Source organism: Ruegeria sp. AL7, from assembly GCF_056536105.1.
The window spans coordinates 1-115,343 of record NZ_JBQFJF010000002.1 but is presented as its reverse complement, the minus strand read 5'-3'; the positions used below and the strand labels follow the sequence as shown (position 1 = coordinate 115,343).

97 protein-coding genes and 17 pseudogenes (1 of these 114 running past the window's edge) are annotated in these 115,343 nt (G+C 55.9%); 60 read left to right on the top strand and 54 right to left on the bottom strand.

Annotation, left to right across the window (positions count from 1 at the left end; translation table 11 throughout):
• The 7 genes from ahbB to ACR3E2_RS17720 all read right to left on the bottom strand — a co-directional run.
• Window positions 1-780 carry the 5' portion of a siroheme decarboxylase subunit beta gene (gene ahbB / locus ACR3E2_RS17750; RefSeq protein ID WP_480484308.1) on the bottom strand. 210 nt of this gene lie to the left of the window's left edge, so only the first 780 of its 990 coding nucleotides appear in the window; its start codon is at window positions 778-780; its stop codon lies beyond the left edge, outside the window.
• 3 nt (window positions 781-783) lie between these two features.
• A complete protein-coding gene (locus ACR3E2_RS17745; RefSeq protein WP_480484309.1) occupies window positions 784-1,929 on the bottom strand; it encodes a cytochrome D1 domain-containing protein in 1,146 nt (381 codons plus the stop codon).
• Complete coding sequence (locus tag ACR3E2_RS17740; RefSeq protein WP_480484310.1) at window positions 1,926-2,309, bottom strand: c-type cytochrome; 384 nt, start codon at window positions 2,307-2,309, stop codon at window positions 1,926-1,928. The genes ACR3E2_RS17745 and ACR3E2_RS17740 overlap by 4 nt, the downstream gene beginning before the upstream one ends.
• Window positions 2,302-3,063, bottom strand: coding sequence for a uroporphyrinogen-III C-methyltransferase (gene cobA / locus ACR3E2_RS17735; protein ID WP_480484311.1), 762 nt, complete (start codon window positions 3,061-3,063; stop codon window positions 2,302-2,304). Before cobA ends, ACR3E2_RS17740 begins: the two co-directional genes overlap by 8 nt.
• A 201-nt stretch (window positions 3,064-3,264) precedes the next feature.
• A complete protein-coding gene (locus tag ACR3E2_RS17730; RefSeq protein WP_480484312.1) occupies window positions 3,265-3,666 on the bottom strand; it encodes a cupredoxin domain-containing protein in 402 nt (133 codons plus the stop codon).
• 54 nt (window positions 3,667-3,720) lie between these two features.
• Window positions 3,721-5,508: a NapC/NirT family cytochrome c gene (locus ACR3E2_RS17725; RefSeq protein WP_480484313.1), complete on the bottom strand. Its 1,788-nt coding sequence runs from the start codon at window positions 5,506-5,508 to the stop codon at window positions 3,721-3,723.
• Between the two features lie 124 nt (window positions 5,509-5,632).
• Entirely contained in the window at window positions 5,633-7,309 is a 1,677-nt protein-coding gene (locus ACR3E2_RS17720) for a cytochrome D1 domain-containing protein (protein WP_480484314.1), read from the bottom strand.
• A 243-nt stretch (window positions 7,310-7,552) separates the two neighbouring features.
• Between ACR3E2_RS17720 and ACR3E2_RS17715 the strand changes: the two genes are divergently transcribed.
• Entirely contained in the window at window positions 7,553-8,749 is a 1,197-nt protein-coding gene (locus ACR3E2_RS17715; RefSeq protein ID WP_480484315.1) for an NnrS family protein, read from the top strand.
• 28 nt (window positions 8,750-8,777) lie between these two features.
• Here ACR3E2_RS17715 and ACR3E2_RS17710 read toward each other — a convergent pair whose 3' ends face one another.
• A complete protein-coding gene (locus tag ACR3E2_RS17710; RefSeq protein ID WP_480484316.1) occupies window positions 8,778-9,884 on the bottom strand; it encodes a Hint domain-containing protein in 1,107 nt (368 codons plus the stop codon).
• Window positions 9,885-10,148: 264 nt separating this feature from the next.
• Between ACR3E2_RS17710 and ACR3E2_RS17705 the strand changes: the two genes are divergently transcribed.
• From ACR3E2_RS17705 to ACR3E2_RS17680, 6 genes are read left to right on the top strand one after another with little or no spacing between them, the layout of a single operon-like run.
• Window positions 10,149-10,598 (top strand): c-type cytochrome, encoded by a 450-nt coding sequence (locus ACR3E2_RS17705; RefSeq protein WP_209597154.1) that lies wholly within the window; start codon window positions 10,149-10,151, stop codon window positions 10,596-10,598.
• 16 nt (window positions 10,599-10,614) lie between these two features.
• Entirely contained in the window at window positions 10,615-11,982 is a 1,368-nt protein-coding gene (locus tag ACR3E2_RS17700) for a cbb3-type cytochrome c oxidase subunit I (RefSeq protein WP_209507056.1), read from the top strand.
• A 5-nt stretch (window positions 11,983-11,987) separates the two neighbouring features.
• On the top strand, window positions 11,988-12,797 hold the full coding sequence (locus ACR3E2_RS17695) for an AAA family ATPase (protein ID WP_480484317.1): 810 nt from the start codon (window positions 11,988-11,990) through the stop codon (window positions 12,795-12,797).
• A 9-nt stretch (window positions 12,798-12,806) separates the two neighbouring features.
• Window positions 12,807-14,729, top strand: coding sequence for a nitric oxide reductase activation protein NorD (locus ACR3E2_RS17690; RefSeq protein WP_480484318.1), 1,923 nt, complete (start codon window positions 12,807-12,809; stop codon window positions 14,727-14,729).
• The gene (locus ACR3E2_RS17685; protein ID WP_209597161.1) at window positions 14,726-15,274 is read left to right on the top strand and encodes a cytochrome c oxidase subunit 3; all 549 of its coding nucleotides are present in this window, start codon (window positions 14,726-14,728) and stop codon (window positions 15,272-15,274) included. The genes ACR3E2_RS17690 and ACR3E2_RS17685 overlap by 4 nt, the downstream gene beginning before the upstream one ends.
• Window positions 15,275-15,279: 5 nt before the next feature.
• On the top strand, window positions 15,280-15,567 hold the full coding sequence (locus ACR3E2_RS17680) for a cytochrome C oxidase subunit IV family protein (RefSeq protein WP_480484319.1): 288 nt from the start codon (window positions 15,280-15,282) through the stop codon (window positions 15,565-15,567).
• A 53-nt stretch (window positions 15,568-15,620) separates the two neighbouring features.
• On the opposite strand, the gene hemA is transcribed toward ACR3E2_RS17680, so the two are convergent.
• Window positions 15,621-16,844, bottom strand: a complete 1,224-nt coding sequence (gene hemA, locus ACR3E2_RS17675) for a 5-aminolevulinate synthase (RefSeq protein WP_480484320.1) — start codon at window positions 16,842-16,844, stop codon at window positions 15,621-15,623.
• A 185-nt stretch (window positions 16,845-17,029) separates the two neighbouring features.
• On the opposite strand from hemA, the gene ACR3E2_RS17670 reads away from it, so the two are divergent.
• From ACR3E2_RS17670 to ACR3E2_RS17660, 3 genes are all read left to right on the top strand, one after another.
• Window positions 17,030-17,722 carry a Crp/Fnr family transcriptional regulator gene (locus ACR3E2_RS17670; protein WP_267365173.1) on the top strand — a complete coding sequence of 231 codons (693 nt, stop codon included), beginning with the start codon at window positions 17,030-17,032 and terminating at the stop codon, window positions 17,720-17,722.
• A 139-nt stretch (window positions 17,723-17,861) separates the two neighbouring features.
• A complete protein-coding gene (locus tag ACR3E2_RS17665; RefSeq protein ID WP_480484321.1) occupies window positions 17,862-18,872 on the top strand; it encodes a D-cysteine desulfhydrase family protein in 1,011 nt (336 codons plus the stop codon).
• A 184-nt stretch (window positions 18,873-19,056) separates the two neighbouring features.
• Complete coding sequence (locus ACR3E2_RS17660) at window positions 19,057-20,301, top strand: molybdopterin molybdotransferase MoeA (RefSeq protein WP_480484322.1); 1,245 nt, start codon at window positions 19,057-19,059, stop codon at window positions 20,299-20,301.
• Here ACR3E2_RS17660 and ACR3E2_RS17655 read toward each other — a convergent pair.
• The 4 genes from ACR3E2_RS17655 to ACR3E2_RS17640 all read right to left on the bottom strand — a co-directional run bounded on the left by ACR3E2_RS17655 (window position 20,298) and on the right by ACR3E2_RS17640 (window position 25,410).
• Window positions 20,298-22,718 carry a GcvT family protein gene (locus tag ACR3E2_RS17655; protein WP_480484323.1) on the bottom strand — a complete coding sequence of 807 codons (2,421 nt, stop codon included), beginning with the start codon at window positions 22,716-22,718 and terminating at the stop codon, window positions 20,298-20,300. The two genes, ACR3E2_RS17660 and ACR3E2_RS17655, sit on opposite strands and share 4 nt — an antisense overlap.
• A gap of 152 nt (window positions 22,719-22,870) precedes the next feature.
• On the bottom strand, window positions 22,871-23,110 hold the full coding sequence (locus ACR3E2_RS17650; protein WP_480484324.1) for a hypothetical protein: 240 nt from the start codon (window positions 23,108-23,110) through the stop codon (window positions 22,871-22,873).
• Between the two features lie 133 nt (window positions 23,111-23,243).
• Window positions 23,244-24,401, bottom strand: a complete 1,158-nt coding sequence (locus ACR3E2_RS17645) for an aromatic ring-hydroxylating oxygenase subunit alpha (RefSeq protein ID WP_480484325.1) — start codon at window positions 24,399-24,401, stop codon at window positions 23,244-23,246.
• Between the two features lie 103 nt (window positions 24,402-24,504).
• Window positions 24,505-25,410 carry a LysR substrate-binding domain-containing protein gene (locus tag ACR3E2_RS17640; protein WP_480484326.1) on the bottom strand — a complete coding sequence of 302 codons (906 nt, stop codon included), beginning with the start codon at window positions 25,408-25,410 and terminating at the stop codon, window positions 24,505-24,507.
• A gap of 140 nt (window positions 25,411-25,550) precedes the next feature.
• Between ACR3E2_RS17640 and ACR3E2_RS17635 the strand changes: the two genes are divergently transcribed.
• Together ACR3E2_RS17635 and ACR3E2_RS17630 are read left to right on the top strand one after the other, a co-directional pair.
• Window positions 25,551-26,495: a PDR/VanB family oxidoreductase gene (locus tag ACR3E2_RS17635; RefSeq protein WP_480484327.1), complete on the top strand. Its 945-nt coding sequence runs from the start codon at window positions 25,551-25,553 to the stop codon at window positions 26,493-26,495.
• A 417-nt stretch (window positions 26,496-26,912) separates the two neighbouring features.
• Window positions 26,913-28,739 (top strand): BCCT family transporter, encoded by a 1,827-nt coding sequence (locus ACR3E2_RS17630; RefSeq protein ID WP_480484328.1) that lies wholly within the window; start codon window positions 26,913-26,915, stop codon window positions 28,737-28,739.
• A 197-nt stretch (window positions 28,740-28,936) separates the two neighbouring features.
• On the opposite strand, the gene ACR3E2_RS17625 is transcribed toward ACR3E2_RS17630, so the two are convergent.
• The 4 genes from ACR3E2_RS17625 to ACR3E2_RS17610 all read right to left on the bottom strand — a co-directional run bounded on the left by ACR3E2_RS17625 (window position 28,937) and on the right by ACR3E2_RS17610 (window position 33,324).
• Complete coding sequence (locus ACR3E2_RS17625) at window positions 28,937-29,728, bottom strand: FAD binding domain-containing protein (RefSeq protein WP_480484329.1); 792 nt, start codon at window positions 29,726-29,728, stop codon at window positions 28,937-28,939.
• 95 nt (window positions 29,729-29,823) lie between these two features.
• On the bottom strand, window positions 29,824-32,184 hold the full coding sequence (locus tag ACR3E2_RS17620; protein WP_480484330.1) for a xanthine dehydrogenase family protein molybdopterin-binding subunit: 2,361 nt from the start codon (window positions 32,182-32,184) through the stop codon (window positions 29,824-29,826).
• Between the two features lie 80 nt (window positions 32,185-32,264).
• Window positions 32,265-32,747, bottom strand: a complete 483-nt coding sequence (locus ACR3E2_RS17615; RefSeq protein WP_209507073.1) for a (2Fe-2S)-binding protein — start codon at window positions 32,745-32,747, stop codon at window positions 32,265-32,267.
• A gap of 28 nt (window positions 32,748-32,775) precedes the next feature.
• Window positions 32,776-33,324: an SRPBCC family protein gene (locus tag ACR3E2_RS17610; protein WP_480484331.1), complete on the bottom strand. Its 549-nt coding sequence runs from the start codon at window positions 33,322-33,324 to the stop codon at window positions 32,776-32,778.
• Window positions 33,325-33,505: 181 nt separating this feature from the next.
• On the opposite strand from ACR3E2_RS17610, the gene ACR3E2_RS17605 reads away from it, so the two are divergent.
• From ACR3E2_RS17605 to ACR3E2_RS17595, 3 genes are read left to right on the top strand one after another with little or no spacing between them, the layout of a single operon-like run.
• Window positions 33,506-34,186 (top strand): response regulator, encoded by a 681-nt coding sequence (locus ACR3E2_RS17605; RefSeq protein WP_480484332.1) that lies wholly within the window; start codon window positions 33,506-33,508, stop codon window positions 34,184-34,186.
• A gap of 45 nt (window positions 34,187-34,231) precedes the next feature.
• On the top strand, window positions 34,232-35,401 hold the full coding sequence (locus ACR3E2_RS17600) for an FIST N-terminal domain-containing protein (protein ID WP_480484333.1): 1,170 nt from the start codon (window positions 34,232-34,234) through the stop codon (window positions 35,399-35,401).
• Between the two features lie 3 nt (window positions 35,402-35,404).
• Window positions 35,405-37,618: a hybrid sensor histidine kinase/response regulator gene (locus tag ACR3E2_RS17595; RefSeq protein ID WP_480484334.1), complete on the top strand. Its 2,214-nt coding sequence runs from the start codon at window positions 35,405-35,407 to the stop codon at window positions 37,616-37,618.
• A gap of 24 nt (window positions 37,619-37,642) precedes the next feature.
• Here the strand turns inward: ACR3E2_RS17595 and ACR3E2_RS17590 are convergent, their stop codons facing one another.
• Entirely contained in the window at window positions 37,643-38,587 is a 945-nt protein-coding gene (locus tag ACR3E2_RS17590; protein ID WP_480484335.1) for a LysR family transcriptional regulator, read from the bottom strand.
• A gap of 129 nt (window positions 38,588-38,716) precedes the next feature.
• On the opposite strand from ACR3E2_RS17590, the gene ACR3E2_RS17585 reads away from it, so the two are divergent.
• The 6 genes from ACR3E2_RS17585 to ACR3E2_RS17560 all read left to right on the top strand — a co-directional run bounded on the left by ACR3E2_RS17585 (window position 38,717) and on the right by ACR3E2_RS17560 (window position 47,829).
• Window positions 38,717-39,724 (top strand): TAXI family TRAP transporter solute-binding subunit, encoded by a 1,008-nt coding sequence (locus ACR3E2_RS17585; protein ID WP_480484336.1) that lies wholly within the window; start codon window positions 38,717-38,719, stop codon window positions 39,722-39,724.
• Between the two features lie 80 nt (window positions 39,725-39,804).
• Complete coding sequence (locus ACR3E2_RS17580; protein ID WP_480484337.1) at window positions 39,805-42,018, top strand: TRAP transporter permease; 2,214 nt, start codon at window positions 39,805-39,807, stop codon at window positions 42,016-42,018.
• 1 nt (window position 42,019) lies between these two features.
• A complete protein-coding gene (locus ACR3E2_RS17575) occupies window positions 42,020-43,258 on the top strand; it encodes an NAD(P)/FAD-dependent oxidoreductase (protein WP_480484338.1) in 1,239 nt (412 codons plus the stop codon).
• 38 nt (window positions 43,259-43,296) lie between these two features.
• Window positions 43,297-44,037 carry an aspartate/glutamate racemase family protein gene (locus tag ACR3E2_RS17570; RefSeq protein ID WP_480484339.1) on the top strand — a complete coding sequence of 247 codons (741 nt, stop codon included), beginning with the start codon at window positions 43,297-43,299 and terminating at the stop codon, window positions 44,035-44,037.
• Between the two features lie 135 nt (window positions 44,038-44,172).
• Entirely contained in the window at window positions 44,173-46,353 is a 2,181-nt protein-coding gene (locus ACR3E2_RS17565; RefSeq protein WP_480484340.1) for a Tex family protein, read from the top strand.
• A gap of 279 nt (window positions 46,354-46,632) precedes the next feature.
• Window positions 46,633-47,829 (top strand): acetate/propionate family kinase, encoded by a 1,197-nt coding sequence (locus ACR3E2_RS17560; protein ID WP_480484341.1) that lies wholly within the window; start codon window positions 46,633-46,635, stop codon window positions 47,827-47,829.
• On the opposite strand, the gene ACR3E2_RS17555 is transcribed toward ACR3E2_RS17560, so the two are convergent.
• From ACR3E2_RS17555 to ACR3E2_RS17535, 5 genes are all read right to left on the bottom strand, one after another.
• The gene (locus ACR3E2_RS17555) at window positions 47,826-48,593 is read right to left on the bottom strand and encodes a citryl-CoA lyase (RefSeq protein ID WP_480484342.1); all 768 of its coding nucleotides are present in this window, start codon (window positions 48,591-48,593) and stop codon (window positions 47,826-47,828) included. The genes ACR3E2_RS17560 and ACR3E2_RS17555 overlap by 4 nt on opposite strands.
• The gene (locus tag ACR3E2_RS17550; protein ID WP_480484343.1) at window positions 48,590-49,774 is read right to left on the bottom strand and encodes a CaiB/BaiF CoA transferase family protein; all 1,185 of its coding nucleotides are present in this window, start codon (window positions 49,772-49,774) and stop codon (window positions 48,590-48,592) included. The genes ACR3E2_RS17555 and ACR3E2_RS17550 overlap by 4 nt, the downstream gene beginning before the upstream one ends.
• A complete protein-coding gene (locus ACR3E2_RS17545) occupies window positions 49,767-51,278 on the bottom strand; it encodes a tripartite tricarboxylate transporter permease (RefSeq protein ID WP_480484344.1) in 1,512 nt (503 codons plus the stop codon). The genes ACR3E2_RS17550 and ACR3E2_RS17545 overlap by 8 nt, the downstream gene beginning before the upstream one ends.
• A 1-nt stretch (window position 51,279) precedes the next feature.
• Window positions 51,280-51,762, bottom strand: a complete 483-nt coding sequence (locus ACR3E2_RS17540; protein WP_267366075.1) for a tripartite tricarboxylate transporter TctB family protein — start codon at window positions 51,760-51,762, stop codon at window positions 51,280-51,282.
• 66 nt (window positions 51,763-51,828) lie between these two features.
• Entirely contained in the window at window positions 51,829-52,809 is a 981-nt protein-coding gene (locus ACR3E2_RS17535) for a tripartite tricarboxylate transporter substrate binding protein (protein ID WP_480484345.1), read from the bottom strand.
• A gap of 108 nt (window positions 52,810-52,917) precedes the next feature.
• Here ACR3E2_RS17535 and ACR3E2_RS17530 point away from each other — a divergent pair, with 108 nt between their 5' ends.
• From ACR3E2_RS17530 to ACR3E2_RS17520, 3 genes are read left to right on the top strand one after another with little or no spacing between them, the layout of a single operon-like run.
• Window positions 52,918-53,586 (top strand): response regulator transcription factor, encoded by a 669-nt coding sequence (locus ACR3E2_RS17530; RefSeq protein ID WP_267366073.1) that lies wholly within the window; start codon window positions 52,918-52,920, stop codon window positions 53,584-53,586.
• Window positions 53,576-54,943, top strand: a complete 1,368-nt coding sequence (locus ACR3E2_RS17525) for a sensor histidine kinase (RefSeq protein WP_480484358.1) — start codon at window positions 53,576-53,578, stop codon at window positions 54,941-54,943. Before ACR3E2_RS17530 ends, ACR3E2_RS17525 begins: the two co-directional genes overlap by 11 nt.
• Window positions 54,922-55,929 carry an ABC transporter substrate-binding protein gene (locus ACR3E2_RS17520; protein ID WP_480484346.1) on the top strand — a complete coding sequence of 336 codons (1,008 nt, stop codon included), beginning with the start codon at window positions 54,922-54,924 and terminating at the stop codon, window positions 55,927-55,929. The genes ACR3E2_RS17525 and ACR3E2_RS17520 overlap by 22 nt, the downstream gene beginning before the upstream one ends.
• An 8-nt stretch (window positions 55,930-55,937) precedes the next feature.
• Here the strand turns inward: ACR3E2_RS17520 and ACR3E2_RS17515 are convergent, their stop codons facing one another.
• Both ACR3E2_RS17515 and ACR3E2_RS17510 read right to left on the bottom strand, forming a co-directional pair.
• Window positions 55,938-57,212 carry an HlyD family type I secretion periplasmic adaptor subunit gene (locus tag ACR3E2_RS17515; protein WP_480484347.1) on the bottom strand — a complete coding sequence of 425 codons (1,275 nt, stop codon included), beginning with the start codon at window positions 57,210-57,212 and terminating at the stop codon, window positions 55,938-55,940.
• Between the two features lie 41 nt (window positions 57,213-57,253).
• Window positions 57,254-58,993, bottom strand: a complete 1,740-nt coding sequence (locus ACR3E2_RS17510) for a type I secretion system permease/ATPase (protein WP_480484348.1) — start codon at window positions 58,991-58,993, stop codon at window positions 57,254-57,256.
• A 389-nt stretch (window positions 58,994-59,382) separates the two neighbouring features.
• On the opposite strand from ACR3E2_RS17510, the gene ACR3E2_RS17505 reads away from it, so the two are divergent.
• The 7 genes from ACR3E2_RS17505 (at window position 59,383) to ACR3E2_RS17475 (ending at window position 66,759) form a co-directional block, all read left to right on the top strand.
• The gene (locus ACR3E2_RS17505) at window positions 59,383-60,159 is read left to right on the top strand and encodes a FadR/GntR family transcriptional regulator (RefSeq protein ID WP_480484349.1); all 777 of its coding nucleotides are present in this window, start codon (window positions 59,383-59,385) and stop codon (window positions 60,157-60,159) included.
• Window positions 60,152-61,303: an aminotransferase class I/II-fold pyridoxal phosphate-dependent enzyme gene (locus tag ACR3E2_RS17500; RefSeq protein WP_480484350.1), complete on the top strand. Its 1,152-nt coding sequence runs from the start codon at window positions 60,152-60,154 to the stop codon at window positions 61,301-61,303. Before ACR3E2_RS17505 ends, ACR3E2_RS17500 begins: the two co-directional genes overlap by 8 nt.
• A 35-nt stretch (window positions 61,304-61,338) precedes the next feature.
• Window positions 61,339-62,598: an ABC transporter substrate-binding protein gene (locus ACR3E2_RS17495; protein WP_480477290.1), complete on the top strand. Its 1,260-nt coding sequence runs from the start codon at window positions 61,339-61,341 to the stop codon at window positions 62,596-62,598.
• Window positions 62,580-63,530 carry a carbohydrate ABC transporter permease gene (locus ACR3E2_RS17490; protein WP_480477288.1) on the top strand — a complete coding sequence of 317 codons (951 nt, stop codon included), beginning with the start codon at window positions 62,580-62,582 and terminating at the stop codon, window positions 63,528-63,530. The genes ACR3E2_RS17495 and ACR3E2_RS17490 overlap by 19 nt, the downstream gene beginning before the upstream one ends.
• Window positions 63,531-63,540: 10 nt before the next feature.
• Entirely contained in the window at window positions 63,541-64,383 is an 843-nt protein-coding gene (locus tag ACR3E2_RS17485) for a carbohydrate ABC transporter permease (protein ID WP_480477286.1), read from the top strand.
• A gap of 11 nt (window positions 64,384-64,394) precedes the next feature.
• Complete coding sequence (locus tag ACR3E2_RS17480) at window positions 64,395-65,462, top strand: ABC transporter ATP-binding protein (protein WP_480484351.1); 1,068 nt, start codon at window positions 64,395-64,397, stop codon at window positions 65,460-65,462.
• A 67-nt stretch (window positions 65,463-65,529) separates the two neighbouring features.
• On the top strand, window positions 65,530-66,759 hold the full coding sequence (locus tag ACR3E2_RS17475) for an AGE family epimerase/isomerase (RefSeq protein ID WP_480484352.1): 1,230 nt from the start codon (window positions 65,530-65,532) through the stop codon (window positions 66,757-66,759).
• 144 nt (window positions 66,760-66,903) lie between these two features.
• On the opposite strand, the gene ACR3E2_RS17470 is transcribed toward ACR3E2_RS17475, so the two are convergent.
• The 9 genes and pseudogenes from ACR3E2_RS17470 to ACR3E2_RS17430 all read right to left on the bottom strand — a co-directional run bounded on the left by ACR3E2_RS17470 (window position 66,904) and on the right by ACR3E2_RS17430 (window position 73,995).
• A complete protein-coding gene (locus ACR3E2_RS17470; protein WP_480484353.1) occupies window positions 66,904-67,959 on the bottom strand; it encodes an aldolase/citrate lyase family protein in 1,056 nt (351 codons plus the stop codon).
• Between the two features lie 12 nt (window positions 67,960-67,971).
• Window positions 67,972-68,772, bottom strand: a complete 801-nt coding sequence (gene hpaH, locus ACR3E2_RS17465) for a 2-oxo-hept-4-ene-1,7-dioate hydratase (protein ID WP_480484354.1) — start codon at window positions 68,770-68,772, stop codon at window positions 67,972-67,974.
• A complete protein-coding gene (locus ACR3E2_RS17460) occupies window positions 68,769-69,623 on the bottom strand; it encodes a fumarylacetoacetate hydrolase family protein (RefSeq protein WP_480484355.1) in 855 nt (284 codons plus the stop codon). Before ACR3E2_RS17460 ends, hpaH begins: the two co-directional genes overlap by 4 nt.
• Window positions 69,623-71,095: an NAD-dependent succinate-semialdehyde dehydrogenase gene (locus tag ACR3E2_RS17455; RefSeq protein WP_480484356.1), complete on the bottom strand. Its 1,473-nt coding sequence runs from the start codon at window positions 71,093-71,095 to the stop codon at window positions 69,623-69,625. Before ACR3E2_RS17455 ends, ACR3E2_RS17460 begins: the two co-directional genes overlap by 1 nt.
• A gap of 93 nt (window positions 71,096-71,188) precedes the next feature.
• Window positions 71,189-72,040 carry a 3,4-dihydroxyphenylacetate 2,3-dioxygenase gene (hpaD, locus tag ACR3E2_RS17450; protein WP_480484357.1) on the bottom strand — a complete coding sequence of 284 codons (852 nt, stop codon included), beginning with the start codon at window positions 72,038-72,040 and terminating at the stop codon, window positions 71,189-71,191.
• A gap of 51 nt (window positions 72,041-72,091) precedes the next feature.
• Window positions 72,092-73,291 (bottom strand): 5-carboxymethyl-2-hydroxymuconate semialdehyde dehydrogenase, encoded by a 1,200-nt coding sequence (hpaE, locus tag ACR3E2_RS17445; protein WP_480492843.1) that lies wholly within the window; start codon window positions 73,289-73,291, stop codon window positions 72,092-72,094.
• Window positions 73,173-73,457, bottom strand: coding sequence for an aldehyde dehydrogenase family protein (locus tag ACR3E2_RS17440; RefSeq protein WP_480492842.1), 285 nt, complete (start codon window positions 73,455-73,457; stop codon window positions 73,173-73,175). The genes hpaE and ACR3E2_RS17440 overlap by 119 nt, the downstream gene beginning before the upstream one ends.
• The gene (locus ACR3E2_RS17435; RefSeq protein ID WP_480492841.1) at window positions 73,454-73,597 is read right to left on the bottom strand and encodes a hypothetical protein; all 144 of its coding nucleotides are present in this window, start codon (window positions 73,595-73,597) and stop codon (window positions 73,454-73,456) included. The genes ACR3E2_RS17440 and ACR3E2_RS17435 overlap by 4 nt, the downstream gene beginning before the upstream one ends.
• Window positions 73,594-73,995: pseudogene (locus ACR3E2_RS17430) on the bottom strand (5-carboxymethyl-2-hydroxymuconate Delta-isomerase). Before ACR3E2_RS17430 ends, ACR3E2_RS17435 begins: the two are co-directional and overlap by 4 nt.
• 107 nt (window positions 73,996-74,102) lie before the next feature.
• Between ACR3E2_RS17430 and ACR3E2_RS17425 the strand changes: the two are divergent.
• Window positions 74,103-74,636, top strand: coding sequence for a MarR family transcriptional regulator (locus tag ACR3E2_RS17425; RefSeq protein WP_480492840.1), 534 nt, complete (start codon window positions 74,103-74,105; stop codon window positions 74,634-74,636).
• Here ACR3E2_RS17425 and ACR3E2_RS17420 read toward each other — a convergent pair.
• Together ACR3E2_RS17420 and ACR3E2_RS17415 are read right to left on the bottom strand one after the other, a co-directional pair.
• Window positions 74,575-75,905, bottom strand: a pseudogene (locus ACR3E2_RS17420) (aminotransferase class III-fold pyridoxal phosphate-dependent enzyme). The gene ACR3E2_RS17425 and the pseudogene ACR3E2_RS17420 overlap by 62 nt on opposite strands.
• Window positions 75,906-75,918: 13 nt before the next feature.
• A complete protein-coding gene (locus ACR3E2_RS17415; protein ID WP_480492839.1) occupies window positions 75,919-76,734 on the bottom strand; it encodes an IclR family transcriptional regulator in 816 nt (271 codons plus the stop codon).
• 106 nt (window positions 76,735-76,840) lie between these two features.
• On the opposite strand from ACR3E2_RS17415, the pseudogene ACR3E2_RS17410 reads away from it, so the two are divergent.
• The 8 genes and pseudogenes from ACR3E2_RS17410 to ACR3E2_RS17375 all read left to right on the top strand — a co-directional run bounded on the left by ACR3E2_RS17410 (window position 76,841) and on the right by ACR3E2_RS17375 (window position 83,248).
• Window positions 76,841-77,765, top strand: a pseudogene (locus ACR3E2_RS17410) (tripartite tricarboxylate transporter substrate binding protein).
• Between the two features lie 62 nt (window positions 77,766-77,827).
• Complete coding sequence (locus ACR3E2_RS17405; RefSeq protein ID WP_480492838.1) at window positions 77,828-78,361, top strand: tripartite tricarboxylate transporter TctB family protein; 534 nt, start codon at window positions 77,828-77,830, stop codon at window positions 78,359-78,361.
• 10 nt (window positions 78,362-78,371) lie between these two features.
• A pseudogene (locus ACR3E2_RS17400) lies at window positions 78,372-79,902 on the top strand (tripartite tricarboxylate transporter permease).
• Between the two features lie 8 nt (window positions 79,903-79,910).
• Window positions 79,911-81,394 (top strand): annotated as a pseudogene (locus ACR3E2_RS17395) (aldehyde dehydrogenase).
• A 26-nt stretch (window positions 81,395-81,420) separates the two neighbouring features.
• Window positions 81,421-81,984, top strand: coding sequence for a Tm-1-like ATP-binding domain-containing protein (locus ACR3E2_RS17390; protein WP_480492837.1), 564 nt, complete (start codon window positions 81,421-81,423; stop codon window positions 81,982-81,984).
• A 38-nt stretch (window positions 81,985-82,022) separates the two neighbouring features.
• Window positions 82,023-82,457 carry a hypothetical protein gene (locus tag ACR3E2_RS17385; RefSeq protein ID WP_480492836.1) on the top strand — a complete coding sequence of 145 codons (435 nt, stop codon included), beginning with the start codon at window positions 82,023-82,025 and terminating at the stop codon, window positions 82,455-82,457.
• Window positions 82,363-82,656: a hypothetical protein gene (locus ACR3E2_RS17380; RefSeq protein ID WP_480492835.1), complete on the top strand. Its 294-nt coding sequence runs from the start codon at window positions 82,363-82,365 to the stop codon at window positions 82,654-82,656. Before ACR3E2_RS17385 ends, ACR3E2_RS17380 begins: the two co-directional genes overlap by 95 nt.
• Before the next feature lie 415 nt (window positions 82,657-83,071).
• Entirely contained in the window at window positions 83,072-83,248 is a 177-nt protein-coding gene (locus tag ACR3E2_RS17375; RefSeq protein WP_480492834.1) for a hypothetical protein, read from the top strand.
• Window positions 83,249-83,473: 225 nt separating this feature from the next.
• Here the strand turns inward: ACR3E2_RS17375 and ACR3E2_RS17370 are convergent, their stop codons facing one another.
• From ACR3E2_RS17370 to ACR3E2_RS17360, 3 genes and pseudogenes are all read right to left on the bottom strand, one after another.
• Window positions 83,474-83,641 carry a hypothetical protein gene (locus tag ACR3E2_RS17370; RefSeq protein WP_480492833.1) on the bottom strand — a complete coding sequence of 56 codons (168 nt, stop codon included), beginning with the start codon at window positions 83,639-83,641 and terminating at the stop codon, window positions 83,474-83,476.
• 118 nt (window positions 83,642-83,759) lie between these two features.
• Window positions 83,760-84,092 (bottom strand): hypothetical protein, encoded by a 333-nt coding sequence (locus ACR3E2_RS17365; protein ID WP_480492920.1) that lies wholly within the window; start codon window positions 84,090-84,092, stop codon window positions 83,760-83,762.
• Between the two features lie 12 nt (window positions 84,093-84,104).
• Window positions 84,105-84,233: pseudogene (locus ACR3E2_RS17360) on the bottom strand (XRE family transcriptional regulator); the annotation flags it as partial.
• A 128-nt stretch (window positions 84,234-84,361) separates the two neighbouring features.
• Between ACR3E2_RS17360 and ACR3E2_RS17355 the strand changes: the two are divergent.
• The 13 genes and pseudogenes from ACR3E2_RS17355 (at window position 84,362) to ACR3E2_RS17295 (ending at window position 94,833) form a co-directional block, all read left to right on the top strand.
• Window positions 84,362-86,336 (top strand): annotated as a pseudogene (locus ACR3E2_RS17355) (CocE/NonD family hydrolase).
• Window positions 86,337-86,357: 21 nt separating this feature from the next.
• Window positions 86,358-86,717 carry a twin-arginine translocation signal domain-containing protein gene (locus tag ACR3E2_RS17350; RefSeq protein ID WP_480492832.1) on the top strand — a complete coding sequence of 120 codons (360 nt, stop codon included), beginning with the start codon at window positions 86,358-86,360 and terminating at the stop codon, window positions 86,715-86,717.
• Entirely contained in the window at window positions 86,675-87,922 is a 1,248-nt protein-coding gene (locus ACR3E2_RS17345) for an ABC transporter substrate-binding protein (protein WP_480492831.1), read from the top strand. The genes ACR3E2_RS17350 and ACR3E2_RS17345 overlap by 43 nt, the downstream gene beginning before the upstream one ends.
• Window positions 87,923-88,005: 83 nt before the next feature.
• Window positions 88,006-88,943: pseudogene (locus ACR3E2_RS17340) on the top strand (ABC transporter permease).
• A 12-nt stretch (window positions 88,944-88,955) separates the two neighbouring features.
• The gene (locus ACR3E2_RS17335) at window positions 88,956-89,567 is read left to right on the top strand and encodes an ABC transporter permease (RefSeq protein WP_480492830.1); all 612 of its coding nucleotides are present in this window, start codon (window positions 88,956-88,958) and stop codon (window positions 89,565-89,567) included.
• A gap of 233 nt (window positions 89,568-89,800) precedes the next feature.
• The gene (locus ACR3E2_RS17330; RefSeq protein ID WP_480492829.1) at window positions 89,801-89,953 is read left to right on the top strand and encodes a hypothetical protein; all 153 of its coding nucleotides are present in this window, start codon (window positions 89,801-89,803) and stop codon (window positions 89,951-89,953) included.
• Window positions 89,950-90,777, top strand: a complete 828-nt coding sequence (locus tag ACR3E2_RS17325; protein ID WP_480492913.1) for an ABC transporter ATP-binding protein — start codon at window positions 89,950-89,952, stop codon at window positions 90,775-90,777. Before ACR3E2_RS17330 ends, ACR3E2_RS17325 begins: the two co-directional genes overlap by 4 nt.
• Window positions 90,774-90,908 carry a hypothetical protein gene (locus ACR3E2_RS17320; RefSeq protein ID WP_480492828.1) on the top strand — a complete coding sequence of 45 codons (135 nt, stop codon included), beginning with the start codon at window positions 90,774-90,776 and terminating at the stop codon, window positions 90,906-90,908. Before ACR3E2_RS17325 ends, ACR3E2_RS17320 begins: the two co-directional genes overlap by 4 nt.
• Window positions 90,872-91,024, top strand: a complete 153-nt coding sequence (locus tag ACR3E2_RS17315) for an ATP-binding cassette domain-containing protein (RefSeq protein ID WP_480492911.1) — start codon at window positions 90,872-90,874, stop codon at window positions 91,022-91,024. The genes ACR3E2_RS17320 and ACR3E2_RS17315 overlap by 37 nt, the downstream gene beginning before the upstream one ends.
• Entirely contained in the window at window positions 90,994-91,647 is a 654-nt protein-coding gene (locus ACR3E2_RS17310; protein WP_480492827.1) for an oligopeptide/dipeptide ABC transporter ATP-binding protein, read from the top strand. Before ACR3E2_RS17315 ends, ACR3E2_RS17310 begins: the two co-directional genes overlap by 31 nt.
• Window positions 91,648-91,700: 53 nt before the next feature.
• Window positions 91,701-92,657: an amidohydrolase family protein gene (locus ACR3E2_RS17305; RefSeq protein ID WP_480492826.1), complete on the top strand. Its 957-nt coding sequence runs from the start codon at window positions 91,701-91,703 to the stop codon at window positions 92,655-92,657.
• Window positions 92,552-93,344: pseudogene (locus ACR3E2_RS17300) on the top strand (amidohydrolase). Before ACR3E2_RS17305 ends, ACR3E2_RS17300 begins: the two are co-directional and overlap by 106 nt.
• Window positions 93,344-94,833, top strand: a pseudogene (locus tag ACR3E2_RS17295) (M81 family metallopeptidase). Before ACR3E2_RS17300 ends, ACR3E2_RS17295 begins: the two co-directional pseudogenes overlap by 1 nt.
• A 313-nt stretch (window positions 94,834-95,146) precedes the next feature.
• On the opposite strand, the gene ACR3E2_RS17290 reads toward ACR3E2_RS17295, so the two are convergent.
• The 6 genes and pseudogenes from ACR3E2_RS17290 to ACR3E2_RS17265 form a co-directional block, all read right to left on the bottom strand.
• Window positions 95,147-95,281 carry a hypothetical protein gene (locus tag ACR3E2_RS17290; protein WP_480492825.1) on the bottom strand — a complete coding sequence of 45 codons (135 nt, stop codon included), beginning with the start codon at window positions 95,279-95,281 and terminating at the stop codon, window positions 95,147-95,149.
• Between the two features lie 31 nt (window positions 95,282-95,312).
• Window positions 95,313-96,188, bottom strand: coding sequence for a hypothetical protein (locus ACR3E2_RS17285; protein WP_480492824.1), 876 nt, complete (start codon window positions 96,186-96,188; stop codon window positions 95,313-95,315).
• Window positions 96,101-97,966 (bottom strand): M10 family metallopeptidase C-terminal domain-containing protein, encoded by a 1,866-nt coding sequence (locus ACR3E2_RS17280; RefSeq protein ID WP_480492823.1) that lies wholly within the window; start codon window positions 97,964-97,966, stop codon window positions 96,101-96,103. The genes ACR3E2_RS17285 and ACR3E2_RS17280 overlap by 88 nt, the downstream gene beginning before the upstream one ends.
• Complete coding sequence (locus tag ACR3E2_RS17275) at window positions 97,951-98,370, bottom strand: hypothetical protein (RefSeq protein ID WP_480492822.1); 420 nt, start codon at window positions 98,368-98,370, stop codon at window positions 97,951-97,953. The genes ACR3E2_RS17280 and ACR3E2_RS17275 overlap by 16 nt, the downstream gene beginning before the upstream one ends.
• A 460-nt stretch (window positions 98,371-98,830) precedes the next feature.
• A pseudogene (locus ACR3E2_RS17270) lies at window positions 98,831-101,193 on the bottom strand (transketolase).
• A 14-nt stretch (window positions 101,194-101,207) separates the two neighbouring features.
• Window positions 101,208-102,407 carry a methionine gamma-lyase gene (locus tag ACR3E2_RS17265; protein ID WP_480483734.1) on the bottom strand — a complete coding sequence of 400 codons (1,200 nt, stop codon included), beginning with the start codon at window positions 102,405-102,407 and terminating at the stop codon, window positions 101,208-101,210.
• Window positions 102,408-102,522: 115 nt separating this feature from the next.
• Between ACR3E2_RS17265 and ACR3E2_RS17260 the strand changes: the two are divergent.
• Window positions 102,523-102,973: pseudogene (locus tag ACR3E2_RS17260) on the top strand (Lrp/AsnC family transcriptional regulator).
• Window positions 102,974-103,192: 219 nt separating this feature from the next.
• On the opposite strand, the gene ACR3E2_RS17255 reads toward ACR3E2_RS17260, so the two are convergent.
• The 7 genes and pseudogenes from ACR3E2_RS17255 to ACR3E2_RS17225 all read right to left on the bottom strand — a co-directional run bounded on the left by ACR3E2_RS17255 (window position 103,193) and on the right by ACR3E2_RS17225 (window position 108,415).
• Window positions 103,193-103,510, bottom strand: coding sequence for an HAD-IA family hydrolase (locus ACR3E2_RS17255; protein ID WP_480492821.1), 318 nt, complete (start codon window positions 103,508-103,510; stop codon window positions 103,193-103,195).
• The gene (locus tag ACR3E2_RS17250; RefSeq protein WP_480492820.1) at window positions 103,437-104,096 is read right to left on the bottom strand and encodes a hypothetical protein; all 660 of its coding nucleotides are present in this window, start codon (window positions 104,094-104,096) and stop codon (window positions 103,437-103,439) included. The genes ACR3E2_RS17255 and ACR3E2_RS17250 overlap by 74 nt, the downstream gene beginning before the upstream one ends.
• Window positions 104,093-104,908, bottom strand: coding sequence for a phosphonate ABC transporter, permease protein PhnE (phnE, locus tag ACR3E2_RS17245; protein ID WP_480483731.1), 816 nt, complete (start codon window positions 104,906-104,908; stop codon window positions 104,093-104,095). The genes ACR3E2_RS17250 and phnE (ACR3E2_RS17245) overlap by 4 nt, the downstream gene beginning before the upstream one ends.
• Entirely contained in the window at window positions 104,908-105,723 is an 816-nt protein-coding gene (gene phnE, locus ACR3E2_RS17240; protein ID WP_209507091.1) for a phosphonate ABC transporter, permease protein PhnE, read from the bottom strand. The genes phnE (ACR3E2_RS17245) and phnE (ACR3E2_RS17240) overlap by 1 nt, the downstream gene beginning before the upstream one ends.
• A pseudogene (gene phnC / locus ACR3E2_RS17235) lies at window positions 105,720-106,513 on the bottom strand (phosphonate ABC transporter ATP-binding protein). Before phnC ends, phnE (ACR3E2_RS17240) begins: the two are co-directional and overlap by 4 nt.
• A 60-nt stretch (window positions 106,514-106,573) precedes the next feature.
• A pseudogene (phnD, locus tag ACR3E2_RS17230) lies at window positions 106,574-107,545 on the bottom strand (phosphate/phosphite/phosphonate ABC transporter substrate-binding protein).
• A gap of 156 nt (window positions 107,546-107,701) precedes the next feature.
• Window positions 107,702-108,415, bottom strand: coding sequence for a DeoR/GlpR family DNA-binding transcription regulator (locus ACR3E2_RS17225; RefSeq protein ID WP_480492819.1), 714 nt, complete (start codon window positions 108,413-108,415; stop codon window positions 107,702-107,704).
• A 224-nt stretch (window positions 108,416-108,639) separates the two neighbouring features.
• Between ACR3E2_RS17225 and ACR3E2_RS17220 the strand changes: the two genes are divergently transcribed.
• From ACR3E2_RS17220 to ACR3E2_RS17195, 6 genes and pseudogenes are all read left to right on the top strand, one after another.
• Complete coding sequence (locus ACR3E2_RS17220; RefSeq protein ID WP_480492818.1) at window positions 108,640-108,768, top strand: hypothetical protein; 129 nt, start codon at window positions 108,640-108,642, stop codon at window positions 108,766-108,768.
• Window positions 108,768-109,103 (top strand): NUDIX hydrolase, encoded by a 336-nt coding sequence (locus ACR3E2_RS17215; protein WP_480492817.1) that lies wholly within the window; start codon window positions 108,768-108,770, stop codon window positions 109,101-109,103. The genes ACR3E2_RS17220 and ACR3E2_RS17215 overlap by 1 nt, the downstream gene beginning before the upstream one ends.
• A 58-nt stretch (window positions 109,104-109,161) precedes the next feature.
• Window positions 109,162-110,184, top strand: a pseudogene (locus ACR3E2_RS17210) (ABC transporter substrate-binding protein).
• Window positions 110,185-112,389 (top strand): annotated as a pseudogene (locus ACR3E2_RS17205) (ABC transporter permease).
• Window positions 112,343-113,404 (top strand): annotated as a pseudogene (locus ACR3E2_RS17200) (ABC transporter ATP-binding protein). The pseudogenes ACR3E2_RS17205 and ACR3E2_RS17200 overlap by 47 nt, the downstream one beginning before the upstream one ends.
• On the top strand, window positions 113,405-113,968 hold the full coding sequence (locus ACR3E2_RS17195) for a histidine phosphatase family protein (protein WP_480492816.1): 564 nt from the start codon (window positions 113,405-113,407) through the stop codon (window positions 113,966-113,968). It begins immediately after the preceding pseudogene.
• Between the two features lie 3 nt (window positions 113,969-113,971).
• Here the strand turns inward: ACR3E2_RS17195 and ACR3E2_RS17190 are convergent, their stop codons facing one another.
• Together ACR3E2_RS17190 and ACR3E2_RS17185 are read right to left on the bottom strand one after the other, a co-directional pair.
• Window positions 113,972-114,763, bottom strand: a complete 792-nt coding sequence (locus tag ACR3E2_RS17190; RefSeq protein WP_480483723.1) for an inositol monophosphatase family protein — start codon at window positions 114,761-114,763, stop codon at window positions 113,972-113,974.
• Window positions 114,764-114,856: 93 nt separating this feature from the next.
• The coding region (locus tag ACR3E2_RS17185) for a dockerin type I domain-containing protein (RefSeq protein WP_480492815.1) at window positions 114,857-115,343 on the bottom strand (487 nt) is incomplete at its 5' end.

Below are 115,343 nucleotides of genomic sequence, written 5' to 3'. Positions count from 1 at the left end.
GGTCACCCCTGGGAAAGCGGCCAAAGCGGGGCCAGCGATGTCGATCTGCTCTGCCGGCAGGTCCCAGACCACCATCGCATTGGCCGACCAGCCAAGCGCCCGGTGACGTACGATGACGCCCAGCCGCGAGATGATACCGGCCGAATGCAACGCGATGACTCGCGCCATCACATCATCAACGTCCCGGTTCAGTGAATGTGCCAAATCTGCATAGGGTTCAGCGACCAGAGACAGTCCCGAACTCAGCGTCTGCAGTAGACACCGATCACCCTCGCGCATCGCAGTTGCATCCACCTGGCGTGCTGTAGGCACGGTTTTGACCCCGCCGATCATGCGGAACCCAAGATCAACGTTGAAAGGGCGCACCAGCCGCAAATCCAGCACCCGCAGCCCGGTGACCCGGCTGATCCGTGCGAGGGTAGCATCCACATGCGCCCGATCCGGGCCGGTTGCAACGAACCAGAGGTTCCAGGTATCCTCACGCTGATAATTGTGGTTTACACCCGGTTCGGCGTCGATCAGGGCGGCGACCTCTTCCAGCCGCTCCTCCGGGACGGACACTGCCGCCAGCGTACTGGCCGTCACCACGCCGGGCGTGATGGTTGCGCCAACCCGCGTGATGCGACCCGTAGTGCGCATTCTTGAAAGGCGGTGGATGACTTCGCTTTCGTCAAGTCCAAGTGCGTTTCCAAGAACCTGAAACGGGCGTTCGATCACCGGGAAATCGCGCTGAAATTCATCCAGCAAGCGGCGGTCGATCGGGTCTGTAATGTGTTGCATGACTTACAGACCCGTCTTGTGCGCACGCGCGGTAAAGAAGATACCCGAAGGGCTTTCGGCCTCGATCTCGCGCAGCTTTTCAAAACTATGCGTGTCATAAACCATGACCTTGTTCGCATCGCGCACACTGATCCAAACCTCGTGCCCGCGCGGCGTGAATTCCATGTGCAAAACGGCCGGGCCGGGCTTGAATTCGTGGATGATCTGTTTGCTGACGGTATCGATGACCTGAATGGTATCGTTCAGCGGGTGGGCAAAGTTAACCCAGACCTGCCGCCCGTCCGGGCGGGCCATGGCAAAGACCGGCTGTCCGTAGGTTTGCGTGCGTCCGGTCTCGGTCAGGGTGGTGGAGTCGATCCACAAAACCTCGTGGTGGCCAACGGCGGGCAAGGCAAATTCGGACCCTGTCAGCGCCCAACCTTCCAGATGGGGCATCTTGTAGACCGGCATTTCCTCCTGACCACGGCCATAGCCGGGTAGAACGCGGATCGGTTCCGGGTTGTCGGACCACAGATCAAGCGCGGTCAGACCATCCTCGCCAAACAGGCCGGTGATATAGGTGCGGCCATTGGCAGTGATCAGCGCGTCATAAGGGTTCTTGCCGATATCGGGGATCTTGGTGATCTCGGGCGCGCCTTGTGCGAAATCCGCGATCCATGTCTCACCCGTGTCCCACATTGTGAAAACGAAACGGCGACCCGGCGCGTCGACCAGACCAATCGTTTTGCTGCCGGTGGGAATGTCAGCCACCATCTCCAGCGTTTGCGCATCAAACACGCGCACACCGCCGGGTTCGTAATTCGATACCGCTACAAGGGCGCCATCGTCCGAGATTGCGCCGCCAATGGCGTTTCCGGACTGCACAACACGGTTCACGATCTGGCGGGTGACAATGTCAACCTTGGTCAGGCCTCCGTCGCGGCCAAAGACATAGGCAAAACGTTCATCCGGTGAATAGACCAACGAGGCGTGGGACAGATCGCCCAATCCTTCTATCCGGGCCAGAGCTGCACGGTCGGACTGGTCCACCAACAGGACCGATCCGCTGGCACGTTCGATCACCAGCCCAAGGTCTCCTGTTGCCATCGGCTCGGCCTGGGCCGTGGTCATCATCAATGTCGCCGCAAGGCTGAGGATAAGGTGTTTCATTGTGCCTCCTGTTCCAGCAGGTATCGGGCAATCCATTCGGCCTCTTCTTCGCTGATCAGGGGCCGCCACGGGGGCATCGCCGTATCGGGGATGCCGTCAAGGATGACGCCGGTCAAAACCTCGGCGTCATAATGCTCCAGTGTTTTCGAGCGCAGATCAGGCCCCAGGCCGCCTTTCAGTGATAACCCGTGGCACGAGCCGCAATCCTGATGCACAAGTCTTTTCAGTGCGTTGGGATCAATGACATCGGCAGCAAAGGCGGACGTTGCGGCCAGAACCGCAGTTGTCAGAAAGGTTCGGGCAACCCACCCCTTGTGGCCGGGCACATTTCTGTTCGGCGCGGGACGCGGCACACGATTTCTGCACCCTAGCTTAGCCATGAGCCCGTTCCAGAATGTTCGCCACGGGCTGTTCGGCGTAGAGTGAGACAACTTTGCCGATGATGAAAAGCGTTGGTGCCTTCAACCCGGAGGTGCGCACGTCGTTGGCCAATTGGTCCAGCCGTGACACCAGCCGGCGTTCATCGGGTGTCGTCGCATTTCCGATGGCCAGAACCGGTGTTGATCCCGGTAGGTTTTCGGTCATCAGCCCCATGGCGATCTGGCCGATATTGGCCACACCCATATAGACCACCAGTGTCGTGTCCGGGTCGGCCAGGCGTTTCCAGTCCAGATCCAGCACTTTGTCTGCCTGCCGGTGTCCGGTAACATATTGAACCGAGGTGGCCAGACCGCGATGGGTCAGTGGCACGCCGGTCGAGCAGGACGCGCCCTGCGCCGCCGTGATCCCCGGTGCGTATTCGACTGCCACGCCATGGGCCATCAGATAAGCGGCTTCTTCCGAGCCGCGGCCAAAGATCATCGGATCGCCACCTTTCAGACGGGCGACCGTGTGACCTGCGCTGGCCTCTTCCAGAAGGATTTCGTTGATCCGGTCCTGTGGGACGGTGTGGCATTTGGGCGCTTTCCCAACAGGGATCAGCCGCGCGCCTTCGGCGTGCAGATTCAGGATATCAGCAGACACCAGCCTGTCATAGACCACCACATCTGCTTCCTGCAGCATTCGCAGGGCACGCAGCGTCATCAGTTCGGGGTCGCCGGGGCCTGCACCAATCAGAAAAACCTTACCGCTCATGTTCAAACTCGCTGGGTCTGAATGTCTTCGAAACCCGGGTATTCCTGCGCGAATCCAATGCTTTTGCGGGACGTTGCTGGGTAGGCCGGGCGTGTCATGAAGGCAGATTGGCGCAATCGAAAACCAACCTCCTTGACATAAGTTAAGGAGCGCGGGATTTGCGCCCGCGCCCCTCAATTCAGCCTGTAAGTACACCTAAAATCAGGGCTCGACAGTGATCATCCCGATCATGTTCTGTGTCTCCCAATGGGGCCCGCAGAGATAATCCTGAGGGCCGGGTGTCAGGAAGGTCATTTCGACCGTTTCTTCCGGGAACAACCGGTCGCTTTCGGGTTCGCTGCCATCTTTCAGCAACACACTGTGGCTGGTGCGCTTGTCGACATTCACCCATCGGACAGTTGTACCTGCCTTTACGGTCAGTTCGAACGGGCAGAAATTGTAGTTGTACATCAAAACCACTTTGGCGTCCTCGACCGAGGCCGAGGGGTGGCCGAACAGCTCGACATAACGTTCTTCGGCTTCGGCGCAGATCTCGGCGGTTTCATCAGACCAGGCTGGCGCGGCAAGAAGCAGCAGCGCGGGAAGAAGGCGGTGGGGTTTCATGGTCCATGTCTCCTTTCCAAAGTAATTGGGGCCGGGAGAACCGGCCCCAAACTGTTATTGCTTGACCACGTTGATAAACGCGCTGTCATCGTCCAGCGCTAGGCTGGTATCCAGCGTTACGTGGTGGAACCGTGCGGCGGCAAAATCATCATGGATTGCAAAACCGACCGTATAGGTTTGACCGGCCTCCAGCGGAACATCGCCGGGTGCGCCTGAGTTCAGCGGACGTGTGAAAACAACCGTCCACATGCCACCAGACAGGTTTGCCGAGGCTGCAATCTCACCATCATTGACCACCCGCTGTTCCAGCAGATAACCATTTGTGGCACTGCCGTCCGCGTAGACACGCATCAGGTCAAGATAGGTACCGTCAGCCAGATACTGCTCGATTTGTTCGGCGGCCTGCAACTTGTCCCAACCGCCCAAAGCCTTGCCGCCTCGACCTTTGATCTCGATCTCGGTGCGGCTTTCGCTGAGGTACTTGGTCACGGTGTCCTGAGCGGTCAGGCGACCGGAAACATCCCCGTTTGCGGCAATTGCATCGGCCTCAGGCGCAAAGGGCATATAGGTGTTGTCGGCGTGGCACGACGCCCAGCACCCGACCTGATCGCCCAGCTCGATACCGGTTCCGGTGATCATCATAGCGACCTTGATCTGGTTTTCAGGATCCATTTTGCCGCCATCGACAAACGGAGCAGGGTTGTGCCCCGCATCCGGCCATTGCAGACGGATGTACAGGTTTTCGTCATCATGTGCCGCCTGAACGGTTGCGTCGATCACACCGCGTTTGCCGGGGATCGGAGTGGGTTCCAACTCGCCACCGGCAACGATCTTGTTACCAATCGCATCCAGTTCCTTGGCATGACAGGTCGAACATTGATCGCCACCTTTGGTCAGCGGACGGGCCCCGCCATGGGTTTTTCCGTTCTGCACCCATTCAAACGACGCCTGGCCTGGATAGAACAGTTTCAAGTCCGCACTGGCCACCGCATTCCAGTCGATGTTGGCACCGACATCGCCGCTTTCACTGCTGGCAGGTGTTGCCGAACCATCGGTTGCAGCCGCTGCCCGCTCTTCCGCGACAGCGGCGTCAACTGCTGCCGCAATCTGGGCCTGAACGGCCTCCTGCTGGGCTTTCTTTGCAGCTTTCTCAGCCTCGGCCTCGGCAGCTTCCTTGGCTTCGATCCGTTCAAGGCTGGCAAGGTATTCTGGCGGAATTGGTCGAATGAAGGCCGGATTTGGCGCTTCAAGCTCTTCCAGATATTCGTCGGATGCGCGGCCTCGGATGTTCGAGTGTGCAATGCCCTTGTGGCAGTCGATACATGTCTGACCGGTTTCCATTGCGTTCAGGTGCTGCTGACGTGCACGCGGACGCTGGAATTCAGGCATCATCGATTCAAAGTCATGGCAGTTTCGACATTCACGCGAGTCCGTTGATTTCATCCTCTCCCACTCATTCATGGCAAGATGAATGCGCTTGGCTTCGAATTTCTCTCGGGTGTTGATGGTGCCGACCATCTTTCCATAAAGCTCTTTCGAGGCTTTTATTTTGCGGATGATTTTGTGGGTCCAGTCCTTGGGCACGTGACAGTCCGAGCAGACCGCACCAACGCCCGACCGGTTCACGTCGTGGATCGTGCCCTGGTATTCCGCATAAACAAAATCTCGCATCTCGTGGCACGAGACACAGAATTCCTTGGTATTCGTGGCTTCCATGGCGGTGTTGAACCCACCCCAGAAGATGATGCCGGCGGCGAAAGCCGCAGCAATACCGGCCACGGGCATTCCCCACAGGAAATACCGGCGCCAGATCGGTTTTTTCTTATCCGGTTCGGAAGTCATATCCGGGCTCCGTTTTGGCTGTCTTGTCTGGCCTTGGGTGGCAGGCCGGTGAGTTTGGCGGATCTGTCAAACGAGGAAAGGGCGGGCGAGGGGCCCGCCCTTTCCGGTTTAGGTTGCGAACCCCTCAGGTGACGTGGTTCGACCGGTTGTGGACATTGAACTTGCCGGTTGGCGCGTAAAGTCCGTCAATCCGACCGATCTCTTCCAATGTCTTGGCGTCGAAGATCACAATCTGACCGTTGGGTTCCTTCGAGTCCGACAGGTTCCACTTGGAAACCCAGACCTCGGTACCATCGGCGTTGAATTCGAAGTGAACAGCGGCGCTGCCTTCGTCTTCGGTGATCTGGATGGTTTTCACGATCTCGCCGGTCTCTTTCGAGATGACCTGAACCGATTGTTGAATTTCCGGCTCGGGGTGTTTGGTCTGATCAGCCCAGATGTAATCCGAGTTCGGGTGGGTGCGGACAAACAGGCCGGGGCCGTCGGTTTCCACCTCGTAACAGGTTTTCCACGCCTGATCCGGGTGGCCTTCTGGGTCGTTGCCCCAGACTGTCACGGTACCGACACCCAGATGGGTTGTGCCCGCCACAGGTCCGCAGTTCGGGTCAATCCAGTTCGCGCCCGGGCCGGGGTGCGGCAGGGCAGCGGTGTCGATCATAGCCTCAAGCTTGTGCGTTTCGGTATCGACAACGACCATCTTGTTCGATGCGTTTGCCGCGATCTGGAAGTACCGGCCTGTCGGGTCGAAGAACCCGTCATGCAGGAACTTGGCCGAGTTGATCTTGTCAATCCGCAAGTTGTCGAGGTCGGTGTAGTCAACCTGCCAAAGCTGACCCAGCTCTTTCACGGCAACGATCCAGGTGGGTTCGTTCGGCGTGGTGTAGATAGCGGCCACACGGGCTTCTTCCACATACTCACCATCTACGTTTGTGCCACGGGTCGAAACGACTTTGACCGGCTCCATGGTCTGCGCATCAACGATCGCAAAGTGAGGCGGCCAGTACCCACCACCGATGACGTATTTGCCGTCACCGGACACGGCGACATCGCGCGCGTCATAGGCGATCTTGACTTCCGAAACCAGCATCTTGTCCGGCGTTTGCCAGAGGTCGATCTTGGTCATCTTGCCGTCACGGCCCATTGTGTACCAGAAACGTCCAGGTGTTTCGGGTTCGGTGATGTTGTGATGTTCCGAAGCCTTCAGGACGTGCACGGCATAGCCGGTCGGAATATGCGTCAGCACTTCTTTCGTGTCACCGTCGATGACGGCAACCTTGCCCACATCGCGTTCGATGACGACAAAGAAGTTTTCCCAGTTGCGGCCGTGAAGCGGCTCGGTCGGGTAGTCTGCTTCTTCGACGTAAACCTTGCGGGTTGCCTTCATCTGTTCCAGCGACATTTCAGGCGGCTTTGGGGCCTCCATCATGATGTATGTCGCCATATCCTTGATTTCCTGCTCAGACATGATGTCCGAGAAGTTGTTCATCCCGCCTTCAGTTCCCCAGGCGATGATTTTCTCAAGGCGTTCCTGACCCAGTTTCAGGGTGCCGCCTTCGGTTACGGTGCCGTCGGCTGCGGTCTTCTTCCAATGCGGTTCCAGGTTTTTACCGGTAGCGCCTTTGCGCAAAACCCCGTGGCAGCCTGCACATTGTTCAAAGTACAGTTGTTTCGAAGCTTCAAAGGCTTCGTCGCTAAGTGTTGGCTCGTCGGCAAAAGCTGGAGCAGCGACGCTGCCCAACAACATTGCCAATCCGACCCCAAATGCGCGGCCGGTCTTGTTGTAGCTGATTCCAAGTGACATGATCACTCTCCATTTGCGTGGTGAGGCAATGCGGAGACTGATCCATCACGGGATTGTCATCCTTGACCAAAGTCAACGGGCGCGGCGCTAACTTTGTTCTTTGGACAAAAACCAGGTGCAGATTTCACCAATAAAACCTGTTTTTTTCACACATGTTTATGGCGTCTTGATTTCGGTTAAGTGCCCCAATCCCGTCGGACGGTACTGCTTGTTGAACGATAAGATGAGCCATGGAGAGCAGGCATGTCATCTGCAATATCGCGCATTTTCAGCGAAGGATTTCGGATATTTTTCCTTTCCGCCGGTCTTTATGGTGTGTTTGCCGGTGTCGCCTGGGGTGTTTGGCTGGCCTCACTGGATGGGCTTTTACCTTATGACGAGCAAAGTTATGGAATGCCCCCGGTCATGTGGCATGCCCATGAGATGATTTTTGGCTATGCAACGGCAGCACTGGGTGGGTTCTTTCTGACGGCAGTTCCGAACTGGACCGGCACGCCCGAAGTGCGCGCGCGCTTTGTCACGATTGTAGCGCTGATCTGGATGGCGGGGCGGCTGGCGGTGTGGTTTTCAGGATCGCTCTCTCTGATCACCGTCGCGATTGTCGACCTGAGCTTTGTCCCGATCCTTGTCCTGAAGATTGCCAGCCAGCTGATACGCAGGCCCAAGCCACAGAACATGATATTTCTGTATCTCCTGAGTTTGGTATGGGTGGCCAACCTGATGGTTCATCTGGAATGGATTGGTATCACCACAGACACGTTGAATACCGGGGTGCGCGCAGGGCTGCTGACCTTGTGTTCTATGATAGCGATACTGGGGGGACGGATCACACCAGCCTTTACGCGCAATGCAATGAAACGCGACGGTGTACCCGAAGCCCTGTGGCCGGTTTCAAATGCGCCGCTGGAAAAGGCCGTGATGGCGCTTGCCCTTGTGCTGCCGTTGTTGGTGCTGAGCTTGGGCAGTGTTTCCTTGGCGGGTATCTGCGCGTTGTTGCTGGGCGGCGCCCAGCTGATGCGCATGGCACGGTGGAGAGCGGGTTGGGCGCTGCGGCAGCCGATCCTGATTGCTTTGCACCTGGGCCTGATGATGCTGGCCCTTGGGTTGTTGCTGTGGGGGTCTGCCGTCATCGGATATGGTAATGAGATCGGCGCGCTGCACATTTTGGGGATCGGGTGCGTTGGTGGCATGACCCTTGCCGTCATGAGCCGCGCCGCCCTTGGCCACAGTGGCCGCCCCCTTGTTGCACCGTCGCCTATGGCGGTCGGATACGGACTTATGGCGGCGGCGGCTTTGGTCCGCTGGCTGGGGTCCGGGCTGGCAGGTGGCTATATGGTGGCCATGCTGACGGCTGACGGGCTTTGGATTGCCGCAATTGGGTTGTACCTGTTTGCCATGTGGCCGGCGCTGACAGGCCCGCGCGCAACAAAGCAGGGCTGACCCGTTCGTTTCGCCGCGGCTTGCCGTTTCAGGATATCAAGGGGCGTTCGTTCTTGACGTGACGCTGGACGAGCGCGCGTGCGCGTCTTCCTTTTGCGGGTATTTGCCGCGCAGCCTGAGGGACGTGCCCCGGTTCAGCCAGTTCCGGAAACAGAGTGAAGATCTCCTCTCGGGCGTCAGGGTGAACGCTGGACAGGGCCTGCGCACCAGTGAACAGGCTCTCTGACGGGGCCCCTTCCGCGTAGATGATTTCATGACGGTCGAACAGCAAATGGAAATACGTGACTGACACGGTTTCGTCTGCGACACAGATTCCGGGGCTGGCAACAAGTATGTGGGCCGGAACAAGGATTTCTTCGGTGTCAAACATTCTGACGGCGATCCGGGATCGAACCAGCATACGGTGCTGTGGCGAAACAAGCAGGTCGCGCCGTGGTACCCGATCGCCTAATGAACCGGCCTCGATCCGAATGGGTTTCAGCCTGGGACGGGCGCGAAGCGCCGCTTGATCCAGATGCCGCGTTCCGATCCAACGTACATGTTGTGACCCGTTGTCGGCAGTCATGACCATGTCACCCACCTTCAGATCCTCGATGGGCATCGGACCTTCTGGCGTCATAATAAGTGTTCCGGCAGTAAAGCACGGCACGTCAATGATGGCAGCCGGGTCAGTTGTGTCGGGCGCATTGGTCGGCGTGACGTTCACGATGTTCATCGAGTAGGTCGTACCGGGCACAAGAGGTTCAGAGGTAATATAGCCGCCCAATACGCCGTCAACTTCGACGCGATATACAGTAATTGTGCCCCCGCCTGGTTTGGACAGAACGTAGGATTCTTCCAGGTATATTGGGCCGCTTAGAAAGGTGGTCGAACCATCGAGGGTGGTGATAGTACCGGTCTGCGTCAGGTCATCACCGTCTTCGTTGTCAAAGCGGTCACCGTTGAAAACATTCCCTGTATCGGGGATAGGTGGTCCGCCGCCGTTTTGAATAAAACCACCGGCTGCGTCAGTCACGCTGAACAAACGACGATCCGTGTCGGGATCAAAATTGACATCCAACGTAACCGTGTCCGGCCCAATCGTATTCACCGTGATGACACCGGGTGTATAACCGATATAGGAATAGTTCGCCATTTTTGCCCATCAATCTTTGAAGCGGAATTTTCACCTTTTCTCAGGTGGTTGATTACGTCCGGTATATCAAGAAGTCGACGCGAAAGTGTTCACAATTGCCTCAGATTTCAAGGCGACCCTAAGGTCATTTCGTTATTCTCGGTGTTTGCGGATCTCTGATCTCGTTCCTGAGGATACTTTAGAAGTCTTGACTTTCGTTAAGGCAGCCCTGTGACCCGCACGTCATGTTGCCTGCACTAGCTAATCTGCGCAAAGGAGAGCGCGATGCGAGAAGTCATGACAAAGAGCATGGCTCGCAACATATTCTATGGCGGGTCACTGTTCTTCATCCTCATCTTTCTGGCTCTATCAGCCCATTCACATCTGTATATCGTCAATTCCGAAAATGCCGCGAAGCTCGACGAAAGTGTGGTTCGGGGCAAACATGTTTGGGAAAAACACGCCTGTATCAACTGCCACACGATCCTTGGCGAAGGGGCGTACTTTGCCCCTGAGGTCGGCAATGTGATGACACGTTGGGGCGTGTTGGACGACCCGGAATCGGCCTTTGAATCCCTCAAGGGCTGGATGGAGGCACAACCCACCGGCATTCCCGGTCGTCGGCAGATGCCGCAATTCAACCTCAGCGACGAAGAGATCCGGGATCTGACCAACTTCCTGATCTGGACGGACAATATCGATGCTCAGGACTGGCCGCCCAACGAGGCTGGCTGAGAAGGGGAATGGAGCAATGAAATATGAATCCCAAAAAATCGCCTATGCCTACTTTGCGGTAGCCATGGCGTTGTTCGCGATCCAGGTGATCGGCGGCCTGCTGGCCGGTCTGATCTATGTGTCGCCTAACTTCCTGAGCGAGCTTCTGCCGTTCAATATCGTGCGGATGCTGCACACCAACTCGCTGATTGTCTGGCTGATACTGGGCTTCTTCGGGGCGGCCTATTTCCTGATCCCGGAAGAGGCCGAGCGTGAAATCCATTCGCCCAAGCTGGCCTATTTGCAGCTGATCATTCTTGTGGTCGGTACGTTGGGCGTGGTTTTGACCTATGTCTTCAACCTGTTCGAAGGCAACTGGCTGCTGGGCAAAGAGGGGCGCGAGTTCCTTGAGCAACCCAAATGGGTCAAGGCCGGTATCGTCGTTGCCGCGCTGATCTTCCTTTACAACGTGTCCATGACCGTTCTGAAGGGCAAGAAGACTGCCATCACCAACATCCTGTTGTTGGGTCTGTGGGGTTTGGCGCTGCTGTTCCTGTTTGCCTTCTACAACCCGGGCAACCTGTCGCTGGACAAGCAATACTGGTGGTATGTTGTCCACCTGTGGGTCGAAGGTGTGTGGGAACTGATCATGGCGTCGATCTTGGCGTACCTGATGCTGAAGCTGACCGGTGTTGACCGCGAGGTGGTGGAAAAATGGCTATACGTCATCGTCGCCGCTGCGCTGTTCTCGGGCATTCTTGGAACAGGTCACCACTACTATTGGATCGGTACCCCCGGTTACTGGCAGTGGATCGGTTCGATCTTCTCAAGCCTCGAGGTGATCCCGTTCTTCGCGATGATGGCCTTTGCCTTCGTCATGGTCTGGAAAGGCCGTCGTGACCACCCCAACAAAGCCGCTCTGCTGTGGTCGCTGGGTTGCGCAACGCTTGCCTTCTTCGGTGCCGGTGTCTGGGGCTTTCTGCATACGCTGCACGGGGTGAACTATTATACCCACGGTACGCAAATCACTGCGGCCCATGGTCACCTGGCCTTCTACGGCGCCTATGTCTGCCTCAACCTTGCGATCTTCAGCTACGCGATGCCGATCCTGAAGAATCGTGATCCTTACAATCAGGTGCTGAACATGGGCTCGTTCTGGCTGATGACCAGCGGTATGGTCTTTATGACCTTCGTGTTGACCTTCGGTGGTACCGTGCAGACTCACATGCAACGTGTGGTCGGAGACTACTTCATGGACGTACAAGACCAGATCGCAATCTTCTACTGGATGCGTCTGGGTTCCGGTATCGTCGTGGTCCTTGGTGCGCTGCTGTTCATCTACTCGATCTGGGTTCCCCGGAAAGAAGTCATTGAACCCGGCGCAGCTGAAACCCCTGCGGAGTGATGGATATGGACGGTTCCATGAAACTGAATGAGGGGGCGGCAAACGCCCCCTTCTACCTGCCCCAAGGCGATGAATGCGATGTATTTGCCGCAGCGTATAACAACGATTTGCCAGTTCTTCTGAAAGGTCCGACGGGCTGCGGCAAAACCCGCTTTGTCGCCCACATGGCCGCAAAACTTGGCCGCCCGCTTTATACCGTAGCCTGCCATGACGATCTGGCCGCCGCCGACCTGATTGGCCGTTATCTGCTGAAAGGCGGGGAAACCGTCTGGGTTGATGGCCCCCTGACCCGCGCGGTGCGCGAAGGCGCAATCTGCTATCTCGATGAGGTGGTCGAGGCCCGCAAGGACGTTACTGTTGTTCTGCACCCGCTGACCGATGACCGGCGCATCCTGCCAATCGACCGCACCGGCGAAGAACTTGAGGCCGCACCCGGCTTCATGCTGGTGGCGTCGTACAACCCCGGTTACCAGAATATCCTAAAAACCCTGAAACCTTCGACTCGGCAACGCTTCATCTCTTTGGAGTTCGATTTCCCGTCCGCGCAGATGGAAGCCGAAGTGGTTGCACAGGAAAGCGGTCTGCCGCTGGAACGTTGCAAGCCGCTGGTGCGGCTGGCGGGTAAGCTGCGCGGGCTCAAGGGTCAGGATCTTGAGGAAGGCGTTTCCACCCGACTGGTTGTTTATGCCGCGACGCTGATCGCACAAGGCATGTCCACCGACCGTGCCATCCTTGCCGCCATGATTGAACCTCTGACAGATGACGAGGATATCAAACGCGGGCTCCTCGATCTTGTTACGGCTGTCTTTGGGTGAGGCCGGCCGATGGTCAAGATCGATTTTGAGCCATGGGAACCCGAAGAAACGATCGGGAAACTGTGGCACACCCTTGCCAGCCGCCTCGATGCACCCCAGGTGCACGATGGAGCCGCGGTCGACCTCTCTGAGGTCGCGGGGCGGCTGGCCGTCCTCTTTCGAGGGCTGGGCGGTGGTCCGGGCGTAGAATTGCGCCCGGTCTCGCCCGAGGTTTCACATCACCGCCTAAGTTGGCGTCGGCGTCTGGCGACCGAAGTGGAGCTGATGCCGCGCGCTTCGTTTGATGGCGAAGTCTTGCGCTTGCCGGACCGGTTGGCGGTTTTTCCTGCGCGCGAAGCCAACGGCGCGCTGTATGTCTGGCTGGCCGCTGCGGCTGCCCATGCCGGAACGCGAATTGATGAAGACGATCCGCTGCGCGCCGACCTGCGCGCGCTGATCGCCGCGCAGAGAATGGTTGATACGACGCTGGACGACGCCCCCGGCCTGCGCCCGCTTTACACCGAACTTTGCAAGGGCGTGCTGCATCAGCGCGATATCCCCAACCTGCCACCGATTGAAGACGCAGTTGAAGAGCTGATCCGCCATAAGTTGGGTGACCCTCAACCGCTGTCGGCGAAAGCCGAGCAGCTTCTGACACTGGACGAGGACCTGATCGCCCCTCGCGGCTATCAGCCTATGCGCCCGGTTCCCCTGTGGCCCGAACTGCGCGCAGTTGGCTTTTCCGAACATAACGAGGTGGAAAACCCCGAAACTGAAGGTCCACCCGAGGAATCCGGTGAGAAAACCCACCGCGCCCGTCGTCGCAAATCGGATCAGGCCGAGCGCAGCGACAGTTTCATTCTGCATAAGTTCGAAGCCATCCTCAGCTGGGCCGAGTTCCTGAACATCAACCGCCGCATCGACGATGATGATCCCGACAATGCCAAGAAAGCGGCCGATGACCAGGAAGAGATTGGCCTGGGTCAGATATCAAAAGCCCCGCCAACGCGGCTGAAACTGCACCTTGATCTGGCACCCGAGGATGTGAACCGGGAGCGTCTGTCCGGTCGCATCCTTTATCCCGAATGGGACGTGCGTTCGGGCCGATATCTAGCAGATCACGTCAACGTCCTGCTGTCGGATGCGGATATCCGCGACGATGCTGCCGCGTTTGGCAAGGACCCTGCCACCGCCCGCCGTATCCGCGCGGTCAAACGCCAGTTCGAGGCGCTGCGCCCTGGACGCGTGATGACACGCGGCCATCTGGACGGTGACCAGTTGGATATCGAAGCCGCCGTGCGCGCCGAAACTGACCGCATGGCCAGTGGCGAAAGCAACGACCGCATTTGGCAACAATCCCGCCCCGAGGCGCGCGATCTGGCAGTCTCGATCCTGCTGGATGTCAGCCGGTCCACTGAAAGTGCCGTAACCGGTCGCGCCGTGATCGACATTGAACGTGAAGCCCTGGCTGCTTTGGCCTGGGGCCTGAACGCCTGCGGTGACGATTTCGCCATTCATGCCTTCAGTTCGCTGAAACGTCAGCGCGTCTATATCCAGCGATGCAAACGGTTTGATGAGCCGATGGGCGCCAAAGTTGAACAACGTATCGCGTCACTGCGACCCGGTCACTACACGCGGCTTGGGGCCGCGATCCGCCACTGTTCAAAGGATCTGGCAAGTCAGACCCGCAAACGCCGCCTGTTGCTGGTGATCACCGATGGCAAACCCAATGACCTTGACCATTACGAAGGGCGTCACGGTATTGAAGACACCTGCATGGCCGTGCGTGAGGCACGCCGCGCCGGGCAATCGGTTTTTGGTGTCACCATCGACAAAACCGGCAAAAGCTGGTTCCCCCGCATGTTCGGACAGGGCGGTTTCGCTGTTATCCCAGACCCGCACCGCCTGACCATGGCGTTGCCGCAAATATATCGCCAATTGGTCGGTGCATGAGCGAAACCTCCTTCATCGACGAGCTTCCGGGCGAATTGCTGATGTGGGTTCTGATTATCAGTGAGCTGCTGGTTTTTGGTGCCGGGCTGATCGCGTTCATGGGCGTTCGCCTGACCGACCCTGCAGGCTTTGCCGAGGCGCAATCGCATCTTTATCGAACAGGTGCAGCCTTTAACACTGCAATACTGGTCACATCTGGCTACCTGGCCGCGCAGGCCCTGAACTGGCGCCGCGCAGCATTCCGGTTCAAGGCCAGGCTTGCCCTGACAGGCGCGGCCGTACTTGGGATCGCATTCCTGGTTATCAAAAGCGTGGAATATGCTGGAAAGGCGGGGCAGGGCATTACCTATGAAACCCACCCGTTCTTCATGTTCTACTACCTGCTGACAGGATTTCACGCGGCGCATGTTCTGGCCGGGGTGGGTATTCTGTTGCTGGTCGCGTGGCGCGATGATCCTCGTAACATCGAGGCGGGCGCACAGTTCTGGCACATGGTCGATCTGGTCTGGATCCTGCTGTTTCCCGTGATTTATCTTCTGGGATAAACAATATGCCGGCAACTTCATCTTTTGCTAAATACTCCCGCCGGAGGCGTCCGAACTCACTCACCGGCGCGTGGCTGGCGCTTTTGGCGCTCAGTCTGGCTTCAACGCTTTTGACCCTGATGAAAACGCCTGACGCACTCATTGCAGGCGGTATCCTGCTCCTTGCCCTGATCAAAACCCGTGTGATTCTGGCCCGATATCTGGACCTGGCTGAAAGCCCGGGCTGGCTGCGAGGCTTCACCTTGGTTCTGACGGGGTTCTCTGCTATGATCTTCGCACTTTACCTGATCTGAAAAAAGCCGCCCCTAAAAGGGACGGCAGGTTACCAAGCAAAGGGACGCTTAGGTTATTGTGCGGCCATTGGCATCCGCGCGATCTGACAGCGCTGCCACAGCGCCGACAGGGCGCCCACCAGATGATCGATGTCCTCATCCGTATGAACGGGTGACGGCGTGATCCGCAGGCGCTCGGTTCCTTTTGGAACTGTGGGATAGTTGATCGGCTGAATGTAGATGCCAAACTCCTCAAGCAGGGTGTCCGAAATGAATTTACACTTCACAGGGTCGCCAACCATTACCGGGATGATATGGCTGGGGTTGGGCAAATGCGGAATGCCCTCGGCATCCAATCGGGCGCGTACCTGCGCCACGCGAGTCTTTTGCAAGTCACGCTCTGCACTTGAATGCTTCAAATGCCGGATCGATGCGGCAGCGCCGGCTGCAATCGATGGGGGTAGGGCAGTCGTGAAGATGAAGCCACTGGCAAAGCTGCGGACAAAATCACACAGCGCGGCTGAGGCCGCGATATACCCACCAACCACGCCGAACGCTTTGCCCAATGTACCTTCGATGACCGTCAGGCGATCCATCAATCCATCGCGTTCAGCAATCCCGCCACCGCGCGGGCCGTAAAGGCCGACGGCATGAACCTCGTCCAGATAGGTCATCGCGCCGTATTTGTCAGCCAGATCGCAGATTTCCTTGATGGGAGCGATATCGCCATCCATGGAGTAAACCGATTCAAATGCGATCATTTTGGGTGCGTCGGGATCCGCTGCGGCCAATTTGGCGTCCAAATCCGCCAGATCGTTATGTTTCCAAATCACCTTCTGGGCACGCGAATGCCGGATACCTTCGATCATCGAGGCGTGGTTGAGCGCGTCAGAAAACACGATCAGCCCGGGAATTCGCGCGGCCAATGTCCCCAAAGCAGCCCAGTTCGACACATATCCCGAGGTGAACAGCAACGCGGCTTCTTTCTCATGCAGATCAGCTAACTCAGCCTCAAGCAGAACGTGATCATGCGTGGTGCCCGAGATATTGCGCGTACCGCCAGCGCCTGCTCCGCAGCGATCCAGTGCGTCGTGCATGGCAGAGATCACCGAAGGGTGCTGACCCATGCCCAGATAGTCATTTGAGCACCAGATCCGCACATCCCGCTGAACCGGCCCGTCGGTTTGACGCGCGTTCGGAAACGCGCCACGACGGCGTTGCAGGTCGATGAAAATCCGGTAGTTGCCTTCGTCTTTCAAAGTGTCGAGGCTCTGGCTGAAAAATTGCTCGAAGTCCATCTGGCGTGCTCCCCGGATAACTGAAATTTCGTTGAACCTATGCCAGTGGCGCCCGCCCTTACATGACAATAGTCAAGTTGGAGACTGAGAAAAGGGTGGCACCCCCGCGCTGGCTTTGGCATAGCATATCTCAGGGTTGATCATCCGGGGGTGTTCCCGGAGCGGACGAATAAGGGGCTGCCTTCTTGTCACACGAGGCACAAAAGATAATTGCGCGGCAGTCACTGCTCTTGCGAAGCCTGCCAGAGCAACATGTCGATACTCTGCTGCGTCAGGCCGTCTGGCGGCAATACGACCGGGGCGAGACGATCTTTCTGCAAGAGGAAGAGGCCAAGGCCGTACATGTTGTACTGGCTGGTTGGGTCAAGCTGTTTCGCATTTCCCCGACCGGTGCCGAAGCCGTGGTGAGCGTTTTCACGCGTGGTGAAAGCTTTGGCGAAGCCGTTGCGCTGCGCAATGTGCGCTATCCCGTTTCGGCCGAGGCGGTATCTCCCTGCGAGATCATGCACATCCCAAGTCCGGTGCTGCTGTCGCTGATGAAGCAAGACCCGGAAATCTGCGTATCGATCCTGGCGGCCACATTCACGCATCTGCATTCCCTGGTGGCGCAGCTCGAACAGCTCAAAGCCCAGACCGGTGCGCAGCGTGTCGCGGAATTCCTGCTGAACCTGTGTGATTGCGATGCCGGCCAGTGCGAAGTTGAACTGCCGTATGACAAGATGCTGATCGCCGGGCGTCTGGGGATGAAACCCGAAAGCCTGAGCCGCGCGTTTTCGAGGTTGAAACCAGTTGGGGTTAAGATCAACCGAAACCACGCGGAAATTGCAGATATGGATGTATTGCGGAATTACGCGGAAAGCGACCCGAGCGAGAAATAGAGCCGCGTGACGGTTGCTCTGTATAGTAAACTGGCCATTCCCGGTCTGCGATCTTTCCGGCAATCACTATCTTTCCTATTCTTGCTGGATATGCCCTATCGGGCGTGATGCTGAATGGGTGAGTTGATGGAACACAGGCATGACGATTGAACAGCTACTGGCCGGTTTTCCCCGCGCGAGACTGATGACAGCTGCTACACCGATCGAACGGCTCGACCGTCTGTCCGACCAGCTTGGTCTGGATCTGTGGATCAAGCGGGATGATCTGACAGGGTTGAGCTTTGGCGGCAACAAGACCCGACAGCTTGAATTCTATATGGGCGAGGCACAAAAACAGGGGGCAGATACCATTCTGATCACCGGCGCTGTGCAATCCAATTTCGTGCGCACGGCTGCCATGGCTGCATCGAAGCTTGGGATGGAGGCCGTGCTTCAATTGGAAGAGCGTGTGCCGGATATGGGAGAACATTATTATTCCTCGGGAAATGTACTTCTGGCCCGGCTTCTGGGTGCCGAGCACATGCACTACGATACCGGAGAAGACGAGGCCGGGGCCGACAATGCCCTTCACGCGCGGGCAGATCAGCTGATCGCTGAGGGCCGAAAACCATATGTAATTCACTTGGGCATCGATCATCCGCCCTTGGGGGCGTTAGGTTATGTGGCCGGGGCTGCCGAACTACTGGATCAGATCGCCGATTTCGACGTGGCGGTGGTGCCATCCGGCAGCGGTTCGACCCACGGCGGGTTTTTGGCCGGGCTGCGGCTGGCTGGCAACACGGCACCTGTTTATGGCATCTGCGTTCGCCGCGACCGCCACCAGCAACATGCGCGGTTGCAAAAGGTATTGGAACGGTTGGCGGGTATGATGAAGTTTGACCCGGCTCTGGTCATGAATGACATCCTCACATGGGACGGCACATTGCCCCCTGGATACGGGCGGATAGGTCCGTCCACACGGAGGGCGCTTGAACAGATGGCGCGTGCCGAGGGTGTTTTTCTTGATCCGGTCTACTCGGCCAAAACCTTTGCAGGTTTGTTGGAATTACTTGAAAACGGCACAATTCAACAGGGCCAGAAAGTTGTGCTGTTGCATACGGGTGGGCAACCCGCGCTGTTCGCATATCAGGAAGAGCTGTTCCCGGCCTGAGAGCCATCCGGGAAGCCACTGTAGCGGAAGTCGCGCTTGGCGAGCCAACTCGTCGTTTCGAAGCGCGCGACGCGGTTTCACGTGACCTATGTCAATGACAGTACCGCGGATGTCGTGTCGGTTGAGCGAGCCTAGCCCACCTTAGAATGGATGGAAGGCATGTTCGCAGAGTTGGAGGCTGGATATGGCTGATGGATGCGGCTGTGATCGACACGCGCATATGTATCTGAGCGTGGATGAGGCCCTGCGCCGGGGCCTGTCCGCTGCTGATCCGATCACAGAAACGGAAACGCTGCCTTTGGCCGCTGCAATTGGGCGAGTATTGGCCTGCGACTGTTTCAGCAAGGTCGATATGCCCGCTTTCGACAATTCGGCAATGGATGGCTATGCGGTTCGAACAGCCGATCTTGGCGATACCGACCTGTTCCAGATGCCGGTGGCGGGTCGCATCGCGGCGGGGGACAGCGGATCTCATGCTGCACCTGTGGGTAGCGCGCTGAGGATTTTTACCGGAGCGCCCGTTCCCTCTGATTACGACGCCATCGTCATGCAGGAAGATTGTGATTTTGTGGAGGGACAAATTCGCTTCAGCCGCCGTCCAAAGCCCGGGCAACATATCCGGCGTGCCGGTGAAGACCTTCGTGCCGGAGCGCCGATCCTGCGGCGCGGCTGCGAGATTGGCCCGCGTGAGGTGGCAGCCCTTGCTTCCGCCGGGTATGGCGAGGTCGTGGTCCTCCGCAAGCTGAAGGTTTTGATCTTTTCAACCGGCAGTGAATTGCGCCAACCGGGTGAGCCCCTTGGGCCGGGGCAGATCTATAATTCGAACCGTTACATGCTGCTTGCGCTGTTGCAGAAGCCTTGGATTGAACTCACGGACCGGGGGCAGGTTGAAGATGATCCCGAGCTTTTGAAACAGGTCTTGCTGGACGCGACTGAAACCTCTGACCTGATTATCACAACCGGTGGTGTTTCTGTCGGCGATGAAGATCATATGCCGCGTCTGTTCACCGAGATCGGTGGCGTGACGGATGTGATGAAAGTCGCAATGAAACCGGGCAAGCCCATCATGTTCGGTCGGCGTGGCCGTGCGCTTTACATCGGTCTGCCTGGTAACACGGTTTCTGCTTTTGTGACCTGGCAAATTTTCGGATCGCAGATGATGGCGCGCCGCGCCGGTCTGCACCACACACCGCACGCAGCCGTACAAGCAGTTCTGTCGGAACCTTTGTACCGCACCGCAGGCCGACAGGAATATCGCCCGGTTCAGATTGACGGTCACACACTGGACGGACGGCCCCGATTGCGTCTGATGGAGCCGTCCTACAGTGGTCGTGTTGCTTTGCTTGCGCAAGCGGATGGATTGGCGATCATCCCGGCAGAAGTGACGGAATATCCCGAAGGGCAACGCCTTGAGCTATTGCGGTTTTAAGCCCTAAGCGCTTTTCCTGCGGCATCAAAGGGCGGTTCATGCAGGATTGTGGCCCTGTGTGGGCGCCCCAGAACCATAACCTCGACCTCATCACCTGGCTGGGCATTTTTTACATATCCCAAGGCCAACGACATTCCGACGGTGTAGCCATAGGTGCCTGAGGTCACCCGACCGATCCCTTCACCGTTCTTGAAGATCGGCTCGCCACCTGTTGCATCCGCGTTGGACGCTGTCACATCCGTTTCGTTAAGGTGCAGGATCACCAGGTCTTCCCGAGCTGGGTTCTGCAATACTTTCTGCGCAGCTGCCTTGTTGAGGAAGTCCTTTTCGAATTTGCAGAGGCGATCAAGATCCACTTCATGCGGCCAGTATTCCGGGCTGTATTCGCGGCTCCAAGACCCATAGCCCTTTTCGACCCGCATAGACATCAGTGCCCGACTGCCAACAGGGCCAGCCCCGAACTCTTTGCCTGCCTCAATCAAGGCATTGTACAGTCGTGCTTGATCTTGGGTGGCGCAATGCAGCTCCCACCCCAGATCGCCAGTAAAGGAGACGCGCAGGGCAAGGACCTGGACTCCCGCCAGCTCGATCTTGGCGGACCGCATGAACGGGAAATCTTCGGTTGCCAGCGATGTGTTGGTCAGACGTTGCAGGATGTCACGGGATTTGGGCCCGGCCACGTTAAAGCCGCACATCGCTTCGGTTTTGCTTTCGAAAGCGGTGCCTTCAGGCAGCGGAACCTGTTTGAAAAAGCGTTTGTGATACCGTTCTGCCATGCCCGAGCCGATCACCCAGAACTCGTCATCAGCCACGCGGGTGACGGTAAAGTCGCCTGCAATACCGCCGCGCTTTGAAATCAGTGGGGTCAGACAGGACCGACCAACGGTTTTGGGCATGGTGTTTGCAAAGACGGCATTCAGCCAGTCTGCTGCACCCGGACCCTTGCAGACATATTTGGCGAAATTCGAGATATCGATGATCCCGGCACGGTCGCGCAACATCCTGCATTCCTCGCCCACCGGTCCCCACCAGTTCTGACGGGTAAAGCCATTGGTGTCTTTGGTGCCGGGCGTTGCGGCAAACCACAGCGGATGTTCCCAACCGGCGTTCAGGCCAAAAACCGCGCCCATGGCTTTCTGCGCCTCATAGATCGGGCGAACCCGTGCCGGACGACCGGCGCTGCGTTCTTCATTGGGGAAATGGATCGCGAACCGATGACTGTACTGATCTGCCACGCGCGCTTTGGTGAATGCCTTGGTGGCCCAGCTGTCAAAACGCGCCAGATCCCAGGCGAACATGTCGTATTCCGTTTCACCCTCGATGATCCATTGCGCTGCCATCAGGCCCATGCCACCCGATTGCGAGAAGCCGGGGATGATACCATTGCAGCAGAAATAGCCGTCGACCTCGGGCACCGGCCCCATCAGAACGTTCGAATCCGGAGACCAGATCATTGGGCCGTTGATGACACGCTTGATCCCGGCTTCACCAACCGCGGGCAGGCGTTCGATGGCGTTCATCACGTTCTCTTCGATCCGTTCCAGATCATCAGGGAACAGGTCGTGGGCAAAATCCAGCGGCGTGCCTTCTTCGGCCCAGAACCTCATGTCTTTCTCATAGGCGCCGACCAGCAAGCCGTTGCCTTCCTGACGCAGGTAATACTCTCCATCCCGGTCCGACACAGACGGCAGGCGGGTGCCGTGGCTTTTCACATCCGCCATGGATTCGGTTACGAAATACTGGTGCTCTGTAGGTTGCAGCGGCAGTTCGATTCCAGCCAGTGCAGCAACCTCGCGCCCCCACAGGCCCGCTGCGTTCACCACCCAGCGTGTCCTGATGTCACCTTTTGGCGTTCTGACGATCCAACTACCATCCTCCTGCTGCTCGGTTGCGGTGACCGGAGTGAAACGGTGAATCTGCGCCCCACGTTGACGTGCGCCGACCGCATAGGCATTGGTCACGCCCGACGGGTCCACATTGCCGCCATCGGGTTCGAACATCACGCAACGGATGCCCTCGTAATTGACCAGCGGGTTCAGCTTCTGGGCTTCCTCGATGCTGATCTCATAGAAATTCATGCCATACAGCTTGGCCTTTGCGGCCTGTAGCTTCAGCTGATGTTCGCGTTCTTCTGTCTGGGCCAAGTATAACGAGCCGGGCTGGAATACTCCGCAGCTTTGACCGGTTTCAGCTTCCAGCGCTTTATACAGGCTCATCGTGTAATGTTGGATGCGGCTGATATTGGTACTGTCGTGCAATCCGTGAATGTTGGCGGCTGCGTGCCAGGTTGACCCCGAGGTCAGCTCGTCCCGCTCTAACAGAACAACATCCGACCATCCCAGTTTGGTCAAATGATACAGGATCGAGCACCCGATCACTCCCCCGCCGATGACCACGGCCTGAGCTTCGTTTCGCATTTTGGCTATCTCGCGCGTTTTCGTTCGCGCCTGTTCTTTCATGAAGACTGGCCCATCGACAATGTCGACAAAATTCGAGATCGAATGAAGTCAGCTAAACTCAAACTTTGAAAATTGCCTAGCGTCGCGGTACGCTTAAGCAAATGAGCTCGTCAGAACGTCAATCGGTGTGCGCAGCCACGTTCAAACAACTTCAGGTTCAACTCATCTGCCTCCGGCGCGCCGTATTCCAGCGCAAACACAAATGCGTGGGTCAGATAGAAGCACGCGGCTTCATGATGCTGGCGCTCTTCGGCGAGAATCGCCGCTTGGTGATACAGCCGGATCAATGCGGGTACATCTTTTTCCGCATGGGCCCGCAAGAGGTGTTTGTCGAGTTCGTCCAGATCCACTGTGACCCTTTCAGCGAATTCACCGGCTGTCCACTAGGAGACAAAAGACGCAACGCCGTCCCGTCTGCTGTTGTTACAACCGATCCGCGATCTGGTCAGAAGGGCCTGACCAGATCAACATTTTCAGGATTGCTTACACTTCAGCGCGGGCTTTTTCGATTTGCGTGGCCACCCAATGATGAAAACAATGGGTCGGGCCGTCCATCGCGGGCGAGAAACGGCCGCCATCGAATTTCACGCCGTGACGGCCTTTCTGCATGCCTTCAACCACAAAGACGTCTTCCTCGAACACTGTTTTCCACAGTTGCGCATTCTTGGCACGCAGCGCTTCGTGTTCGGGTGCGTCTTCGGGTTTTTTGGCGTAGTAGAGCTCAATCCGTTCGTTCGAACGCTCATGCGTGATCGGATCGATGAGGAAGGCAAAGCCGTGGTCACGCTGAACACCCAGCAGGGTATTCGGGTAAACGACGATATATTCCGCGCCGTCATTCCACTGCTCACTCAGATTCTCGAAATCATCCAGCTTTTCGCCATCGTGACCCTCGAACTGGCGGTAGACATAGGTGCCCTGACCCGAATATTTGCCCAGTTCGTTGATGTTGTAGTGGTCTTCCAGACGCGAATAGCTGTTCAGGCCGGGATGAACCCAGGGCAGGTGATAGCTTTCGCAGTAGTTCTCAACAGCCAGTTTCCAGTTCGAGTTCAACTCAAGATAAACCGATGCGCCAGCGCCACCGTGATACATCGGTTGATCGAATTCTTTCCAGCGTTCCATCAACTCGCCATGGACATCTTCGAATTCCGGCGCGTCGCCGCTGACATTGACAAAGACAACATCCCGCCAGACATACGAGCGGATGCGGATAAGGCCCAACTCGGAGAAATCCAGATCTTCATGGGTGTTTTGCCCAGGGCCACCGACATGAGGGGCGGTCCGCAGTTCACCATTCAGGCCGTAGCACCAGCTGTGATAGGGGCAGCGGATCGCGCCGCGGATTTTTTGCGGCTTGTCGACCAAAATCATGCCGCGATGACGACAGGTGTTCTGGAACACGCCGATCTGACCGTCGCGATCACGAACCATCAACAGCGGCACACCGAGGAAATCGATCGGATATGCATCTCCCGCCTCGGGAATGTCTTTGCCAAAGCCGATGCCGGACCAGTTCGCAAACAAGACCGCATCCCGTTCTTCGGCAAAAACTGCGGGATCAATATAATGCTCGTTCGGCAGACCCTTTGCGGTGTTTACCGGTGTCAGAACAGACGAAAGCGGTGCGTGCTTGTTCATCGGCCACTCCTGAGTGATTTTGAATGAGTTTATCGCTGCATCCATTGGCGGCTGAGGCCGCCCACGTTCAATACTAAAAAACCTAATGGCAAATTGAGGCAGGCTAAACCGAACCTTCAGACAGTTCGTTGAGCAACCAATTCTTGAGAGCCAGCGCCCCTTCCGAAAGCTGATCGTCCGGGCGACCGACAAGATAGAAATTGTCCGGGGCGGGCAGGCTGAACTCCTCTAATGCTACGAGTTTCCCCGATGCGAGCATGGGCTGGACCAGACGTTTCCACCCCAACGCAAGACCCGCGCCTTTACGCGCGACCTGAAGGGCAAGCGCATAGCTGTTCACCCGCGATTCCACGGGAACAACTCCAGAAAACCCGAGGTCGTGGAACCAGGATGACCAGGTCGTCCAGGTGCTGTCCTGAGTTTCGAGATGGATCAGCCGCCGCTGCACGAGGTCTTCAAGGCTGGCCCCTTTAAGGTCCGCGGCCATCTGGGGGCTGCAAACGGGTGTCAGGATATCGCGATACAGTTTCGTGTGCGTGAGTTGCGCGTTCGCGTCCCGGCCATAGCGGATGAACAGGTCGATATCCGGCCGGTCCGTGAACGCCTTGTCCTGCGCCATCTGGTTCACTTTCACGTGCGGATAATCCTGCCAGAACCGGATGACAGACGGCGACAGCCAAAGTGCGGCGACTGCAGTGGTTGATCCAACGGTTACGTGGTTCTCGGAATCATTGCTGCGAATCTTTTCAAGTACCTTTGAAATCTGCCGGAACGAAGTGCCGAGTGCCTCAAACAGGTCTTGCCCATCCTCGGTCAGTTCCACGCCGCGGTGTTTTCGGACAAAAAGGGCTGCGCCCAGCTCGCTTTCCAGCGCCTTAATCTGATGACTGACGGCACCAGGCGTCACGGAAAGCTCGCTTGCGGCTTCTTTGAAACTGAGATGCCGAGCGGCGGCTTCAAAGGCCGATAGTGTGGTAAGTGGAGGAAGGTTGTAGTGGCGTCGAGACATGGAGGTTTGTTGGCTTTTGAACTCTGGGTGAGCTCAATTCACCCGAATGTTAGAAATTTTGCAATTGAAATCTATCTTTTTTCCTGTTGTTTGCTGAACGACGCAGAATGTACGCCACGTGAGACCGAACAGGACAAGTGATGGATACTCAAGTTGCCCGCCTTGTGCGAAAAACACCACTCAGCCCCGACACCTCTGATTTCTGCTTCGAGATCGAAAGCGGGCGCTTCACCAGCCTTGAGCCCGGGGCGCATGTGGACATCCATCTTGAAGACGGTCTGATACGGCAATACTCGCTGTGGAGCTGGAGCCAGGATGGACGCCTGATCAACGTGGCCGTCAAACGCGAAGACGAAGGGCGAGGCGGGTCACTGGCGATGCATGACCTGCAAGAGGGCGTGACCGTGGAAATCGGCGGTCCCCGCAACCATTTCAAACTCGAAAGCCATGATCGACACGTCACTTTGATCGCTGGCGGTATCGGGGCCACACCATTGGTTGCAATGGCACGTGAGTTGCTGAACCGAGGGCAGGATTTTCGTGTCTACTATCTTGTTCGATCGAAAGAATACGCGGCGATGGATGCGCAATTCCGGGCGCTTGGACTGGATGAATGGTATCATTTGCATTGTGATAACACAGACGGGCTATTCGATCTGAGATCGGTCATGCAATCGATGCCGATGGGCGCAGACGTTTATACCTGCGGCCCGGAACCGATGCTGAATGCGGTACTGGAAGCGGGTGCCTTGCTGCGTGGCGGCGCGATACACTTTGAACGGTTCGCCGCCGCGTCGGACATTGAACATGCCCCGAACGCCGATTTCCAGATCGAGATCCAGTCGACCGGCGCGGTCTATCCCGTTGGAAAGGACCAATCTATTCTGGAGGTTTTGCAGGCCAATGGTGTGCAGGTTGATTTCGGCTGCTCCGAAGGGCTTTGCGGAACCTGTATCGTTGATGTCGTTTCCGGCGAAGTTGATCATCGCGACGGTATACTTACTCCGCAAGAGCAGGAAACGCATGAGTTCCTGTGCACATGCGTTTCGCGGGCCAAGTCGGATAAATTGGTATTGAAACTGTAGAAGGAACCACAATCACGCCCTTTACTTGTTCTCGCTAACACGTGTTTCGAGTAACCGAGTGCGTCGTTTCGAGTAGCATAAGGGTCGGATTCTTGGGTGAGCTGCCCTAACCTCTGTCATAGGTTTTCCCGAATTGAAGGGCGCAACCACTTCTTGCGAAGCTGCTACCAGGTTCAACGGCAGACAGACTTGCCACAACGAACCAACAGCTTTTGCAAGCGAACACAATCTGGGAGGAAAAGAGCGGTGGGCGATCCCACATGGTGTGTGGTCTTCCCCGTAAGTCTCAGCTGAGTTGCAGTCAACTCGCTGATCGTTTGGTGCATTGGGCATGTTTGTTTACGCCGTCCCGCGCGGTGCACCCCAAGCAGAAATCAAAAGAACAAGAAACGGCGAACACACGGAGGAAAACGCAATATGTCGATACCCGATCCATTCACGGACGTTGAGATAAAGACGGCGGATGCCGGTTTTTATGAAAACTACAGCGTCCCAATTGCCCTGATCAGCAAGGCCATCATGGTTGCGCTGGTTTTGTGGGCACTAGTATTCCCTGCAAATGCAAACGGCACGCTTGGCAGCCTGAACGGGCGGCTGCTTGAGCTTTTCAACAGCTTCTACATTGTCATTGTCGGGTTGTTCCTCGTTTTTCTGGCCGTTGTCGCCGCTATTCCGTCCACGGGTCGCCGTGTGATGGGAACACCCGGTGAAAAGCCCGAGTTTTCGAACTTCTCATGGTTCTCCATGATGTTCGGCGCCGGCCTGGGTGTTGGTCTGATGGTTTTTGCAACCGCAGAACCGTTGGGGCTGTGGGGTTCGAACCCCGAAATCGTATCCGAGGCGGTCGTTGGAAATACACCCGAAGCACTGCAGTCGGCTTACCGCTATACCTTCTTGCACTACGGGTTTCACGCTTGGGCCATCTATGTGGTGACCGGTTTGTCGCTGGCATATTACGCTTATACCCGCGACATGCCTCTCACCATCCGTTCGGCGCTGACGCCTCTGTTTGGCCGCTTCGTCAATGGTTTCTTCGGCCATGTGGTTGACGTACTTGGCGTTGTTGCAACGATCCTCGGTGTTTCCGTCACCATCGGCTATGGTGTCAGCCAGTTCATCGACGGGCTTTATGCCATCACCGGTATGGAGTGGGTCATGGATCTGGGTGGTGAAGTTCCAACCCCCAGCAAAGTGGGTCTGATCACCGGTCTGGTCGTCATCATGTGCCTGTCGATTATTTCGGCCGTATCAGGCGTTGGTCGTGGTGTTAAATACCTGTCGAACCTGAACCTCGTATTGTCGATCATCCTGTTGGGCACGTTTGTTGTTTTCGGCTCGTTCGTCTTTGCTATGACCACTTATGGCACTGCAATGGTCGACTATATCCTGCATATCCTGTCGCTCAGCTTTAACGCCTATGGTCCACTGTCAGTTGAAGCCTTCGCTGCGGCTTTGCCTGCCGAAGCACAAGCCCATGCCAATGATCTGATGGGCGGAGCTACCAATGCGTGGGGCAGCTTTGACGGTTTCAAGAGTGGCCTGGAAGGGGCAGCAGCAGAGTTGGATGAAGCAACCCTGGCAGCCGTTTATGCGGCGGGTGAGCAGGGGCGTCAGTTCGGCTGGCAGTCGGGTTGGACCACGTTCTACTGGGCCTGGTGGATCGCGTTCTCGCCCTTCGTGGGCCTGTTCCTCGCGCGCATATCGAAAGGACGCTCTGTCCGCGAGTTCATCGTAGGCTGTGTGTTCGCCCCGGCTTTGGTGTGCTTTGCATGGATGACTGTTCTGGGAGGAACTGCGATTGATCTGGAACTGGCAGGCGCCGCAGAAGGTGCAATCATCGGTGCATCGAACACCAACAAGCTGTTCGTGACACTATCTTACATGATTGACGGTGGTCTGCTGTCAATGCTGAACGTGATGTGCGTGATCCTGATCATGACATTCCTCGTCACGTCGGCAGACTCGGGCATTCTGGTGATGAACACCATCATGTCGGGTGGCAGCCAGGAGACGGGCATCAAGCACCGCATCATCTGGGGTGTCATCCTGACGGCTGTGATCGGCGCGCTGATCCTCGCAGCCGGTGAAAACAACCCGATGGATGCGCTGCGAAACGCGATGATCATCGGTGCATTGCCCTTTACTGCTGTGATGGGTCTGATGTGTATTGCTCTGGCCAAAGCTTTGTTCCGCGACAGCCAGCGTGACAAACACGCCGCTACAGGTGCACAAGCCGCCGAATAAAGCGAAAGCTTAGCTTATGACTTGATCAGGCCGCCCGGAATTGGGCGGCCTGATTTCCTTTTGCGCAGACACTGGCCACGACCCTCAAACAACGGAGAAGTGCTGGCCAGCCCGACCTTGGTGAGACATCAAAACCATATCTCAACGAAAAAGCCCCGGTAAAAACCGGGGCTTTTGAGCATCTTGTCGTGAAATGCCTACATGCAGGCTTCCACGGCGCGTTTGGTCATGACCGACACAAGATGCGCCCGGTATTCCTTGCTGCCATGTAAATCAGCGATCATGTTGGCGGGGTTAATCCGAAGGTCCATCAAGGCGTCCGGGCGAAACTCCTTGTTCAGCGCCTGCTCGGCTTCGCTCCAACGGAAGACGCCATCCTCACTTGCCCCGGTCACCGCCACGCGCACGCCGTCCGTGAAACGGGCCAAATATACCCCAACAAGTGCAAACCGTGATGCTGGTTGCAGGAATTTTTGATAGCTTGCCGCCTGCGGAACCGGAAAGCGGATCGAGGTGATGATCTCTCCTTCATCCAGGGCTGTGGTGAACATGCCTTGAAAAAAGTCATCTGCCGCAATTTGACGCGCGTTGGTCACCACGGTTGCGCCCGATCCCAGCACACCCGCCGGATAACAGGCAGCGGGGTCATTGTTCGCAACCGAACCACCGATGGTTCCACGATTGCGCACTGCCGGGTCGCCAATTTGTCCAGCCAATGCCGCCAGCGCGGGATAAGATCCTGCAGCGTCGCGAGCAACGACAGCGTGAGGTGTTGCACCCCCAACAGAGACCGAGCCGTCATCATCAACGCAGACGCCTTGCATCTCGGCAATGCCGCTCACCGACACCAGTTTGGACGGAGCCGCCAATCGCTGTTTCAATGTCGGGATCAGGGTTTGCCCGCCTCCCAACGCCTGCGCATCCTCTGCTGCCAATGCTGCAACGGCGTCAGCAATGGTCGAGGGCTTCTCAAACTCGAAATTGTACATTTCGTTCTTCCTTTCCGAAAGGCGCTGATCCGCCCTTCATCTGGCTATAAATATCCCGGGGAGCGCGAGGGGCTGGCCCCTCGCACCCCAACCTCTCAACCATGCATCGCCGTCCAAACGCGTGACGGGCTCATCGGCATGTCGATATGATCAACGGCCCTTCCACCCGAGTTCAACGCATCCAGCACCGCATTGACCACCGCAGGCGGTGAGCCGATCGCTCCGGCCTCGCCGCAACCCTTCACGCCCAGCGGATTGTGCGTACAGGGCGTCTGGCTGGAATGATCCACGCCGTAGAACGGGACGTCATCGGCGCGTGGCATCGCGTAGTCCATGAAGGACGCGCTCAGCAATTGGCCGTTCTCATCATAGGCACAGTTCTCCAGCAAGGCCTGACCGATGCCCTGGCCGATACCGCCATGCACTTGTCCGTCAACGATCATTGGATTGACGATATTGCCAAAGTCATCCGCAGCCGTGAACTTCTCGATACTGACCTGACCTGTGTCTGGATCAACCTCGACCTCACAGGCATAAGCCCCTGCCGGGAAAGTAAAGTTGGCCGGGTCATAAAACGCGGTTTCCTCCAGTCCTGGTTCAACTTCCAGCGGATAGTTGTGCGGGACATAAGCCGTGAGGGTCACATCTCCCCAAGCTACAGACTTGTCGGTCCCCGCAACGCTGAACTGACCGTCCTTTAGTTCGATATCCGCCTCGGACGCTTCCAGCAAATGGGCTGCGATCTTTTTGGCCTTGTCGATCACCTTTTCGGTGGCCTTGACCATAGCCGAGCCGCAAACCGCCAGCGAGCGTGAGCCATAGGTGCCCATGCCAAACGGGATCTTCGAGGTATCCCCGTGCACAATCTCGACCATCGACTCATCGATACCGATCATGTCGGCCACGACCTGCGGGAAGGCTGTTTCATGGCCTTGCCCGTGGCTGTGTGCGCCAACCATCACACTGATCGAACCGGTGGCGTTCACCCGAACAGTTGCCGCATCATAAAGACCCGCCCGGGCTCCCAACATGCCAACGATATTCGAGGGCGCGATGCCGCAGGCCTCGATATAGCAGTTGACACCCAAGCCCCGCAGCTTGCCGTTGGCCTCGCTTTTTGCACGACGTGCGGCAAAGCCTGCCAGATCGGCAGCCGCCTCAAGCTTGTCCATTGTCCCGTTATAATCCCCGGTGTCGTAAGTCAGCGCCACCGGCGTGTCATAGGGGAACTGCGTGACAAAGTTCTGGCGACGCAGGGCGATTGGATCGACACCCAACTCGCGCGCGGCCTTGTCTATAACGCGCTCCAGCTGGAAGGTTGCTTCGGGTCGACCAGCACCGCGATAGGCATCCACGGGCACTGTATTTGTGAACATCGCCTTCACATTCACCTGAATGACCGGGGTCTTATAGTTGCCAGCCATCAGCGTCCCGTGCAGCCATGTCGGAACCGAGCTGGAGAAAGTCGACAGATAAGCGCCCAGATTGGCATAGGTGTTGGTCCGCAGGCCGATGAAGTTGTTATCAGCATCCAGAGCCAGCTCAATCGTGCTGACATGGTCACGACCCTGCGCATCCGACATGAACGCCTCGGACCGGCTGGCTGTCCACTTGACGGGCCGGTTGCAGGCCTTGGCGGCAAAGGTGCAGAACGCTTCTTCTGCGTAATGGAAAATCTTGGTGCCAAAACCACCGCCCACATCCGGGGCTACGACGCGGACTTTATGTTCCGGCAGACCCAGAACGAACGCGCACATCAACAAGCGGATGACATGCGGGTTCTGCGAAGTGGTATAGAGCGTATATTCATCCGTGCCCCGGCTGTACTCGGCCACAGCCACGCGCGGCTCCATCGGGTTGGCGACCAGCCGATTGTTCACCAGATCCAAAGTGGTGACATGCGCGGCATTGGCAAAGACGTCGTTCACCTTGGCGTCGTCGACCTCACCCAGCTGCCAGTCATAGCAGATGTTGTTTTTCAGATCGTCATGAACCAGCGTCGCGCCTTCCTGCGCCGCGGATTTCATGTCGATCACGGCGGGCAGTTCCTCGATATCCAGATCAATAGCCTCGGCCGCGTCACGGGCCTGTTCCAGGCTGTCAGCCACCACGGCGGCAATGGGATCGCCCACATGGCGCACCTTGCCCTGTGCCAGAATTGGGTGTGGTGGTTCCTGCATCGGCGCGCCGTGCTTGTCGGTCACTTCCCAGCCACAGGGCATTCCGCCCACGCCTTCAAAGTCTTTGCCGGTGAATACTCTGACCACACCGGGCATACCTTCGGCAGATGATGTATCTACAGAATTGATCCGACCATGCGCGATGTCGGACCGCAGGAAATATACGTAAGCCTGACCACGTACGTTGATGTCGTCGGTATAGTTGCCTGCTCCGGTCAGAAAGCGGACGTCCTCGCGTCGCTTGGAACTGGCTCCGATGCCACTGTCTTTGGGCATTGCTTGTTCTCCTCCCATAAACGGATGCTGCTGCACCCTTCACTTGTCCCACGGGCGCAACGTTTACGCCCGCAGCGGCATCATTCCGCGGCGATACTGCCGACGTCCTGACCTGAGGCGGCCATGATCGCCTTGACGATATTGTGGTAGCCTGTGCAGCGGCACAGGTTGCCTTCCAGATATTTCCGTATTTCGGCCTCAGACGGGCGTGGGTTGTCTTTCAGCAGCGCTGCGGCGCTCATCACCATACCCGGTGTACAGAACCCGCATTGAAGGCCGTGATGATCCTGAAAGGCTTGCTGGATCACGTTCAGCGAACCGTCCGCATTTGCCTGACCTTCGATGGTGCCAACATCAGCACCGTCGGCTTCGACCGCCAGCATATTGCACGACTTCACGGCCTGACCATTCACATGTACAACGCAGGCGCCGCACTGGGCCGTATCACAGCCGACATGCGTGCCCGTCAATGAAAGTTGCTCGCGCAGAAAGCCGGACAGTAATGTCCGGCCCTCGACCTCGCCGCTTACGGCCTTGCCGTTCACGGTCATGGAAATTTTCATGACTTTCTCCTCCCTGAGTTCCAACTGTTCAACCGCCCAATACGCGCTTGAACCAACCTTTTTTTGCTTCGTCGCCTTCACCCTCGGCAGAAGGTTCAGCTTGAACCTGATCCGAGGTTTCCGGATCGGGTGTTTTTTCGGGTTCGACCGCGTTCTGAAAATTTTCAAAGAACCGGCCGGCCATTTTTCTGGCGACGCCATCGATGACCCGGCTTCCCAGCTGGGCCAACTTGCCACCGACACGTGCGTCGACGGTATAGGTCAGCAGAGTACCTTCGGGCACATCAGACAAACTGACATCGGCCGCACCCTTGGCAAAACCCGCAGCCCCACCCTTACCTTCACCCGAGAGCTTCACGCTTTCAAGCGTTACGATATCAGAAAGGGTAACGGCCCCTTTGAAGGTCGCTTTTACGGGGCCGACTTTCTGCACCACCGTTGCTTCGAACCCGTCATCGACCGAGCCGGTCATTTCCTGACATCCCGGAACGCATTCTTTCAGAACCTCAGCCGACAGAAGCGCGTCCCAGACCTTGGATCGCGGCGCGGCAATGACGCGGCTGTCACTAAGCTCCATTTCTCTTCTCCAGGTGTTTTTTCTTACGCTACGTGGTGTTTTTCGCCCTGCCTATTAGACCTTGGGTGTAGGTGACGCCGAGCCGGTCTTATGTACGACTTTGGGCCAGTAGGCGCAGATTACTTTCGTTGTTAGGATTGGGTAAGCTGGGGACAATCTGATTGAAAAAAGGCAATACCAAATGCTTGCTGACTCCGTTGTAAGGTCTGGCTTCGAGAAAGTGCTGATCGTCGATGACCACCCCCTGTTTTGCGACGCGCTGTCGATGACCTTGCAAAGCGTGGCGCAGATCGGCGAAATCCATACCGCGGACCGACTGGAAGGCGCGATGGAACTTCTGTCAGGGGGGCTGAAACCGGACGCGGTCATGCTGGACCTCAACCTGCCGGATGTGGAGGGGCTGGACGGCCTTGTCCGTCTGAAGGCTGCTGCGAATGCCCCGGTTATTGTGGTGTCCTCGATGACGGATAATCGCGTTGTCAGTCAGGTGATTCAGGCGGGCGCATCGGGTTATGTACCCAAGCATAGCCAACGCGATGTGTTTCGCCTGGCATTCGAGACAGTGCATTCCGGCAAAGTTTTCGTGCCCGAAGGATGCGTTCTGATCAATGTTGAAGAGGATGAACACGCCGACGCGGTCAATCGGCTTGCGACGCTGACAAATCAGCAGGCCCGCATTCTGCAACTGATCTGTGAGGGCAAGCTGAACAAACAGATTGCCTATGACCTGTCCATTGCGGAACCCACGGTCAAAGCGCATGTCACGGCAATCATGCGGAAACTGGGTGTGCAAAGCCGGACGCAAGCCGTTCTGATTGCAAAGAAAGCTTCGTTTGCCAGCGTCTTGCAAGACCAAGGCTAAGCGTCATACTCTCACCACATCGTCGCGCTTTAGGGAGGAGGCTCGATGGACCAAGCAGTCGGGTGGGCGACAGCCCGGACCGGTGCGACAGGCATCGTCAAAACGGCTTTCGCGCGTTACGACACCGGGCAGGCGCTTGGGGTGCTCGTACGTCAATTCGGGGCTGAGCCACTTGCGCTGGTGATATTGTTCGTCAGTCCGAACGCGGACGCGGCTGCGGTCATTGCCAAAGCCGAGCAGGTGTTTGCGCCTACGCCGGTGGTTGGCTGCACCACCGCCGGAGAACTTGCGGATAGCGGTTATTGCGAAGATCAGATCGTCGCAATCGGCCTTCCGCAATCCCATTTCGACACGCGTACGGTCCTGGTTTCCGATCTGAACGATTTTGAGGCGGAAAGCATCATCAACGAGATGATCCACAACCGAAATGCCATGATGGTCACGGCGCCCGACTGGAACCATGAATTTACATTCCTGATGATCGACGGATTGTCGACCAAAGAGGATGCGTTGACCTCCGAGTTGGCCGTCGGCTTGGGGCCGGTGCCATTGTTTGGCGGATCGGCCGGTGATGGAACCCGGTTCGGGCGTACTTATGTGCTGCATCAGGGCAAAGCACTGAGCAATGCTGCCATACTGACTCAGGTTCGTACGCGGTGCCCGATCAAGGTGTTCAAAACTGATCATCTGGTTCCAACGACCCGGCGTATGGTCGTAACCAAGGCGGATCCGGCAAAACGCATCGTTGAGGAGATCAATGCCGAGCCCGCCGCCCGCGAGTACGCCCGTATCCTTGGCAAGGATCCGGAACAACTGACGACATTCACCTTTGCGGCGCACCCCGTTGTTGTGCAGATTGGTGGGCAGCATCACGTCCGCGCCATTCAGCAGGTGGCGGGCAACGGGGACCTTGTCTTTTTCTCGGCCATTGATGAAGGGCTTGTGCTGACGCTGGCCGAACCAAGGGACATGGTCGAGCACCTTGAGGAAGAAATCGGCCTTCTGACCGAGAAACGGCAACCCGACACAATTCTGGGTTGCGACTGCATTCTCCGCCGACTGGAAGCGCAGGAAAAGCAAAAGACTCGCGAAATCTCGGACATTCTGGCCCGCAACCACGTTGTCGGATTTTCAACCTACGGAGAGCAGTACAACTCAATCCATGTGAACCAAACTCTGACGGGTGTTGCGATTTATCCACCCGAGAAAGAGTAACGTATGATCGAGCATCTTACTGACCCGTCGGACTCGGTTGACCGCCAGAACGAGAAACTTCGCAAGATCGCCGAAGCGCTGATGCGTCGGGTAGAAGAATCCACCGATGCGTCAGGCGCAGCTTATGCGCAGTTTCAGCGTGCGGCCGTGCTTGAACAAGAGGTCCGCGCCCGGACGAATGATCTGGAACGTGCCCTTGAATTGCTGAACGATTCCAATGCCAGACTGGCACAGGCGAACAAGGACACCGAAGCCGCACGCGCGGATCTGGCCAATGCAATCGAAACGGTGCAAGAGGGGTTTGCCCTTTTCAATCGCGACGAAAAACTGGTGCTGTGTAACAGCCGTTTTGGTCTGCATATGCCCGACATTCAGGAGCGGCTGAGCCCGGGATTGAGCTTTGCCGAATATGTCGAACTGGTCAGCCGATCAGGGTTTCTGTCCCTGCCTGAAACAATGACACCGACAGACTGGGCCAAAAGCCGCCTGGATCGGCACACGGACGATCATGTGGTGTTCAACGTCCGGCTTGTTGGCAATCGGTGGTCACAAGTGTCCGAACACCGCACGCCGGATGGCGGCACTGTTATTCTGCAAACCGATGTGACCGATATCATGCGGATCGAACGGCAGGAGCGTGACCGGATACTGGATGACAAGGCCAGGCTGATCCGCGCAACGCTTGAACATATTGAACAGGGCGTTTGCATTTTTGACAACAAACACCGTCTGATCGGGTGGAACAACCGCGCCAGTGAGTTGCTGGCCATTCCAATCGCACAGTTTCAGACGGGAACCCGGTTTGAATCGCTGTCCAATCGCCTTGGCGCGAACATCAGGTTCCAGAAGGGGGTAACGGAAGCCGATCTTCTGAACTGGGTGACGCGGCAAACCTATCGCCGTCCTCTGCAGTTTCAGATGCACCGCGGAAGGTCAAAAATTCTTTCGGTGTTTGCGCAGGAAATGCCGGACCGGGGCTTTGTGATATCCTTCACCGATGTAACCGCAGAACGAAAGTCCGCTCAGGCCTTATACGAAGCCAAAGAGCTGTTGGAACAACGCGTAACATCTCGCACAATGGAACTGGCTGACGCGTTGAACGAGGCCGAGCGTGCAAATGCATCCAAGTCGCGATTCGTGGCAGCTGCCAGCCACGATCTGTTGCAACCTCTTTCTGCGGCAAAGCTTTATGTTGCATCGCTGGGCAGCGGCCTGGATAAAGACGACGCAAAGACCGTTGCAGGCAAGGCTGAAAGTGCGCTGAACAGCGTTGAACACATTCTGGAAGCGCTGCTGGATATCTCGAAGCTGGATTCAGGACGGGCCACCGCGCATTTGTCGACCATATCAGTGAGCACGCTGTTTTCGCAGATGGAAGACGCATTTCGCCCGGTGGCGCAGGCAAAAGGGCTTGAGCTGTCATTTGTTGACACGAACGCGCGTGTGACCAGCGACGCCAGCTATTTGCGTCGGATTTTGCAGAACCTGCTGTCGAACGCGATCAGGTATACCGAGACCGGAAAGGTTCTGGTCGGTGTGCGGCGTCGCAAAGGCGCAATTGCCTTGCAAGTCTGGGATACAGGTATCGGTATCGCGTTAGACCAAAGAGACATCGTCTTTCAGGAATTTCAGCGCCTGCATTCTGATGCCAGCGCGGCAGAGGGTATGGGATTGGGCCTTGCAATCGTGGAGCGCGCCTGTGGGCTGTTGCAACATCCAATCCAGCTGTTTTCCGAAGTAGGCAAAGGCACTGGATTCTCGGTCGAAGTGCCGTTGGCGCGGGAAGAGCAGACCACATCTAGCAGCGCCCCTGCGGCCCACGATCCGGGCTCCAAGGTACTTGGTAACACGGTCGTATTGTTGATTGAGAATGATGAAAACCTTCGTAGTGCACTGACCATGACCATCGAATCCTGGGGGGTCGAGGTTTTGGAGAGCGAAAGCGAAGACGAAGCAATCAATCTTCTTCGTGAAATTGACATTTTGCCCGATGCAATAGTTGCCGATTTTCAGTTGAACCACGATAGAACCGGTGTCGACGCCATACATGCCCTGACGAACGAATTTGGACCTCTGCCCGGCTGCGTTATTTCGGCCAACCGATCACCTGAACTGGCCAGGCGCTGCAAGCGCGCCAATCTGCCTTTGCTCTACAAACCGCTTGATGCGCAACTTTTGCGGTCAACGCTGGAGTCATCGATTGAACAACGCAACTGAGCAGCACTGGAAACGTGTATGTTTTCAGGCGATTTCTGTCTGTGGGTTGGCACCTGTTCGATGTAGCATCGACAAAACCTCTGCCTTCCAGCCGGCTTTGATCTGCAACGCTAGCTGGGACGGAGGCCGGTGGTTCGGTGACAGGATCGCATATTCATACCTCAACGGTTCACTGAAGGGCAAAAACACGACACGGTCGTTTGAAATGTTCAACTCCCGCTCGGTAACGACTGTCAACGGATCGACAATCGTGCAGCATTGGCCCGATCCGACAAAGGGGATAAGCGGCAGAAAATATTGGCAGGTCACGGTTGGTGTGTAATTCGCCGAGACCATCTGAAACGCTTGTCGCACTTTTTCCTGAAACGGATGCGTGTCATGCAGCCCGCCCATTGGAACTCCGTCAAGATCGGATATCGTAATGGCGCTTTCTTTCGCCAGAGGGTTGTCTCTGTCCAGCGCGCAAAAACAGTCGCCGCTTATGATCTCGGCTGAGAACTGTGGTTGCTTACCTGTCGGATGCTCAAAATCCGCAAACCCGAAATCGATGTTCTGAGTACCCGCCAGTTCCATAATCTGCGGAGAGCTGCGGGTTGAAAGTGTAATTTGTATATCGGGGTTTCCACCAACTGAACGGCTGATGAAATTCGGAAAGGCAAAAGTGGAAGGGCCTGGCATCGCTGCAATATTCAAACTACCGGAACTCCCTTTAAGAAGTCCGTGCATCGTATTGGAAATCTTAGATAATCTGTCCAGAATACCGGTGGTTTCTGACAATAGGTAGTGCGCTTCCGGTACTGGAATCAAACGGCGCCCTCTTCGTTCGAACAGGATCAGCCCCAAACTTTTTTCTAGGTTCTTGAGCGCAAGGCTGATGGCCGGCTGTGTCCGGTTCAGCTTTTTTGCGGTTTGAGAGATAGAGCCGCTTTCCATCACCTCACGAAAAACAGTCAATTGAGTAAGGTTCATTCCACATCCATAAGCCAAACTTCAGTTTAGTTAAATATAACAAATTTGTATTTATGGTAAATCTCCATAGGCTGATTGGATCAGAGTTCGGACAAACCGAATCCAATGATCCAAAACTGGGAGTTTACGATGAGACTGATGAAATGCCTGACAGGTCTGGCTTTGGCAGGCGCTATGGCCGCGCCTGCACTTGCACAGGACCCAACTTTTTTCCGTATTGGCACCGGTGGTGCAGGCGGCACTTATTTTCCGATTGGCGGAACCATCGCAAATGGGATCTCGGCCCCTCCGGGCTCGCGCCCCTGCGAAGAGGGTGGTCAGTGCGGCGTACCCGGCCTGATCGCGATTGCACAATCAACAACTGCGTCAGTCTTTAACAACGCGGCAGTGGAGAATGGCGAGCTTGAGGCCGGTCTGGCCGCCGCTGATGTCACCCGTTCGATGTATCTGGGCGAAGGCAAGTTCGAAGGCAAGCCGCATCCCAAGCTGCGCATTGTGGCAAACCTGTTCCCAGAGGATCTGCATCTGGTTCTGCCCGCAGGTCAGACCATTGGTGACCTGAGCGATCTCAAAGGCAAGCGCGTGGGTATCGCACAGGCGGGTTCAGGCACACAGGTGGCCGTGCTGCAGATGCTGGATGCATGGGGCGTGAACCGCGATAACATGGACGAAGCAGAGCTGAACAACAGTCAGAGCGCCGAGCGTCTGGCCGATGGGCAGCTGGACGCGTATTTCTACGCAGCTGGCTGGCCGGTCGCCGCTATGGTGCAGTTGTCATCGACCAAAGGTATGAACCTGCACTCGTTCAGTGACGAAGACCTTGCTAAGATCAACGAGATCATTCCGGCCTATATCCCTTCCGCCATACCGGGCGGTGTGTATGAAGGGATTGACACCGAAACCAAGACCCCAGCGGTCAGCGCTATGCTGGTTGTGTCGTCGGATCTGTCCGAAGAACTGGTCTATCAGCTGACCAAAGCACTGTGGAACGACAACACCCGAAAACTGCTGGACAACGGTCACGCCAAAGGCAAGCAGATCACAGCTGACACAGCTTTGGACGGAGTCGAAGCACTGGGTGTCCCCCTGCATCCTGGTGCAGAGAAGTTCTACAAAGAAGCAGGCCTTCTGCAGTAATCGAACCTCATTGAAGCCTGTCGTCGGTGCCCCTGTGCGGGGCACCGCACTCTCCTTACACGCGCAATCAGAGGGCCATCATGTCCGAGACCGAAACACGCGATGACCACGACCTGACAGCCGAAGAACTGGCAGCCATCGAAGAACAGTTCGACGAAGGCGCCGCAGTACGTCAGGTTACACCGAACACGGCCAAAGTTCTGCGGGTTGTTGCCCTGTTATTCGCGTCCTATGAATTCTTCACCGCAGGTTTCGGCTTGCCGGCGGACCACTGGCACATGGGCATTTATCTGGCCCTGTTGTTCATACTGGTTTACGCGACCATTCCGATTGTCGGGGCTAAAAACCTATATGCGCTCAAAATCAGCAGGTTTCGTATTGGGAACGTCCCGCTTTATGACCTGGTATTCATGGCATTTGGCATCGTTGCGGCGCTTTACGTTGGATTTGCCTGGCGCGGTATTCCCTTTCTCGGGATCGAGGAACAGACTTTTCGTATGGGTAATCCCAACAATTACGATGTCTTTCTTGGCGTGGTTATCATTCTGCTGGTACTTGACATCGCCCGTCGCACGCTGGGTTGGGTGCTGCCGCTGATTATCTGCGTATTCATCTCTTACGCTCTGCTTGGTCCTTATTTTCCCGGTTTGTTGCAGCATCCCGGTGTAAATTTCAAAACCTTCGTGTCGTCGATGTACTTTCCGCAGGAAGGCATCTATGGCGTCACGCTTTGGGTCGTTTCGACCATAGTCTTCCATTTCGTTTTGTTTGGTGTGATCGCGCAGCGCACCGGGTTGGGACAGTTGTTTATCGACAATGCCACCATTCTGGCGGGTCGCTATACAGGTGGCCCGGCCAAGGTATCGGTCGTTTCATCGGCATTCTTTGGAACGATCTCGGGGTCTTCAGTCGCCAACACGGTTTCAACCGGAGCGCTAACCATCCCGAACATGAAACGCCTGGGTTATCCGGGCCATTTCGCGGGCGGGGTCGAGGCCGCTTCCTCGGCGGGCGGCCAGATCACCCCGCCCATCATGGGAGCCGCGGCCTTTATCATGGCCGAGTTCCTGGAGGTGCCTTACACCACTATTGTCATTGCGGCGATCTTCCCGGCGCTTCTGCACTACGTGGGTGTCTTTGCAGTTGTGCATCTGATGGCGCGCAAGCTGAACCTGAAGGGTCTGACGAAAGAGCAATTACCGCAGCTTAAAGCTGTCTGGGCTGAAGGTTGGGCCAATATCGTGCCCCTGATTGGCCTGCTGGTGGTGCTGTTTACCGGTTACACGCCATTCATGTCGGCCTTTTGCGGCATATCGCTGGCGGTGATCGCGGGTATGTCGCGTATCAAGCAGCCACCAACGCTGATTTACGCGGCGGCGTTTCTGGCCTTTGTGTTGTGGAAATTCTCGGATGGCGGGTTCGACCTGACAATGACCGCGATACTCTGCGCGCTGTCTGTGACAGCCACACTGAACCCACAAAAACGTATCGAAGTGCCCGAGATGCTGGCTGCTGTCGAACTGGGCGTAAAATACTCGCTGGCGGTGGGTGCCGCTGCCGCCGCTGTCGGTATTGTTGTGGGTGTGATCAACACCACCGGTATCGGCTTTCGTATCGGATTTATGGTCACGCAAGGGGCAGGCAATCTGGCGGCGGATCTTTATAATATGATCTCGTTCGGCAGCTTCCAGCTGTTTGCAATCGAAGACCTGCAACTGTTCATCTCACTGATCTTCATCGCTGTCGTCTGCATCTTGATGGGGGCGGGTATTCCGACCACCGCGCTTTACATCATGCTGGTTTCTGTCGCGCAGCCCGCGCTGGCTCAGTTGGGTGTTCCGCCCATCGCAAGCCACCTGTTCGTGCTTTACTACGGTGTGGTATCCGAAATTACACCTCCGGTCTGTACCTCGGCTTATGCGGCAGCTGCGATCGCCAACTCAAATCCGTTCCGCACCGGGCTGTCCGCGTTTACGCTCGGGTTGGGCAAGGTGATAGCGCCGATGGCATTCGTCTATGCGCCGGTTTTGTTGTTCGTGTCTTCCACTGGGTTTGATTTTTGGGAATTCACATATACTGCGACAAGCTGCATAGCGGGGGTCATCGCTCTGTCCGCGGCGGTCGTCGGATATTGGCTGCAACCGCTCAACGTATTGTCTCGTATTCTGATTGCCTTTGCCGGGATCATCTTCGTGGCACCCACGTTAACGGCAGACCTGATCGCGCTGGCAGTGGCGTCACCCGTGATCGTTGCGCAGTTGATCGCCCGCACCCGAACTCAAGCAACGGCCTGACATGTCTGAACGTGTTACCATAATCGGCGCCGGGATCGTCGGCATCTGCTGCGCGCTGTCATTGCAGGAACGTGGCAAAACCGTGCGGTTGATTGACCGGGGAGAGCCCGGGCAGGAGACCTCATTCGGTAATGCTGGTGTCGTCTCGCCATGGTCAGTGATCCCCCAAGCGGTTCCCGGTATCTGGAAGGCAATCCCCCGGATGCTGCTGGACCCCAAAAGCGCCTTGTCCGTCAGGGCCTCGTTCTGGCCGAGGATGGTCCCTTGGGGCCTGAGGTTTTTGAAAGCATCTGATGAACGATCGGTCCGCCGAATCTCGAATGCGATGGAGCTTCTTTGCAGACCGTCGATAGAGTTGTATCGACGTCATTTGCAGAACACTGGTTATGAAGACCTGATTGTCGATTCCAACTACATCCATGCTTTCCGACACCCGAATCAAGCTGACCTGAAGGCGCTGGGATATCTGATCCGACAGGAGAAAGGTGGGCAACTCGAGAGGATCGACGGCCCAGAGTTGCGCCGAATTGAACCCGCTCTATCCGAGGATTTCGAAGCAGCGATCCTTATCAAAGGTCAGGCACGGATTACATCACCCGGTCAGATTGGCGCGGTTCTGGCTGAAAAAGCGCGCCAACAAGGCGCTGAGTTTATTCGGGCCGAAGTTCGAAAACTGAACCGTACCGACGAGGGGCGGTGGCATCTGACAACCCAGACCGATACGCTTCAGGCTGATACAGTCATATTGGCTGCAGGTGTGTGGTCTGCCGAGCTTTTGAAACCTTTGGGTCTGTCTGTGCCGCTGGCTGCTGAACGCGGGTACCATGTTCAGTTCCCCGCACCTTTGGCGAGCCTTCAGAATTCGGTCATGGATGTGGATGCCAAAGTGGTTGCCAGTTCGATGCAGGGCGGGCTGCGTGTGGCAGGCACCGCCGAGTTTGCGCGTGTAGATGCCCCGCCCGATCCACGAAAACAGGCGTTACTGACGCGACAAGCCAAGGCAATGATACCGGATCTTAATACCGCCGACACGCAATTCTGGATGGGGCGCCGCCCATCGTTTCCAGACAGCTTGCCTGCCATCGGGCCGATTGACGGACATCAGGGATTGTTCAGCGCTTTCGGTCATTCCCACTATGGCCTGATGATGGCGCCTAAAACCGGAGAGCTTGTGGCCGATCTGGTAGCTGGACAGCGTCTGAACATCAGTCTGGACCCATTTGCCTTGTCGCGGTTTTAAAACACGCGAAGCGACTTCTCGAGAAGGATCACAACGTCATGCCGATCTACCCAGGTGGACAGAATATCTGCGGGGCATCCATCGGAGTTTTGTGCCTGGAAAGCTATTTCCCCAAACCTCCGGGCCATATCAAAAACCCATCGAGTCTTCCGTTCCCGGTGCTGTATGAGATGATTGAAGGCGTCACAGTACCAAAGCTGCTGAACAACCCGACACCAGAGTTGCTGGAGCCCTTCATCAAAGGCGCGCAGAGGCTTGAATCCGAAGGTGTGCGGGCCATCACTGGCAGTTGCGGGTTTCTTGCATTGTTCCAGAAAGAGCTGGCCGAAGCCGTGTCCGTGCCCGTTTTTGCCTCAAGCCTGATTCAGGTGCCGCTGGCTTATTACATGACCGGTGCCAGTGCACCGGTAGGAGTGATAACCGCCGATTCCTCGGCGCTGACGCAACGCCATTTCGATGGGGTTGGGGCAGGAGATATCCCCGTAGCTGTGCAGGGTCTTGAGAACACGACCGAGTTCGCCGAAGTCATCCTGCGCAATACGCGCACCCGAATGGATACCGATCTGATTGAGGCTGAAGTTCTGAATGCTGTACGCAAACTGAAACGCGATACACCGGAAATCCGTTCGCTGGTACTGGAATGCACCGATCTACCGCCTTACGCGGCCTCAATTCAGAAGGAATTGAGCCTGCCGGTTTATGATCTGGTGACCTTGGCACATATGGCCCATTCGGTAAGCACGCGTAGCCCGTATCGCGGACTTATGCCGTGGGTTTGATGTGGACACTGCCTGGCGTGCTGACTTGATGAACAGCCAAACTGAAACGGCCTGACTGCGGAGTGAACCAAGGGTCTTCCCCTTGCCGAAACGGCTGGTTAAGAAGTTCTTCCACCGTCGCTTCAGGAGGCACCATTGGACCGTATCGCCCGCACTATCGCCACCGAGATTAAGGCACGTTCCGAGCAGGTCGGTGCCGCGATCAAGCTACTGGACGAAGGAGCAACCGTGCCTTTTGTCGCCCGATACCGGAAAGAAGCAACCGGAGGATTGGACGACACCCAATTGCGCCTGCTGTCTGAGCGGCTGACTTATCTGCGCGAGCTTGAAGCGCGGCGTGAAACCATTCTGAACTCGATCAAGGATCAGGGCAAACTGACCGACGATCTGAGTAAATCCATTGCGCGCGCGGAAACCAAAGCGCAGTTGGAAGACATTTATCTGCCGTATAAGCCAAAACGGCGCACCAAGGCGATGATTGCACGCGAAAATGGGCTTGAACCTTTGGTTGACGCTATTCTGGCGGACCGCAACTGCGACCCTGAAATATTAGCCGCGGCGTACCTCACCGAGGCGGTAACAACGACCCGGGATGCTTTGAACGGTGCGCGGGATATTTTGACCGAGCGGTTGACAGAAAACGCCGCTCTGCTGGGCGAATTGCGCAGTTTCATGCAGCACGAGGCTCTGCTCAGCGCAAAGGTCATAGAAGGCAAGGAAAAGGACGGCGCCAAGTTCAGTGACTACTTTGACCATTCCGAATTGTGGGCGGACGTGCCGTCACATCGGGCTTTGGCGATGTTGCGGGCATCCAAAGAGGGCATCGTCACGCTGGATATCGCGCCTGAACCGGAATTTGGTGCCGCGCGGGCCGAGACGATTGTCGCCGCCCATCTACAGACACGTGGCACTGGGCAGGCAGACGCATGGTTGCGCAAAGTCGCGGGCTGGACTTGGCGGGTGAAACTTTCGCTGTCCATGATGGTCGAACTGATGGCTGACCTGCGCAGCCGGGCGCAAGACGAAGCCATTCAGGTCTTCTCGCGAAACCTCAAGGATCTGCTGTTTGCCGCACCGGCAGGTGCCAAGGCGACCTTGGGTCTGGATCCGGGCATTCGTACGGGCGTAAAGGCTGCTGTTGTTGATGCGACCGGCAAGGTTGTCGCCACCGACACCTTGTACCCGTTTCAGCCGAAGAATGATCTGCGAGGTGCACAGGCCAGTATCCTCAATCTGATATCAGCTCATCGGATCGAACTGATCGCAATCGGGAACGGGACGGCCAGCCGTGAAACCGAAAGGTTGGTTGCAGACACTCTTGCACTTCTACCCAAGACGGTGAAAGCACCAACAAAAGTGGTGGTGTCAGAAGCTGGCGCTTCGGTTTATTCCGCATCTGAACTGGCTGCGCGCGAATTTCCTGATCTGGATGTCTCGCTACGTGGCGCGGTCTCGATTGCGCGCCGATTGCAGGACCCCTTGGCCGAGCTGGTTAAAATCGAACCGAAATCCATTGGTGTTGGCCAGTATCAGCATGATGTGGATCAGCATCGCCTGTCACAGTCGCTGGATTCCGCGATCGAGGATGTGGTGAATGCTGTCGGGGTTGATCTGAACACCGCATCTGCCCCTTTGCTGTCACGCGTGTCTGGTCTGGGTCCGGCGCAGGCCGAAGCGATTGTCACCCACCGTGACCTGAATGGGCCCTTCCTATCGCGGAAGGATTTGCTGTCCGTCGCCCGCCTTGGACCACGTGCGTTCGAACAATGCGCCGGTTTCCTGCGCATCAGGGACGGTTCAGAGCCTTTAGACGCGTCTTCAGTGCACCCCGAAGCCTATGACATTGCGCGCCGGGTCGTTGCCGCCTGCGGTCGCGATATCCGTCACATCATGGGCCATGATGGCGCGTTAAAGGGGTTGCGGGCGGAACAATTCGTAACTCAGGATTTCGGCCTGCCGACGGTTCGGGACATCTTTGCCGAACTTGAAAAGCCCGGACGCGACCCCAGACCCAGTTTTGTCTCCGCATCTTTCACCGATGGCATCGAAGAAATCACCGATCTGAAACCCGGAATGGTTTTGGAAGGCACAGTCACCAACGTCGCCGCTTTCGGCGCTTTTGTGGATATCGGCGTGCATCAGGATGGGCTGGTTCATGTCAGCCAGCTGGCGGACCGGTTTGTCAAAGATCCGCATGACGTGGTTAAAACCGGGCAGGTGGTTAAAGTACGTGTCGTCGATGTTGATGTCGCGAGAAAGCGCATTGGGTTGACCATGCGAAAACAAGGGGGTGGAGGAAACCGTCGCGGCGGATGAAGTGAACTGTGCTTCGGGACCCGTGTTTGATAGCGTCAGCTTAGTGCCTTGCACGTGTTCCAATCCATGATTACGACTAGGTTGGCAGGAATGAAGGTGTTGTTGGCACCCCGGAAAAAATGGGCTGAACGATCTTTTCTTCCATGGAGATTTGCAAAGACCGGGGTTTGTAGCGGTTGGCTGGCTCGTAGTCTTGGGTAATGTCTTAAACTCAACCTTGTACCAGAGCGGATCAGTAAACCTTAGGAACTTCACCTTTTCGCAAACCAGAGGATATGCATGACACATGTCGTGACACTGAATGCCGGATCGTCTTCGATGAAGTTCGGCCTGTTCGAACTGACAGAAGACGATCCAGTCATGGTGTGCACCGGTGTGGTCGAACGGATCGGCGAGCCAGAACCAATCGTCAAGGCGCGGTCATCTGGCGGTGGAGTTCTGGCGAATGGCACGGCAGGTGATATTCACGATCACGCTGCTGCACTGGACTGGGTACTGAACCTGTTGTCACGGGCCTTCCCCAGTTGCGAGGTCACCGCGGTTGGGCATCGTATTGTTCACGGTGGACCTGAGATCGATACGCCTTTGCCGTTGACCGCCGCTGCTTTGGAGGAGTTGGACAAGCTCTCTCCGTATGCACCTCTGCACCAGCCGCACAACCTGGCTGGCGTCAAGGCAGCTATGGAACGTTTTCCAAATGCTGCCCAGATTGCCTGTTTCGACACAGCCTTTCATCGCAACCACCCTTGGGAGAACGACGTATTCGCCCTGCCGCGCGAGTATTACGACAAAGGCGTCCGACGCTATGGTTTTCACGGGCTTAGTTATGAATACATCTCAGACCATTTGGCCAAAACCGCGCCGCTTTTGCACGCGGGGCGGGTTGTGGTTGCGCATCTGGGCAACGGTGCGTCGATGTGTGCCATGATCGGGGGGCGATCCGTCGGTTCGACCATGGGGTTTTCGTCGTTGGACGGGCTGCCGATGGGATCCCGTTGCGGTCAGCTTGATCCCGGTGTTTTGTTGTATCTGATGGATCAGGAAGGGTTGAGCGCCTCCGAGATTTCCGACCTTCTGTTTCGCAAATCAGGGTTGCTGGGTCTTTCGGGACTTTCAAGCGACATGCGCACTCTTGAAAAAGCAGATACCCGCGAAAGCCGACAGGCCATCAGCTATTTCACGTTCCGCATCCGCCGCGAACTTGGGGCAATGGCAGCAATATTGGGCGGTATTGATGCCTTGATCTTCACAGGTGGTATCGGAGAAAACTCGCGCCTTGTACGCGACAGGGTATGTTCCGGAATGGGGTGGCTGGGGATTGAACTGGATCCCGATGCCAACGCGGACAATGATCGGATCATCTCGACAGACCTGTCCCGAGTGGTCGCCATGGTTATCCCGACAAATGAAGAGCTGGTTATTGCCCGTGCGGCCGCCGATCTGTTGGCAAATCGGTCCCATCGGAAAAGCGCTTAACCCGGCTGATACGTCCAGCGATACGAGGGTGGGGTAGGCCCTTTGTTGCGACCACCTTGCTGCATCTGCTCCCAGGCATGTGCCAGAATACCTACTGATCGGGACAGGCAGAAAAGGCCGCGCGCCAATGGTGGCGCAAACCCAAGCTCGGCATAAATAACTGCGGTTGCGCCATCGATGTTCATCGGGACGGGTTTACCCTTACGCCGCGCAAGTTCTGCCTCGATTTGCTGCGCAATTCGCATGAATTGCCCATCGCAAGCACGGGTTTTCACCGCTTCGGCGACCAAATCCATCAGGCGCGGCGCGCGGGGGTCTGTGGGCGTGTGAAACCTGTGTCCAAAACCCGGAAGTATCTTTCCGTGGCTTTCGATCCACGCATCGATTGCCTGCGCCAAAGTGCCAGGGTAATGGCCCATAAAGTGGTAGAGTTCCACGGCCTGCTCGCCAGCCCCTCCATGAATGTCGCCCAACATGTTCACAGCGCTCGCCATCGCGTTGTTGAGAGGCAGGCCACAGGTAACCGCCATGCGCGCGGTTGCAATCGACGGTGCCTGAGGACCGTGGTCGACTGCCGCGACCAGCGCGGCTTCGAACAATTGGGCCTGCGCTTTTGATGGGCGGTCGCCGCGTACCATGAACCAGATCATCTCCGCAAAACCAAGGCGTCCGATCAGGTTTTGAATCGGCTCCCCGCGCAGGTCTATCCGGCCAGGTTCCATATCGATGATGGATGTTGCCCACCAATCTGACACATCGCTCATATGATCCCCTCTCTGCTCAGCGCGTCGACTTCCGCGTCGGTCAATCCGATTTCGGACCACACCGCCTTGTTGTCGGCCCCAAGTTTTGGTGGCGCGATTTGCGGCATTCGCCGGGCGCCATTCATTACGACGGGACTGCCTGCAAGTTGCATTTGTTCGCCGTGAACCAACAAAGAGCCAATCAGACCGCGATCGGAAAGTTGCGGGTCTGCAAGGGCCTCGGGCACGGTCAGAACTTGTCCTGTCGGTACCCCCAATGCGTTTAATTCACTCACCCACTCGGCCGCGGCCTTCGTCTTTAGGGTGCGTTCCAGTTCTGTACGTAAGGCGTGGCGGTTTGTTTTGCGATCTTCACGCGTTGCGTAGTCGGGGTTGTTCAGCAGGTCATCCCGCCCGAGACAGCGGGCAAGTGCCTGCCATTGCTCGTCCCGATTGGCCGCGATGTTGATCGGGTTGTCCCGCGTGGCAAATGTACCTGAGGGGGCCGAGGTTGTGTTCTCATTCCCATGCGCTCCGGGCGTTACGCCACCCACCAGATAATTTGAAACAACCCAACCCATCGTCGAAATCACGGCTTCGGACATCGCAACATCCAGATAGGTGCCGCGTGGGTTGGCGTTCAATGCCGCCGCGACTGCAAAGGCGGCCGTCATCCCCCCGACCGTGTCCGCCAACGGATAACCGACGCGATACGGTGCCGTGTCGGGGGCTCCGGTGATTGACATCACGCCGCTGATACCCTGCACAATCTGGTCATAAGCCGGATCGCCGCGCCGGGGGCCATCCTGCCCGAACCCGCTGATGGCGCAATAGATCAGGTTGGGATTGGAGTTGCGCAAAATTTCATACCCTAGACCAAGACGATCCATTACTCCGGGCCGGAAGTTTTCCACCAGAACATCAGCTGACTGGACAAGGCGTTTCAACAGCGCCTTGCCCTTTTCCGATTTCATGTCCAGCGTGACAGACTTTTTCCCGGCATTCTGCGCCAGAAAACTGATCCCCATCCCCGCCTTGTTTCTAGCGGGATCGGCACCCAGAACGCGAGCAAGGTCGCCACCATCGGGGCGCTCGACCTTGATCACGTCGGCACCCATCAATGCCAGTTGGTAGCAACAATACGGACCCGCGAGGACATTGGTCAGATCGAGAACCCGTATTCCCGCCAGCGGGTCAGTCACCTTCGGCAACCCCTTCCGCCCGGGCCTGTGCACGGCGCGCGCGGTAGCTGGGTAGTAGCACCAGAAGCGCCGCAATAACCAACAGACCCAGCGTCATCGGGCGTTCCCAGATAAAGGCGATACCATCGTACAACTGCATGGACCGTGAGAAGTTGTCTTCCATCATACCGCCGAGGATGAAACCGATCAGCAGTGGTGCCAGTGGGTAATCAGCAAATTTCAACGCCGTTGCGCATACCCCAAAACCCACCAGTATCAGCAGTTCGGTTGCATTGTTCTGCCCGATATAGGCCCCCATCAGAGTAAAGAACAAAATAAAGGGGATCAGATAGTTGCGCGGCACCGAGAGTACTTTGGCTATGTAGGGGATCAGCGGCAGATTCAGGATCAGAAGCACCAGGTTGCCAATGAACATGGACATGATGACCGCCCAAAAGATCTGCGGGTCGTCCAGCATAAGGCGTGGGCCCGGTGTCACATTCAGAGCAATCAATGCCCCAAGCAGGATTGCCGTCGTTCCCGATCCGGGAATGCCCAGGGTCAGCAGCGGCACGAATGAGCCTGTACAGGCGGCGTTGTTCGCCGTTTCAGGCGCGGCCAGCCCTTTGATCGACCCTTTGCCGAATTCGTCCTGCTCGGCTTTTGGGGCGATGTTACGCTCAACCGCGTAGCCCAGAAAGCTGGCAATCGTTGCGCCCGCACCCGGCAGAACGCCGATGAAAAACCCCTGTATAGACTGGCGGCCAATCACTGGTGCAATGGCTTTGGCTTCCTCCCTGCTTATGCGCAGGTCCTTGATTTCGCCTTCTTCCCCCTTAAGGTCCTTGGGTTTGAGGACAAGAAACAGCGCCTCGGGTAACGCGAACATGGCCATTGCAAGTGTGATAAAGCCAAAGCCCGACTGCAAATCCATGATGCCCATGGTGAAACGAGGCATATTGAACAGTACGCCTTCGCCAACAGTGGCCATGATCAATCCAAGGATTGTCATTATGATAGCCTTGGCAACCTGACCTGTTCCCGCAAAGGCGGCAATGGCCGACAAGCCGACAACCATCAGCGCGAAATACTCGGCTGAATGGAAAAGCAACGCGACAGAAGACAGGGCAGGGGCGAAGATCATCAAAAGCAACGCGCCGAACGTGCCACCTGCAAAGCTCGCGATTGCGGCAATGGTCAGGGCTTTGCCCGCTTTGCCCTGACGTGCCATCGGGTAGCCGTCAAAGCTGGAGGCGACGGTACCCGCGACCCCCGGCGCATTCAGCAGAATAGAAGAGGTCGAACCACCAAAAATGGCGCCATAATACACGCCGGCCAGCAGGATCAGCGCAGCGGACGGGTCGCCCATGGAAATAGCTACCGGGATCATGATGGCGATGATCGACATCGGGCCCAGACCCGGCAGCATTCCGATGAATGTGCCAATCAGACAGCCCGCCACGACCATCAGCAGATTTTGCAGTGAGAATGCCGTTTGCAGGCCTATCAGAAGTCCTTCAAGCATGTCAGCCTCCGAAAATGCCGGGCAAAGGGCGCATGTAAATGCCAAGGACTTCCTGAACCAGATACCAGACCGTACCAGTGGCGATCAGAGCGACGGGCAGCATGATATGCCATTTTCGTTCACCCAGGATAAAAGACCCAAAGATCAGGAAGGCCGAAGTTGAGATCAGGAACCCGACGGGACGCAGGCACAACGCGTAGACAACCATCAGAACCAGCAGCATGATCGCCTGACCAAGATGGTAATCGCCCAACCGCCGGTAATCGATTTCAGGTTCGCTGGGTTCAGCTTTTTCGAAACCCAGCAGAATGATCGTGGCCGTGATTATCCCCAGAATAGACAGCACTTTGGGGAAAGTGCTTGGCCATATGGGGTTTCTTTGCATGAAAGGGGGAAGACTACTGTCCATCGTGAACCAAGCGGCGTAGCCATATGTTAAACAAACACCCAGAAGAATGAGCGCGATCCAGCGATCCAGCGCCATGAGACCCCCTCCTTTTTTTCGTCGTCAGGGATGGCAGAGCGGGTTACCGCTCTGCCCAAATTGTATTCAGAGGAAGCCCAGCTTCTTCATCAGATCACCGATCTGTTGTTCCTGCTGCTCAAGAAATGACCGGAAATCATCGCCCGAGTTGTGGATGTTCACCCAACCGTTGCGTGCACGAACCTCTTCCCATTCCGGGGTGTCGTACATCTTGGCAATCGCGGCCTGGTATGCTGCAAGCTTGTCCTCGGGCAGACCCGGGGCCGCAAAGAAGCCACGCCAGTTCACAAAGGTGGTGTCGATGCCCTGTTCTTTCATGGTCATCGCGTCTGGGGCGGCCTCTACGCGATCTGCCGATGTGACGCCGATGATTTTGACTTCACCTGCATTGGCCAGATCGACGGCTTCAGAGAAACCTGTAGACAGCGCTGCGATCTCACCGGACAGAAGGGCAGCCATGGCTTTGCCACCCGCATCATATGGAATGTACTTCACGCCAAGCGCATCTTTTCCGGCCGCTTCCATCACCATGGCTGCGACCAGGTGGTCCATACCACCAGGAACCGAGCCACCGCCGATGGCCGTGTTGCCCGGGTCGGCGTCGAAGGCTGCCAGCAGATCACTCATAGAGTTGATGGGGCTGTCTTTGCCGACAACAATGGCTGCGTAATCACCGATCGTACCCGACACCAGCGTCAGGTCGCGGAAGTTGTGAGGGAACACGCCAGTCAACGAACGGATCACGATTGGCGTGGAGTTTACCATCAATGTCCCGTGGTTGCTGTCGGCGTTTTCAATCAGATAGCCGATGGCTTTGCCGCCACCACCGCCTGACATGTTTTCATAAGACGCGGTGCCCACAAGACCGGCGTTCGTCAGCGCTTCGCCGGTGCCGCGGGCGGTACCGTCCCAACCACCACCGGCGCCGCCGGGGATCAGAAAGTGGATGCTGTCCACTACCTGGTCTTCAGCCAGAACAGGTCCTGCAAGACCTACTGCAGCTACAGCTGCGATAAGGGCGCGACGGCCCAGTGCGAATGTTGTCATGATGTCCTCCCATTTGACAACGGGCCGCATGGCGGCTCAGATTGGGAAGAACAAAAACACACCAACCTGACATCAACCTGTCACGCGCGAGAATAGTATAAAAGCCCGATGAAATTTCTGCTTGTCGAAGACAATCTAGACCTCGCAAACGCAATCAGTTCCCGCATGAGGTTAGACGGGCATGTGGTTGATAACGCGTCTACATTAGGTGATGCAACTGCCTTCGTTGAAACTCAGGAATACGATCTGATCCTGCTGGATATCATGCTGCCGGATGGGGACGGTCGCGATTTCCTCAAGCGGCATCGCGCGAGCCATTTGGACACGCCGGTGATCGTTTTGACGGCCCGCAGTCAGGTTTCGGATCGAATCGGCTCGCTTGATCTTGGTGCTGACGATTATGTCACCAAACCGTTTGATCATGCCGAGCTGGAAGCGCGCTGCCGCGCAGTTCTGCGTCGCAAATCCGGGAATACGAAGACAACGATAGAAGTCGGCGGCATCGTATTCGATCCCCTGGCTGGCCATCTTACCGTGGGTGACGAGACCGTGTCGCTGCGGAATCGTGAACTGCGCCTGCTGGAATTGTTCATCAGCGCACCTGGTCAGGTTTTTTCGAAACAAAAACTAACCGACCGGCTTTTTTCTTATGATGATGATGTCTCTGATAACGCGATCGAAGTTTATGTGGGCCGCCTGCGCAAGCATCTGGAACCCTCGGACCTGAAGATCACCACGCTTCGTGGGCTGGGATACAGACTTGACCATGCCTCCTGATCCCAATGTGTCAGGATCGCTGCGGAACAGGCTGGTTCTGACACTGATCGGCGGCGCGGCCATACTTGCGTTCCTGCTGTTTGTCGCAGTCCGAAACTATGCTGCGCAGGTCGCGCAACAGGGGCAAGACAACATACTTGGTGCATCAGTGGCCTCAATCCTCGATGCGGCCGCCTTGCGGGAAGGGGTGTTGGAGGTCGATATCCCATATGCCGCCTTCGCGATGCTAAGCACCCCTGCGGACGACCGGATCTTCTATTCTATTTTTCAGGACGGCACGTTTCTTTCCGGATACGAGGATTTTCCACCGACCATTGGACCGCGTGACGGAAAATCGCTTTTCAGTTCCAGTCAGATTCGCGGTGAAACCATTCGTCAGGTCAGCGCCAGCCGGACTTTGGTGGGATTGGATAAGCAAACCGAACTGGTGGTCGCGCTGGGGCAGACACAAGACGCGTTGGCCGAAACTCTGGACCAGATTTCGCGCAATGCGGCGATTCTGGGCGTAGGGTTCTTTGCCCTTGCTGCCGCTCTTTCCTTCTGGGCGACGTCCTCGACCATCGGGCAGTTGAATAGATTGACAACCTCTGTCACCCGCCGTGGGCCGCAGGATCTGAGCCCGTTCAAAAAGCCGGTACCCCGCGAAATGGCCCCCTTGGTTGCTTCACTGAACTCATTGATGGGTCGGCTTGATCAGTCACTCAGCCAGTCAGAAGACTTTATTGCCGAGGCGGCCCACCGTGTTCGCACCCCTCTTGCGACGGTCAGGTCCTATGCTGACGCCACTTTACAAAGGGTTGAAAAAGAAGAAAACCGCGAGGCGCTGCGCTCGATGGTGCGTGCCATTGACGAAAGCTCTCGTGCAGCAGGACAGCTGTTGGATCATGCGATGATCACGTTCCGGGCTGACCATCTTGAGCGGGAAGACATTGACCTGAACGCTTTGGTCAGTGACCTTGTGCAACGCCTGACACCAATTGCCGAGATGAAGGACTTGTCGTTGTCGCTTTGTGGCGACCCACAGGTCATGTATTCAGGTGACCCCATCCTCATTCAAAACGCCGTGCGCAACATGATTGACAACGCACTTAAATATGCTCCGGCCGACAGTTCTGTTCGCATCGAAGTCACGTCGGAGCCATGGGCTCAAATCCGGGTAAAAGACCGTGGCCCGGGGTTTCCCTTAAACGAAATTGACACTCTCACGCGTCGGTTTGAACGGGGTAAGAACGCAAGTGGTACCATTGGGTCCGGTTTGGGCCTGACCATCGCGCAGGACGTTGCAACAGCGCATGGTGGAGCGCTTGCCTTGTCCAACAGACAGGGAGGCGGCGCATGCGTTACATTATCGCTTTAGTCTTCCTTTGGTTTCCCGCTGTCACACAGGCGCAAGTCTGGGAGGATCGGCAAGTATTCAACGCCGAAGCAGACGAGGCACATATTCGGGTCATCTCAAGCACCGATACGTTTTTGTTTGAGCCTATGATTTCCAGCTTTATCAAGGAAAACCCTGACATTTCTGTCGAGTATTTGGTGACGGGTACTGCCGACATCGATCGGATCGTGCGCACCGCACCGGAAGATTTCGATATTGTCATTTCCAGCGCCATGGACCTGCAACTGAAACTGGCCAATGACGGTTATGGACGCGTGATTGATGACATATCGCTGCCATCCTGGGCGCAGTGGCATCGCAGTCTTTTCGCCTTCACGTTCGAGCCCGCGACCATCGTGATCAACCGTGCCGCCTTTTCCGGCGCGCCTGTCCCAGAGACTCGACAGCAACTGATTGAAGCTCTTCGAATGCGACCGGACAGCTTTCGGGGCCGGGTGGGAACTTATGACATCCGTCAGTCCGGTCTAGGGTATCTGTTTGCGACGCAGGATGCCCGTGCGTCAGAAACGTTCTGGCGCCTGATGGAAGTCATGGGCGGGTTGGATGTGCGTCTGTACTGCTGTTCCGGCGACATGATTGATGATCTTGTTAAAGGTGAGATCGCCGTAGCCTATAATGTACTTGGCAGCTATGCGGATGCGCGCGCCGGGCACAAGGATACGCTTGAGGTTATCCTGCCGTCGGATTTTCAGACGACCATGATGCGCACGGTGATGGTTCTTGAAGGTACACCCGTACCCGAATTTGCCGCGTCTTTTGTTCGTCACCTTGTATCAAAGCAATCCACGCAGTCAGGTGGGGGCCACACCCTCCCGCCTTTGGCACCTTTTGACACGGACGAAGAACGTGAAACGATTGGGCTTGATCCAGCGCTGATGACGTTTTTGGACAGATTAAAACGCCGCCGTTTTCTGGCCGAATGGGAAAGCGCAGTTATCCAGAGATAGCCCTGCCGTCATTCCCTAAATGCACGATTGAAGTAATCGGCCATCGGCTTGACCAGATAGGACAACGGGGTGCGTTCATCGGTTTTGATCAGTGTCTCAACAGGCATACCCGGCAAAAGCTCCTGACCGTTGAGACGGTCCAGCTCGCCATCATTCATAACCACTTCGGCGCGATAGAATGTAAAGCCGGACTTTTCATCCGTGAATGTATCGGCTGACACGTTTTTGACCTGCCCGTCCAATTCAGGCGTTTCACGCTGATTGAAGGCCGGAAACCGCAGGGCGACAGGTTGACCCACATGCAGCTGATCCACATGGATCGCGTCAACGCGCGCGGCGACAAGCAATGGCGTATCCTGTGGAACAACATACATCATGGGTTCACCCGGCTGAACGACAGACTGAAGGGCAAAGACCTGACTTCCATATACTGTTCCGCTGACCGGTGCGCGGATGTCCAATCGTGTCAGCCGCTCGGACAGGGACAGTCGGCGTTCCGATAGTTCAGCAACTTGCGCCTGTACGTCCCGCAACGTGGTAATTGCCTCTTCCCGGCGGGTTGCAGACAGTTCAACGATCTGGATCTCGGTTGATGCGATCTGCCCTTTGAGGCGGGCGACAGCAGCTTCCAGTCGGCCTATTTCACCTGTCAGGCTGGCTTCTTCCCGTTGCAGGGCCAGTACACGACTGGTTTGCGTCAATCCTCGTTTCAACAGGCTTTGCTGGTCTTCCAGCTCATCCTCGATCAATTCAACCTGACGGCGCAGCGAAACGAGTTGGGCCTGCGTGCCTTCAATCTCGCTCTCGATCTGAACCAGCTGCTTGTTCAGCTGTTCTTGCTGTTTGGATAGGGTTTCCACCCGGGCGTCGAACAGGTTTTGCTGACCTTCGATCAGGTCCAGATCAATGCTGTATTCCGTCTGAACCTCGTGCAACTGCGCCGCCAACTCTTGCGACGAAAGCCCGTCGCGTTCGGCCTGAAGCCTGACACGCCGTGTCAGAAGCTCAAAAAGCTGCGCTTCCACAATCGTCTGTTCGGACGATAGGAAAGTATCATCCAGCCGCAACAGCATCTCGCCCGAGGCGACCACATCACCATCGCGTACAAATATTTCGCCAACAACGCCGCCATCGGGGTGTTCTACCACCTGACGGTTGCTTTGTACCTCGATCACGCCTGAGGATACGATCGCACCTGCGAGGCGCGTCTTCACTGCCCAAAGACCCAATCCGCCAACCAAAATGGCAAGTGCGGCGAATCCCACCAGGGCGGGAATTCTCATACTCCAGGCCTGCGCCTGCTTCTTGGTCGTCTTTTTTGCCATTATTCACCTACGGGGCTAAGCTTGCGCTTAATCGCGCCCGCGTTCTGCACCATTGCGCTGAGAACCTCGTCACGACTGCCGAACCTGACCACTTGTCCTTTTTCGACAACGGCCAGATCGTCACATTCCGAAATGGCCTGCGGGCGGTGTGTCATGATGATGGCGGCTTTGCCTGCCGCCTTGAGCCCCCTCACGGCCGCGTTCAAGGCTTCGGTGCCATCCGCGTCCAGTGCCGAGTTTGGTTCGTCGAGAATAAGCAGAACAGGGTCGCCATAGAGGGCGCGGGCCAGAGCGATGCGCTGTTTCTGCCCGCCTGACAACTGACTGTCATTGCCTTCAAGGAAGGTACCATAACCTTTCTCCAAAGACAGGATCAGGTCGTGCGCATTGGCTTTCTTGGCTGCGGCCACCACCGCTTCGGAATCCGGGTTTTCTGACATCCGGGCGATGTTCTCGGCCACGGTCCCGTTAAACAGGGTAACCTGCTGCGGCAAATATCCGATATGGCTGCCCAGATCGTTGGAGTCATATTGATCCAGAGTGGCACCACCAAGTCGAATTTCACCGGCTGCCGGATTCCAAAGCCCCAGCAACGCCTTGGCCAGTGTCGTCTTTCCCGATCCGCTTTTGCCGATGACACCCAGCGCCTTGCCCGGTTGCAGCTTCAGATTCACGTTCCGCAACGTTGGCGTTGTTGCCCCGGGGGGAATGACAGTCAGCGATTTGGCTTCCAACTGCGCTTTCGGGATGGGCAAGCGAATCCGCTGCTCTTCGGGAGGGGTCTGATCCAAAAACCGGCTTAGGGAAGTCCAGGCCGTTCGCGCACGTTCGATCATGCCCCATTGGCCGACCGCTTGTTCGACCGGGGCGAGGGCCCGACCCAAAAGGATTGAACCCGCGATCATCGCGCCCGGTGTCATTTCGTTTTGCAAAACCAGCCACGCGCCCAAGGCAAGCATTGCAGATTGAAGAAACAGTCGTAACGACTTGGTCAAAGACGTAAAACTGCCTGTCCAGTCGCTGGCCGAAATGGTTTGGCGCAAGGCATTCGAACGCTGGTCCAACCACCGCTTTGTCACGTCCGCCTGCATACCCTGTGAGCGCACAACCTCTGCCGCTTGTCTCGCATGTTCCGCAAAGGCGTTTGCCCGCGCTGCTGCAGTTTGTGCTTCAGCGACTTTTCTGCTGGTCAGAGCCTGATTGAGCAGTGCAATCACGACAAGCAGAACACCGCTTGCCACGGCCAGCCAGCCCAGCAAGGGATGAAACAGGAAAATCGCACCCAGAAAAACAGGCGTCCATGGAATATCCATCACCGCCAGCAGAACGGGGGATGAGCACAGGTTTCGAATGGATTCCAAATCACGCAAGGCCGTTGCCGGGGCAGATCGTATTTGCGGCAAAAGTGAACGCCGCAGCGTTGCTTCGAAGACGCGCTCATCCAACTGTGACTGGAACCGTGCGCCGAACCGGGCCACGATGCGTCCGCGGGCAAAATCCAGCATCGCCATCAGCGCATAAAGCAACGCCACCAACAAAAACAGCGCTGTCAGTGTTTCCACTGCACGCGAGCCCAATACCCGGTCATACACCTGCAACATGAACAATGGGCCAGTCAGCATAAGCAGGTTCACAAAAATGCTGAACAAGAACGCCAAAGCAAGGAACGCGATCCCCTGATTGCGCACATTGCGCAGTTCATGCCGGGGGGCCGCAGATACGCGGTGTTCAGGTTTCAATGTTTTAAATCCATATTATCCGGAGATGCGCCCCCGCATTTAAAAAGTTAGATCAGCCTTGCCAAGTTTGCACATCTTTTTTTGGGCAAGAAACCGCGGGTCCCTAGCGTAAAGAAGCACTATTCAGCCGTAGCTGACAAAAATCTAACGGCAATTACAGGCGCCGCTGGGCAGGCGTTTCAGGATTACGGCAAATCGGGCGGAATACAGCAAATATACGGACGCGCGAAGACCGCAGCCCGCCAACAAGCCGCAGGCGATTAAGGTTGCATTGATCCCGCCGCGAAATGACCGAGACCGGATTTTTCGACTTCAACTGTAAGGATGACAAGCTTTTTTTAATGTCGGACATTATTGTTTATTTTGTCCTACATTAAATGTAAAAGTGAATGAAATACGAATCGGAGAAGCCGCGCGTGGTCAAAAGAACGCCCCCAAAGGAAAAAGCTGAGAGTGTCGGCAACACCTTGAAGGTGCTACCGGCTGGCAGCAGCGGCCGGGACGTTCTGGAGGCTCTCTCTGGAATGATCGAACTGGAAGGATTGAAGGTAGGCGATCGCCTGCCGCCAGAGATCGAAATCGCAAATCAGCTTGGGATCGGACGGGCGAAGGTTCGCGAGGCCCTGACAAGTTGGCAGAACATGGGCATCGTTGTACGGAACAAGAAAGCCGGGACGCGATTGGCGGCCGAGGTATCTGCCAATACGATCCATCTCCCACTCACGCTGAAGCTCGAAGCCGAAAGCCTTTTGCGAACACACGCTGTGCGCCGGCCACTGGAAATCGAGGCAGCAAGGTTGGCAGCACTGAATTGCTCAGACGCGCAGCGGCTTTTGATTTCGGCCCGCGTTGCGGAACTCATAGCTGTGCATTCTGCAGGTGAGGATTGGCGGCCGGCCGATTACCGGTTTCACGCGGCACTGCATGAAGCGTGCGGAAATCCACTTTTCGGGCAGTTGATCCGGCAAATTCAAAAAGCTTTTCACGAAGTATATGACACGCCCTTCGGTCAACCACACTTGGGTCAGGCCTCAATTCCAATACATGCGCCGCTGGCCGAAGCAGTTGTCTCCGGCCGTGCAGACGAAGCCGCAAGTATTATCGGCGCGATCATGGACATGGTCGAAGCAGAAGTCCTAGAAATCATGGAAAGCCAGAATGTCTGACTACGAAGACCTTTCGACACGTCTTGCAGCAACCTTCCCGGATGCGGCTGGTTCGGTCACGCCGCCGATCGTTCAAACCTCACTGTTCACTTTCGACAACTACCAAAGTTTTGAAGACCGGATGGCCGGAAGATCAGAAACGGCCATCTACACGCGCGTGGAAAACCCGACCGTCGCCGCGTTTGAAACGCTTATGGCTGAAGCCGAGCAAGGTCAGGCAGCCGTTGCATTTGCTTCCGGGATGGCGGCCATTTCCTCTACGCTGCTGGCATTTGTCAAACCCGGTGACCGGATTGCCTGCGTCAAACATGTCTATCCGGATTCATTCCGGTTCATGGAGCGCATCCTGCGCCCGTTCGGGGTGCATATCGACTACCATGCGCCGGAGCGTTTCGAGAACGACCCCGATCTGCTTGCCGATGTAACGGTTGCCTATCTGGAGAGCCCCGGATCGATCGTTTTTGAGGCGATGGATCTGCGTCGCGTCGCAGAGCATGCCAGACGCCACAATGTGTTGACGATGATCGATAATTCATGGGCAAGCCCGGTGTTCCAACGCCCCCTCTCATTGGGCATCGACATCGTCATCCACTCGGCCTCGAAATACATTTCGGGGCACTCGGACACGGTTGCGGGCGTGGTGGTTGCCTCCCGGGACCATATCGCCCGCATCCGTGATCTGACACTTCCTTTGCTTGGCGCCAAACTGGCACCTTTTGAGGCCTTCCTGCTGACGCGCGGCCTGCGCACGCTGAACGCACGCATGATGCAGCATCAAGCAACGGCCAACACGTTTGTTGATCGCCTGGCCACTGTTCCGCAGGTCAGGCGGGTCAACTCACCCGGTGCCAACGACGTGCCCGGGTTGACCGGGCGGTCCGGTCTTATGTCGGTTGAGTTTGATGACAGTGTCGACATCGCAAAACTTTCTGATGCCTTGAACCTATTTCGCCTCGGTGTGAGCTGGGGTGGCTTCGAAAGTCTGATCCTGCCTGCGCGCGTCGGGCTTGCTCAGGCTGGCGAACAGAACTCAATGCATAAATTTGGGGTCTCACCCAATCTTGTGCGCCTGAGTTTGGGGCTCGAGTCGGCGGAAGATCTATGGGCCGATTTTGCTTCGGCTCTCGCCGAAAGCACGGCTTAGAACTGTTCGCTCAATAAAATCAACAGGAGGAAAACATGAAAAAACTACTAGCTGGAATGACGGCTGCGGCCGTGTTCATGGGTTCGGCGTCTTATGCCGAGACCACACTGAAACTGGTCGAGGTTATTACAAGCCCCGAGCGTACAGAGGTGCTTCAGGGACTGGTTGATGAATTCGAAGCCAATAACCCCGACGTCACTGTCGAGATTGTATCGCTACCTTGGGGTAACGCGTTCGAAAAGCTGGCAACAATGGTGGCAGGAGGCGACATCCCGGATGTGGTTGAAATGCCCGACACCTGGCAGGCCCTCTATGCCGGGTCCGATCAGCTGGTCAGTCTCAAGGATCATGTCGCCGGATGGGAACACGGGGCTTCTCTGACTGACAAGACAGTCGCCATGGGCAGCCAGGCGGGTGACCTTTATATGATCCCGTACGGCTTCTACCTGCGGGCGATGTTCTACAACAAGAAACTGCTGGCCGAAGCGGGTATCGACGCTCCCCCGACTACGATGGAGGAGTTCAAGGCAGCCTCGGCCGCGGTGTCCGAGCTTGAGGGCAAGTATGGATACTGTTTGCGCGGTGGTCCCGGTGGAACAAATGGCTGGATCATGTTCGCGGCGGCCATGAACGGCACCAACGAGTTCTTCACAGAAGACGGTGTCAGCCGCATCAACGAGCCCGGCTCGGTCGAAGGTATCCAGTTCATGATCGATATGTATCAGAACGGGTATGCGCCCAAGGATGCCGTCAGTTGGGGCTTTAACGAGATCGTGGCCGGCTTCTATTCCGGCACCTGTGCATTCCTCGATCAGGACCCGGACGCACTGATCGCTATTGCCGAGCGGATGCCTGCCGAAGATTTCGCGGTCATTCCGATGCCTGTTGGGCCTTCGGGCAAAGCTTTCCCGACCATTGGGTTCGCAGGCTGGTCGATCTTCAATGCGACTGAACATGAAGACGAAGCCTTTGATCTGGTTGCGGCCTTGTCGACGCCCGAAGCCAACGCCACGTGGGCAAAACGCGTTGGCGTCATTCCGATCCACAAAGGCGCTGATCAGGATCCTCATTTCCAGACCGAGCAATTCAAAGGCTGGTTTGAGGAACTGAACGGCGAGCAATATGTGCCGACAACAATGCCAACCAACCTGGAGCAGTGGGGCTATTTTGGCAGCACACTTCTGCTGGAAACCAGTCAGGAAGCCCTGTTGGGACAGCGCAGTGCGCAGGACGTCGCGGACGAGTGGGCAGAGTTCCTCACCGACGAGCATGCCAAGTGGAAGGCAAAACAGTGATTTCGCGCATTCAGAAAACTGTCAGGCCCGGGGAAACCCGGGCACGACGCTCGCTCTACCTGCAATACATGGTCGAGCCTTTTTTCTATTTGTCGCCCGCAATTCTTTTGATCGGTGCGGTGATCATGGTTCCGCTAATCATCGGAATCTCATATTCGTTCCAATCCATTGAGCTGTTAAAGCCTTTTGCGTCTGGTTGGATCGGGTTTGAAAACTACGTTGACCTGTGGCGAGACCGCAAGTTCTGGATCGCGATGGAGAACACGCTGTTCTGGACCTTTTGGTCGATAACGTTCCAGTTTCTGCTTGGCCTTGGCCTTGCCATGCTTTTGAATACGCAGTTCTATGGAAAGAAACTTTTTCAGGCGCTTGTTTTCCTACCCTGGGCTGTCCCGACCTTCCTTTCCGCGCTGACATGGGCGTGGCTTTTTAACCCTGTCATCGGCCCGCTACCGCATTGGCTGGCCGCCCTTGGCATTCTGTCAGAGCCCTACAATATCCTTGGCGATCCTAAGCTTGCAATATGGGGCCCGATCACTGCAAATATCTGGTTCGGCGTACCGTTCTTTGCGATCACACTGCTGGCGGCTTTGCAATCGATACCCGGTGAGCTTTATGAGGCCGCAGAAGTCGATGGCGCGACCCCCTGGCAGACCTTCACCAAGATCACGTTGCCGTTCCTTGCTCCGATGATCGCGATCACCGTGATGCTGAGGACGATCTGGATCGCCAATTTCGCCGACCTGATCTATGTGATGACCGGCGGCGGGCCTGCCAATTCGACGCAAATCCTGTCGACCTACATATTCACCACCGCTTTTCGCAAATTGGACTTCGGCTACGCGTCAACCATTGCTGTGGCGCTGTTGCTGATCCTTCTGATTTACGCCGTTATCCTGCTCTGGCTTCGCAAGAAGCTGGTCAAGATTTGAGGAGTTGACCATGTCAGCTGTCAGGAAACCCAACCCCCTGCTGGTTGTGGGTAAATACGCGGCACTTGCGTTCTATCTGATCTTTGCGTTGTTCCCGCTTTATTGGTTGCTCAAGATCGGGTTGACGCCGGACGCACTGATCTTTTCAGAGGGCACCCGCCTGTTTCCAAGCGAGGTGACCTTTTCAAACTTCAAAACGGTTATCTTTCAGACCGATTTTGTGGCCTATTTCCGGAACTCTCTTGTGGTGTCGCTGGGCGCGGCGTTCTTTACGACCTTGTTCGCGGCTGGGGCGGGTTATGCCTTTTCCCGCTTCGTTTTTGCGGGCAAACGCATCATCATCGCCTTGATGCTAGTCACCCAGATGTTCCCCCTGCTGATGATCATCGCACCCATCTACAAGATCATCGCGGACCTGGGGCTGCTGAATTCGCTGACAAGCCTTATCGTGGTCTACACTGCGTTCAACATCCCCTTTGCAACATTCCTGATGCAGTCATTTTTTGATGGCATACCCAAAGATCTGGAAGATGCGGCGATGATGGATGGCTGTACACGGTTTCAGGCGCTGCGCAAAGTGGTGTTCCCGCTGACATTGCCCGGGTTAGGGGCGACGCTTGGGTTTGTCTTTACTGCCGCGTGGTCCGAGCTCTTGTTTGCGTTGATGCTGATCTCGAAGAACGACGCGATGACATTCCCGGTTGGCTTGTTGACATTTGTTTCCAAATTCTCGGTCGATTGGGGGCAAATGATGGCGGCTGGCGTGCTGGCTCTGATCCCAAGTTGCCTCTTTTTCATCTTCATTCAACGCTATCTCGTGCAGGGCCTCACGTCCGGCGCGGTCAAAGGATAGGAGGCCAGATCATGGCACGTATCGAACTTCGTGATGTTGCAAAACGCTATGGATCCGTCGAGGTCCTGCGCAACATCAATCTTGAAATTCAGGATGGTGAGTTCATCGTTCTGGTCGGCCCGTCAGGCTGCGGCAAATCCACTTTGCTGCGCATGGTTGCTGGTCTTGAACCGATATCAAGCGGCGACTTTCTGATCGATGGCGAGCGTATGAACGATGTGAGGCCAAGGGACCGGGACATCGCGATGGTGTTCCAATCCTACGCTCTCTATCCGCATATGGATGTCGCTCGGAACATGGGTTTCTCGATGGAAATCCGCAAAGCTCCGGTGGCTGAACGCATATCAAAGGTCGCCCAGGCGGCAGAGACGCTGGGATTGACCAAATTGACGGATCGCTTGCCCAAGGCCCTTTCAGGTGGTCAACGTCAGCGGGTTGCTATGGGGCGGGCCATCATCCGAGACCCGCGCGCATTTCTGTTTGACGAGCCATTGTCAAACCTTGACGCCGCTTTGCGTGTCGAGATGCGGCTGGAGATTGCGCGGCTGCATCAAAAGCTCAGCGCGACCATGATCTACGTGACCCATGATCAGGTCGAAGCGTTGACGCTGGCAGATCGGATCGTTGTTCTGAACGCAGGCGACATCCAGCAAGTCGGCAGCCCGCTTGAGCTTTATGAAAGACCGGCCAACAAGTTTGTTGCGCAGTTTATCGGCTCACCCACCATGAATGTTGTGCCTGTATTGGGAACTGAAACTGGTGTGAATGTCGGGAATGGAGTTGAAATTAAAATTCTCGATCAACCCCTTGCCGCTGAGGCCAAAGAACTGGGTGTAAGGCCGGAACACATCGATGTTGTGGAAAACGGTGCCGGTGATCTGTCCGCCGTTGCGGATGTTGTTGAACATCTGGGGTCGGACACGAACATCTACGTCAATGCTGAGGGGATCGGCCCCATGATGGTGCGCAAGCATGGCAATATCCCCGTGAAATCCGGGGATCGCCTCGGTTTGCGCATTCAAGCACAGAATGCACATCTGTTTGCCTCGGATGGTACAGCGTTGCTACGTGCTTGCTGAGATGATGGGCAATTTGGAAGATCGGGCCAAGTCGCGCACGACAGGACTCCATCCGCGGGATATTTAGATGAACGACAATCAGTTATTGCTTCCGGGGTCACAGTCCGAGACCGGGTTTTGGATTGAAACGCCAAGACACCGCGATTGGTTGATGAACCAGGCCAAGCGGCAACTTACGTTCTTCAGCGCAAGTTGCCGGGATGAGCCCGGGTTCTATATACTTGGTCACGATGGTCGCCCGCTGCTCGGCAAGCTGCAGGAGCTGCACACGACAACCCGGTTGATTCATTCTTATGCATTAGGACATCTATCTGGTTTTCAAGGTGCTGAACGGATCATCGATCACGGTATGGCATATCTTGAAAGCCATCACCGAGATCGCGACCACGGCGGATATCTTTGGGCGCTGGAAGGGGATCAGATCAAGGATGACCGCAAGCTTGCTTATGGGCACGTCTTTGTCCTTCTTGCCTCGGCAAGTGCGAAAATGGCGGGTCACCCGGATGCAGACAAACTAATGACAGATGTCCGAAATGTTCTGGAAAAACACTTCTGGGACGAAGAAGCGGGCCTGTTTCGCGATGAATGGAACAGGGATTGGACGCCGTTTTCCGCATATCGTGGAATGAATGCCAATATGCACGGCGTTGAGGCGATGCTGGCTGCCTTTGAGGCAACAGGGGACGAAACCTACCTGTCCCGCGCCGGTCGCATTCTGGACTTTTTCATTGGCAAAATTGCACCCGGTGAAAACTGGCGGCTTCCCGAACACTATTCGTCTGATTGGCAAATTAACCGAGATTATGCGGGCGATCCGATGTTCAGGCCTTCCGGAACAACGCCGGGGCATTCGTTCGAATTGGGTCGGCTTCAGCTTCAGCATTGGGATTTGTCAGGCCGAACGAGCCCTAATACTCCGAACACGGCGCGCCACCTGATTGCGCAGGCTTTGAAAGATGCGTGGCTGCCTGATGGCGGGTTGGCCTACACACTTGATTTTGATGGCCGCGTTGCCAACGCTTCGCGGTTCTGGTGGCCCATCACCGAAGCCATCGGGGCGGTTGCCGCTCTGATCGTGCTTGACAGAAGGCCAGAAGACGAGGAGTGGTACAGAAAGCTCTGGACCTATGCGAATGAAACATTTGTCGATCATCAGCATGGCGGCTGGTATCCAGCAGTAGATGGGGCAGGGGCTGTTGTGACATCCATCTTTGACGGCAAGCCGGACATCTATCACTCGTTGCAAGCCTGTCTGTTTCCACTGTCACAACGTCTATCGAGGTTGATGCCGCTTTAGGTTTGGAAAATCCGCAGTTGCGGCTTGTTTTACCCGAGTCAGAATCCGGTGCAGGATCTTGTCGAATACCCGCAGACTACAAATCGTAGCCTGCGGCGGTGTCCGAAAGTCCCGGGCGCGCTCGGTTGCCCTTGCATTCCAGCGCTATGCATTCCAAACAACCTCGAACTCCTCGCGAAACGCAAAGCGTTTCAGGTGGTCCTCTATAACACCCATCCAAAAGTTCAAATCCTCACGTGGGCCGACTGAAGCAACTATTTCCAGCCCTTCGTCCGTCGCTTTCATCGCAACCGCGCGCCGGTTTTCAAACGAAACGTTTCCTTCAGTTGCGCCAAATTCGACTTGCCCTTTGTGGGACCAGTGCTTGCATAACTGCTGAAGATACTTGCTGGCCATTTCTGTTCGCGCATTTCCAGACGCGCACTGGTCTGGCAACATTTCCAACGCAGTTTCGGCCGCCCCGCGCATAGACTTGGCAAAAAGTGTTACGTCGATATTCGTGGCCAGGAACGTAACCCCAAGATCCAGACACTTGCGCTGCATCACGGGGTCCAACGTTAGGATGCCCGCTGCCTTGCCCGCTGCCACGATCCTTGACAACGCGTCCAAAACCGCTTCGACCACGTCGGGGTGGCCAGCATTGCCGATGTGCCCCATATCCGCGGCCAAATCTGACGGACCGATAAATACGCCGTCGACATCTGTCGTCAGAATGTCATCCAGTGCATCCAGGCCAAGGCGGTTTTCCACCTGAACCAACAGGCAAATCTGGTCGCCTGCCGTTGTCAGGTAATCCGGGATCGCCGCGAAACGCGAAGCACGCGCCAGAGCAGACCCAACGCCTCGAACTCCATGTGGTGGATATTGCACCGCGCGCACCAATTCCCGCGCTTGATCGCCGCTTTCAACCATTGGCACCAATATGCTTTGGACGCCAGCATCGAGATATTGCTTGATCATCCAGGTCTCGCCAATTGGCAGGCGCGCTACCGGTTGGCTACCTGTGCCTTCGATGACCCTCACTTGCTCAAGGATAGACCGCAGATCGTTCGGGGCATGTTCCCCGTCAACAAGCAGCCAGTCAAATCTGGATGTGGCGGCGATTTCGGCGGCATATGCATTGGCCATCCCAATCCAACATCCGATCTGGGGTTTTCCGGCTTTCAGTGCGGCCTTGAAGGGGTTTGTTGGCGCGGGCATTAAGGTGCTCCTTCAATCAAATTTGATATCGACCGAGCCGAAGGGTCCGAAATCGGCGTGAATTTCTGTGCTTGGCGGGCATTCGACGGGGCGAATGAAGCTGCCCGACAGGATCACTTGTCCGGGTTCAATACTTTGTCCGTATTGCGCCATGCGCCGGGCCAGCCAGACAACACTTTCAACAGGATCATTCAATACGCCGGCCCCAAGGCCGGTTTCCTCAATCTCACCGTTGCGGAAGGTCAAGGCACCAACCCAGCGCAGGTCGAATTCGTCAATCGCGTGGCGCTCTGTACCCAGCACAATCCCTGCATTGGCGGCATTGTCGCTGATCGTGTCAAAGACGGTTCTGGCCTTGCCGGTCTCGGGGTCCTGACGCTGAATACGTGTGTCCAGAATTTCAATCGCCGGTGAGACGTAGTCCGTGGCGGATACGATGTCGTCGCGGCTGACATTCTCGCCACCGACGGCGGATTTCATGATAAAGGCGATTTCAGCCTCGATCCGGGGCTGGATGAACCGGCCCGCAGGGACCATACCACCGTTTTCAAACGCCATATCATCAAACAGGATGCCGCTGTCGGGAATATCGATGTTCAGCGCATATTGCATCGCTTTCGATGTCAGACCGATTTTCCACCCGATGACCTTGCGCCCCTCGGCCAGCTTCTGGCGATAGATGGCGTTCTGCACCTCATAAGCGTCGTCCATACCCATCTGGGGGTGGCGCAGGCTCAGCAGACCGATCTGGTCGCCGGTGCGTTCGGCCTGAAGCAGGTCGGCTGCTGCGCGGGCATGCTCTTCGGGTGTCATGCCTTCTCATCCTCGACTGTGTTGCGCAGGGTGCCGATACCTCCGACAGAAACCTCGACCACGTCACCCGGTGCAAGATATTTTGGCGGGTCAAAGCGCGCGCCCGCACCGGTGGGGGTGCCGGTTACGATAAGGTCACCCGGCTTCAGGGTCATGAAGGTCGAGATATACTCGATCTCGCGCCGGATCGGGAACATCATGCGGTCGAGGGTGTCGTCCTGACGCAACTCACCATTGACGCGGGTTTGAATGCGGGCGTCATCCAATTGCGCCGGGTCGATGAAGGGCACCAGCCAAGGGCCGATCGACCCTGAATTATCCCAGTTCTTGCCCTGAGTTACGTTGAACTTGGCATGGCGCACCCAATCGCGGATCGTGCCTTCGTTGCACAGCGTCAACGCGGCGATGTGCTCATAGGCTTCGTCCTGCGATATCCGGCGACCCGCCTTGCCGATTACAATGGCCACTTCGCCCTCGTAGTCCAGCGTGTGGTTTTCCGGCGGACGGATCAGCGGGCGGTTGTGGCCGGTAAAACCGCTGGCAAAGCGGGGGAACAGCGACATATATTCCGGTTGCGCGCTGCCATCCTTGTATTCCGCATTTCTGTCCGGAAAGTTCACGCCGACGCACAGAATGCGACGTGCATCCGGCATCACCATTTCATAGGTGAAATCGGAATGGGTCACAGGCTTACCCTCGGCCGCCGCAGCCAACCGGCTAAACTCACCCGCAGCGATGACCTCATACAGGCTGGAAAACTCGGGGAAATCACCGTTCAGGGCAATCGCACCATCATCGGTAATCGCGCCAAAAAAGGTATCCCCTTCGGTGGTAAAAGTAGCAAAGCGCATTAAGCCTCCTCGGCGGTGTCGATGCCGCCCATGCACAGGTATTTGAGTTCCATGAAGTCATCCAGCCCATGGCGCGAGCCTTCACGGCCCAGACCAGACATCTTAACCCCGCCAAACGGAGCTTCCGCAGTCGAGATCAGGCCGGTGTTGATTCCGACCATGCCATATTCCAGCTTCTCGGAAACTCGCCAAACGCGAGCCAGGTCGCGGGAATAGAAATATGAGGCAAGGCCGAACTCGGTGTTATTTGCCGCAGCGACGACTTCGCTTTCGGTGTTGAACTTAAAAAGGGGTGCGACCGGGCCAAACGTCTCTTCGGTCGCGACCGCCATCTCCGAAGTAACACCGGTCAAAATGGTTGGCTCAAAGAATGTGCCACCCAGATCGTGCGACTTGCCGCCCAGAGTGACTTCGGCACCTTTCGAGGTCGCATCAGCGATGTGCTCAGCAACCTTGTCGACTGCCGCCTGATCGATCAGCGGACCAAATATGATACCTTCGTCAAAGCCATTACCAGTGGGCAAAGTCGCTACTTTGTCGCGCAGCTTGGCGGCAAAGGAATCGTAGACACCGGCCTGCACGTAAATGCGGTTGGCACAAACGCAGGTCTGACCATTATTTCGAAACTTGGCGATCACCGCTCCTTCCACAGCAGCGTCCAGATCAGCATCATCGAAAACAATGAAGGGCGCATTGCCACCCAGCTCCAACCCCAGTTTTTTGATCGTTGGTGCGCATTGCGCATATAGAAGCGTTCCGATCTCGGTCGAACCGGTAAAGGTCAGTTTCTGTACTGTCGGGTTCCCGGTCATCTCGCCGCCAATGCCACGGGCTGAGCCGGTGACGACCGAGAACAGCCCCGCAGGCAGGCCCGCTCTTTCGGCCAGAACCGCCAACGCGATAGCTGAGAATGGAGTCTGGCTGGCCGGTTTCAGAACCATGGAGCAGCCCGCCGCCAGAGCAGGGCCAGCCTTGCGCGTGATCATAGCGTTTGGGAAATTCCACGGCGTAATCGCGGCTACAACCCCGATGGGTTGTTTGATCGTCAGGATGCGTTTGTCTGGCGCGTGGCCTGGGGTGACATCACCATAGGCGCGGCGGGCCTCTTCTGCGAACCACTCAATGAAGCTGGCACCATAGGCGATCTCACCTTTGGCTTCGGCCAGTGGCTTGCCCTGCTCAGCTGTCAGGATGGCACCCAGATCGTCCTGGTTCTCCATCATCAGTTCGTACCAGCGACGCAGAATTTGACTACGCGTTTTGGCGGTGCGTTTAGCCCACCCGTGGCGCGCGGTCTCGGCGGCAGCAATAGCTTCGGCGGTTTCGGCGGCGCCCAGATTGGGAACATGACCAATAACTTCACCGGTGGCAGGGTTGGTGACGGCAAGGCCGTTGGCCGGGTCAGCTTCAATCCAGCGTGTACCTACAAGGGCAGCCTCTCGCAGCAAACCGGGGTCTTTCAAAGGAAACATTTGGGGACCTGCATCAGTTCGAATTAGATAGATCAACGGCTTGCCCCGCCAAAAGGCACCAGGGGCAAGCAATCGGTATGGGAACCGCGACCCTCAGACCGGGAATATGACGTTAGTCTGACCGGTGCCCGAGGACGGGAAATACTCGGTCACAACCTCGCATTTCTTGTCGTAAGCGTCCCAGCCGAGTGCGCCGTATAGCATCGCGGTATCATGCATCGAACCTTCACCGCAGCAGAAGTTGGCATAGTCACCCAGCATCTTGAGGAACGTAGCGTGATCGCCGTTATTCCACATTTCCAGCACGTGCAGATCCATCTGGCGATTGAATTCTGAGCTGATTGTGAAAGTGCCGTTATTGGCGGCATAGTCCTTGTTGGCCCAGATCTTGTGCGACAGCGAACCCGACGCAACCAGCAGCACCTTTTCGTCGCTGGCCTCGACTGCTTCGCGGATTGCCTCGCCGACGATACGGCTCTCGTCATGAGCGTGCACGGTGCACCACGCACCGATCGACACCACTTTCATTTCGTGTTCACGGCTCATGAACCGCATCGGCACCAGCGTGCCGTATTCCACCTCAAGGCTGTCCAGGTGATGGGCCAACGTATAAGCACCCTTTTCGGTCGCAATCCGCGCAATCGCATCACCCAATTCGGGGTTGCCCTCATATTTATAGGGCAGGTCCTGAATGAACTGCGGGAATTCATTCGACGTGAATAGACCCTCAAAATGGTCGTTGGCGTTTATGTGAAAGCCCGCGTTCAACACCCAATGCGTATCACAGATGACAACCGTTGTTGCGCCCAGTTCCTTGGCGCGACGAGCAATCTCCCGGTGGCCATCAATAGCCGGTTGACGCTTGCCTTTGATCGGTCCTTCCTGCTCGGACATGAGCAGGGTAGGCACGTGAGTCATTTTGGCGGCAAGTACGATTTCTCCCATGGTCTCCTCCTGGAGTTAGAGTTTCTTCGCGCGTATTTCGAGTGCAGTCGGTTACAGTTTCCCCAGCTGCATGATGTTGTGGTTTCCGGTTGCGAAGCCGACGTGTTTTTGTTCCATGTAGAACTCGAAGCTCCAGTTGCCGCCGTCGCGGCCGATACCGGATGCTTTGACGCCGCCGAACGGGGTGGGCAGGTGGCGGACGTTTTCCGAGTTCACCCAGATCATCCCGGCTTCTAGCTTGTCGGTGAACCGCAAGGCGCGGGTCAGGTCATTGGTCCAGACATAGCCGGTCAGACCGTATGGTGTGTCGTTGGCAATCTGCAGCGCCTCGTCCTCGGTCGAGAACGGGATCGAGGTCAGAACCGGGCCGAATATCTCTTCGCGCGCGATACGCATCTGGTTATTGGCATCGGTAAACAAGGTTGGGCGAATGAAATACCCTGTGTCGCCCACCTTGACACCTCCGGCGGCGACAGTCGCACCGTCTTCTTTGGCGATGTCAAAATAGGAGGTCACCTTGTTATAATGCTCCTCGGTCACCAGTGGCCCGATCTCGGTCTCAGGATCCAGCGGATGGCCGACCTTGATGGTGTTGACCCGTTCGATCAGCTTTGCCTCGAACGCGTCCTTGATGGTGTCCTGCACCAGCAGGCGCGAGGATGACGTGCAGCGCTCGCCATTGATCGAGTAGATCATGAAGATCACCGCATCCAGCGCCCGGTCGAGATCGGCGTCGTCGAACACAACAACCGGGTTCTTGCCGCCCAGTTCCAGATGCATCCGCTTGAGCGTATCGGCACCTTGTTTGGTGATGATGCTGCCGGTGCAGCTTTCACCGACAAAGGCGATCGCCTTGATCAACGGATGCTCCGTCAACGCCTTACCCGCATCGGGGCCGAACCCGTTCACGGTGTTCAGCACACCCTTGGGCAGCCCGGCCTCTTCGGCGATCTCCACCAGCAGGCGAGCGGACAGCGGAGAATCTTCGGCCGGTTTGTGAACCACGGTGCACCCGGCAGCCAAAGCAGGTGCGATCTTCCATGTCGACAGCATGAACGGCGTGTTCCACGGCGTGATCACCCCCACCGGACCGATCGGTACGCGCGTGGTGATGTTCATCAGGGTCGGCGACTTAAGGTGCTGACCGTCCCGCGCCTGGACCACCTGATCCGCGAAATACCGGAAATTCTCGGCCCCGCAGCGCGGCCTTGGACATAAAGCGCAGGGTCTGGCCGGTGTCCCAGCATTCACACAGCGCAATTTCCTCGGCACGGGCCTCGATCGCATCGGCAACGTTCAGCAAGATGCGGCGCCGCTCGGTGGCAGGCATGTCGCGCCAATCGGCAAATGCGGCGTGGGCGGCATTAGCGGCAGCGTCGATATCATCGGCTGTGCCATGGGCGACATCGCAGATCACCGACCTGTCAACCGGGAGGTGGATTGAACACCTGCGGAACCGTCGCGATCTTCGCCCGCGATCCGGTTCTTGATGCCGGTTTCCTTAAACCGGGCCAGAAAGCCCGCCAGCTTCTCGATATTCGTATCCAGTGCGCTCATGGATCAGGTCTCCGGTTGGTCGCGCCCAAATGGTCCCGGATCGTGCCGGTCTTGGGCGAAAGGTCTGGGTCAATGTCACGCATCTCAAGCGAGAGCGCGATGGAATGTCCGGCGAAGGCGGGGACAGATAGGCCTCAACCGCCTCAAAATGCGCTGCGTGGCGTCCCGTTTGACATCCGCAGCCCGGCCAGCGCGCAGGCGGATCGAGATATCGATAAACCCATGCGCCGGATTGCCGTCCGCGATGGCATAGTGATCGACCCGCGTGGCCCGGACACGAATACCGGGCAGGGAAATGTCTTGATCCCGGCAGCCGTGGCCCGGATGCATTCGCACAAGCCACTCATATCGACCCTGTCTTCCAGATTGCCGGAATACTCGACGTGAAAATGTGGCATGTGCTCCCCTCCAATGGTAAACATGTTTAGTAAATTGGAAACCTCGCTGTCAAGAACTTGCTTTGTTAATCTTTGCATCTTTTGACTCTGCGAATTAGAAGACTGTCATGAGTGAACAAAGCCACACCAAGAACACCTCGCGCGCCCTTCCGATTGCCTTGCTGCGCGCACGCGAAACCGTCATGGCCCCCATCCGGGACATGCTGCAGGGGATACAACTGACCGAGCAGAAATGGCGCATCCTGCGCGTGCTGGACGAGTTGGGTGAAGTGGAGCAAAGCTCGATTGCCAAAGAGGCCTGCCTGCTGTTGCCAAGCCTCACCCGCATCCTGCGCACGATGGAAGCCGAAGGCCAAATATCACGCCGCCAGGACAGCCACGACAAACGACGCACAATGGTGAAGATCACAAACGAAGGACGAAACATCCTCGCCGAAAACCTCGGAACCTCTCCAGATCTACCAAAGCATCGAAAAACAAATGGGACGAGAAAAACTCAATCAACTCCTCGACCTGCTCGAAGAACTACAAGCCGTCAAAGTCTGACCCCGCCTAGTAACGGCGAGGTCAGGGAAGATTTCAAAGGCTCGCCAAACCGGTATCCAGCGCCGACAGGATCTTGGACACATCGTCAGACGTGATGATCAGTGGTGGCGACAGAATAATGTTGTTACCCGACACCCGGACCATGACACCGTCATCATATGCTGCCTTCTGCACCTGCAACGGAAGATGCTTGGCAATCGGTGCTTTGGTGCTGCGATCCGAGACCAGCTCCAGCGCGCACATCAGGCCCTCACCGCCGCGCACGTCGCCGACCACGTCGTACTTGTCGGCCAGCCTTTTCAGACCGGAAAAAAGTTCATCCCCACGAGCGGCGGCGTTCTCCCACACCCGCAGGCGGTTAATTTCCGCAAGTGCTGCCAAGGCTGCTGCCGCTCCGACCGGATGGCCGGAATAGGTGTAGCCCTGATCGACGGACGCTTTGCCAGTGGTGTCGCGTTCGAACACTTCGGCAACTTGACCGGAAATCATCGCAGCGCCGAATGGGAAATACCCGTTCGTAATAGCCTTGGCCGTTGTCATAATGTCCGGCTGCACACCCCAGTGCCGGGCTCCGCTTTCGCTGCCGGTGCGGCCAAAGGCTGTGATAATCTCATCCGAGATCAACAGAACGCCGTGTTTCGAGCAGACCTCGCGCACCAACGGCATGAAGCTCTCGTGCGGTGGAATTACACCACCAGCACCCAAAACAGGTTCCATGATGAACGCTGCAACAGTATTTGCACCTGGAACGCAATCTCAGCTTCCAATGCTTTGACGCAAAGCTGTGCCAAACGCTCGGGATCGGTCTCGTCGAAGGGATTGCGATAAGTCCATGGTGCCGGGATGTGGAAACATCCAGGCATCATCGGTTCGTAGGCAGCACGGAACTCTGATTGCCATTGACCGACGCTGCAGCGAAATGGGTCCCGTGGTACCCCTGTTTCAAGCTTATGAATTTGGTGCGCCCGTCCTCGCCGCGTACCTTGTGGTACTGTCGTGCCAATTTCAGTGCGATTTCAACCGAATCGGAGCCGCCCGAAGTAAAGAACGCGCGGGTCAATCCATCTGGCTCGAAGAACCGGGCCAGCTCGTATGACAATTCGATCGCCTTGTCGTTGCTGGTGCCACGGAAAGTTGAATAATAGGGCAAAGCGTTCAGCTGGTCGGCAATCGCCTGCTTCACTGGCTCGCAGGAATAACCCAGATTGACGTTCCACAACCCTCCCACGGCGTCGATGGCCTTGTGGCCGTCGACATCGACGATGCTAACCCCTTCGCCGCCGACCAAAATGGTTGGTAGGTTCTTTTGGCTGTCGGCAGGTGCGCCATCGGGTGCCAAAATAGCGGGCGTTGTTTTCCTTCAGGAAGTTGAATCCTTCATTTCAAAATTCTCCGAATTTCGTCCGACCGAACACTCGGTCGAAACTCAGTTGGAAAGTTTGCAGGAGCCTGGCCACCAAAGATTGCCGTAAGCTCTTGCGAAACTTGTTTCAGGGTATTCAGTAGGGGCGGCTGCCGGTCGCCTGCGGTTCTGATTTCAGGAACCGCGAATGAAACCGTCCCAAGCGCCAGTTGATCAATTCCGAAAACCGGGGCTGCAAAGCCATGAACACCGGTTTCGAAACTTCCGTTACTATAGGACCAACCGGTTTCCTTTACTTCGACGAGACGTTCTTGAATGAGTTCAAGGTTCGTTAGCGTAGAGGCAGTAATACGGGGCAAGTCGCGATTTTTGAGGCCTTCCAAAAGTGCAGGAGGGCCAAAACAAAGCATGCACAACCCTGAGGCTGTGGCGTTGAGCGGAAGGACTTCCGTGGGGTCTAGGCTAACTCGAACGCTGTGCTGAGTTGTCTCGACCACTAGCGCCGTTTGAAGAACATCATTTTCCAGAAGAGAAAGGTGCAGGCTTTCTCCTGCTTGTTGCATCGCGGCCTGCATTTTTAGGCGCGCTGCTTTGAGGCCGGGATTTGCAATCTCGCGTAACGCGGCAAGACGCAGTGCCGCCGGGCCAATCATAAAGGATTTTGTTCCCTGATTCTGCTCGATCAATCCGAACTCTTCCAGTTCACGCAGATGCCGAAGAACAGTCGCCTTATTGACACCAGATAGCCGAGCCATCTGGGTCAGCCCGATTTCGGGCCGTGCGTTGGAGAATAACTCCAACAATCTCAAAGCATTAAGAGCAGTTCCCATAAGTTACTCCTCCTCCTTAAGAGAATACTTGACACAATGTAATTAACAACGCAACAATAAACATGACTTATCGGTTCATTATTTGAACCATCAATGGGAGGAGTCTATGAAGAAAATTCTTACCGCTGCCGTAATGGCGGTCTCTGCATCAGCTGCTTTCGCTGAGTATCCAGAGAAACCTGTATCCTTCGTCGTTCCGTGGCCTCCGGGCGATCTGGAGGATGTATTGACACGTCTGATCGCAGATGAATTTCAGGAAATGTACGGCGTACCAGCAGCAGTCGTGAACAAGCCTGGCGGTGGTGGTGGTCCGTTCCTGGTGCTGTCGAAGTCGCCACTGCTCCGGGTGATGGCTATACGGTCGGCTCTTTGTAATAGGCGTGCCGGTGATTGGCCCCGAGATTGGCATTCCAGAGCTGAACCCCAACCCATTTGACCCAATTGGCATCTTCCTGACCTATCCGTTCGTGATAGCGTCCAGCAAAGACGCACCTTCTCATCTTGGGAGGAGTTGGTGGAACATGGCAAAGATAACGATGTTGCACTGGGGCATTTCGGCTCTGTCCTGCCCCCCACCCAGGTGACATTCGCAGCTGCTGTCAGCAGCGGGTTTGATTTCGCCAGTGAAGCCGCATTTGATGCTCTGGACTGCAACACCCTGACTTCAGGCGACGTGGACGTGATCAACACGACACTTCAACTTATACTACCCTGCTTAGATCAGGTGAATGTTCTGGCCAGCATCGGCGGTGAGCGGATCCCTGGTCCCTGACACTCCGACTGTTGTCGAGCTAAATCCTGACCTGCCTTTGGCACTATGGAACGGTCTGTTCGTTCACAAAGACACCCCGGCAGAGGCGCGCGAGAAGATCTCGGCAGCCGCTCAAAAGGCTCTGAGCTCCGACAAAGCCAAGCAGCTTGCCGAGGAAACAGGTGCACTGATCTACTGGCAGGACCCGGACGCCTCCAACGCGCAGATTGAAAAAGACAAAGCCTCTTTCGCCAAAATCGAAGAGATTCTGGGCGAATAACTCAAGATTGGCCCGGCAGGATTCAAACTGCCGGGCCTATTTTAATCGGTGGGGAGGTAGAGATGATCGCGAAAACCTTACAGGACATGTTCAAACGATATCGCCGTCCTGGCGATGTAGTTTTGCGTTCGTGTTCCTTGCGTTTGCTGTCTTTTGTTAATGCAGCTGGACGAGCAGACACAAATCGTCAAGCGAACCAAGTGGTTTGCGCAACCCAGTCTTTGCCAATGATAGCCCTCTGGGCCATGGTGATTTTCGGATTTCTGCACTGGCTCAGTTCAGCAATGTCACAGCGGCGTCACGGACGGTGGACCGAAGTGGCATTCTGGTTGAGGTCGTTTGAATATGTTTTCTACTTCCTCGTTTACGTAAAAGCTGTTCCCTTGCTTGGGTATCTTCCCGCGACGGTAATATTTGCCGTGTTTTTGGCAATTCGCACCGGGTTTCGCGATGCTAAGGGTATCGGTTGTGCCGCATTGTTCGGCGTTTGTGTCACGGTCATCTTCAGGGCTTTCTTGCAGGTGAAAATCCCGGCCGGCGCTCTCTATGAGTATTTACCCGACACGGTTCGCGCGTTTGCGCTGACGTATCTTTGAGGTTTCGCTGATGGATGCTCTATTATCAGGTTTTTCGATACTTGCGCAGTGGCCGGTAATCGTTGCGCTTTTGATCGGGTCAATCGGAGGCGTGATTATTGGCGCTCTGCCAGGGGTGGGAGCGCCGGTGGCAATTGCCATTCTGTTACCCGCCACTTTCGCGTTTGAACCCATCGTTGGCCTGACCCTGCTGCTAGGCATCTATGGGTCCTCGATGTATGGCGGTGCAATCCCTGCCGTCCTGATCAATACACCGGGCACTGCAGTCAATGCCTTGACCACCTATGACGGCTATCCAATGACGAAGCGCGGCCAGGGTCATCGGGCGTTGTCACTGGCCTATTCGGCGTCATTTTTTGGAGGCATCTTTTCGATAATTTGCCTTATGCTCTTGTCTCCCGTCCTAGCACTCGTTGCCCCGCATTTTGGCAGCCGTGAGATTTTCCTAGCCGCGTTGCTTGGCATCATATTGGTAATTCTCGCTCATCGCGGCCAGATCTTTGCAGCGGGCATGCTGGCGGCATTTGGTCTGTTCTTGAACACTGTCGGGCTGGAGCCGGTCAAATACACCCGTCGTTTCACGTTCGAGCAAAGCTGGCTGGCTTCTGGGGTAGACCTGATTGTTGTTGTGCTGGGGCTGTTCGCAATCAGTCAGGCATTGCTTCTGTTGCTGGAAAAAAACCATGCACCGGGTGAAGCACATGTTGGCGGAGGCATCTTTGCGGGATTAGTAGAGCTGCTTGGCCTCAAGCGTATTGCAACCGTGTCATCCAGCATCGGCGTGTTCATGGGCATGGTGCCGGGCACCGGCGAGTTCACCTCGCAATTCCTGTCATACACATACGCACAAAAAACCTCTAAAAATCCAGAAGCCTTTGGCGATGGTTCGCCCGAAGGGCTGGTGGCTTCTGAATCCGCAAACAATGCTGTTCCCGGAGCGGCGATGATCCCGCTGCTGGCGCTGGGTATTCTGGCGAGGCACTGACGGCAATGATGTTGTCAGTCTTTTACGTGCACAATGTGATACCCGGGCCGCAGCTGTTCGAAAACCAGATGGATTTCGTCATGGCCTCTATATGGCGTTGATCCTGCTGAACGTGATCGTTCTGGTGTTTTTGCTGTTCTCGACCAATTTGCTGCTCAAGATCATTCAGATTCCAACTCGTTTTCTGGGCATCATGATCCTGATCCTGGCGTTTGTCGGCGTATACAGCCTGCGCAACTCGATCACCGACTGTGCATTGGCCGCGGCATTTGGAGTGTTCGGTCTGATCCTCAAACGGCTGGACTTGCCGATCGTTCCGATCATCCTCGGCATGGTTTTGGGCGGCATTATGGAGGTCAAGCTCCGCAGCGCCATGGCTCGGGTTAATTCACCGCTGGATTTTGTTGATAGACCGATTGCCGCCATCTTGTTCGGTATGATTGTTCTGATCCTCATTCTGCACTTTCGGGCTCTGTACTTCGAGTTCAGAAATAAGCTGCGACCAGAACCAAACGCCGAACCCGTCGATGCAGATCACCCAAATCAACAAGGTTGAGAATATCCATGGATCAGTCCCTAATCGACGCGCTGCGAATGCAGCAAGTCGCCCGCGCGGCCACTTCATTAACGGCAATTTCACTGACGGTGAAACGGGTGTGCAGGTTGAAGTGTTGTCCCCCATCGATGGCCAACCTCTGACTAGGATCGCCGATGGCAGCGTGGCGGACATTGAAGCTGCCGTCCTGGCCGCTCGGGTTGCTTTCGAGGACGGGCGATGGTCCGGAATGGCACCGTCAGGGCGCAAGAAAGTGTTGCTGAAGCTGGCGGATCTGATCGAAGAGCGTGCGCTGGAAATCTCTGTTCTGGGAGTGCGCGACAACGGCACCGAGATCAGCATGGCCTATAAAGCCGAGGCGCTTTCGGCGGCGGCGACATTTCGGTACTATGCCGAAGCAATCGACAAGATTTATGGCCAGATCGCGCCAACCAGTCACGATATTCTTGGCCTGGTACACCATGCTCCGGTCGGCGTGGTGGGTGCAATCGTACCGTGGAATTTTCCGCTGATGATCGGCAGCTGGAAAATTGCTCCGGCCCTTGCGGCAGGCAATTCCGTAGTATTGAAACCCGCAGAAAGCGCTTCGCTCAGCCTTTTGAAGATTGCTGAACTGGCTGCTGAAGCCGGGGTTCCGGATGGCGTGTTCAACGTCGTGACAGGGCGCGGCTCGGTTGTGGGCGAGGCACTGGCACTGTCGATGGATGTAGACATTATGGTGTTCACTGGGTCAGGTGCGACGGGTCGTCGGTTGCTGGAGTATTCAGCTCGTTCCAATCTGAAGCGCTGCTACCTTGAGTTGGGCGGTAAGTCAGCCAACATCGTCTTCAACGACGCCCCGGATCTGGCCGAGGCCGCCAAAGTGTCCGTAGCGGGAATCTTCCGCAACTCCGGTCAAGTCTGCGTTGCTGGCTCTCGCCTTCTTGTTCAGGAAGATATCTACCAGGATTTCGTGGCCGAAGTCTCGCGCCATGCTGAAAACTTTCGCGTCGGCGATCCGCTGGACCTGAACAGCCAGATTGGTGCCGTTCACAGCCTGCCGGAACTTGAGGCCAATCTGGATTTTGTTGCCAAAGCCGAGGCGGAAGGGGCAGAGCGGCGCACCGGTGGTAATCGCATCCTGATGGAGAGTGGCGGCTATTATATGTCTCCGACCGTAATGGCCGGGGTAAAAGAGACGGACCACTTGTTTCAGAACGAAGTCTTTGGCCCCGTTCTGGCGGTGACCCCCTTCAAAAACGAAGAAGACGCGATCCGGTTGGCGAACGCCACCGTGTATGGCCTGGCTGGCGGTGTCTGGACATCTAACCTTGGCCGCGCCCACCGTATGGTGGCTGGTATCCGCACAGGCGTCGTGCATGTGAACACCTATGGCGGTGCTGATCTGACCGTACCGCTTGGAGGAGTGCGCCAGTCCGGCAATGGGCACGACAAGTCTTTGCACGCGCTTGAGAAATACTTCGACCTGAAAACGGCCTGGATCAAGCTCTGAATGGCGGCGGAACGAAGGAGGAGCTTATGACTATGAAAACGATCCTGCTGATCGGCACCTATGACACGAAAGAAGCCGAGATGCGTTTCATTGAAAACGCAATTCACGCACAGGGCGCTGATGTACTGACAATGGATGTCTCAGTGCTGGGTGATCCCAAGACGCCAACCGACATCTCCAAGCACGACGTCGCTTCTGCCGGTGGCATGACCATTGATGAAGTCATCGCACAGGGGGATGAAAATAAAGCTTTTCGGGTAATGTCCGCGGGTGCCGCAAAAGTGGTTGCCCAGGCCTATGCCGATGGCCGCTTTGACGGGATGCTGGCCACCGGCGGTACCATGGGCACCGATCTGGCACTGGACTGTGCACAAGCGCTGCCGATGGGTGTGCCAAAATACATTGTGTCTACGGTCAGCTTTTCTCCTCTGATCCCTCCGCATCGTCTGGCGCCGGATATTCAGATGATCCTGTGGGCCGGCGGGCTCTATGGTATGAATTCGATTTGCCAGTCTTCACTCAGCCAGGCAGCCGGGCAGTTGTTGGCGCGACCAAGGCCGCTATTGCACCGGACCGCAGCAAGCCATTGATTGGAATGACCAGTCTTGGCTCGTCTTGTCTGCGCTACATGAAGACGTTGAAACCGGCGTTGGAGGAACGCGGTTTTGAGGTGGCGGTTTTCCACTCTACCGGCATGGGTGGCATGGCATTTGAAAAGCTGGCCGGCGAGGGCGCATTTGCCTGCGTGATGGATTTCTGCATGCAGGAATTCGGAAATTTTATGGCGGGCTCTGTCGTGTCCAGCGGCGAGGAGCGTGTAACCAGTGCAGGTCGCGTAGGCACACCGCAGATGATCGCGCCCGGAGCGTTGGACCTGTTGGATTTCGCGGGCTGGCAGGACATCCCCGACCAATATTCAGATCGTCCGTTTCACGTGCATAACCGACTGATCAAGAGTTCCGTCTTCAATGGGGATGAACGCCGCGCTTGGATCCGTGAACTGGCCAACCGAATGGAGGCCGCAACGGGACCTGTCCACTTTTCCTGCCTGTTCAGGGGTTGAAGCATGGGACAAAGAAGGCGAGGCGGCGCATGACCCTGATGCACTGGCAGATATGGTGGATGAGGTACGCATGGTTATACCGGGTCGTGTGCCGATGACAGAACTTGACGCTCATATCAACGACCACACGTTCAGCGAAGCGGTCCTCGTGCAATTTGATGCCTGGGTCGAGCAGGGTGTAATCAGCAAAAATCGCTGACCTTCGTCATTCCAACAAATGCATTTAACCTTCGGACGCCGTGGCGCCGCCTCGAGGGATACCTGCGAAAGTTGCATACCATTACAGGAAAAAGGTCAGCTTATTGCCGACAAGACAAAGCTGCTTGGACCCAATGTATTATCCCTCTAAGGCGACCCGGTCCATTTTGTTAGGGGTGAAGGAGTATCCTGCCAGGTATCGTGACACTGGGGAAACCAAAGACGAACGGCCATCCGGTGGGTGGTGTTGTTACACGAGCAGAATTCTTTGTTACTTTTCTTAAGTGCTATCGCTATTTCAATACGTTTAATAGCAACCCCGTTTTCTGTGCTGCAGCGATGGCGGTATTGGAAGAGATCAAAGACAGCAATTGCTGGAGAGCGCGAAAAATGTGGGATTGCATGCTCGCAAATGAATGGAAGCGCTGGCTCAGAAACGTGCCGTTATTGGAAACGCACGCGGATTCAGTCTGATCTTCGGTGCAGAAATTGCTTTAGACCGCGACGGCAAGGAACAAGGATATCGGCTTTCGCATATCTGGACGAGTAATACGAGAAAAGCGATCATTCTGATGAACACGTGTCCGGTTTGATTGGACCAGACAGTGACTATCGGAGCAAAAAGCTCGAGTTGATCGTGTCACTATGAACTGTTGGGTCACTATCTATGGGCTACGGTACAAAAAACGGTAACGTCCCTAGTACCTTTACACCCGCGCACCACCAAAAGGACACGCGTAAGCAGAATAGCAAAGCCAAATTGATATGCCGGGTGTGATCCAGAAAAAACAGAGCGTCACATACATCCTTCCGACACTTCACTCCTCGGTAAGGTGTTTCCTGACAGTTGGATCAATCTTGGTACTATGGGTTGAGTAGATACCACAGGCGGCAATGGCCTCACGCGCGGTTACCCGCTCGTGCAGGCGCTTCCAGATTGTTTTGGCGGCGTAGGGATGCGGGTAAGGGCGCCAAGCAACACCCATCGTCATTCCCCGCAGATACTTTAGTTGCTGGCGGTGCGCTGAATATAAGATGGTATTGGCAACGCTGCCTTCGCGCATCAACTCATGTTCGGTTATAAATATCCTGTTTCCCGCATTGTCACCAAACCAACGTAACGGAAATCTGGTGCATGCTTTTGTCTTGTGATGTGGCAATTTCGCGGGACCGGATTGTGAAAAGCCCATCAACTTCCTGAATACGGATTAACGAACAAAATATCTTCCCTTCCCAGGAAGGCGTGCAGAAAAACGAGTGATAGAAACCAACATAGCGCCTGAGGTTTTTGTGTTGGCCCCGAAAAGGATCCAGAAACGCGTCTGCGGGCGTTTTTCCGGATGGTGGTAAGACGTCCTTTAGCATTTGCTCAAAGTAAGCAGTTTCAGCGAACAGTTCGGCTTCTGTCAGGCCGAAATGGCGCGCGATCCGACGCATGTTGTGGGCCGAAGGCAGGCTGGAGCCATTCAGATACCGATTGAATTGCTGCCGGTTGACGCCAATATCCCGACAAATCTTTGAAATATTGCCGTGTTCTGCGCATAGCGACTTCAGGTTGGCAGAAAAATACTGGGACATGGAAAAACCCTTCGCTATTTGACGCTATTTCGCTGCAAATAGCATCACTTCGCATAAGATTGCACAATTTGTTTTTTCTGCAAATTGTTTTCTTCTTCGGCATCAGCTCGCAAAAAACAAGCTCTCGGATGCCAGTTAAAACCGTCGAAAACACATGGATCACACTCTCCGACGGGCGGAGGCTTGCTGCTCGACTCTGGTTACCCGAAACCGGTCCAGCTCCGGCCATTCTGGAATACCTGCCTTACCGCAAACGCGACGGCACAGCGCCCAGGGATGAAACAACACATAAGGTATTTGCCGAGGCTGACTATGCCTGCGTTCGGGTCGATATAGCGGGTACGGGCGACAGCGAAGGGCAATTCGACGATGAATACTCGGAACAGGAACTGAGTGATGGTGAAGAAGTCATCGCATGGATCGCAGCGCAGGATTGGTGCGACGGTCACGTTGGGATGATCGGAATATCTTGGGGTGGGTTTAATGGTTTGCAACTGGCTTTCCGGCAACCGCCTGCGTTGAAGGCCGTCGTCAGCGTCGCCTCGACCGTGGATCGCTATGCAGATGACATCCATTTCATGGGTGGTTGCCTGCTGAGCGACAACATGAACTGGGGTAGTCAGATGTTCGCTTATCTGACCAGGCCCGCAGATCCGGCCTTACGCGCAGACTGGCGAGAGGATTGGCTGATGCGGCTGCAAAACGTTCCATTTTCAGCCGCCGATTGGCTGCGTCATCAGACACGGGACACATACTGGAAGCACGGCTCGGTTTGCGAAGACTGGTCTGCTATCCAAACCCCGGTTTTGGCCATAACCGGCTGGGCAGATGCGTATGTAAATGCCCCGCCTGCTTTGACAGCCAACCTGACATCGCCCACCAAGGCCGTCATCGGGCCATGGGAGCATCGATACGCGCATATCTCGAAAATTGATCCTGCGGATTTCCATTCCGAAGTCATCGGCTGGTTTGATCGCTGGTTGAAAGAACAGGAAAACGGCGCAGAAGATTTGCCTGCGTACCGGACATACATGCAGGAGCATTTCAACCCGACACCAAAAAACAGCCCTCGGCAAGGTCGCTGGATAGCTGAAGGTCGCTGGCCATCGCCGCACGTACATGAACAGATCTGGCATCTGGCACCGGGCGAATTTTCCCCTACCCCAGCCCAAGGTTCCGCAGCCATTTCGTCGCCCTGCCATTTGGGCATGCAAAGCGGGTATTTTTGTGCAGGTATGCGGATCGATAACGAGCTGCCCGACGACCAGGCAAGCGACGATGCATTGTCGCTGTGCTTTGACAGCGCGCCATTGCGTGCGCCGCTGGAATTGTTGGGGCGCGCAAGACTGAAGTTTCGGTTTTCAGTAGACAAGCCTGTCGCTCAGATTATTGCGCGCCTATGCGATGTATCACCCGAGGGTATTTCACAGCGCATCAGCTACCGGTCGTTGAACTTATGCCATTTCCGCGATCACGAGACACCTGAATTCTTACAACCCGGCGAGGAATATGAGGCCGAGGTTGCCCTAAACGAATGTGCGCATCGACTGCGTGAGGGTCATGTGTTGCGGCTGGCCCTGTCGACGTCCTACTGGCCAATCATCTGGCCATCGCCAAACCAGGCACAGGTGACATTGCATTTGCAGGACTGCGCCCTGCATTTGCCGGTGCGCGAAGTATCGCGTGAAATCCAAGCCTGAACCCGGTCCGGCGCCGAAGTTTCCGGTTCTTGCAGCCGATCAATTGCGGACACCTGCGTCGCATTCCGAACGTAAAGAAACAGAAGACGGCCGGATCGTGCTTGAGACGTTTGACGACTATGGTAAATCACGCGATCCCTATCACGGCCTGATTGTCGGCAGTGATGTGCGCATGCATTACGGCATTAACCCGGATGACCCGGCCACTGCCCGGTTTGAGACGGCCTGGAATTTCACATTCGAACGGGCGGAGTGGCAGGTCGCCATCTCGACCGAGTGCCGCATGAGTTGCGACACGCAGAATTTCTACCTCTACCGCAAACTTCGCGCCACCGAAGGTGCCGATGAAACCGAAGTCCTGACAAAGGAATGGTCGGAAACCATTCCACGCGGATTTCTCTGACTTAATCCTAGGGAGGATACTATGAAGATAGAATGGACAAAGGCCAATGTTGGTCGTCGCGGGTTCCTGAAAGGCGCAACCGCGCTTGGAGCGACCACGGCGCTTCCGATGGGGTGGGCAAATCGCGTATTTGCAGCAGACGACGGTGTTCTGCGGGTACGGGCCTACGGCGATGCACAGAATATGGATCCGGCCCACTCGGTTGGTGTCGTGGAAGAAGAGGTACATGCCTCGATCTACAACAAGCTGATCCAGTATAAGCCAGGCGAGGAATGGGGCTGGCAGCTCGACGCGGCAACGATGATCGAGCAGGTTGACCCACCCATATCAAGTTTGCATTGCGTGACGATATCGGCTTCACCAACGGCTTTGGCGCCATGACCGCCGAGGACGTCAAGTTCAGCATGGAACGGATCGTGGATGACGCGACCGACAGCCCAAACAAACCCGACCTGGGACCGTTCAGCCATGTTGAAGTGACCGGTGAACGCGAAGGGACGATTGTGTTGAACAAACCCTTCGCACCGATTTGGTCAATTGCCCTGCCTTACATCACCGGAAACATTGTTTCGAAAGCAGCGGTCGAAGCAGCCGGTGGCCGGATCGGTGCTGATCCGGTGGCAGAGTCCGGCCCATATCTGCGGGACAGCTGGTCGCCCAAGGAAAAAACGGTTCTTAAGCGCAACCCCGACTGGAAGGGCGATGCTCCGACATGGGACACAATCGAGATCTATCCGATCGACGACGAAAACACCGCCGAGATCGCGTTTGAAGCGGGCGAACTGGACGTAACTCGCGTGTCGCTGGGTTCAGTCGAACGTTATCGCGCTGGTGTTCCCAATGGAGGATCGCTGGTTGAGAAACCCTCGCTTTACTATGTCTGGATGGGAATGAATGTTGAACATCCAAAGCTGCAAAATCAGAAGCTGCGACAGGCGATTCAACATGCCATAGATGTCCCCAGCATTCTGGAGGCTGCCTATTTTGGTGCAGCCGAACCGGCAACCGGGATCATTGCTCCGGGTTTGGCTGGGCATCGGCCGTCTTCGCTGGTGCCACCTGAGGCAAATTTCGAAAAAGCGGCGCAACTGCTTGCGGAATCGGGTGAAACCAACGTCACTCTGACCCTCGACACGCTAAACAAGACAACGTTCACGACAACTGCACAGATCATTCAGGCGACGCTGGCGCAAATCGGTATCACAGTTGAGGTGAATGTTCTGGAATCCGGTGCGTTCTGGGCGTCTGGCGACAACGAAAACCTGCAACTTGTTCTGAACCGCTATTCGATGACGCCGGACCCGTATTATGCGACGTCGTGGTTTACGCCCGAGCAAATTGGCAAGTGGAATTGGGAACGCTTTAACAGCGCAGAGTTCAACGAAATCCACGAAGCTGCGGCTGGGGAAACAGATATCGCAAAGCGGGCTGAAATGTACCAGCGTGCGCAGGACTTGATGGAAGAAAGCGGTGCCTATCGCTTCATCACACACGAGGCAACACCGGTCATTCACAGCGCAGGTGTCATTCCTGCATTGCGCCCGGATGGGCTGTCGCTGCTGCGTTACTTTGGCAAGTCGACCTGACCTCCCAGGTCGACAGGAGCGGCGGGCGCTGACACTCGCCGCTCCATAACCAACGCCATCCAGCCACAAGGAGCCAGTTGGCCATGCTGAACTTCGCAACCCGTCGCTTCGGGCTGTCGCTGCTCATCCTTTTCGTGGCGGTCACCGTCATGTTCCTGATGATCCGCGCTGTACCAGGCGATCCGGTCCAGATCATGCTGGGTCCGCGCGCCACACCCGAGCTTCAGGCCCAACTCACCGCCGCACTTGGTCTTGATCAACCGATCTGGAAACAGCTGCTGATCTTTTACTCGAACCTTTTGCAGGGTGACCTTGGCACCGATGTCTTCTCGGGTCGGTCTGTGACTGAGATTGTGTTTCAGCAATTGCCGTTCACTCTGGAGCTGATTTTTGCATCAATCCTGTGGTCCGCAAGTCTTGGTATCGCACTTGGCGCTTATGCGGCTGCGCATCCAAACACGATGATCGACCGGATCGCCGCCGCAATTTCCGTCAGTTTTGTTGCCGCTCCGGCCTTTGTTGTTGCGCTTTTGGCTTTGTTGGTTTTCGCCGTTAATTTGCAGTGGTTTCCCGCCATTGGGGCAGGAGAGGGGTTCTGGGACCGCCTTGACCATCTGGTTTTGCCTGCATTCGCCATAGGGCTCAGCTGGGTAGGATATATCGCACGGCTGGTACGGGCGTCGATGCTCGAGGTCATGGGTGAAAGCCATGTGCGTACCGCCCGGGCCTTTGGTATCGCGGAACGTCGCGTGGTCATGGTTTACGCATTGCGTATCGCAATTCTACCCGTGGTCACCGTGATCGGGGTCGGGATGGGCTTTCTGCTCAGCTCAGCCGTTTTTGCCGAAATCGTTTTGCCCGACCAGGCTTGGGTAAGCTGGTCATCGACAGCATCACGACCCGAAACTATCCGATTGTGATGGGTTCGGTCCTTGTATCAACGGCACTGTTCGTTGTGTCGACCGCCTTGGCCGATCTGATCAACGCGCTACTCGATCCACGCGCACGCACGGCTCATTAAGGAGGCGGAGTGATGGTAAAATCTCGTTCCGAACTTGGCCAGATCATAGTCGGGGTTGCCCGCGACCCGCTTGGGTTAATGGGTTTGATAATCGTTGGGACCATCGTGTTCTGCGCGATATTTGCTGCCTGGATTGTGCCTTACGATCCCATTGCCATGGATATCAAATCCCGCCTGCAAGGGCCGTCCGCGGCGCATCTGCTGGGCACGGATCAGCTGGGTCGCGATACGTTTTCGCGGGTGATTGCTGGGGGGCAGGTTGCGCTTAAAGTGGCGCTGCCAGCTGTTTTCGGCGCGATGGCGATTGGCCTGACTTTGGGCATGATAGCCGGGTACGGGCCGAAATGGCTCGACAACCTGCTGATGCTGTTTTTCGATACCATCCGGTCCTTTCCGACGGTGATGTTTGCACTGGCTGTTGTGGCCCTTGTCGGGCCCAGCTTGCAGACAGTTGTATTCGTGGTCATGGCGACCTCGATCCCGACATATGGGCGCGTGGCGCGAACCCAGACCCTGACGCTTCGCAATTCCGAATTCATTCTGGCAGAGCGATCAATGGGGGCCAGCATGACGCGTATTCTGGGTGTGCACATGCTAATATCATCGGGGTTCTGGCTGTCTTAGCAGCCATGGATATACCCACCGTCATCGCGCTGGAGGCCGGGCTGTCATTTTTGGGGTTGGGTGTGAAACCCCGACACCCAGTTGGGGAGCCTTGCTCAAGGATGGCTATTCCCTGATCCGCCAAACACCGTGGCTGGTGGTGGGCGGGGCCTGCCGATCATTCTGGCAACACTTGATTCACTTTCGGGCGAAAGCCTACGTGATGTGGTCGACCCGAAATTGAGGAAACAGCGATGACCGATACACTGCTGGAAATCGACCGCCTGAGTGTTGACTACGAAACGGGCCGTGGCGACCTTAAGGCCCTGAGGAACATCACATTCAACGTCAACAAGGGTGAAATTGTTGGTATTGTCGGGAATCCGGATGCGGCAAATCCACCCTGATCTCATCCATCCTGCGCCTGACCGCCCCCAATACGCGGTTCCGTCAAGGTGAGGTTCGTTTCAAAGGGCAGGACCTGTTGAAGGCTTCCGAGCGTCAGATGCGCGACCTGCGCGGTGCAGACATATCCATTGTCTTCCAGGATCCGATGCAAACGCACAATCCGGTTCTGACCATCGGGCAGCAGATGCTGGACATTCAGCATCGCTCAAAGCAGTCAAAGGCGGATAAATTGACCCACGCAGCCAAGATGCTGGGTGCTGTCGGCATCCCCGATCCCGAAGCGCGCCTGAAGCAGTATCCGCATGAGTTCTCAGGTGGGATGCGCCAGCGGATCGCCATAGCAATGGCGTTGATGTCCGAGCCGGACCTCTTGATCGCGGATGAGCCAACCACTGCATTGGACGCCACTCTTGAGGTACAGATCATCGAGCGCCTACAAGAATTACAGCGCGAGTTTCATTGTGCCATTCTGTTTATTTCGCACCATCTGGGCGTGATCGCGGAACTCTGCGACCGGGTGGTGGTGATGTATGCAGGAGCCGTTGTCGAAAGCGGCGATGTGCGTGAGATTTTCCACAACCCTAAACACCCCTATACACGTCGTCTGATCGAATGTGATCCCGGCCACATCAAAGAACGCGCCCGCGTTTTGCCCACCATCCCCGGTGAAGTGCCTGATCTGGCCAACCTGCCCGGGGGGTGCATCTTCGGGACCGTTGCGATCAGGCCATGGCGCTGCGCGACCGATGTGCCGCCACTGGATCAACTGAAAGAAGGCCACCACGCCGCATGCTGGCTGAACCACGAGGAGGTCGCAACATGAGCTTGCTGAATGTCGTGGATCTTAAAACCAGTTATGGACCGGCCAATGTTCTGGCGGGTGTCAGCTTTACCGTAGAACCGGCGAAACTTACGCTCTGGTTGGTGAAAGCGGATCGGGTAAGACGACGGTAATCCGCGCGATTGCGGGTCTTGCGCCTGCACAGGACGGTTCGGTCACATTCGAAGGTCGGGAAATTCGGGCGCGCCGGAAAGCGTCATGCGCCCGCTGCGTAAAGACATGGCGATGATGTTTCAGGACCCGGTCGGTAGCCTGTCGCCCCGCCTGACAATCCGCAGCCTGATCACCGAACCCTATCGCATTCAGGGTATGAAAGATCGCGATCTGGATGCCGAGGCCAAGCGCCTATTGGAAATGGTGAACCTGCCCGCGCATTTTGCCGATCGCTATCCCTATCAGCTGTCAGGAGGTCAGGCCCGGCGCGTGGGCGTCGCGCGCCCGGCGCTGGAACCCAAGCTGATCCTTGCGGATGAGCCGACTGCCGGTCTTGATGTCTCGGTTCAGGGTGAGTTGCTGAACCTGCTCAACGAACTGCGTGAAAGGCTGGGGCTGGCGATGGTCATCATCACGCACAACCTCAGCGTCGTGCGTCACGTGGCCGACAGAATGGGCATCATGTATCTGGGCCGTTTGGTCGAGGAGGGCACAACCGAAACGATCTTCAACAACCCGCGCCATCCCTACACCCGCTGCCTTCTGAGCGCCAACCCCGAGCCGGACCCGGATGCGCGATTGGAACGGATCGCCCTCAAAGGGGAGCCTCCCAGCCTGCTGAAGCGGCCATCTGGCTGTGAGTTTCGCGAGCGCCCCTTGCCAGAGACATTTGCACCCAAACCCCGGAATGGGAAGTAAAGGGCGGCCATGGGCTGCGTTGTCTGGCCCCGCTGTCGTAACTAGGAAATCCAATGCCAAGCACACTCTACTTCAACGGCACCATCCTGACTATGGATGCGCAGAACTCTTCACCAGAGGCGGTGCTGACTGACGGCAACAGAATTCAGGCAGTGGGGGCCGAGGCTGAGTTGCGCGCCCGCATGCCTTCGGATGCGCACGAGCATGATCTGAAGGGTCGTACCCTGATGCCCGCCTTTATCGACCCACACGGGCACTTTCCCGATCCCGGCTTTGTTAAGCTGTTCCGTGTCGATCTGTCTTCGCCGCCTTTAGGGGATTGCAGAGACATGTCACAGGCGTTGGACAGGCTTCACGAAAAGGCGAGTGCAACACCCGAGGGTGAATGGGTCATGGGGGTGTCCTTTGACAATACGTCCATTCTGGAAGGTCGAATGCCCACACGGGCCGAACTGGACGGCGTGTCACAACGCCATCCAATCTGGGTCATTCACGCGTCGGGTCATAATGGCGTGGCAAATTCTCTCGCGCTGGAAAGACGCGGGATAACTCGTGAAACTCCTGATCCAAAGGGGGGCCGTTATGGCCGCGATCCGGAAACCGGAGCACTGACCGGATTGATGGAAGGGCTGTCGGCCATGGGTGAAATGGGCGATACTGATTTCCTGATTGACCGCGACCGGTTTTGGCGGGGTTTTGACGCCTGCCGCAGCGAATACCTGGCCCATGGTGTGACCTATGCCCAAAATGCCTGGGCATCGCAGCCCATGCTGGACCACTTCGCCAGCCTGCCTGCGGATCAGGATCCGGGAATTGACATCGAGCTTTTGCCCGTCGGAGATCTGGAGCCAGAGTTATCTTCGCGTTGGATTGGAACGAGCTGGCCGGGCAACCCGCATTTTCGCTGGGTCCGCGCAAACTGTTTACGGACGGGGCCTTTCAGTTACAGACCGCGTATTTGTCTGCTCCATATTTCAAACCTGCCAGCCCTGATAATCCTTGTGGAATGACCTATACCTCGCAAGAGCAGCTGGTTGCGGATGTAGAAAAGCTCCACAGTCAGGGCTTGCAGATTCACTGCCACTGCAATGGCGATGCCGGTGCCGAGATGTTCATAGATGCGGTGGAAAAGGCGCTTGTTGCACACCCGCGCCAGGATCATCGACATACCATTATCCATGGCCAGGTTCTGAGGGATGACCAATTGGAGCGTATGGCCCGGCTTGGTCTGACCGTCAGCTTCTTTCCCGCCCATGTCTTCTTTTGGGGGGATCGTCATTACGATACTTTCCTGGGACCCGAGCGAGCCGAACGGATATCGCCGGCGGCGTCAGCCGAACGGTATGGCGTGCGATACACGATCCACAACGACGCCTCGGTCACACCGACGCGTCCAATCCATCTTGCCCATTGCGCGGTGAACCGAAAATCCGCTTCTGGCCGTGTGCTTGGCGAGGATCAGAAGATCAGCGTTATTTCAGCCCTGGGCCCAAACCATCGAAGCCGCTTGGCAGGTGTTCAAGGAAGATCAACGCGGATCCATAGAACCGGGTAAAATTGCAGATTTTGTTGTTCTTTCGCGCAATCCACTGCACGACCCGGACCGCCTGTCAGACACTGTCGTGCTTGAAACCATCCGCTATGGCGAAAGGGTTTTTTCCGCTGTGTGTACTGAACAAGAGTTTGAGCACGCATAATGGCGACCAAGCGTATTGTGATCGCGGGGTTCCAACATGAAACCAACTGTTTCGGTGTAACGAAAGCTGGGATGCCTGAGTTTGAGATGGCGGATTCCTGGCCGGGAATGCTGCATGGTTCACAGGTTCTTCTGGAAACCGGGGGCATGAACCTTCCGATCGCGGGTTTCACCGCCGCGGCACAGGCAACGGGATTTGATGTCATTCCCGTTTTGTGGTGCTCTGCCGAACCGTCCGCCCATGTCACCGATCATGCATTCGAAACGATCTGCGGGATGCTGTTGGACGGAATATGGGGCGCAGGCCAGATTGACGGTGTCTATCTTGATCTGCACGGAGCTATGGTCTCCGAAAGCCTTGCTGACGGTGAAGGAGAGCTTTGCGTCGCGTTCGTGAAACTGTGGGTCCAGACGTTCCAGTGGTCGCAAGTTTGGACCTTCATGCCAACATTTCCACCGAAATGGTCAAACACTCAGACTACCTGTCGATTTTTCGCACTTACCCACATTTGGATATGGCGGAAGCGGGTGCACGATGCGTTCCAGTCTTGCGTCGCCTGCTGGCGGGTGAAACCCTATACAAAACGTTCCAACCGGTGCCTTACCTGATCCCCCTGCATGCGCAACACACGGGTTCTGCGCCGATCAGTGATATCTATCAATTGCCTGTCAGGTTTGAACAGCAAGGCATTCTGGCAGAGATCGCTCTTGGTTTTACGGCGGCGGATTATCCTGACACCGGACCATCCTGCCTTGCTTATGCCTTGACTGCTGAAAAAGCGGCTGCCGCTGCCAAAGAGATTGTCAGCATGTTCCTGTCCCGTGAGGCCAATCTTGAATGTAAGATGTTGTCTTTGGAAGAGGCCGTTTCCACATGTCGTCAAAGGCGCGAAAAACCCATCGTTCTAGCCGATGTTCAGGACAATCCGGGCGCAGGCGGAACGTCAGATACAACGGGGCTGCTGGCCGCTTTGATTGAGGGCGGGGTAAAAAACGTTCTGATGGGTCTGTTCCATGATCCGGAAAGTGCCATTCAGGCCCATGCGGCAGGAGGGCGCACGGATCATTTTGGCTATCGGCGCAAAGTCGAACCTGGCCGGACATGTTCCATTCAGGGCAGAGTTTGAAGTGCTTTCCTTAAGTGATGGCACATGCCGCTATACCGGTGAAATGTATGGCGGCGGAACAGCTACGCTTGGCAAGACAGCTGCGCTTCGCTTGGTTGGACACGACGCCGAGATCGACCTTGTCGTCACAAGCATACGAAACCAATGCTGGATCGCGCACATTTCACACATATCGGGTTAAACCCTCTGAGTTATTCGGTGATCTGCGTCAAAAGCACAGCGCATTTCCGGGCGGATTTCGAACCAATTGCAAGCCATGTATGCGGTCGCTGCGCCTGGGTTTTCCTCTGCGACCTTGAAAGGTCCCTTATTCTTGTATCAACAGAAGGTTGGCCAACTGTCGCCATACCTCCTTTGACGTGACGTGAAACGAAAGTTTGTTGACGTGCGATACGCCCCAATGGATTCAAATATCTCAACCCCGAAGAGTCAGCCTTGAGCCGTCCACATAAACCTGACCCCAATTGGATCTTGAATACGATTCCCTGAGGCCAGTCGGCCAAAATGCATCTTCATACACCAGTTGACCCACGTCTCTCTCAGAGCTTGTTACAACGCAAAGGCAACTTGCACATCACTGAATCGTTTCTTCGGCATAGATACACTTCTCTCGCACCAGAAATGTATCCGAGGCAATCGCAGCGCGATCAGCATCTCCTACTGAGCGGGGTCAACATTACCAAAAGAAGCTGTCATCCTCCAGCAAGGATGCAATTGTCAGGTTGGCATCCTCTTCTGGCACATTGTCTGTGGCTTCTTGCCACACAGCTTCCAGGATGGTTGTCGAAGGCCCGTAAATGTTGTTTTTCACGCAAGAGACAACCAATCCATAGATATCTTCCTCATTCTGGAAGGTGGGCAAGTCTGGCACGAATTCCAGATAGTCGACATCTTCGTCCCATTCGGAGGACCTCGGCCACCGTCACGGTATTGTTTTCCGGTGCCAACAAAGCGCTCAGTTTTGGTTGAGCAGGACCGATGGTCCCATTTCCATCAATATCGTGACTGTAGAAGGTTTCGACATCCACAACATTGGCGATGCTAACACCGCCTTGGTATTGCCCCGAAGCATCCGTGGTCCATTCAGCATATGACCCGTTCGCATTTTGCCACAGCACCTTGTAGCCACCGCCCGAGGCTTCGGCCTGAAGCGCCTGCCAGCCCGGCAGGCTGTCTGGCCCAATAGCATTGCCGTTATACGTCAGGTTGACGGTACCGTTGATCAGGTACTCACCGCGGGTTGAAGACGCGAGTGTGGTCGACCCGCTGGTCTCGATATTGGTTATGGCGTGGCCGGTCTGGCCGTCATTGTTCAGATCAACACCATAAAAGGTTTCGACATCCACAACATTGGCGATGCTAACACCGCCTTGGTATTGCCCCGAAGCATCCGTGGTCCATTCAGCATATGACCCGTTCGCATTTTGCCACAGCACCTTGTAGCCACCGCCCGAGGCTTCGGCCTGAAGCGCCTGCCAGCCCGGCAGGCTGTCTGGCCCAATAGCATTGCCGTTATACGTCAGGTTGACGGTACCGTTGATCAGGTACTCACCGCGGGTTGAAGACGCGAGTGTGGTCGACCCGCTGGTCTCGATATTGGTTATGGCGTGGCCGGTCTGGCCGTCATTGTTCAGATCAACACCATAAAAGGCTTCGACATCCACAACATTGGCGATGCTAACACCGCCTTGGTATTGCCCGAGGCATCCGTGGTCCATTCAGCATATGACCCGTTCGCATTTTGCCACAGCACCTTGTAGCCACCGCCCGAGGCTTCGGCCTGAAGCGCCTGCCAGCCCGGCAGGCTGTCTGGCCCAATTGTATTGCCATTATACGTCAGGTTGATGGTACCGTTGATCAGGTACTCACCGCGGGTTGAAGACGCGAGTGTTATCGACCCGCTGGTCTCGATATTGGTTATGGCGTGGCCGGTCTGGCCGTCATTGTTCAGATCAACACCATAAAAGGCCTCGACATCCACGACATTGGCGATGCCGGTCCCGCTAACATATTGCCCCGAGGCATCCGTGGTCCATTCAGCATATGACCCGTTCGCATTTTGCCACAGCACCTTGTAGCCACCGCCCGAGGCTTCGGCCTGAAGCGCCTGCCAGCCCGGCAGGCTGTCTGGCCCAATTGTATTGCCATTATACGTCAGGTTGATGGTACCGTTGATCAGGTACTCACCGCGGGTTGAAGACGCGAGTGTTATCGACCCGCTGGTCTCGATATTGGTTATGGCGTGGCCGGTCTGGCCGTCATTGTTCAGATCAACACCATAAAAGGCCTCGACATCCACGACATTGGCGATGCCGGTCCCGCTAACATATTGCCCCGAGGCATCCGTGGTCCATTCAGCATATGACCCGTTCGCATTTTGCCACAGCACCTTGTAGCCACCGCCCGAGGCTTCGGCCTGAAGCGCCTGCCAGCCCGCTAGCGAGTTCTGCCCAATAGACTGGCCACCATAAATCAAAGCAATGTTCGAACTTCCACCATCCAGCACATAAAGCCCTTGGCTGGCATGTTGTAACGTCGTTCCCTGTGTATCAATATCTGAAAGCTGCATTGCAGACTTGATATTCGACCGGGTATACTGCTGTAACCCGTCAAGAAACTGGACCAACTCTACGTCGTCTGCAATGGTGAAAGTTGTGCGCGAGACGACGTCCAAAAACTCGTACAAAACGCCGTTTTCAAAGAATAAATAGTTACTTATCGCGCTGACAAATCTGACAGTGTCTGTGCCGGTTCCACCTGTAAACGTGCCTGCGTTGCTCTGCACAACAGCCAGATCATTGCCCTGGTCCCCAAAGACCTGGTCAGCGCCGGTACCTTGGGCCACAAAAATGATATCGTTGCCTTGGCCGCCATAGATGGTGTTGTTATTGCTTCCGTTGGACAGCGAGTGAATGGTGTCGTTTCCGTCGTTCCCGCGCAAGACGTTCTGAGCGGTATTGCCGACAATAGTATCAGCACCCGATCCGCCAGACGCGTTTTCAATCACAACGCCATGCGCGATTGTGAAACCACCTTTTATTCCAGCCGCATGCGAAATCAGCCCACCTCCGGTGACGGAATAGTCCAATGTGGCGGCCCGGAGATCTATGTGTGCGTTCGAACTGCCAACATGTTGTATTGTGTCAATCCCGCCAGTATCCCAAATGGCCTGATACCCAGTTCCTGCGACGTTTGCAGAGGGAAGTGTAGGTATTGCCCCGGAATTATATGAAGTATTCGCCCCATACATGGCCTGCAACGCGGCAATATCCAAAGCCCCAAGCCCCGTTGAACCACCGTACGTTGCGTTAAAGTGTAGCCCCCCGTTTTGTGAAGTCCATCCATCGTTATACGACATCACAGTGTAGACACCCTGATTGAGGCCCGCCGCCCCAAACGAGTCGAATGGCGACGTTACACCGCTCAACACGGTTGTACCCAATCCGGTGTCATGAGGATGCCCCAACCCAAGGGCGTGACCTAATTCATGGACCAAAGTAGTAAAGAAAACCCGCCCGGATCACCGTTTCCGTTGAAAGAAGCAGTCCAGTATGACGTGTTGAACGCTCCATAGGATGTCCCGCTCGATGGCGAATAGTGAAATCCGAGAGTTCGCGGGTTTTCAAAGAATGAAGAAGGCGCGAGAACCTCAACCAAGTCAGCGGAACCGGAGGTGACTTCGACAAAAGTAATGTTTGCAACGGCTTCTATTGCGGCCAGCGCCGCACGGAACTCCGCCTTATACTCTGATGACCAAGCCTGCGTATCAGAGAAGTGCCCGAAACTGTAGGAAATCACCGTCGTGGTCGACGGATTCCCGTCACCATATGCATAGGTGCCCTGGATAGAGCTGAGCGGAGAACTTACGGACGGTCTGGGGATTGTTGTAACGGTGGCCATTATTCTGTCTTAGAAATTAGGTGTTATTGATTGCGCTGAAACTGCTCGAACAAAGTGTTCTTTTTGGGGCAAACGCGTACTGGAGTGTCTCCTGCAAACTACATTATCAACGGCTATTCAAGAGTTACATTCTAGAGGAACAGACCCATTTTTATTAAGCGCATACATGAATAAGAATATTTCAAAAACCGGTCGGATAGCGTGCATAGGCCGACTTAATACACGCAAAATTGATTTTCCTGGCGGTCCATACCAACGACAGTTTTGAGCACCTGTAGTGACAGAAGCAAAGGCGCGCGGATCTTTTCTTTAGTCCCGAGTCGTAATTCTTCTCAGATCCCAAAAGTTTGGTTCGAACAAGGTGCCTTTCGTTTGGGGTTTCGAACCCAAGCGCGCGCCTGCAGAAAGGGCCCAATTACCCTGAGGGTAAGGCCCTGGCTGTGACGTCCAACACCGCCGCTCATGTGCGAAGCAAAGCCTTGCCATGGGTCAGACCATTCACCTTCTCCAGGATAGCGTCCGCGTCAATGCAATGGTGCCGATAGAGGTCGCCAATTGTCCCTGTCTGACCAAAATGTTCGACCCCCAATGGGATGGTCTGATGTCCCTGTACGGCACCCAGCCAAGACAATGTCGCGGGGTGTCCGTCGATCACGGTAACCAGCTTGCAGTGGCACGGCAGACCGGACATCAAAGTTTCGATGTGGGACCGAGCCTCCTGATTGCCGCGCGAACGCGCCCGTTGCGCTGCCGTCCACCCAGCGTTTAGCCGGTCTGCCGAAGTCACCGCCAGCACTCCAATGTCTTTGCGTCCTTCGCCCATCACGCCAGCGGCTTTGATCGCTTCGGGTGCAACGGCCCCCTGATAAGCGATTACGACCTCGCAATTCGGGCCCGGCTTCCGCAGCCAGTATGCACCATCTATGGCACCTTGACGGAACTCATCGCCCACGCGTTTGCCAGGCTGTTCAATCGGGTTTGTCGTCAAGCGCAGATAAACCGAACCGCCTGTTTCGTCACGCAGCCGGTGCGTTCGTCCGGTTGCCCTTCGCCATCACGCTGCAGGTAGTCAAAGGCCCACTCCATGATCACCGCCAGTTCATCAGCAAAGGCTGGCTCAAAGGCCGCCAGCCCGTCCTGGCTCATCCCGATCAAAGGTGTGCCAATGGATTGATGCGCGCCGCCTTCTGGGGCCAGCGTTATGCCCGAAGGCGTGCCGACCAGCATAAAGCGCGCATCCTGATAACAAGCATAATTGAGCGCATCGAGGCCACGGCTGACAAAGGGTCATACACAGTGCCGATCGGGATAAGCCGCTTGCCGAACAGGGAATGCGAAGGCCCGCAGCGCCCAAAAGCAACAAGAGGTTCATCTCGGCAATACCAAGCTCGATATGTTGCCCTTCGGGAGTAAATTCCCATCTTGCCGTCGAGGGGATACGATGTTCAATAAAAGCGTCGGCTTGCTCGGATCTGGCAAACAGTTTGCGCCGGTTAACCCACGGGCCAAGGTTTGTTGTGCCTGTGACATCAGGGGACGTCGTCAGGATACGCTCGGCCAATTGGCTGTCGCCCTTCGACAAGTCATCCAAAATCTTGCCGAAAGCCATTTGGGTCGAGATTTCGCGGCTTGTGTCGATGTCAATTGATGGAACATCCAGCTTGCCATCGAAATAGCGTCGCGGACCTTTTGCAAAGAAGGGAACTTTCGACAGAAAATCTTTCAACGCCTCTGGGTCCGGCACTGCCGAGAGAGGTTCCCATTCCTTGCCGGCAGGCACGCCCATATGTTCTTGCCACGCGACGAACTGGCTGTTGTTCATCAGTCCGCCGTGGTTGTCCTTGTGGCCCGCAATTGGCGTGCCCCATCCCTTGACAGTGTAGGCCAGGAAACAGGTAGGGCGGTCATGTTCGATTGCATCAAAGGTTTGGGCCATGGTCTCGACGCAGTTGCCGCCGAGGTTTTCCATCAATGCAGCGAGTTCGGCATCTGTGCGCCGTTCGATCAGCGCCGTCACATCCCCCTGATCCCCAAGATCGTCCATGAGGCGCTTTCGCCAAACCTCGCCACCCATGAACGTCAGGGCCGAGTATTCCTGGTTCGAGCAGGCATCAATCCAGTCTCGCAGCCGATCACCGCCAGGTTCCTTGAAGGCCGCGCGCTGCAGGACACCATGCTTCACGCGCACAACATCCCATCCAAAGGCATCAAAGATTTTCTCGATCCGTTCGAACAAACCTTCACGAACGATGCCGTCGAGCGACTGCCGATTGTAGTCGATAATCCACCACGTGTTGCGCAGGCCGTTTTTCCAGCCTTCCTGCAATGCTTCGTATACGTTGCCTTCATCCAGTTCAGCGTCGCCTACAAGCGCCACCATGCGCCCCATCGGGGCATCTGCCCCCCAGTTTTTGGCCTTGACGTAGTCCTGAATGATCGAAGCAAACGAGGTGATCGCGACACCCAAACCTACCGAACCTGTCGAAAAGTCGACATCATCGATATCCTTTGTCCGGCTGGGATAGCTTTGCCGCCAAACCCGCGAAAGTTCTCCATCTTCTCGCGGGTCTGGTTGCCCAGGTACTGCATCGCGTGGAAAACCGGTGACGCATGAGGCTTGACCGCAACCCGATCTTCGGGACGCAAAGCCGAGAAGTAGAGCGCCGTCATGATCGAAACCATCGACGCGGACGACGCTTGATGACCACCAACCTTGATCCCATCCACCTTGGGACGGATATGGTTGGCATGGTGGATCATCCAATGCGACAACCACAGCAAACGCTGTTCGACGATTTTCAACAGCTTGGGATCATTCGGCATGGTGGTCTCCGGGTTCATGCGGCACTGCGGGCAGGGTAGGGCAGAGCTTGCTCCAAATCCGCAAGGATGTCATCAACGTCTTCCAGCCCGACGGAAAGACGGATCAGACCGTCGCTGATCCCATGTTCTGCCCGTTCTTCCGCAGTATAAGTCGAATGAGTCATGGATGCCGGGTGCTGGATCAGGGTTTCTGCATCCCCCAAGGACACGGCGCGTTGGATCATGTTCAGGCGGTTCATGAACTCGATGCCACCGGACAGGCCAGACTTGATTTCAAAGGCGATCATGGCCCCCGGCTGCGACATCTGGCGTTGTGCGACATCGTGCTGGGCAAAACTCTCAAGCCCCGGGAAATAAACCTCACTGACGGCCGGGTGTGCCTGAAGGTAATCGGCGACAACCTTGGCGGACGCACAGTGGCGATCCAGTCGCAGGTTCAGTGTCTTCAGTCCACGCAGGATCAGCATTGCGTTGAAAGGTGCCATCACTGCGCCTGTCATGTCCTTCATGCCGACAAGCCGGATCTCAGAAATCTGCTCGGCGGTTCCGACCACAAGACCCGCGACCACATCGCCATGCCCGCCCAGATATTTGGTGGCGGAGTGCAGGACGATATCCGCGCCGTGCTCGATCGGGCGGGTCAGATATGGGCTGGCATATGTATTGTCGACCACAACCTGTGCACCGACAGAATGTGCAATCTCTGAACTGGCAGCGATATCCACCAAGCGCATGTTTGGATTGGCTGGGGTTTCAAAATAGACGACGCGGGTTTTTTCGGAAACAGCGGCTTTCAGGTTCGCAGGGTCCGTCATGTCGACATGGGTAATAGTGACACCCCATTTTGCCAGACCGTGGCGCATGAAAGCGAATGTGCAGCCGTAGAGCGTCTTGTCGACAATGACTTCGTCACCTGGCGACAGCAGGGTCCAAAGTACGGCGGTAATTGCACCCATCCCGCTGGACAGTGCAAGTCCAGCCTCGGCACCTTCCAGCACGGCAATACGCTTTTCAAGAAGGTCACAAGTAGGGTTCGATATCCGACTATAGATATGACCTGCGCGCTCGCCAGAAAACATTTCACCGCCGGCCTCTGCGGTTTCGAAGGAGAAGGTTGAGGTCAAGTGGAGGGGCGGGGTCAGCGCACCATCGTTTTCAGATGGGTTGTAGGCATGATGAATGGCGCGAGTGGCAAATCCGGTTGTGTGGGTCACGGTGAGCTCCTGATCTAAGTTGTTACCACTTTGCGCCTTTACTTTGAGCAATGGGTTGCAAATAATGCCACGTTAATGGTGAATATTGGCATATTATGCTAAAACAGGAGAGAAAATGGACGCCAAAGACAGGCAGATCATTCGAGCATTGCAGCGGGACGGGCGTATGACGAACCAGAATCTTGCTGATGAGGTCAATCTGTCTCCTTCGCCGTGTCTGCGACGGGTCAAAAACCTTGAGGCCAGCGGTGTCATCAAGGGATACAGTGCCGATGTGGACGCTGCTGCATACGGGATGGCGATAACTGTCTTTGTCCGCATCCGGCTTGAGCGGCACAATGAAACAGATGTGCAGAAATTCGAAAAACGCGTTCGAATGATCGATGAAGTTTTAGAATGCCATGCTGACCGGCGCAATGGATTACCAGTTGCGGGTATTGGTATCGGACCTCGAAGCATACGAAGACTTTATTCGAAACCGAATTCACCCGATCGGCGGAATAGCTTCGATCGACACCAGCTTTGTTTATGGAACAGTCAAGAAAACATCGGTTTTTCCAGCCTGAGAAAGTTTAAATTCTCGAAAGTGACCCTTAATATTGAGTTCCAGATTGTTAGGATGCGGTAGAACCGGATTCGAGTTTCCGAGACTATGGGTATTCGCCGTTAGAAAATTCGCCGACTAGATGCAGCCCTGTAAAAGCAACATAATCATTGTTACGCGCGCATTCTGCAAGTCAACGCTGCCCGTTCGCTCTGCCAAAAATACGCTTTACTTCAAAATCTTAAGGTCGGGTTACGACAAAATCCGGCACGATCGCTGCTTGTTTGATCGCTTCCTCGACATCATGCCCGGCGAAGAACCCAAAATCCGAGACAAGTGCGGAAGCCACTCCGGCATGACGCGCGCCCAGAATGTCAGTATGCAGACTGTCACCTACCATCAGAACGCGGGATTTGTCGACGGGCCCAAGTCGCTGAAAGGCAAGATCATAGATATTGCCGAAAGGCTTCCATAAAACTGCGGGGCTACACCCGTTCGGTCGGCCAAACGGTGCGCGAAAAGACCGGGCTCTTTGGAAAGCCGTACTCGCGTGGGGCAACGATGTCCGGGTTGCCTACCAATACCGGGCGGGGTCGGCTTAGCAATGCCGCCTCCAACATCGCCTGCCGGGTTTCGGTCCAGGCGGCTGACCCGATCATCAGAAAACCATCAACAGTTTCGTAGGGTTGCGGGTCATCCTCCAGATAGGTTAGTTTCAAATCTTCCAAATCGCGCAGCCCGGCGCTGGGTGTCGCCATCAAACCCCAGTGCAGCTCATGTTGACCATTCAGCCCGGACAGCAACGTAGCCCGACTGGTAATCACATCCTGCGGCGCGAAGTCATATCCCAGCCTGGTGTATTTCTCCAACAGCGTGGCATGAGGAAACCCTGCGGCATTCGAAACCACCAGGACACGTTTGCCCGCATCCGTCAGTGACTTGATCCGTTCAGGCGTTTCGGGGATTGCTGTTTCTCCGATATTGAGAACCCCGAACGCATCCAGAAGAAATACGTCAAACTCATCCATAACTTCGAAAAGGGTCTCGATACGACGATAATTCACGTCGTTCGGTTCAATATCTGGAAGGCGGTGCCGGACGGCTTCGTAAGCCTTAAATGCCTCCTGCGCTGAGAATCCGGTCAAATGATCGCTCCTCGTACTTTTGCCGAAACCCACTCGCTGATCATGACTGCAAGAAGAATTACTATCAGGATAAGGCTGACTTGCGGCCACGCCAGAACATTAAGCGAGGCCGAAAGCTGCAACCCGATACCGCCGGCACCAACCAGCCCAAGCACAGTGGACTCGCGAATGTTGATGTCCCAACGAAAGACTGCAATTCCGGCAAAAGCAGGCAGGATTTGCGGAACAATCCCATACGCCATGACTTGCCACCGCGAAGCACCGGTGGCTGTGATCGCCTCGACCTGACCGTGATCAATCTCTTCAATCGCTTCATAAAGAAGTTTGGCGCAGAACCCGATTGAACGGATGGCGATCGCTATGACACCGGCAAACACACCCGGTCCAATGATAGCGATCAATAGCAGCGCCCAGATCAGCGAGTTGATTGAGCGGGTCGAAACAATGACCAACAAGGCAATGGGGCGGATGAACAACGCCGACGGGGTAGTGTTGCGGGCCGCCAAAAAGGCAACCGGCACAGCCATGCACAGAGCGATGATCGTGCCCAGAGTAGCAATGTTCAGGGTATCCCAGATCGGGGGTCCCAACTGGGTGATATAGTCCCATTTGGGTGGCGTTGCGCGGGTCCAGATATCGTTGGCGATACGGGGCGCATCCCAGACGAAAAACCAGGTTGTCGATTGCGAAATGAGCTGCCAACAGTAGACAAAAACCGCTACTCCCAGAAGCCATCCAAACCAGCGAACCAGGCTTTGGCCGGTCGTCCGCCTGCGCCAGATTTGTGTATCGTCGCGTTCAAGAACCGGCATTACTGAACCCTCGCGCGGATAATTCCCGAAAGGTATTCGAGGGCCATGACGATCCCGATGATAAGGATCAGAATGGCGGCGGCAGTGTCGTATTCATATCGATCAAACGCGGTGTTCAGTGTCGCGCCAATGCCGCCTGCCCCCACCAGCCCGAGAATAGCGCTTTCCCGGAAATTGATGTCGATCCGGTACATGGAAAGACCCACAAGCCTAGGCATGATCTGAGGCTGAACCCCGTAGTTGATCCATTGCAGCCATCGTGCACCAGAGGCCTGAATCGCCTCAGCCTGAACTTTGTCCATCGCCTCGATATCTTCGGCCAAAAGCTTGGAAAGAAACCCAATGGTTGCGAAAGACAGCGTCAAAAATCCTGCCAGCGGGCCAAAGCCAAAGATGGCCACAAGCAAAATGGCAACGATAATTTCCTGCAATGCCCGGCTTAACGCGACAATGCCGCGGCACATTATGTAGATTGGCAACGGGGCGATATTACGTGCAGCCCCCAATCCAATCGGGATCGAAATCAGGATACCGACAACCGACGCGGCCACGGTCATCACAATGCTTTCCAGAAGGCCGGCCCAGATATCTGACCACCGTGAAATGAAATCCGGGCTGGTAAAGGCAAGGACGAACGCCCATCCCCTGTCCAGTCCCTCATAGACCCTGCCCCAATCAACATCGATGGTCATGAAAGCCGCAATCAGGTAAGCGAAGAACCCAAGTATCAATGCCCTGCGCAGCAACGTGTTTTTAATAAAGGCCGGTTTGCGCCAACCTTTTCCCAGCATGTCGTCAAGTTCTCGATGGCTCATTCTGCAGCCTCGACATCTTCATCCTCATCCACTTTTTCGATGGTCGCTTCCCAATCTTCCTCACCGTAAATCTCGGTCAGCTTTTCCGGGTGAGCCCTGTTGGAAGACCATCAAACACGATTTCTCCAAAGCGGAGGCCCACGACACGGGGAACGAACATCTGGGCTAGTGCCACGTCATGGATGTTGATGATGGCTGCCAGCCCGCGCTCCTGACACAGCTCGGTAATCAGCCGCATGATCTGACGACTGGTCTTCGGATCCAGCGACGCGGTCGGTTCATCGACCAGCAACAACTTTGGGTTCTGGATCAGGGCGCGGCAGATACCGACCCTTTGGCGTTGACCACCCGACAACTCGTCCGCGCGTTTGTCAGCCATATGCAACAGCCCCACCCGGTCCAGCAGGCGGAAAGCCTCGTCCACATCCGACTGCGGATACCGCCGTAGAAAACTGCGCCAGAATCCGACATACCCCAACCGACCGGACAATACGTTTTCCATCACTGTGAGGCGTTCGACCAGAGCATATTCCTGAAAGATCATACCCATTTCGCGGCGTGCTTTCCGCAACGCACCCGACCCGAGTTTGGTCAGGTCCATGTCATCCAGAAGAACACCGCCGCTTGTGGGTTCAACCAAGCGGTTGATGCAACGGATCATGGTCGATTTTCCCGCGCCCGAGGGTCCAATCAGTGCAAGCACCTGCCCTTTGGGTACCTCAAGATCGATGGCCTTCAGTGCCTGATCTCCGGTCTTGTAGGTTTTCGTCAGCTTTTGAAGACGCAGCATAAATTGCCCCCGATTAGGGTGATTAGCGGGCCTTTTCAGGCCCGCTGGATTAAGCAAGACTTATTGGCAGGCGTAGGAGACGCCGTTTGCCGCGTCAATTTTGCGAATGACGTCCCAGAATTCCGTAAGTCATCTCAAGAAATTGGCCTTCGTTCGACTTGGAAAACTCCGCTTCAAGCGTCGTCCCTTCCCACTCGAAGTTGAAGAAAGCATTGCGGATTTTCTCCTGCAATTCGGGCGTCAGGTTGTAGACAGTGCCAAATCCGGTGGTTGGGAAGGTCTGCGATTTGTAAATCGTAACAACATCTTCCTCCTTGATCACATCCCGCAAAATCATCCGTGCCTTTACCGAATTTGCAATCGATGCCGCTGGATAGTCCTTGTTCGCCACACCAAGGATCGAGTTGTCGTGCTTTCCCGAATAGACGGGTTCGAAGTCGCGATCGGGCAGAAGATCAAAGTCACTTTTCAGGATCGCCGACGGTGCTTTGAAGCCCGAGTTGGACGTGGGTGACGTGAAGGCAAGTTGCTTACCTTTGATATCCTCAACCTTTTCGATGCCCGAGCCTGGGTAGGTGATGATCTCCATTTCATAACCGAAGTTACCGTCTTTTGAGGCCATAATCGTAAACGGTCGGAACCCGGCACAGTTTACTGCCAGTGGGTTGGACCCGGTGTTGAAGCCCGCAATATGCAGGCGTCCCGACCGCATCGCCTCGATCTGGGCGGCGTTGTTTTGGACCGGAAAAAAGACCACGTCCTTGCCTGTCTCAGCCTTCAGATGCTCTAGAAAGTCAGACCACGCGGTTTTGTATACGGCTGGGTCTTCGACCGGTGTATAGGCAAAAATCAGGGTGTCAGGATCAATTAGCTGGGAAGAATCTGTGGGGATATCCGCAATCAAATCCCCATCGACGTCGCAAAACCGCTCGTCCAGATCACCCTCGGGCAATCTTGCGCCGAAGCTGTCCCGGAAAGCGACATGAGCGCAATTGCCGATGCCCCAACCAATAATCTGATGTCTATCTTCATGTTTTCCTCCCAGTCATGCGCGGTCTTTTTGCAGTCCGCTGTTCGTCATTCATTTCAGTGTTTACGGGGCGACAAGAATATCAACCTCGGCACCGTTGATCGCGTTAAGCAACTCTCCTGTTGGTTTCGTGTCGGAAACTATGGAATCCAGGTTGGTCAGGTCTCCGACCTGAGACAGGCCTTTACGGCCAAATTTCCTGAATCGATTAAAAGATGTCGATTTGCTGCGCGCGTCAGCATCATTCTTTTGACAGCCGCAAAGCCGCGCACGGTTTCTGAAGGGCCTTCGACCGAAAAACCTGACGAGCCGATCATGCATCTGTCGACATTGAACCGAGACAGGAATTCCAGCGTTTCGGTTCCAATCGTCGCAGATTCGGTTGCCAGATATTCTCCTGGACAAAGCAGAACCTCGGCAGCCCCATGGCCGAGGGTCATTGCCACCGGGATTGAATTCGTAATCACTGTGCAAGGAGTGCCGAGATAGGCCAATGCACGGGCCATTTCGATTGTGGTCGAACCGGAATCGATCATGACCGTTTCACCATCACGAACCAGTCCCGCCGCGCTGATACCTATGCGTTCGCGCTCCTCAATCCGCGCGTTGGCTCGCTCGTCCAGACCTGGATAATGCCCTTGTGCCGGGGCAGATGCTCCTCCGTGCGCGCGTGCGATCAGGCCGTCATTCGACAGGGCGTCAAAATCCCTGCGCACCGTCTCGTTGGAGACGTTGAAACGCTGGGCCAATTCATTGATGCGAACGTGCGGGCGAAGCTTCAACTCCAGCAGTATTTGCTGGCGCCGGTCGGATTTTTTTACCCTACCCCGTCCCTTCTCAATCGTTTTGGCACGTATCTTCGTTTTGGACATCCAACAACCCAATCAGGTTTCAAACCCCACTTTTGTGGGATTTCGGGCATAATGCAATAATTTTTGTTGCATAACCCTCAGTAGGTTGTGACAATTCGGAAGAGTCCAAAGCGCAAGGCAAGAATGTGTGAATTGAACCGTTTCATAGTGAAAACCCAAGAACCACCGTTAACGACTGAAGGTTATTCTGGGTGCGCTATTGATACCGTGTCATTGAGGGCAGCATGAGCGACGGCAACATAACAGACCAGATTGCAGCACTTCCGATGCGCTGGGACAGGGATGGAAAACTACGCGTTCTGATGGTGACTTCGCGCGATACTGGGCGGTGGGTCATCCCAAAGGTTGGTTGATGGAAGGAAAGAAACCTTGGCATGCCGCCGAAATTGAAGCTCTGGAAGAAGCAGGTGCAGTCGGGGCAATCTCGAAACAGCCGATTGGCCAATTTTTCTACGACAAGCGCTTTGAGGGCGCGAATAGCGTTCGCTGCCGCGTTACCCTCTATCCCATGGTCGTTGAAAAACTGAAGCGGCGTTGGAAAGAACGGGAAGAACGGACGCGTCACTGGTTTTCACCGGGGAAAGCGGCAAAGCTGGTGGAAGAAAGAGATCTGTCAAGTTTTCTGAGAAATCTGACGGGCAATCAGAACGCCCAGTCTGTCATTAACAAGCTACGAAAAGCTGGATGAGAAAGCGCCTGACAAAACAAAAGATACTGGTGCACGATAACCAAAGGGAGGAATGATAATGAAAAAACTTACATCCACGGCCGTCGGGTCGCTGATTGCAATAGCCGCATCTGTGTCGGCAGCGCAGGCAGACAAGCTGACACTCTATTGCTCGGCGCAGGAAGACTGGTGCCAACTCATGGCGCGCAGTTTCGAAGATGCAACGGGCATCGACGTCAACATGACGCGTAAGTCGTCAGGCGAAACCTTTGCCCAGATTCGCCGAAAGCTCGAACCCGAAAGGAGACGTTTGGTGGGGCGGCACGGGTGATCCGCATTGCAGGCCGCCGAAGAGGGCCTGACAATGGAATACATGTCGCAAATGCGCGACCAGCTTCATGATTGGGCAATTTCCCAAGCCGAAAGTGCCGGAAACAGAACGATCGGCATTTATTCCGGCGCACTTGGGTATGGCTATAACGCAGACCTGCTGGCGGCCAATAACCTACCCGAACCCGCCTGTTGGAAAGACCTGCTAAAGCCTGAATACAAGGGTCACGTTCAGATGGCCAACCCGAACTCGTCTGGTACGGCCTATACAACGCTGGCCTCGATGGTGCAGATCTTTGGCGAGGATGAAGGTTTTGAGTTCATGAAAGGCCTGCATTCGAATATCAACCAGTATACAAAATCCGGATCTGCACCAATCAAAGCAGCCGGTCGAGGCGAGAACACGATTGGCATCGTCTTCATGCATGATGCGGTAAAGCAGGCTGTATCGGGTTTCCCGATCAAGGTAGTCGCGCCTTGTGAGGGTACGGGATACGAAATTGGCTCGATGTCCATTATTGAAGGCGCCCGCAACGAGGAAGAGGCGAAGAAGTTCTATGACTGGGCGCTGTCGCCCGAGGCGCAGAACCTTGCTCTTCAGGTCAGCGCGTTTCAGGTGCCATCGAACAAGAGCGCAGAAACGTCGGAAAGCGCGCCTGACATGAGTCAGATCAAGCTGATCGACTATGACTTCAAAAAGTATGGTTCCTCAGACGAACGGAAGCGTCTGTTGCAGAAATGGGACGAAGAGGTTTCGGTTCTGCCGCAGTAAATGGCCAACCATATTACAAAAAAGACCCGTCCGGTTCTGATCTTTTGGGTCATCGCCGGGTGGGTCGGGTTTTGCCTGCTGCCGTGGTATATGGTTGACGGCGGCCTGTGGTCATTCGAATGGCTTTTTGACGGCTACCCGTTTGACGAAGATTATGCCCCGCTGCATTCCTGATCGCACAGGGTGAAGCTTTGGCTTGCCCCACTGTTGATCGCTCTGACCTTACCCCTTCTGGTGCTGAAGCGAGCCAAGTCTGACCCCCTGCCCGGGTTCTGATCCTTTCCGGTGCGCTCGGCTTCGGCTGGTTGATCGCACAGGGATTCGGGATTGGCATCAGGGGTTTCAATTTCAATTGGTTGGACGCCTATTTTGGCGAACTTGGTGATCGCCAATTCGGTATGGGCTATGGCGCAATGATTTGCGCTTCAAGCTTTCTGTTCCTGTTGACCCAAGGCATTGCGGCAAGAGGTGCCATCAACGGTGACGTCTTTGTTGTTAGTGCGATTGGCGGTGTGATTACCATCGTCACCGTCTTTGTTTTTTTTCCGATCGCCAAGATGCTGTTCGCTGCCTTTGTCACTGAAGATGGCGCATATTCCATTGCTGTCTTCTTTTCAAAGTTCTTTGATGCCCGGCTTTGGGGGTTGGGGTGTTTTTATGGTGCCAGATGCGGCGCGGCATGGAACTCGCTGTTTCTTGCCATCCTGGTTGGCTTCGTCACGACTGCCCTGGGTTTGTGCTTTGCACTGGTCGTGAGCCGCTCGGGTTTCCGCTACAAACGCGTGCTGCGGGCTTTGACTGTTCTTCCGATCATCACCCCGCCATTTGTGATTGGCCTCGCGCTGATCCTGCTTTTTGGTCTGTCAGGCTCGGTCACACGGTTCGTCGCCGAGCTGTTCGGCACGCAGCCAACGCGCTGGCTGCGGATGCCGGCGCCGCACACCTTTTCACGCCCATTGCATTCCTCGTTCTTATCGGCGTGGTGGAAGGCGTCTCGCCATCTATGGAGGAAGCCCAGACTCCGCGCCAGCAGATGGCAAACGTTCAGGACAGTGTCCCTCCCTGATGCGCCCCGGTCTTGCCAATGCATTTCTTTGGGCTTCATCGGCGCCGACTTCGGAAACCCGCTTGGGTGGGAATTTCGACGTTCTATCGACCGATTTTCTTTGCCATCGTCGGGGCGCAATATGACCAAGGACGGGCCGCCGTTCTGGCCATGGTATTGCTGTTTTTTACTCTTTCGGCCTTTTACGCACAGCGTGTTTGGCTGGGCAAGAAAAGCTATACCACCGTAACAGGCAAAGGCGACGCAGGCGTGCACCCTTTGATGCCTACGGGTCTTTCTGTTCCAGTGCTGGTAATCGCTCTTGGCTGGGCGGTGTTCACGATCATTGTCTATGCAATGATCATCTACGGCAGTGTGGTCGAGCTTTCAATAACTCCCTGACCCTAAAACACTACGTCACGGCATTCTCTGTTCGATTTGAAGAAGAGGGCATTCGTTGGACCGGCGCCGCGTGGGACAGCTTCTGGACTACCATAACCATTGCGGCGATTGCTGCGCCTCTGACGGCAGCGGTTGGGTTGGTCACGGCTTACCTATTGACCCGGCAAAGCTTTGCGGGAAAGAACGCTTTCGAGTTTGGGACCATGCTGTCCTTTGCAATCCCCGGTACGGTGATTGGTGTCAGCTATATTCTTGCCTTCAACGTTCCGCCCATCGAGATAACCGGCACAGGCGTTATCCTTGTTATCAGCTTCATATTCCGCAACATGCCGGTTGGGGTCCGTGCGGGCATCGCCAGCATGTCGCAACTTGACCGCAGTCTCGATGAATCCTCGCTGACCCTTGGTGCAAACTCGTGGCAGACATTTCGTCGTGTCATTCTGCCGCTGCTACGTCCCGCGATACTTGCCGCGCTTGTTTACAGTTTTGTCCGCGCGATGACGGCGATCTCGGCTGTGATTCTGGTCAGTGCCGAATACGACATGGCAACCAGCTATATCATCGGGCGGGTCGAGAATAACGACTATGGTCTCGCCATTGCGTATTCGACGACGCTGATCTTCGTGATGCTGGCAGCGGTCGGTTTATTGCAAATTCTCGTCGGTCGGGTCCAGATCGGTCGGCGCACACAGAACACAACGGAGACACCTCATGACCGACAACAAAATCGGTTCCAAGGCCGCCCCGGTATTATTTGAGAAAGTGTCGAAAGTGTTCGGCAAAAACGTTGTGGCTGTTGATAACATTAACCTTCATGTCGAAGGGAAAACTGGTCACGCTGCTTGGTCCGTCAGGCTGTGGGAAAACAACGACGTTGCGCATGATCGCCGGGTTAGAGATGGCAAGCTCTGGCAAGATTATGATTGGCAACCGGGACGTCACCAAACTGCCCGCAACAGACCGCGACGTATCAATGGTGTTTCAATCATACGCGCTGTTTCCCCACATGAGCGTGCTGGAGAACGTGATGTACGGCCTCACATTCTCGGGCTTTGCCAAGGATGAGGCTCGCAGCCGCGCCTTGCATGGCTTGCAATTGGTAGGGCTCAAGGGGTTCGACAATCGCCTTCCTCCGAACTCTCGGGTGGTCAGCAACAACGTGTCGCCGCGCGAGCGCTGGTTCTAGAACCACAGGTTCTGCTGTTTGACGAGCCGCTATCCAACCTTGATGCCAAGCTGCGACGCCAGGTGCGCGAGGATATCCGGGCCATTCAGCAAGACCTTGGATTGACGGTTGTCTATGTCACCCACGATCAGGAAGAGGCCCGCCGTCTCGGACGAGATCGTTGTGATGCGGAACGCCGCGATCGCTCAGATGGGTACACCTCGCGAGCTTTATGATGCCCCGAATGACCGGTTTGTTGCCGATTTCATAGGCGAGGCAAACCTGCTCAACTGTCAGATCGTTGCAACCGACGGTGATGCTGCAACAATCGAGATCGAAGGTTACCGTCACACTCTGCCGCGTCGGGGTTTGACCAATGGGCCCGCGACCATCGCTGTACGACCCTCGCGCCTTGTGATTGGTTCTGATGACGGCATCGCCGCTACAGTGGCCAAGGCAACCTTGTTGGTGTGCGGATGGAATACACACTGACCGGCGCATTTGGCCAGGTTTTTGCGGTCCACGATGATGTTGATGCACCGCTTGCACCGGGTACCGAAATCAGGATGGGGTTTGCGGGCAAAGGGCCGGTACTTCTGCCTGACTAGATGCCGAATTTACTGATCATCACTCACCCCGAGGTCGTTATTGATCCGGATACCCCCATTACGGAATGGGGTCTGAGCACGACAGGTCGCCGGCGCGCCGCATCCTTTGCCGCCAGTGAAGTTATGGCCAATGTCAGCCATATCTGGGCCAGCAGCGAACGAAAGGCTCGTGACACTGAGATTCTGGCCGCGCCCTTGGGGTTGCCTCTAAATATCCACCCGGAACTTGGCGAGAATGATCGGAGTACCACTGGTTTCCTTCCACGGGAAAAGTTCGAGGCGGCCGCGGACGCATTCTTTGCCCAGCCGGATATTAGCTTTCGCGGTTGGGAAACTGCGGCCGACGCGCAGAGGCGCATTCACCGGGCAGTCTTGGAAATCACTCGTGCCCATGGCACCGGAGACCTCGCCATCGTTACACATGGTGCGGTCGGGACATTGTTGTGGTGTGAGCTTTCCGGGATTCCGATTGACCGCCAGTACGATCAACCGTCACAAGGCCATTATTGGCAGACAAGTCTGACAACTTTGCAACCTAATTCCACTTGGTTGCCAATGGCCTAGACGTTAAGCCCCCCAAGCGTTCTCTGCGATTTCCAACAAACTTTCAAATACATCTGGTGTACCGACGATCACGCGCCCACCGTCGCGGATCATCGCGTCGGCGTCTTGATCTTCGACAACACCGCCCGCTTCTGCAACCAACAATTGCCCAGCCAGACAATCCCAGGCGTTCATGTGTTCTTCCACATAACCCAGAAGTCGCCCGGCTGCGACATAGGCCAATGACAATGCACCGCTGGCGTTTCTGTGAAACATGGAACCGCGCTCGATCAGTTCTGCAACCACCGGCACGACGTGGCGAGTTTCGATCCGGTTCGAATACCCCACAGAAACCGTCCCATCCCGAAGAGCAACCCCAGAGGCCACGTGTATCGGTGAACCGTTCAGTGTCGCGCCCTCTCCGCGTGTTGCCACAAAGGTTTCATCCATACTCGGATCCCGGATCACACCCACCGCAGTGTGCCCTTCGGTGACACCGGCCAGAACAATCGTCCATACGGGTATGCCATTGACGAAATTCGTAGTTCCATCAATTGGATCAATCACCCAGTCAAAACCGCTCTTGCCTGTGGCAGCGCCGTGTTCTTCGCCAAATATCCCATCCTGCGGCCAAGCATCCATGATCTTTTGACGAATGAAGGCTTCGACGTTTTTGTCCGCGTCGCTCACCCAGTCCTGAGCACCTTTTTGATCGATAACCAGATTACTCCTGTCCAAGAAGTATTTCTCGGCTATCACCCCAGCTTCTTCACAGACCGCGATGGCAAAATCTCTGCGTTCCGAAAGACGATTCATGGCCTGTCCTTTTGTGTTTGTGTATCTAAGGCCAACATTGCGGTCCAAGCGGAAGGCTTGCAATGACTGAGTTGCAGCACCGTTCAATTCAATTCATGCCGCCTCGAGGTTGCCGAGCAAAATGGACGTCATATCGGCGGTTATCACCCCGTCTATGGCTACAACATCCATTCCAGTCTGATAATCAACGTTGCTTTTTGTAACTCCCGACAAATCCGCATCTGAATCCAAGAAGACCCATTGAGGTTCATGCGCAGTGGTTTTCCCAACAGCCACCTGCAAAATCGCCAGTGCATCCAGGGCATTGATGGTTCCATCTTGATTGATATCCGCTGCGATTAGGTTTTCCGCATCGGCGGGCCCCCATGTCGGATCGAGGCCAACCGAAATGCGCAACACTTGTAAAGCGTCCATTGCGTCGATCTCTTTGCTTGCCGTCGAATAGTGCTTGATGATGTCCAGTCTTCCGGGGAACGTGCCATCCGGAAGGTCCAAGTCAAATTGTCCCTGATCGTCAGCCGTGACAGATACCGTGCCACCGCCGATCGGAGTAATCAATCTCCGCATCCGACAATCCGGG

Excerpts from the sequence above, each read along its gene's own strand:
- hpaD (WP_480484357.1), bottom strand. The coding sequence starts at position 72,040 with ATGGGAGAAATCGTACTTGCCGCCAAAATGACTCACGTGCCTACCCTG.
- ACR3E2_RS17730 (WP_480484312.1), bottom strand. The coding sequence starts at position 3,666 with ATGAAACCCCACCGCCTTCTTCCCGCGCTGCTGCTTCTTGCCGCGCCA.
- ACR3E2_RS17460 (WP_480484355.1), bottom strand. The coding sequence starts at position 69,623 with ATGCGCTTTGCTACTTTTACCACCGAAGGGGATACCTTTTTTGGCGCG.
- ACR3E2_RS17195 (WP_480492816.1), top strand. The coding sequence starts at position 113,405 with ATGCCGAATTTACTGATCATCACTCACCCCGAGGTCGTTATTGATCCG.
- ACR3E2_RS17640 (WP_480484326.1), bottom strand. The coding sequence starts at position 25,410 with ATGTCTCGACGCCACTACAACCTTCCTCCACTTACCACACTATCGGCC.
- ACR3E2_RS17690 (WP_480484318.1), top strand. The coding sequence starts at position 12,807 with ATGGTCAAGATCGATTTTGAGCCATGGGAACCCGAAGAAACGATCGGG.
- ACR3E2_RS17660 (WP_480484322.1), top strand. The coding sequence starts at position 19,057 with ATGGCTGATGGATGCGGCTGTGATCGACACGCGCATATGTATCTGAGC.
- ACR3E2_RS17575 (WP_480484338.1), top strand. The coding sequence starts at position 42,020 with ATGTCTGAACGTGTTACCATAATCGGCGCCGGGATCGTCGGCATCTGC.
- ACR3E2_RS17520 (WP_480484346.1), top strand. The coding sequence starts at position 54,922 with ATGCGTTACATTATCGCTTTAGTCTTCCTTTGGTTTCCCGCTGTCACA.
- ACR3E2_RS17615 (WP_209507073.1), bottom strand. The coding sequence starts at position 32,747 with ATGAAAATTTCCATGACCGTGAACGGCAAGGCCGTAAGCGGCGAGGTC.
- ACR3E2_RS17350 (WP_480492832.1), top strand. The coding sequence starts at position 86,358 with ATGAAGATAGAATGGACAAAGGCCAATGTTGGTCGTCGCGGGTTCCTG.
- ACR3E2_RS17455 (WP_480484356.1), bottom strand. The coding sequence starts at position 71,095 with ATGTTTCCTTTGAAAGACCCCGGTTTGCTGCGAGAGGCTGCCCTTGTA.
- ACR3E2_RS17560 (WP_480484341.1), top strand. The coding sequence starts at position 46,633 with ATGACACATGTCGTGACACTGAATGCCGGATCGTCTTCGATGAAGTTC.
- ACR3E2_RS17305 (WP_480492826.1), top strand. The coding sequence starts at position 91,701 with ATGCCAAGCACACTCTACTTCAACGGCACCATCCTGACTATGGATGCG.
- ACR3E2_RS17545 (WP_480484344.1), bottom strand. The coding sequence starts at position 51,278 with ATGCTTGAAGGACTTCTGATAGGCCTGCAAACGGCATTCTCACTGCAA.
- phnE (WP_480483731.1), bottom strand. The coding sequence starts at position 104,908 with ATGCCGGTTCTTGAACGCGACGATACACAAATCTGGCGCAGGCGGACG.
- ACR3E2_RS17645 (WP_480484325.1), bottom strand. The coding sequence starts at position 24,401 with ATGAACAAGCACGCACCGCTTTCGTCTGTTCTGACACCGGTAAACACC.
- ACR3E2_RS17485 (WP_480477286.1), top strand. The coding sequence starts at position 63,541 with ATGTCAGCTGTCAGGAAACCCAACCCCCTGCTGGTTGTGGGTAAATAC.
- ACR3E2_RS17725 (WP_480484313.1), bottom strand. The coding sequence starts at position 5,508 with ATGACTTCCGAACCGGATAAGAAAAAACCGATCTGGCGCCGGTATTTC.
- ACR3E2_RS17190 (WP_480483723.1), bottom strand. The coding sequence starts at position 114,763 with ATGAATCGTCTTTCGGAACGCAGAGATTTTGCCATCGCGGTCTGTGAA.
- ACR3E2_RS17740 (WP_480484310.1), bottom strand. The coding sequence starts at position 2,309 with ATGGCTAAGCTAGGGTGCAGAAATCGTGTGCCGCGTCCCGCGCCGAAC.
- phnE (WP_209507091.1), bottom strand. The coding sequence starts at position 105,723 with ATGAGCCATCGAGAACTTGACGACATGCTGGGAAAAGGTTGGCGCAAA.
- ACR3E2_RS17215 (WP_480492817.1), top strand. The coding sequence starts at position 108,768 with ATGGAAGGAAAGAAACCTTGGCATGCCGCCGAAATTGAAGCTCTGGAA.
- ACR3E2_RS17585 (WP_480484336.1), top strand. The coding sequence starts at position 38,717 with ATGAGACTGATGAAATGCCTGACAGGTCTGGCTTTGGCAGGCGCTATG.
- cobA (WP_480484311.1), bottom strand. The coding sequence starts at position 3,063 with ATGAGCGGTAAGGTTTTTCTGATTGGTGCAGGCCCCGGCGACCCCGAA.
- ACR3E2_RS17375 (WP_480492834.1), top strand. The coding sequence starts at position 83,072 with ATGGAAGCGCTGGCTCAGAAACGTGCCGTTATTGGAAACGCACGCGGA.
- ACR3E2_RS17415 (WP_480492839.1), bottom strand. The coding sequence starts at position 76,734 with ATGGGAACTGCTCTTAATGCTTTGAGATTGTTGGAGTTATTCTCCAAC.
- ACR3E2_RS17600 (WP_480484333.1), top strand. The coding sequence starts at position 34,232 with ATGGACCAAGCAGTCGGGTGGGCGACAGCCCGGACCGGTGCGACAGGC.
- ACR3E2_RS17330 (WP_480492829.1), top strand. The coding sequence starts at position 89,801 with ATGACCGATACACTGCTGGAAATCGACCGCCTGAGTGTTGACTACGAA.
- ACR3E2_RS17505 (WP_480484349.1), top strand. The coding sequence starts at position 59,383 with ATGAAATACGAATCGGAGAAGCCGCGCGTGGTCAAAAGAACGCCCCCA.
- ACR3E2_RS17525 (WP_480484358.1), top strand. The coding sequence starts at position 53,576 with ATGCCTCCTGATCCCAATGTGTCAGGATCGCTGCGGAACAGGCTGGTT.
- ACR3E2_RS17610 (WP_480484331.1), bottom strand. The coding sequence starts at position 33,324 with ATGGAGCTTAGTGACAGCCGCGTCATTGCCGCGCCGCGATCCAAGGTC.
- ACR3E2_RS17390 (WP_480492837.1), top strand. The coding sequence starts at position 81,421 with ATGACTATGAAAACGATCCTGCTGATCGGCACCTATGACACGAAAGAA.
- ACR3E2_RS17380 (WP_480492835.1), top strand. The coding sequence starts at position 82,363 with ATGGGGATGAACGCCGCGCTTGGATCCGTGAACTGGCCAACCGAATGG.
- ACR3E2_RS17540 (WP_267366075.1), bottom strand. The coding sequence starts at position 51,762 with ATGGCGCTGGATCGCTGGATCGCGCTCATTCTTCTGGGTGTTTGTTTA.
- ACR3E2_RS17695 (WP_480484317.1), top strand. The coding sequence starts at position 11,988 with ATGGACGGTTCCATGAAACTGAATGAGGGGGCGGCAAACGCCCCCTTC.
- ACR3E2_RS17470 (WP_480484353.1), bottom strand. The coding sequence starts at position 67,959 with ATGCCCGCGCCAACAAACCCCTTCAAGGCCGCACTGAAAGCCGGAAAA.
- ACR3E2_RS17570 (WP_480484339.1), top strand. The coding sequence starts at position 43,297 with ATGCCGATCTACCCAGGTGGACAGAATATCTGCGGGGCATCCATCGGA.
- ACR3E2_RS17425 (WP_480492840.1), top strand. The coding sequence starts at position 74,103 with ATGAGTGAACAAAGCCACACCAAGAACACCTCGCGCGCCCTTCCGATT.
- ACR3E2_RS17310 (WP_480492827.1), top strand. The coding sequence starts at position 90,994 with ATGCGCCCGCTGCGTAAAGACATGGCGATGATGTTTCAGGACCCGGTC.
- ACR3E2_RS17685 (WP_209597161.1), top strand. The coding sequence starts at position 14,726 with ATGAGCGAAACCTCCTTCATCGACGAGCTTCCGGGCGAATTGCTGATG.
- ACR3E2_RS17475 (WP_480484352.1), top strand. The coding sequence starts at position 65,530 with ATGAACGACAATCAGTTATTGCTTCCGGGGTCACAGTCCGAGACCGGG.
- ACR3E2_RS17580 (WP_480484337.1), top strand. The coding sequence starts at position 39,805 with ATGTCCGAGACCGAAACACGCGATGACCACGACCTGACAGCCGAAGAA.
- ACR3E2_RS17370 (WP_480492833.1), bottom strand. The coding sequence starts at position 83,641 with ATGGGTGTTGCTTGGCGCCCTTACCCGCATCCCTACGCCGCCAAAACA.
- ACR3E2_RS17595 (WP_480484334.1), top strand. The coding sequence starts at position 35,405 with ATGATCGAGCATCTTACTGACCCGTCGGACTCGGTTGACCGCCAGAAC.
- ACR3E2_RS17500 (WP_480484350.1), top strand. The coding sequence starts at position 60,152 with ATGTCTGACTACGAAGACCTTTCGACACGTCTTGCAGCAACCTTCCCG.
- ACR3E2_RS17680 (WP_480484319.1), top strand. The coding sequence starts at position 15,280 with ATGCCGGCAACTTCATCTTTTGCTAAATACTCCCGCCGGAGGCGTCCG.
- ACR3E2_RS17335 (WP_480492830.1), top strand. The coding sequence starts at position 88,956 with ATGGTAAAATCTCGTTCCGAACTTGGCCAGATCATAGTCGGGGTTGCC.
- ACR3E2_RS17320 (WP_480492828.1), top strand. The coding sequence starts at position 90,774 with ATGAGCTTGCTGAATGTCGTGGATCTTAAAACCAGTTATGGACCGGCC.
- ACR3E2_RS17385 (WP_480492836.1), top strand. The coding sequence starts at position 82,023 with ATGAAGACGTTGAAACCGGCGTTGGAGGAACGCGGTTTTGAGGTGGCG.
- ACR3E2_RS17715 (WP_480484315.1), top strand. The coding sequence starts at position 7,553 with ATGTCATCTGCAATATCGCGCATTTTCAGCGAAGGATTTCGGATATTT.
- ACR3E2_RS17605 (WP_480484332.1), top strand. The coding sequence starts at position 33,506 with ATGCTTGCTGACTCCGTTGTAAGGTCTGGCTTCGAGAAAGTGCTGATC.
- ACR3E2_RS17225 (WP_480492819.1), bottom strand. The coding sequence starts at position 108,415 with ATGTCCAAAACGAAGATACGTGCCAAAACGATTGAGAAGGGACGGGGT.
- ACR3E2_RS17635 (WP_480484327.1), top strand. The coding sequence starts at position 25,551 with ATGGATACTCAAGTTGCCCGCCTTGTGCGAAAAACACCACTCAGCCCC.
- ACR3E2_RS17590 (WP_480484335.1), bottom strand. The coding sequence starts at position 38,587 with ATGAACCTTACTCAATTGACTGTTTTTCGTGAGGTGATGGAAAGCGGC.
- ACR3E2_RS17720 (WP_480484314.1), bottom strand. The coding sequence starts at position 7,309 with ATGTCACTTGGAATCAGCTACAACAAGACCGGCCGCGCATTTGGGGTC.
- ACR3E2_RS17705 (WP_209597154.1), top strand. The coding sequence starts at position 10,149 with ATGCGAGAAGTCATGACAAAGAGCATGGCTCGCAACATATTCTATGGC.
- ACR3E2_RS17620 (WP_480484330.1), bottom strand. The coding sequence starts at position 32,184 with ATGCCCAAAGACAGTGGCATCGGAGCCAGTTCCAAGCGACGCGAGGAC.
- ACR3E2_RS17710 (WP_480484316.1), bottom strand. The coding sequence starts at position 9,884 with ATGGCGAACTATTCCTATATCGGTTATACACCCGGTGTCATCACGGTG.
- ACR3E2_RS17655 (WP_480484323.1), bottom strand. The coding sequence starts at position 22,718 with ATGCGAAACGAAGCTCAGGCCGTGGTCATCGGCGGGGGAGTGATCGGG.
- ACR3E2_RS17630 (WP_480484328.1), top strand. The coding sequence starts at position 26,913 with ATGTCGATACCCGATCCATTCACGGACGTTGAGATAAAGACGGCGGAT.
- ACR3E2_RS17555 (WP_480484342.1), bottom strand. The coding sequence starts at position 48,593 with ATGAGCGATGTGTCAGATTGGTGGGCAACATCCATCATCGATATGGAA.
- ACR3E2_RS17745 (WP_480484309.1), bottom strand. The coding sequence starts at position 1,929 with ATGAAACACCTTATCCTCAGCCTTGCGGCGACATTGATGATGACCACG.
- ACR3E2_RS17665 (WP_480484321.1), top strand. The coding sequence starts at position 17,862 with ATGACGATTGAACAGCTACTGGCCGGTTTTCCCCGCGCGAGACTGATG.
- ACR3E2_RS17275 (WP_480492822.1), bottom strand. The coding sequence starts at position 98,370 with ATGGCCACCGTTACAACAATCCCCAGACCGTCCGTAAGTTCTCCGCTC.
- hemA (WP_480484320.1), bottom strand. The coding sequence starts at position 16,844 with ATGGACTTCGAGCAATTTTTCAGCCAGAGCCTCGACACTTTGAAAGAC.
- ACR3E2_RS17365 (WP_480492920.1), bottom strand. The coding sequence starts at position 84,092 with ATGCGTCGGATCGCGCGCCATTTCGGCCTGACAGAAGCCGAACTGTTC.
- ACR3E2_RS17405 (WP_480492838.1), top strand. The coding sequence starts at position 77,828 with ATGATCGCGAAAACCTTACAGGACATGTTCAAACGATATCGCCGTCCT.
- ACR3E2_RS17700 (WP_209507056.1), top strand. The coding sequence starts at position 10,615 with ATGAAATATGAATCCCAAAAAATCGCCTATGCCTACTTTGCGGTAGCC.
- ACR3E2_RS17625 (WP_480484329.1), bottom strand. The coding sequence starts at position 29,728 with ATGTACAATTTCGAGTTTGAGAAGCCCTCGACCATTGCTGACGCCGTT.
- ACR3E2_RS17480 (WP_480484351.1), top strand. The coding sequence starts at position 64,395 with ATGGCACGTATCGAACTTCGTGATGTTGCAAAACGCTATGGATCCGTC.
- ACR3E2_RS17515 (WP_480484347.1), bottom strand. The coding sequence starts at position 57,212 with ATGAGAATTCCCGCCCTGGTGGGATTCGCCGCACTTGCCATTTTGGTT.
- ACR3E2_RS17530 (WP_267366073.1), top strand. The coding sequence starts at position 52,918 with ATGAAATTTCTGCTTGTCGAAGACAATCTAGACCTCGCAAACGCAATC.
- ACR3E2_RS17435 (WP_480492841.1), bottom strand. The coding sequence starts at position 73,597 with ATGAGCGCACTGGATACGAATATCGAGAAGCTGGCGGGCTTTCTGGCC.
- hpaH (WP_480484354.1), bottom strand. The coding sequence starts at position 68,772 with ATGACACCCGAAGAGCATGCCCGCGCAGCAGCCGACCTGCTTCAGGCC.
- ACR3E2_RS17285 (WP_480492824.1), bottom strand. The coding sequence starts at position 96,188 with ATGGACCACGGATGCCTCGGGCAATACCAAGGCGGTGTTAGCATCGCC.
- ACR3E2_RS17495 (WP_480477290.1), top strand. The coding sequence starts at position 61,339 with ATGAAAAAACTACTAGCTGGAATGACGGCTGCGGCCGTGTTCATGGGT.
- ACR3E2_RS17220 (WP_480492818.1), top strand. The coding sequence starts at position 108,640 with ATGAGCGACGGCAACATAACAGACCAGATTGCAGCACTTCCGATGCGC.
- ACR3E2_RS17535 (WP_480484345.1), bottom strand. The coding sequence starts at position 52,809 with ATGACAACATTCGCACTGGGCCGTCGCGCCCTTATCGCAGCTGTAGCT.